At 43.7% G+C, this 105,745-nt stretch carries 89 protein-coding genes; 50 read left to right on the top strand and 39 right to left on the bottom strand.

Going from position 1 to position 105,745, the window contains the following annotated elements; all coding sequences use genetic code 11:
* Positions 1–230 precede the first annotated feature (230 nt).
* From FHS57_RS28360 to FHS57_RS28335, 6 genes are all read right to left on the bottom strand, one after another.
* Positions 231–2,630 (bottom strand): TonB-dependent receptor, encoded by a 2,400-nt coding sequence (locus tag FHS57_RS28360; RefSeq protein ID WP_183979642.1) that lies wholly within the window; start codon positions 2,628–2,630, stop codon positions 231–233.
* Between the two features lie 230 nt (positions 2,631–2,860).
* Positions 2,861–3,361: a hypothetical protein gene (locus FHS57_RS28355; RefSeq protein ID WP_183979641.1), complete on the bottom strand. Its 501-nt coding sequence runs from the start codon at positions 3,359–3,361 to the stop codon at positions 2,861–2,863.
* Positions 3,358–3,855 carry a hypothetical protein gene (locus tag FHS57_RS28350; protein ID WP_183979640.1) on the bottom strand — a complete coding sequence of 166 codons (498 nt, stop codon included), beginning with the start codon at positions 3,853–3,855 and terminating at the stop codon, positions 3,358–3,360. Before FHS57_RS28350 ends, FHS57_RS28355 begins: the two co-directional genes overlap by 4 nt.
* A gap of 197 nt (positions 3,856–4,052) precedes the next feature.
* Positions 4,053–6,515 carry a zinc-dependent metalloprotease gene (locus FHS57_RS28345; protein ID WP_183979639.1) on the bottom strand — a complete coding sequence of 821 codons (2,463 nt, stop codon included), beginning with the start codon at positions 6,513–6,515 and terminating at the stop codon, positions 4,053–4,055.
* A gap of 137 nt (positions 6,516–6,652) precedes the next feature.
* The gene (locus FHS57_RS28340) at positions 6,653–7,348 is read right to left on the bottom strand and encodes a LytR/AlgR family response regulator transcription factor (RefSeq protein ID WP_183979638.1); all 696 of its coding nucleotides are present in this window, start codon (positions 7,346–7,348) and stop codon (positions 6,653–6,655) included.
* Complete coding sequence (locus tag FHS57_RS28335) at positions 7,335–8,381, bottom strand: sensor histidine kinase (protein WP_183979637.1); 1,047 nt, start codon at positions 8,379–8,381, stop codon at positions 7,335–7,337. The genes FHS57_RS28340 and FHS57_RS28335 overlap by 14 nt, the downstream gene beginning before the upstream one ends.
* A gap of 206 nt (positions 8,382–8,587) precedes the next feature.
* Between FHS57_RS28335 and FHS57_RS28330 the strand changes: the two genes are divergently transcribed.
* Both FHS57_RS28330 and FHS57_RS28325 read left to right on the top strand, forming a co-directional pair.
* Positions 8,588–9,427, top strand: a complete 840-nt coding sequence (locus FHS57_RS28330; RefSeq protein ID WP_183979635.1) for a DUF2306 domain-containing protein — start codon at positions 8,588–8,590, stop codon at positions 9,425–9,427.
* 132 nt (positions 9,428–9,559) lie between these two features.
* Positions 9,560–10,315, top strand: a complete 756-nt coding sequence (locus tag FHS57_RS28325; protein ID WP_183979633.1) for a DUF3108 domain-containing protein — start codon at positions 9,560–9,562, stop codon at positions 10,313–10,315.
* Here FHS57_RS28325 and FHS57_RS28320 read toward each other — a convergent pair.
* The gene (locus tag FHS57_RS28320; RefSeq protein WP_183979631.1) at positions 10,293–10,790 is read right to left on the bottom strand and encodes a DinB family protein; all 498 of its coding nucleotides are present in this window, start codon (positions 10,788–10,790) and stop codon (positions 10,293–10,295) included. The genes FHS57_RS28325 and FHS57_RS28320 overlap by 23 nt on opposite strands.
* 226 nt (positions 10,791–11,016) lie before the next feature.
* On the bottom strand, positions 11,017–12,258 hold the full coding sequence (locus FHS57_RS28315) for a DUF6786 family protein (RefSeq protein ID WP_221225754.1): 1,242 nt from the start codon (positions 12,256–12,258) through the stop codon (positions 11,017–11,019).
* 217 nt (positions 12,259–12,475) lie between these two features.
* Here FHS57_RS28315 and FHS57_RS28310 point away from each other — a divergent pair, with 217 nt between their 5' ends.
* The 3 genes from FHS57_RS28310 (at position 12,476) to glmS (ending at position 16,688) form a co-directional block, all read left to right on the top strand.
* Complete coding sequence (locus FHS57_RS28310) at positions 12,476–13,285, top strand: glycogen/starch synthase (RefSeq protein ID WP_028526746.1); 810 nt, start codon at positions 12,476–12,478, stop codon at positions 13,283–13,285.
* A complete protein-coding gene (locus tag FHS57_RS28305; protein WP_221225753.1) occupies positions 13,194–14,639 on the top strand; it encodes a DUF4270 family protein in 1,446 nt (481 codons plus the stop codon). The genes FHS57_RS28310 and FHS57_RS28305 overlap by 92 nt, the downstream gene beginning before the upstream one ends.
* Before the next feature lie 210 nt (positions 14,640–14,849).
* Positions 14,850–16,688: a glutamine--fructose-6-phosphate transaminase (isomerizing) gene (gene glmS, locus FHS57_RS28300; RefSeq protein WP_183979627.1), complete on the top strand. Its 1,839-nt coding sequence runs from the start codon at positions 14,850–14,852 to the stop codon at positions 16,686–16,688.
* Between the two features lie 35 nt (positions 16,689–16,723).
* Here the strand turns inward: glmS and FHS57_RS28295 are convergent, their stop codons facing one another.
* The 4 genes from FHS57_RS28295 to FHS57_RS28280 form a co-directional block, all read right to left on the bottom strand.
* The gene (locus FHS57_RS28295) at positions 16,724–17,353 is read right to left on the bottom strand and encodes a pyridoxamine 5'-phosphate oxidase family protein (protein WP_183979625.1); all 630 of its coding nucleotides are present in this window, start codon (positions 17,351–17,353) and stop codon (positions 16,724–16,726) included.
* Between the two features lie 8 nt (positions 17,354–17,361).
* Complete coding sequence (locus FHS57_RS28290; protein ID WP_183979623.1) at positions 17,362–17,535, bottom strand: hypothetical protein; 174 nt, start codon at positions 17,533–17,535, stop codon at positions 17,362–17,364.
* Positions 17,536–17,610: 75 nt separating this feature from the next.
* The gene (locus FHS57_RS28285; RefSeq protein WP_183979621.1) at positions 17,611–18,141 is read right to left on the bottom strand and encodes a TetR/AcrR family transcriptional regulator; all 531 of its coding nucleotides are present in this window, start codon (positions 18,139–18,141) and stop codon (positions 17,611–17,613) included.
* 207 nt (positions 18,142–18,348) lie between these two features.
* A complete protein-coding gene (locus FHS57_RS28280) occupies positions 18,349–19,155 on the bottom strand; it encodes an enoyl-CoA hydratase/isomerase family protein (RefSeq protein WP_183979619.1) in 807 nt (268 codons plus the stop codon).
* Positions 19,156–19,266: 111 nt separating this feature from the next.
* Here FHS57_RS28280 and FHS57_RS28275 point away from each other — a divergent pair, with 111 nt between their 5' ends.
* A complete protein-coding gene (locus tag FHS57_RS28275) occupies positions 19,267–19,599 on the top strand; it encodes a winged helix-turn-helix transcriptional regulator (protein WP_183979617.1) in 333 nt (110 codons plus the stop codon).
* Between the two features lie 6 nt (positions 19,600–19,605).
* Here FHS57_RS28275 and FHS57_RS28270 read toward each other — a convergent pair whose 3' ends face one another.
* The 8 genes from FHS57_RS28270 to FHS57_RS28235 all read right to left on the bottom strand — a co-directional run bounded on the left by FHS57_RS28270 (position 19,606) and on the right by FHS57_RS28235 (position 27,097).
* Positions 19,606–20,499, bottom strand: a complete 894-nt coding sequence (locus FHS57_RS28270; RefSeq protein ID WP_183979615.1) for a helix-turn-helix domain-containing protein — start codon at positions 20,497–20,499, stop codon at positions 19,606–19,608.
* A 50-nt stretch (positions 20,500–20,549) separates the two neighbouring features.
* Positions 20,550–21,389: an alpha/beta fold hydrolase gene (locus FHS57_RS28265; RefSeq protein ID WP_183979613.1), complete on the bottom strand. Its 840-nt coding sequence runs from the start codon at positions 21,387–21,389 to the stop codon at positions 20,550–20,552.
* A 188-nt stretch (positions 21,390–21,577) separates the two neighbouring features.
* The gene (locus FHS57_RS28260) at positions 21,578–22,405 is read right to left on the bottom strand and encodes an oxidoreductase (RefSeq protein WP_183979611.1); all 828 of its coding nucleotides are present in this window, start codon (positions 22,403–22,405) and stop codon (positions 21,578–21,580) included.
* A 508-nt stretch (positions 22,406–22,913) separates the two neighbouring features.
* The gene (nfsB, locus tag FHS57_RS28255) at positions 22,914–23,573 is read right to left on the bottom strand and encodes an oxygen-insensitive NAD(P)H nitroreductase (RefSeq protein WP_183979609.1); all 660 of its coding nucleotides are present in this window, start codon (positions 23,571–23,573) and stop codon (positions 22,914–22,916) included.
* Positions 23,574–23,888: 315 nt separating this feature from the next.
* Positions 23,889–24,794, bottom strand: a complete 906-nt coding sequence (locus FHS57_RS28250) for an alpha/beta fold hydrolase (protein ID WP_183979607.1) — start codon at positions 24,792–24,794, stop codon at positions 23,889–23,891.
* Between the two features lie 22 nt (positions 24,795–24,816).
* Positions 24,817–25,638 (bottom strand): alpha/beta fold hydrolase, encoded by an 822-nt coding sequence (locus FHS57_RS28245; protein WP_183979605.1) that lies wholly within the window; start codon positions 25,636–25,638, stop codon positions 24,817–24,819.
* Positions 25,639–25,751: 113 nt separating this feature from the next.
* Entirely contained in the window at positions 25,752–26,219 is a 468-nt protein-coding gene (locus FHS57_RS28240) for a Dps family protein (RefSeq protein ID WP_183979602.1), read from the bottom strand.
* Between the two features lie 272 nt (positions 26,220–26,491).
* Complete coding sequence (locus tag FHS57_RS28235) at positions 26,492–27,097, bottom strand: FMN-dependent NADH-azoreductase (protein ID WP_183979600.1); 606 nt, start codon at positions 27,095–27,097, stop codon at positions 26,492–26,494.
* A 120-nt stretch (positions 27,098–27,217) separates the two neighbouring features.
* On the opposite strand from FHS57_RS28235, the gene FHS57_RS28230 reads away from it, so the two are divergent.
* Positions 27,218–27,580 (top strand): winged helix-turn-helix transcriptional regulator, encoded by a 363-nt coding sequence (locus FHS57_RS28230; RefSeq protein ID WP_183979598.1) that lies wholly within the window; start codon positions 27,218–27,220, stop codon positions 27,578–27,580.
* 50 nt (positions 27,581–27,630) lie between these two features.
* On the opposite strand, the gene FHS57_RS28225 is transcribed toward FHS57_RS28230, so the two are convergent.
* Positions 27,631–28,833: an enolase C-terminal domain-like protein gene (locus tag FHS57_RS28225; protein WP_183979596.1), complete on the bottom strand. Its 1,203-nt coding sequence runs from the start codon at positions 28,831–28,833 to the stop codon at positions 27,631–27,633.
* A 173-nt stretch (positions 28,834–29,006) separates the two neighbouring features.
* On the opposite strand from FHS57_RS28225, the gene FHS57_RS28220 reads away from it, so the two are divergent.
* The 13 genes from FHS57_RS28220 (at position 29,007) to FHS57_RS28160 (ending at position 41,422) form a co-directional block, all read left to right on the top strand.
* Positions 29,007–30,188, top strand: a complete 1,182-nt coding sequence (locus tag FHS57_RS28220; RefSeq protein ID WP_183979594.1) for a 1-deoxy-D-xylulose-5-phosphate reductoisomerase — start codon at positions 29,007–29,009, stop codon at positions 30,186–30,188.
* Positions 30,189–30,255: 67 nt separating this feature from the next.
* On the top strand, positions 30,256–30,846 hold the full coding sequence (locus FHS57_RS28215; protein ID WP_183979592.1) for a Uma2 family endonuclease: 591 nt from the start codon (positions 30,256–30,258) through the stop codon (positions 30,844–30,846).
* Between the two features lie 40 nt (positions 30,847–30,886).
* Positions 30,887–32,194 carry an RIP metalloprotease RseP gene (gene rseP / locus FHS57_RS28210; protein WP_183979590.1) on the top strand — a complete coding sequence of 436 codons (1,308 nt, stop codon included), beginning with the start codon at positions 30,887–30,889 and terminating at the stop codon, positions 32,192–32,194.
* 1 nt (position 32,195) lies between these two features.
* Entirely contained in the window at positions 32,196–32,741 is a 546-nt protein-coding gene (locus tag FHS57_RS28205) for a DUF6702 family protein (RefSeq protein ID WP_183979588.1), read from the top strand.
* Between the two features lie 71 nt (positions 32,742–32,812).
* Positions 32,813–33,007 (top strand): 50S ribosomal protein L35, encoded by a 195-nt coding sequence (gene rpmI / locus FHS57_RS28200; protein WP_028526736.1) that lies wholly within the window; start codon positions 32,813–32,815, stop codon positions 33,005–33,007.
* Positions 33,008–33,179: 172 nt separating this feature from the next.
* Positions 33,180–33,524, top strand: coding sequence for a 50S ribosomal protein L20 (gene rplT, locus FHS57_RS28195; RefSeq protein ID WP_028526735.1), 345 nt, complete (start codon positions 33,180–33,182; stop codon positions 33,522–33,524).
* Positions 33,525–33,672: 148 nt separating this feature from the next.
* Positions 33,673–34,110 carry an HYC_CC_PP family protein gene (locus FHS57_RS28190; protein ID WP_183979586.1) on the top strand — a complete coding sequence of 146 codons (438 nt, stop codon included), beginning with the start codon at positions 33,673–33,675 and terminating at the stop codon, positions 34,108–34,110.
* 65 nt (positions 34,111–34,175) lie between these two features.
* The gene (locus FHS57_RS28185; protein WP_183979584.1) at positions 34,176–34,736 is read left to right on the top strand and encodes a helix-turn-helix domain-containing protein; all 561 of its coding nucleotides are present in this window, start codon (positions 34,176–34,178) and stop codon (positions 34,734–34,736) included.
* A gap of 168 nt (positions 34,737–34,904) precedes the next feature.
* A complete protein-coding gene (locus tag FHS57_RS28180; protein ID WP_229601478.1) occupies positions 34,905–37,133 on the top strand; it encodes a TonB-dependent receptor in 2,229 nt (742 codons plus the stop codon).
* 90 nt (positions 37,134–37,223) lie between these two features.
* On the top strand, positions 37,224–37,580 hold the full coding sequence (locus FHS57_RS28175) for a heavy-metal-associated domain-containing protein (RefSeq protein WP_183979580.1): 357 nt from the start codon (positions 37,224–37,226) through the stop codon (positions 37,578–37,580).
* 175 nt (positions 37,581–37,755) lie between these two features.
* Positions 37,756–38,937 (top strand): ATP-binding protein, encoded by a 1,182-nt coding sequence (locus FHS57_RS28170; protein ID WP_183979578.1) that lies wholly within the window; start codon positions 37,756–37,758, stop codon positions 38,935–38,937.
* Entirely contained in the window at positions 38,927–40,888 is a 1,962-nt protein-coding gene (locus FHS57_RS28165; RefSeq protein ID WP_221225752.1) for an ATP-binding protein, read from the top strand. Before FHS57_RS28170 ends, FHS57_RS28165 begins: the two co-directional genes overlap by 11 nt.
* Positions 40,889–40,897: 9 nt before the next feature.
* Entirely contained in the window at positions 40,898–41,422 is a 525-nt protein-coding gene (locus FHS57_RS28160; RefSeq protein WP_183979574.1) for a YfiT family bacillithiol transferase, read from the top strand.
* Between the two features lie 72 nt (positions 41,423–41,494).
* Here FHS57_RS28160 and FHS57_RS28155 read toward each other — a convergent pair whose 3' ends face one another.
* Positions 41,495–43,957 carry an alpha/beta hydrolase-fold protein gene (locus tag FHS57_RS28155; RefSeq protein WP_183979572.1) on the bottom strand — a complete coding sequence of 821 codons (2,463 nt, stop codon included), beginning with the start codon at positions 43,955–43,957 and terminating at the stop codon, positions 41,495–41,497.
* A gap of 148 nt (positions 43,958–44,105) precedes the next feature.
* On the opposite strand from FHS57_RS28155, the gene FHS57_RS28150 reads away from it, so the two are divergent.
* Positions 44,106–44,297, top strand: a complete 192-nt coding sequence (locus FHS57_RS28150) for a cold-shock protein (protein WP_183979570.1) — start codon at positions 44,106–44,108, stop codon at positions 44,295–44,297.
* 84 nt (positions 44,298–44,381) lie between these two features.
* Here FHS57_RS28150 and FHS57_RS28145 read toward each other — a convergent pair whose 3' ends face one another.
* Genes FHS57_RS28145 through FHS57_RS28130 form a run of 4 tightly spaced genes read right to left on the bottom strand, consistent with a single transcriptional unit; the run spans position 44,382 to position 48,820 of the window.
* Positions 44,382–45,206 (bottom strand): ZIP family metal transporter, encoded by an 825-nt coding sequence (locus tag FHS57_RS28145; protein ID WP_183979568.1) that lies wholly within the window; start codon positions 45,204–45,206, stop codon positions 44,382–44,384.
* 24 nt (positions 45,207–45,230) lie between these two features.
* Entirely contained in the window at positions 45,231–46,805 is a 1,575-nt protein-coding gene (locus FHS57_RS28140; RefSeq protein WP_183979566.1) for an arylsulfatase, read from the bottom strand.
* A 1-nt stretch (position 46,806) separates the two neighbouring features.
* Positions 46,807–47,700, bottom strand: a complete 894-nt coding sequence (locus tag FHS57_RS28135) for an SMP-30/gluconolactonase/LRE family protein (RefSeq protein ID WP_183979564.1) — start codon at positions 47,698–47,700, stop codon at positions 46,807–46,809.
* A 46-nt stretch (positions 47,701–47,746) separates the two neighbouring features.
* Positions 47,747–48,820 (bottom strand): CaiB/BaiF CoA transferase family protein, encoded by a 1,074-nt coding sequence (locus tag FHS57_RS28130; RefSeq protein ID WP_183979562.1) that lies wholly within the window; start codon positions 48,818–48,820, stop codon positions 47,747–47,749.
* A gap of 55 nt (positions 48,821–48,875) precedes the next feature.
* Between FHS57_RS28130 and FHS57_RS28125 the strand changes: the two genes are divergently transcribed.
* Positions 48,876–49,433, top strand: coding sequence for a hypothetical protein (locus FHS57_RS28125; protein WP_183979560.1), 558 nt, complete (start codon positions 48,876–48,878; stop codon positions 49,431–49,433).
* 551 nt (positions 49,434–49,984) lie between these two features.
* Positions 49,985–52,198, top strand: coding sequence for a carbohydrate binding family 9 domain-containing protein (locus FHS57_RS28120; RefSeq protein WP_183979557.1), 2,214 nt, complete (start codon positions 49,985–49,987; stop codon positions 52,196–52,198).
* Positions 52,199–52,235: 37 nt separating this feature from the next.
* Here FHS57_RS28120 and FHS57_RS28115 read toward each other — a convergent pair whose 3' ends face one another.
* The 5 genes from FHS57_RS28115 to FHS57_RS28095 all read right to left on the bottom strand — a co-directional run bounded on the left by FHS57_RS28115 (position 52,236) and on the right by FHS57_RS28095 (position 56,711).
* Positions 52,236–52,853, bottom strand: coding sequence for a TVP38/TMEM64 family protein (locus FHS57_RS28115; RefSeq protein ID WP_183979555.1), 618 nt, complete (start codon positions 52,851–52,853; stop codon positions 52,236–52,238).
* Between the two features lie 39 nt (positions 52,854–52,892).
* Positions 52,893–53,948 carry a septal ring lytic transglycosylase RlpA family protein gene (locus tag FHS57_RS28110; RefSeq protein ID WP_183979552.1) on the bottom strand — a complete coding sequence of 352 codons (1,056 nt, stop codon included), beginning with the start codon at positions 53,946–53,948 and terminating at the stop codon, positions 52,893–52,895.
* Positions 53,945–54,745: a DUF4905 domain-containing protein gene (locus FHS57_RS28105; protein WP_183979550.1), complete on the bottom strand. Its 801-nt coding sequence runs from the start codon at positions 54,743–54,745 to the stop codon at positions 53,945–53,947. The genes FHS57_RS28110 and FHS57_RS28105 overlap by 4 nt, the downstream gene beginning before the upstream one ends.
* Before the next feature lie 142 nt (positions 54,746–54,887).
* Positions 54,888–56,045, bottom strand: a complete 1,158-nt coding sequence (locus FHS57_RS28100) for an MFS transporter (protein ID WP_183979549.1) — start codon at positions 56,043–56,045, stop codon at positions 54,888–54,890.
* A gap of 6 nt (positions 56,046–56,051) precedes the next feature.
* Positions 56,052–56,711 (bottom strand): HAD family hydrolase, encoded by a 660-nt coding sequence (locus FHS57_RS28095; protein WP_183979547.1) that lies wholly within the window; start codon positions 56,709–56,711, stop codon positions 56,052–56,054.
* Positions 56,712–56,885: 174 nt separating this feature from the next.
* Here FHS57_RS28095 and FHS57_RS28090 point away from each other — a divergent pair, with 174 nt between their 5' ends.
* The 4 genes from FHS57_RS28090 to FHS57_RS28075 all read left to right on the top strand — a co-directional run bounded on the left by FHS57_RS28090 (position 56,886) and on the right by FHS57_RS28075 (position 60,254).
* Positions 56,886–58,319 (top strand): PQQ-dependent sugar dehydrogenase, encoded by a 1,434-nt coding sequence (locus FHS57_RS28090; protein ID WP_229601477.1) that lies wholly within the window; start codon positions 56,886–56,888, stop codon positions 58,317–58,319.
* A gap of 3 nt (positions 58,320–58,322) precedes the next feature.
* Positions 58,323–58,655 carry a hypothetical protein gene (locus FHS57_RS28085; RefSeq protein WP_183979545.1) on the top strand — a complete coding sequence of 111 codons (333 nt, stop codon included), beginning with the start codon at positions 58,323–58,325 and terminating at the stop codon, positions 58,653–58,655.
* A gap of 169 nt (positions 58,656–58,824) precedes the next feature.
* Positions 58,825–59,931, top strand: a complete 1,107-nt coding sequence (locus tag FHS57_RS28080) for an Mrp/NBP35 family ATP-binding protein (RefSeq protein ID WP_183979542.1) — start codon at positions 58,825–58,827, stop codon at positions 59,929–59,931.
* Positions 59,932–60,005: 74 nt separating this feature from the next.
* Positions 60,006–60,254, top strand: a complete 249-nt coding sequence (locus tag FHS57_RS28075; protein ID WP_183979540.1) for a NifU family protein — start codon at positions 60,006–60,008, stop codon at positions 60,252–60,254.
* A 105-nt stretch (positions 60,255–60,359) separates the two neighbouring features.
* Here the strand turns inward: FHS57_RS28075 and FHS57_RS28070 are convergent, their stop codons facing one another.
* The 3 genes from FHS57_RS28070 to FHS57_RS28060 form a co-directional block, all read right to left on the bottom strand.
* Positions 60,360–61,442 carry an MBL fold metallo-hydrolase gene (locus FHS57_RS28070; protein WP_229601476.1) on the bottom strand — a complete coding sequence of 361 codons (1,083 nt, stop codon included), beginning with the start codon at positions 61,440–61,442 and terminating at the stop codon, positions 60,360–60,362.
* A gap of 33 nt (positions 61,443–61,475) precedes the next feature.
* Positions 61,476–62,015 carry a TetR/AcrR family transcriptional regulator gene (locus FHS57_RS28065; protein WP_183979536.1) on the bottom strand — a complete coding sequence of 180 codons (540 nt, stop codon included), beginning with the start codon at positions 62,013–62,015 and terminating at the stop codon, positions 61,476–61,478.
* A gap of 132 nt (positions 62,016–62,147) precedes the next feature.
* Positions 62,148–62,672, bottom strand: coding sequence for a 3'-5' exonuclease (locus FHS57_RS28060; RefSeq protein ID WP_183979534.1), 525 nt, complete (start codon positions 62,670–62,672; stop codon positions 62,148–62,150).
* A gap of 128 nt (positions 62,673–62,800) precedes the next feature.
* On the opposite strand from FHS57_RS28060, the gene FHS57_RS28055 reads away from it, so the two are divergent.
* A complete protein-coding gene (locus tag FHS57_RS28055) occupies positions 62,801–63,151 on the top strand; it encodes a LytTR family DNA-binding domain-containing protein (protein ID WP_183979531.1) in 351 nt (116 codons plus the stop codon).
* Between the two features lie 8 nt (positions 63,152–63,159).
* Here the strand turns inward: FHS57_RS28055 and FHS57_RS28050 are convergent, their stop codons facing one another.
* The gene (locus FHS57_RS28050) at positions 63,160–66,165 is read right to left on the bottom strand and encodes a PD-(D/E)XK nuclease family protein (RefSeq protein ID WP_183979529.1); all 3,006 of its coding nucleotides are present in this window, start codon (positions 66,163–66,165) and stop codon (positions 63,160–63,162) included.
* 239 nt (positions 66,166–66,404) lie between these two features.
* Here FHS57_RS28050 and FHS57_RS28045 point away from each other — a divergent pair, with 239 nt between their 5' ends.
* From FHS57_RS28045 to FHS57_RS28005, 9 genes are all read left to right on the top strand, one after another.
* The gene (locus tag FHS57_RS28045; RefSeq protein WP_183979527.1) at positions 66,405–69,557 is read left to right on the top strand and encodes a SusC/RagA family TonB-linked outer membrane protein; all 3,153 of its coding nucleotides are present in this window, start codon (positions 66,405–66,407) and stop codon (positions 69,555–69,557) included.
* 26 nt (positions 69,558–69,583) lie between these two features.
* On the top strand, positions 69,584–71,167 hold the full coding sequence (locus FHS57_RS28040; RefSeq protein WP_229601475.1) for a RagB/SusD family nutrient uptake outer membrane protein: 1,584 nt from the start codon (positions 69,584–69,586) through the stop codon (positions 71,165–71,167).
* 239 nt (positions 71,168–71,406) lie between these two features.
* A complete protein-coding gene (locus FHS57_RS28035) occupies positions 71,407–74,388 on the top strand; it encodes a SusC/RagA family TonB-linked outer membrane protein (protein ID WP_183979526.1) in 2,982 nt (993 codons plus the stop codon).
* Positions 74,389–74,409: 21 nt separating this feature from the next.
* A complete protein-coding gene (locus tag FHS57_RS28030) occupies positions 74,410–75,816 on the top strand; it encodes a RagB/SusD family nutrient uptake outer membrane protein (protein WP_183979524.1) in 1,407 nt (468 codons plus the stop codon).
* Between the two features lie 51 nt (positions 75,817–75,867).
* Positions 75,868–76,371, top strand: a complete 504-nt coding sequence (locus FHS57_RS28025) for a DUF4843 domain-containing protein (RefSeq protein ID WP_183979522.1) — start codon at positions 75,868–75,870, stop codon at positions 76,369–76,371.
* A 215-nt stretch (positions 76,372–76,586) separates the two neighbouring features.
* Complete coding sequence (locus FHS57_RS28020; protein WP_183979520.1) at positions 76,587–77,003, top strand: hypothetical protein; 417 nt, start codon at positions 76,587–76,589, stop codon at positions 77,001–77,003.
* Between the two features lie 260 nt (positions 77,004–77,263).
* Positions 77,264–78,370, top strand: a complete 1,107-nt coding sequence (locus FHS57_RS28015; RefSeq protein ID WP_183979518.1) for an efflux RND transporter periplasmic adaptor subunit — start codon at positions 77,264–77,266, stop codon at positions 78,368–78,370.
* 12 nt (positions 78,371–78,382) lie between these two features.
* Positions 78,383–81,496 carry an efflux RND transporter permease subunit gene (locus FHS57_RS28010; protein WP_183979516.1) on the top strand — a complete coding sequence of 1,038 codons (3,114 nt, stop codon included), beginning with the start codon at positions 78,383–78,385 and terminating at the stop codon, positions 81,494–81,496.
* 147 nt (positions 81,497–81,643) lie between these two features.
* Positions 81,644–82,294 carry a response regulator gene (locus FHS57_RS28005; RefSeq protein ID WP_183979514.1) on the top strand — a complete coding sequence of 217 codons (651 nt, stop codon included), beginning with the start codon at positions 81,644–81,646 and terminating at the stop codon, positions 82,292–82,294.
* Between the two features lie 17 nt (positions 82,295–82,311).
* On the opposite strand, the gene FHS57_RS28000 is transcribed toward FHS57_RS28005, so the two are convergent.
* Positions 82,312–84,126, bottom strand: a complete 1,815-nt coding sequence (locus FHS57_RS28000; RefSeq protein WP_183979512.1) for a tetratricopeptide repeat-containing sensor histidine kinase — start codon at positions 84,124–84,126, stop codon at positions 82,312–82,314.
* 203 nt (positions 84,127–84,329) lie between these two features.
* Here FHS57_RS28000 and FHS57_RS27995 point away from each other — a divergent pair, with 203 nt between their 5' ends.
* The gene (locus FHS57_RS27995; protein WP_183979510.1) at positions 84,330–84,971 is read left to right on the top strand and encodes a response regulator; all 642 of its coding nucleotides are present in this window, start codon (positions 84,330–84,332) and stop codon (positions 84,969–84,971) included.
* A 1-nt stretch (position 84,972) separates the two neighbouring features.
* Here the strand turns inward: FHS57_RS27995 and FHS57_RS27990 are convergent, their stop codons facing one another.
* The 3 genes from FHS57_RS27990 to FHS57_RS27980 form a co-directional block, all read right to left on the bottom strand.
* A complete protein-coding gene (locus FHS57_RS27990) occupies positions 84,973–85,377 on the bottom strand; it encodes a type II toxin-antitoxin system VapC family toxin (protein ID WP_221225751.1) in 405 nt (134 codons plus the stop codon).
* Positions 85,362–85,571 (bottom strand): hypothetical protein, encoded by a 210-nt coding sequence (locus tag FHS57_RS27985; protein ID WP_183979508.1) that lies wholly within the window; start codon positions 85,569–85,571, stop codon positions 85,362–85,364. Before FHS57_RS27985 ends, FHS57_RS27990 begins: the two co-directional genes overlap by 16 nt.
* 122 nt (positions 85,572–85,693) lie before the next feature.
* Positions 85,694–87,676: a tetratricopeptide repeat-containing sensor histidine kinase gene (locus FHS57_RS27980; RefSeq protein WP_183979506.1), complete on the bottom strand. Its 1,983-nt coding sequence runs from the start codon at positions 87,674–87,676 to the stop codon at positions 85,694–85,696.
* A gap of 78 nt (positions 87,677–87,754) precedes the next feature.
* Here FHS57_RS27980 and FHS57_RS27975 point away from each other — a divergent pair, with 78 nt between their 5' ends.
* From FHS57_RS27975 to FHS57_RS27920, 12 genes are all read left to right on the top strand, one after another.
* The gene (locus FHS57_RS27975; protein ID WP_229601474.1) at positions 87,755–88,039 is read left to right on the top strand and encodes a response regulator transcription factor; all 285 of its coding nucleotides are present in this window, start codon (positions 87,755–87,757) and stop codon (positions 88,037–88,039) included.
* 43 nt (positions 88,040–88,082) lie between these two features.
* Complete coding sequence (locus FHS57_RS27970; RefSeq protein ID WP_183979504.1) at positions 88,083–89,273, top strand: nuclear transport factor 2 family protein; 1,191 nt, start codon at positions 88,083–88,085, stop codon at positions 89,271–89,273.
* 28 nt (positions 89,274–89,301) lie between these two features.
* On the top strand, positions 89,302–89,547 hold the full coding sequence (locus FHS57_RS27965; RefSeq protein ID WP_183979501.1) for a response regulator transcription factor: 246 nt from the start codon (positions 89,302–89,304) through the stop codon (positions 89,545–89,547).
* Between the two features lie 202 nt (positions 89,548–89,749).
* A complete protein-coding gene (locus FHS57_RS27960) occupies positions 89,750–90,334 on the top strand; it encodes a hypothetical protein (RefSeq protein WP_183979499.1) in 585 nt (194 codons plus the stop codon).
* Between the two features lie 131 nt (positions 90,335–90,465).
* The gene (locus FHS57_RS27955; protein WP_183979497.1) at positions 90,466–91,413 is read left to right on the top strand and encodes an NAD(P)-dependent alcohol dehydrogenase; all 948 of its coding nucleotides are present in this window, start codon (positions 90,466–90,468) and stop codon (positions 91,411–91,413) included.
* A complete protein-coding gene (locus FHS57_RS27950; RefSeq protein WP_183979495.1) occupies positions 91,410–92,261 on the top strand; it encodes a helix-turn-helix domain-containing protein in 852 nt (283 codons plus the stop codon). Before FHS57_RS27955 ends, FHS57_RS27950 begins: the two co-directional genes overlap by 4 nt.
* A 110-nt stretch (positions 92,262–92,371) precedes the next feature.
* A complete protein-coding gene (locus FHS57_RS27945) occupies positions 92,372–92,755 on the top strand; it encodes an ester cyclase (RefSeq protein WP_183979493.1) in 384 nt (127 codons plus the stop codon).
* A gap of 49 nt (positions 92,756–92,804) precedes the next feature.
* A complete protein-coding gene (locus tag FHS57_RS27940) occupies positions 92,805–93,308 on the top strand; it encodes a hypothetical protein (protein WP_183979491.1) in 504 nt (167 codons plus the stop codon).
* A 374-nt stretch (positions 93,309–93,682) separates the two neighbouring features.
* Positions 93,683–95,389, top strand: coding sequence for a hypothetical protein (locus tag FHS57_RS27935; RefSeq protein WP_183979489.1), 1,707 nt, complete (start codon positions 93,683–93,685; stop codon positions 95,387–95,389).
* Between the two features lie 13 nt (positions 95,390–95,402).
* Entirely contained in the window at positions 95,403–101,783 is a 6,381-nt protein-coding gene (locus FHS57_RS27930) for a hypothetical protein (protein ID WP_183979488.1), read from the top strand.
* Positions 101,780–103,837: a fibronectin type III domain-containing protein gene (locus FHS57_RS27925; protein WP_183979487.1), complete on the top strand. Its 2,058-nt coding sequence runs from the start codon at positions 101,780–101,782 to the stop codon at positions 103,835–103,837. Before FHS57_RS27930 ends, FHS57_RS27925 begins: the two co-directional genes overlap by 4 nt.
* 49 nt (positions 103,838–103,886) lie before the next feature.
* A partial coding sequence (locus FHS57_RS27920) for a fibronectin type III domain-containing protein (RefSeq protein WP_183979486.1) occupies positions 103,887–105,745 on the top strand: 1,859 nt, incomplete at its 3' end.

The following is a 105,745-nucleotide window of genomic DNA, read 5'->3' as shown; positions in this document are numbered from 1 at the left end:
CATGATTCATGGTTTAGTTAGATTCAAAGCTATCGTTGAGGGGTTCGCCCTCAAAAATACCACCCCAAATCAACAAGTTATGGGGTTACCATAGGTTTCTCAAAACCCTTAGCACTCGTCAGGTTTTGAGAAGCCTTTGTCACGTAGAAGCGGGTTTTGAGAAACCCTCAGCACTTGGAAAGTTTTAAGAAACCCTCTGCACAAGTAAGAAACCCTCGGTACGTTGGGGCTTAATTTTCTCCTCCTTTTTTATCGTCGTTGCTAATGCTTTTTTTGCTGCGCTGAGGTTGGCTAGTCATTTTTCCAAATTCATAAGAAAAGCTCACGCGCCAGCCACGGTTGAAGTATTTGCTGCTTCCTTCTTGGGTAAAAGCGGGAGAGGCAAACGTAATTTTCTGTTCTAAAAACGGGGCAAAAATATTGTCAACACCCAGTCCAATTGTGCCTTTTTTCTTCAAAACTTCCTTTTGTAAGGCTAAGTTATAATAGGCATAGCCACTGACTTTGCCTTGCAACATAACCCGTGGTGAGTTGAAGAAGCCAAAAAACTGCGCTTTCAAACCTTTACCAAAATCGTAAGTACCGTTTAAATTGATGCGATACATCCAGTTTTCGTTTTTGGCTTGCAATGCAGGGCTGTTCAGGATGTTATAATAAAGGTTGAGGGAGGTGTTGGCTGAAAATTTCTTAATTTTTGTACTTCCGCTCAAGGTCAGTCCGTATGAAATGTTTTGAGAGATATTCTGGAACGTCAAATGGGTTGAACCGTCTTCGTTGACCGTCCGAATGCGCTCGATGGCATTATTGGTTTGGCGCATAAACAACACCGTATTCACCGATGATTCTTTGATATACACATTGTAACTTGCTTCGGCGCTGTGGGTCAGCTCGGGTTTAAGATATGGGTTGCCTGAGTAGGTAGCTTTTGGTTCGCTGGCGTTGACGTACGGGTTCAAGAACCAAAGCATTGGCCGCTGAATCCGTTGCGAATAACTCAATTTAAGTTTCTGATTTTTAGGGAGATTGCGCGACAAACTAAGGTTCGGAATGATGTTGCCGTAGTTGCTCGAAAACGGCACCGTGCCCGCCAAAAATGCCGCCTGGATAAACGTGTGTTCGTAGCGAGCGCCTGCGTTGATACCCCATTTGTTTTTAGAAACGCGTGAGTAAGCGACGTAGCTCGAAGCGACTTGTTGGTTATAATCAAAGAGGTTGGCCAAGGCTGGAACGTCCTGAAAATCGCTAGAACCATCTAAGGCAGTAGCGACGCGGTAATCGCTTTTAACGTTTCTCAAGATGGCTTTTGCGCCAATTTCTAAGGTGCTTACACTATCCAGCGGATTGGTAAAATCAATTTGAATCGTTCCTTCGTGATTTCGGCTTGCGTTGGGGCTTTTTTCGCGGTAATAAATGGCGTTTTCGGCGTTGAGCTGGTCGAGGTTGTAGTAGCTGTCATCCACCTCTTTAGAAAACATGGTCAAGATATTAAACTCTTTTTTGGGCTTTTTAAACGACTTGTTGTAGTCGAAGTTCAGGGTTCCTCCGTTCCAATCATAAATCCGATAGAGTTTTCTGGTAAACAATGAACGAGGCTCGCTAGGGGCTGTAAAGTCGTTGACGTAATCAAAATTCATGGCGTTTTTACCGTCATAAAAATTCAATCCCGCACTTAGTCGATTGAGCGAATCAATGTCCCATTCGGCCGAAAGGTTGCCGTACATATTTTCTCCAGTGCCTTTGAACGATGTCGTTTGGAGCAATTTGGTTTGGTAGTTTTCGAGGGTTGTAATTCGGGTCACAGAATTTTCGCCCAAATTGCGCCATTTGTTAAACCCACCGCGGGCCGTCACACCTACACTCTTTTTGCGGTAATTGAGGTTGCCATTGTAGTTGTCATTCCATCGCCCAATCGACGTATTGGCTTTGCCATTGACGCCTTGAAGCGTGTTACGTTTGGTAATAATGTTGATAATTCCTGCCGTACCTTCGGCGTCGTATTTGGCCGAAGGAGAAGTAATGACTTCAATTTGCTTGATGTCATCGGCAGGAATTAATTTGAGCACCTCCGCTACACTTTTGGCCATTAAGTTGGAGGGTTTATTATTAATCAACACTTTGATGTTGGAGCTACCGCGCAGTTCTACGTTACCATCCAAGTCCACCGCCACTGCTGGAATTTTGCGAAGCACATCGCCCGCGTTTCCTCCTTTGATGGTAATGTCTTTTTCAGCGTTGTAAACCAAACGGTCGGGTTTGTCTTCAAACAAAGCTTTTTGCTCAACGACCTGCACTTCTTGGAGTTGCTGGGCAGCTTGTGCAAACGAAATTACCCCTAGGTCGAGGTCGTTTCCTTCGGTTACTACCACGTTATTGATGATTTTGTCGCGGTAGCCCACAAAGGTGATTTTGAGTTGGTAGGAACCACCGCTCACTTTGCTAAAGGTAAATTTACCAGTAACTTCGGTGGTGGTTCCTTCCAAAATTTTGCTGTCTTTCAACAGCGCAACAGTCGCAAACTCAACGGCTTGTTTGGACGTAGAATCGAGCAAAAAGCCTGAAATTTTTGATTTTTGGGCAAACGAAGTCCCGATACCCCCTAGCAAGAGGGCTACTAAGAATAACTGTTTCATAAAGTTTACCAGAGGTGGCTGTTAAATGGGTGTTGGCTGTATTTTTTGTGTGGTAGTTAGTGAATGAATTTTAGTGTGGATACTCGGCGTTCTTAAAATGGTTACAACAATGACATGCGTTTTTTCAAAACGTTGCATTAATACTCTCTTTTCTTTCTCGAACATGGTTAGGAGTGTGCCTTTTGAATCTTTCTGGGGAAGTTTTGGCTAAGCGTGTGATAAGGATGTATTTATTTCGACGCACTCATTGGTTTTTTTTCGATACGATTCAACGTGTAGCTAAACAGCTCATTACCTACCAAAAGGCTTCGGTCATGGTTCAACATAAAAAGGAGGTTGTCATCCGCTTTGAGAAGTTGTAAGGTGGCGTTCTCCATTTGCAATTCATATACAGTGGCCTCAGGGTCATTTTTTATCCCTTTACTGATTTTCCACGCTCCGTTTTGGTCTTTTTTGCGAAATGTCGTACCAATCAACTGAAAGGTAGTTGGCTGATGCGTCTTTGGGTCATGGAAAAGTGTTATTTCCCACTTACTTTTAAAACATTCACTGGATACTGTCACTTTTAATAAAGTGGCTAATTCTTGGCAAGGGCAGCGTCCTGCAAAAATGCCAAGGACCTCTGGGCCAGAAGGTATAGGGCGTGAGGTGGGGACGAGGGGAGGTGTATTTTGGGCCAAAAGCGCAGCCGAAAATAGAAAGATAAAGGTAAAATTAAGTAGCTTTTTCATCGCACGGTTTTGTTAAAGGTATAACTGTGGCTAGGTGTACCAATCATCAAACTTTTATCCCCGTAAAGAAGATGCAAAAGATTGTCGTCCATTTTTACAAACGAAAGCATTTTGTCGGACTGGTCGGCGAGCAGGCGATAGACAAGGGCATTGGGGTTGGTTTTGGTGCCTTTTGTTATCTCCCATTTTCCAGTAATCGTTACGGGAGTGCCGCCTCCTGCAAAAAGATTGGTGTTGGGCTGATATACCCCGTACGTAGCGCGCAACTGAAAATCGGTGGCAGCTTGCGTCTGAGCGTCTCGTTGGAAGATAATTTCCCATTTGATAAAATCACAAGCCGCAGAAGGTGGCATAGCAAGCAGCGACTGAAATATACTTCCACATGGGGTACTTGCCACAAATCGCTCGGAAACAGTAAGAGCCTGAGAAAAACTAGGTAGAAGCGATGAAAGCCACACACAGACCAGTAGGACACTTTTGAAGAGAAATTGCATGGTCTTGAAAAAGTTAAATTGTTTATTACTTTATCCATAGAAACAAAAAAGACTTCCCACGTTGCATCCAGCGGAAAGTCTTTTAGGAAACTTTCCAAGTGTGTTTGGTTAATAGCCAAAACTTGGAAGGTTTTATCAGGAAAAAGACCTACCAAGTTTATTTGGCAACGACGCCGAAACTTGGTAGGTCTGTACTACTAGTGTCCTTTTGAAAATGTAGGCAATTCCCAGTCGCACGCAGGAGCTAGCCAGTCGTAGCCCGATTCGATGGGCTGGCCATCGGGCGGGGTCATTGTCGGGGTCATTGTGACATCAGAAGGACGATTTTTCGCCATTTCGATTTGGTGCATCGCAAACAAATTGTGGGCTTTTTGCTTGGCGTCCGAAATACCACGATTTTGTAGCCAGAAGTTCAAGTCTCTCAATTTGAGCATGATAACGGCGCGTACTTGTGGCGTAACTTCTTTGTTATTCGATAACTCGATAAGTTTCTCCAACATCATTTTGTCCACCAAACGCGCAATTTCGCCTTCATAACCCGCCCGCGATGCGTTTGATTTCCAAGTGGCGCCGATGAGTTTATCAAGGGTTTCTTCCAAACTTAACAACGACGGATGGAACGACGACTGAATCACCAAACGGCTCAAACGCTCTGGATTAAGCAACATGCGTAACGTCAATCCTGCCGAGGCTTCGGGTGGGCCGAGTGGGTCAAAAACCAGTCCCGTACGGCGTTTAAAAGTTTCGCGGGGATTGGCGTCGTAGCCAAAGGCGCGCGGAGGTGTGAGTTTCAATACCGGTTCGGGTACTTTCAAGAAATCAGGTTGGAGCGTTTGGAGCAGGGTTTCCAAGGCTTCGCGTTGTTCGAGTCCGTTGACAGGTGTAGTGGTGAGGTCTTTGTCGCCTTTTACGGTAAACTTATAATTGACTCCACCGACAACTTTAGCCGTGGCTTCTACCTGAAAACGGTGAAACATATACATGGGAACAAATACTTCTTCCAACGAACTCATCGGCGTCCCTGTGCGCAGTTTGCGTTCGTCAAAATTACTCAATGTTACTTTTCTGATTTCCGATACCCGTTTCAATTCGGCCGTAGCGTTTGCGCCATTGTCCCATAAGTGGGTTTGAGGATGAGCACTTCCTTCGGGGCGAGCGTCTTGGTCGGTCAAGAAATACAAGCCTTTGCCGTACATCTGGTCCACAATGGTGTTGAGGGCTTTTTTCTCGTCCGTTCCCTTAGGGAAATCTTGGTAGCCCCAGATGATGGACCATTTGTCGTAATCGCCAATTTTTTTGTCATACGCATTGGACAAATCCACTTTTCCGTTTTTCAACTCGACCAACATGTGCGGATAATCCATCACCGAAGCGCGGTTGTGAATGCTTGCTACGTAGTTGTGTGGAAGCCCCAAGGTATGTCCAATTTCGTGCGCCGAAAGCTGTTTTAAGCGGTCAATCGACATTCCTAACATATCTTCTACGTTGCTAGTGTCGGTTTGGAAATTACCCACCAAACCCTGCGCAATCAAATAATCTTGACGTACCCGCAGCGAACCTAGTGTTACTTTCCCTTTCAAAATTTCGCCCGTGCGAGGATCCACAATACTCGCCCCGTACGACCATCCACGCGTAGAACGGTGTACCCATTGCACGAGGTTATAGCGAATGTCCATTGGGTCGGCGTCGGCAGGGAGCAATTTTACTTGAAACGCATCTTTGTAACCCGCCGCTTCAAACGCCTGATTCCACCATTTGGCACCTTCTACCAAAGCCGAACGGATGGGCTCGGGGGCACCTGGGTCGATGTAATACACAATTGGCTTCACGGGCTCGCTGAGGGCGGCGTTAGGGTCTTTTTTCTTTAAACGGTGACGAACGATGTAGCGCTTTTCAATCGGCTCACTGATGGGCGTGGCATAGTCGTAATAGGACGTAGAAATGTACCCAATGCGTGGGTCGAAAGCGCGTGGTTGGTAGTCATTGTCAGGAAGTTGTACAAACGAATGGTGCTGACGCATGGTTACGACGGAGGCGGTAGGGACCACTTGACGCAAGTACGCACCAGGTGAGTCGCCCGTGAGGGTAATGGTTACTTCAAACTCCGTGTTTTGAGGGAAGTTTTTGGTGTTGGGCAAATACATGGCCGAACGTGAAGCATCCAATCGAAACGAACCTTGACGCGTGCGCGAAATGCCTTGAATGGCTCCCACGGCGTCTTGCATCAAAAAAGGCGTAAGGTCCACGAGGGCAGTACCTGCGTTTTCGGCCAAAACCTCAAATCCCCAATGCACCGACTGTGCAAATGATTCTTCTACCGCACGGCGCTCAAGCGGATCTTTGCTAACGGCGCGGTAGGCGTAGTTGGGTTCCAACATTAAAATCTTGTTGCCCGTACGCTGAAATTTAACCACGTGCTCTTGCCCCAAGCGACCACGGTCTAGGCCAATGTCGTTGGAACCGATGCCTTGCGAAAGGGTAGGGTAGTAGAGGAGTTCGGTGTCGAACTGCTTAATTTCAAGATAGACTTTTCCTTTTTTTGCATCCCAGTAGTACGGCAAAAAACCGTCTTTCTTCTCCATGTCTTTGGTGAAGGTTTCAATGGGATTTTGGGCGTAGAGGGAGGTCGAAAACAACGCCAGAAATAGGAGTTTTTTCATAAATAATTGGGTAGATTAGGTTGTTGATTGGTTAGACTACTCCCCACGAAGGGTGTTCTACAAAGAAACCTAATTTTTAGGAAAAAGGAGGCATTTAAGCCCACAGAAATCGACCTATACGGATTTTTTTGCGGCAGCTATACCCGCGTTAGTGCGCTCTTGAACGCTTTTCCAATGGGAAGCGCTTGTCCTTGAACGATGACTTCTTCTTTGGTATAAATTTCAATTTTGTCGATGGCCACAATAAACGAACGATGAATCCGAACAAACTGGCTAGGGGGCAGAAGTGCTTCGATTTCGTGCGTGCTCATTTTTGCTTTAAACTCACCTTGCGTCGTCATCACTCGAATGTATTCACGGGCACTTTCGACGTACAATACCGTGTCAAACACAATTCGTACTTTCTTTCGGTCGATGCTCAAAAAGCAAGAAAACTCTTTGATTGGGGCTTCTTTATCAATGGGTTGCTGGCTAGAAAGTGCTTTTGTGACCTTGTTGGTTGCGGTGACGAAGCGTTCAAACGAAAACGGTTTGAGCAAATAATCAATGACGTTTAGTTCAAATCCTTCGACGGCGTATTGGTGGTAAGCAGTGGTGACGATGACAGCGGGCGGGCGCGTTAAGGTGCGTAAAAATGCCAAGCCCTTTAATTTGGGCAAATGAATATCCAAAAAGATCAGGTCAACGGTCGTGGATTGGAGAAAAAGCCCTGCACCTATGGCGTCTCGGAAAGTGGCGATGAGTTCGAGTTGGGGCAAAGATTCGCAATAATCTTTCAGGATTTTGACGGCCAAAGGTTCGTCTTCGACAATGATGCACTTAATTTTTTGCATAGCTGTTGAGGTCAATGGTGAGTTGGGTAAAAAACGTTTGCCCCCTGTTTTCGAGTTGAAGCTGGTAAGAATGAAACAATAGCTCTAACTGCCGACGAATGTTTCTGATGCCGATTCCTTCTTGGGAAGCGGTTGATTCTTCGTTTTCTTCTTTTGAATTTTCAATCTCTAACCGTAATTCCTGCTGACGAACCGCAAGCCGAATGTGGACAAATGCTTGCTGGAGTGTTTCTGAAACCCCGTGTTTGAAGGCGTTTTCGACCAGAGGAATCATCAACAACGGTGGAATCAACGTTTGGGACTCCTCCAGCTGCACCTTAAATTGGATGTTGAGGGTCTCGTCGTAGCGCATTCGCTCAAGCTCCAAGTAGTCTTCGATGATTTTAATTTCTTTATCGGCACTTACGAGCCCGCCGCCCGTTTCGTAGAGCATGTACCGTAGCATTTCCGACAACCGTAGCACGTTGTGAGGCGCTTGGTCGGATTTTTCTCTGGCCAAAGCGTAAATGTTATTGAGGGTATTAAAAAGAAAGTGTGGGTTGATTTGCGACTTTAAAAAGCTCAATTCAGACTGTTGTTTTTCAATGACCAGCCGCTGATTGTGGAGACGAAGCTCGTACGATTCAACTATCAATTTGACCAGCGTAAAATAAATAATTCCCACAACCTGGAAGAAGAAGCGAGTGGACAGCCCTTTCAGCGTAAACGGCATGTCGTTGAGTGGGTCAAGTCCAAAAACGTATGCCGCAAATTTGCACCAACCTGCAAACCCGAACGTAAGCATGAACAGCATTCCTACTACGAGCAATGTACTCCAGCCCCATCGCTTGGGTTGTTTACGAATCCAAGGAATAGCTTGATGAAAAAGGAACAAATTTAAAAGTGCGATAAAAGCTACCGCCCATGAGAAAATAGCGATAGCGCTCAGAAAACAACTCCATTCGCCGTTGCACTCGAAAGCCATTGCCACGTACCAAATGGCAAAATAAGAAAACAAAATCCAGCAACTTACCTTGAAAGGTTTACTCATCATTCCACTGATAATCAATAGTGACCGTTTGTAAAATTAAGCAAAGAGAGTAAAGAAAGTAGTGAGAGTCAACACTATTTCCACGAACGTCAACCAACGACCGATTAACGTCAACAAAACGAGTTGGAAGGCAAAATCGGTCGTCATAAAATGGCTTGTCGTACGCCAAATGGCCACCAACTTTGTGAAAAAACAAGCCTTTTATCAGCATGAAAACAAAAGAACTACCTGCAAAACAGCTTCCAACTAGCCCAAGAGTTGGGAAAAACTACCTCGACCTAAGCGTTAAAAGTTGGTTTGTCGTTGCCACCTTAGGGCAGTGGATTTTTGGACTATACATTGCACTGTTTTATGGCAAATCTACCTTGTCAGGCGAATGGGAGACGTGGAACAAAGTCCTGCCTCATGGCTATGTAAAGGACGATTTGACGGGAAACGTAATAGTCGCTGCCCACGTATGTTTTGCGCTTATAATGGTGGTAGGCGGGCCTTTACAACTGATGCCTCAGCTAAGAAATCGCTTCAAAACCGCTCACCGTTGGCTGGGAAGAATGTATATCCTAACGGCCATTCTGATAGCTCTTGATGGACTCACCATGGTATGTACGCGTGGGGCAGTGGGAGGACTTTTGCAGCACATTGCCATTTCGGTTCAGGCCGTTTATATGGTTGTTTTTGCACTTCTTGCGCTGCATTATGCCCGTCAACGCGACTTTGTGAAACACCGTCAGTGGGCCATTCGGCTCTACTTGGTGTCGAATGGCGTATGGTTTTTTCGGGTGAGCCTGATGGCTTGGCTCATGCTCAACGGCGGCCCCGTAGGATTTGACCCAAAAACATTTGACGGGCCATTTTTGTGGTTTCTATCCATTGCCATTTATGCCCTTCCTGTGGCTTTGATGGTGTTTGAATTGTACCTATATGCCCAGAAAAACCCATCAAAGCCCTTACTGCAACGGACTACCACTTCATTGCTTTTTTTGCTGACGGGATTAATGTTGGTGGGGATTGTAGCGGCTACAATGGGATTGTGGATACCTAGAATGTAAAATTGGGAGTAATATACCTACTTTTTGATGCTGCTATCGTCGGGGCGTTGGCTTATCTAGAATGGAAAGCATGGATACGTTGGTTTCGCCCGTAGATAAATAGATACCAATTAAAAATAATTTTTACAAACCATGAAACCTATTCTAACAGCCGTTTTTTTCTATCTGTCTCTATTTCAAGTGTCTGCACAAAGCGTGGATACAACCTTCGTCGATGCTTCTAATTTACGCATCAAGGACCTTCGTCTTGGCCGACAAACCTTCCTTATTTATTCCAAAAAACGGACAGATGGTCCCGTTCAAAACCAAACATTGGTGGTGATAAACGTTGCTGCGGAAGAAAAAGAAGGGGCAAAAAAGATAACCATTGACCAGCGCTGGTATGATAAAGATACGTTGTCACATACATCGACAAGTGTTTTGAGTGCCGTTGATTTGAGGACGTTGCACCACACTTATTGGTGGAAACGAACGGGGCAAAATGTGGCGTTAAATTTTGAAAATAAAACCGCAGAACAGTCTGGAAAAGCCACCGAAAATCAGCGTGAAAAGTTCCAAAAAGACTTTGCGATGGCCGCACAAAGTGGTTATTTTCTCAATTGGCATTGCGACTTGGTACTTTTTCCGTTGTTTCCTTTTAAAGAAAATACAGTATTTAAGGTCAAATTTCACGACCCTGGTTTAGGACTCCCAACTACGGAGCTTTATAAGGTGACAAAAAGCGAAAAAATCGAGGGAATTGACTGCTGGGTGCTGGAATATACCCTGCCCCGTAACATGGGTTACCAGCGTTTTTGGGTTGCCAAAAAAGCTAAAACCGTGCTGAAGGAAGAAGACAGTTTCAACGGAATGTATCGCTTCAAACTCAAAATGACGGTTTCTGAGTAGCTTGAAACACCCAATCAGGCGCTTGGTCAATCTCTTGGCGTAGGAGCTGGTTAAGTTGTGCCGCATGGTGCTGAACGTGCCTCATGTTGTACAACAGTATTTCTACCATTGAATAATTCATGGTTTCGGATTGATTGATCCAACGTGATTCGGCGGTTTCAGATGTTAATTGGCTAATAAACGTTTGGGCCTTTTCCCTACAATAATGCAGATATCCAAGTAATTCGTCGGGAGAATAAACCCGTTCGGGGAGGGTATCTTCAAATTCGGAGAAGGTGAAAGGAGGAGGTGGCGCAAACGTTTTGGGTGAAGTGGTCAAGTAGTAATCAAGAAAAAAGAGCGTATGAAAAGCGTGGTACCAAAACTTGCGCTCAGTATCCCACACTTCATCGGGACAACAACGAATGGCATTTTCGAGCATGTCAATACTCGCGCCCAATTGATTCCAACTACTTTCTTTAACCGTTATCAACATTGCACAATAAATTTTAGCTCTTGCCCTTTGCCTCTTGCGTATTGCCCCTTGCCAATTTGCCTCTTTGCCTCTTGCGTATTGCCCCTTGCCTCTTTGCCTCTTTGCCTCTTTGCCTCTTTGCCTCTTTGCCTCTTTGCCTCTTTGCCTCTTGCCCTTTGCCTCTTGCCAATTTGCCTCTTGCCCTTTGTCTCTTGCCAACTTGCCCCTTGCCCTTTGCCAACTTGCCCTACTTCTCCAACGCTGCTACTTCTTTCAAGGACACGCCCAAAAAGCGTTTGGCGATGGGTTCGAGTTGCGATTCTAATCCCTCAAAATGGAAGGTACGACTGCGGTGACCGAGAATTTGGCCCTTTTTGAGCTCACGAGCGGGCGACGACGATTCCAATTCATAGAAAGGCCCCATTTGGGTACCATCGGCCACGGGGCCATCGTTGTACGAATTGGCGGCGTCGCCTTTGTAGGGTTCTTTTTGAAGTTCCCAGAGTGAATTTACGTAATCGCCGTTGGGGTCAAGGTCGTAAGTAACGATGGTGAGCACGCCTTTTTCGGAATCGTAACTGCCCATGACGGGCTCTGCAATGCTCGGAGGGAGGCCGATTTTGCTGCGGTGTTTGCCGTCAGCTGCAAAATACAAAACATGGTCCTTGATGATGAGTCGTTCGGCAGGGACTTTGCCAAAATAACTATCGTTGATTAAGCTTTTGGCATTAGGCGTGTTTTTAAACGGAACAATGACCGTAGTCTTGGGCGTGGGATTAAACATTCCCAAAATCCAAATAGAAAGCAGCCCTGTTTCTTTTTTCCAATCGGCACCTTGGTTAATCACCTGGTTCATAGTCTCGTACGCGACCACTTTTATGTCTTTGAGTGGAAGTTGTAAGATGGTTTCGACCGAAAGCTTGCTCATTACTTCCACACTGCGCAGAATCTCAATGTCAAAAGTCGTTCCTGAGTAGTTGGTAAGTTGGGCTTTTTTGCGGAACGAGGCTTTGGCTTTTTCGGATGAAACCAAATCGAACGGCTCAGAGTCTATCAGGGCAGGAACTTGCCAGTTATCGAAAACAAAATCTTTGTCTTTTTCAAAATAAACGGAAAATTGCCCGCCTTCAGGCCCCAGCCAAAAGCGTTCTTCGCCACCAAATGCACTCATGTGGGGCGTAAATTTGCCCGATTCGAGTAGTTTATAATTGATCCAACCGTAGCTGTTGCCCGTAAAGCCACCCGCAGTGGATGTCATCACCCGACCTTGTAGCGCTGCCACAACGGCAACCTGCGCCGAGTCATCGTCGGGCGAAGAGAGAACGAGGGGCAGCTGGTGTTTCTTTAAAAAAGCTAAATCTGTACCAAAAGTATGGAAACGTGAGGACATGGTGTCTTGAGGGGAGGTTGAACAACTAAACTCTACCGTCCCTAGCGCCAAAATGACTACTGCGGTGCGCAAAAAGTAGGCGATTTTGTTTGAACTCATTGGATGAGAGTGTATTAGCGATTTGGGTAGTTGAATGTATAATTTATCCCAAAAGTATATGATCGGCAAAACATACTCAAAACCGATGGACAAAGTGACTTGTAAGGCATACGGAGTGAAATAAATATCGCCCATGGTGGTTGAAATTCGCGAAAATTTTGTATAATTTTGCAAAATTTTTCTTCAAAACCAATCCAATCAAGCTTCACCAAAGCCTATGAGTAAACTACGGATTTTGTATGTAGCCAGTGAGATAAATCCTTTTCTCCAAATTACCGAGGTAGCAGAATACGTACGAAAACTGCCCCAAGCAATGCAGGAGCGCGGCATGGAAATTCGCATTTTAGTGCCCCGCTTTGGACTTATCAACGAACGTAAAAACCGTCTTCACGAAGTAGTTCGTCTTTCTGGTATTAATATTTCGGTCGGTGACGATGAGAAACCCCTAGTAATCAAGGTGGCATCGATACCGAGCGCTAAACTACAAGTTTATTTTATAGACAACGAAGACTATTTTCATCGTAAGTCCGTTTTCTTAGATAAAGACAACAATTTTTTTGACGACAACGATGAGCGTGCTATCTTTTTCTGTAAAGGCGTACTCGAAACCGTCAAAAAGTTAGGCTGGGCGCCTGACGTTGTACACTGTAACGATTGGATGACTTCTCTCATCCCATTGTACCTAAAAACGACCTATAAAAATGATCCGATGTTTAAGGATACCAAGTGCGTTTTTACGGTGTATAACAATGCCTTCAACTACAAGTTTGAAGACGCCATTTTAGAAAAAGCCAAAGCCATGGACGTTAGCGACGAGGCACTGGCGCATCTACGTTCGGCTGATTTTGAGGGATTTGTCAAAATTGGATGTGCGTATGCAGATGCCGTAGTAAAAGCTGACGATGATTTTAGTGAAAGTTTAAACCAAATTTTTGATGAATTGCCCGAACGCAAGTTGGAACTGGTCGAAGAAGACGAAAACTTTACCGAGACGTATTACAACCTTTACAACGAATTGGCTGGCTAAACTTAGCCTAAGCACCCTCACCTTATTGGTTTTGGCCTTGATGTCGTGCGAAGCTCCTAAAGAAATTGGACTTCCGCCCGAAGTAATTGCCGATGTTAAGTTTGTCGATACCCTGACAGTACGTAGCAGTACTGTGCTACTAGACTCGGTGCGCACCTCAAATGCCCAACGAATATTGGTGGGTGTTTACAATGACCCCATTTTTGGAAAGGTAAAAGCGCAGTCATTTGTTGAGTTTACAAGTACACTTAATTTGAACTTGAACGCGGATGGAACGACCAATACCAACGTGTATGCCTTTGATTCGGTGTCTATTAGCTTGTCTTACAATTATTATTACGGGGATACGCTCAAGCCGTTTCAGATGGCAGTTCACCGTTTGACAGACACGCTCCTGACGAGTAAGATGTACTACAACAACAGTACAATGCCTTATTCGTCAACACCGTTGGTAAGTCATACGTTTAACCCAACACCAAGAACGTCGTCGTTGGTAACAATGCGACTGCCAGATGCGTTTGGACAAGAAATCTTTGCTTTGAACGGTAAGCCAGAGGCTAGTACCATCGCAAAGTTTACCCAGACAATCAAGGGGTTGACGTTTGTTCCTGCCGCTACCAATGCTTCTGTGATTGGAATTTCCCCCCAATCGACTGGAATTACGCTGAACTTGTTTTATCACAATACTGCCGATACCATCGCGTTGGTGAAAACGTTTTTTATCAATAAGCGTTTTAATCACGTAGAGGCTGATCGCCAAGGGACTGCGTTGAGCAAAATTCAACCGCTAAAACCTCTTGCTGCCAGCGAAACAGGCGGGTTGAACTACATTCAAGACGCCCTTGGGATTGTAACAAAGCTTGAGATTCCTTATTTGCAAGAATTGTTCAAACAAAAAGGAATTGCCATTAACCGCGCTGAGCTATTGATTACTCCCACTTGGCCTGAGGGGACGAACTCCATCTATACCTTGCCAATTGGGTTGGCATTGGCAGAAACGGATGCTTCTAACCGCTTGCTGAGAACCAAAGGTGATACGGAGCTTTTAGTGCCGATGGATGCCACTACTTTCCAGAGCTATATTTTGCCACAAGTGGTAGTTTACTCGACCAAAACGCGCAATTATAACTTTATCTTAACGACCTATTTGCAAGCATTGGCCGTGGGCTTTAAGAAAAATCCAGGGTTATTATTAATGCCAATTAGCAATGCCTTAGATGTGCAGTCGTACTCAACCAGTGGGCAGCCTGTGAAGAACTACTATCCGCTAATGAACAATAAACTGGATCGCTTGACGATTAATCCAAGTAAAGAAAACATCAAATTGATGTTGTTTTACACAACGGCTCAGTAAGAACAAAGCGAAATACAGCATACGCAAAACGCGCAAGGGAGGTGCTCCTTTGCGCGTTTTGTTTTTGTAATATTTCTTGACTTTTAAGGTTTTTTGTTAACTTTGATAGGATAAAACCAAGTTTTTTAAAAAAGTTTTTAGCCATAAAACGTTTGATAATTTTTTTTAAAAACTTTCCCAAAGTTCAACTCACCTTAAACATCAATCTGTATGTGTGGAATCGTAGCATACGTCGGACATCAAGAAGCCTGTCCCATCATTATTAAAGGCTTAAAACGACTGGAATACCGTGGGTACGACAGTGCAGGAATCGCGCTTTTGAACAAAAGCGGTTTGAATATTTATAAAAAGAAAGGCAAGGTCGTGGCGCTGGAAGAGGAGTTAAAATCAAAAGATACGACGGCTTGCATTGGCATTGGTCACACGCGCTGGGCCACACATGGCGAACCCAACGACCGAAATGCGCACCCGCATTATTCGAACCACAAAAAATTGGCGATTATCCACAACGGAATTATTGAGAACTACGCCACCATTAAACAAAAATTGCTGCAAAAAGGGCATGAATTTCGCTCCGAAACCGACTCGGAGGTGCTGATTCACTTTATTGAAGATATTCAGTCAGAGTTGAATTGTACGCTCGTAGAAGCCGTACGCTTGGCCTTGCAAGAAGTGGTAGGAGCTTATGCTATTGTGGTGATGACGGAAGATGAACCTACGCAGCTGATTGCGGCGCGTAAAAGTAGTCCTTTGGTGATTGGGGTAGGAGAGGACGAGTTTTTCTTTGCCTCAGACGCGACGCCCATTATTGAATATACCAAAGACGTCGTGTATTTGGACGATAACCAAATTGCGTTGGTGCGTAATAATGAGCTAAAAATTGTCAATCTCGAAAACGAGCGCCAACTTCCTTACGTCCAGAAACTTGAGATGGAGCTAGAAGCCATCGAAAAAGGCGGCTATGACCATTTTATGCTGAAAGAAATTTTTGAGCAACCGCGCTCAATTGCAGACAGTATGCGCGGACGCGTAAACAGCGAAGAAGGTAGCTTACAACTGGGAGGCTTGAGCGAGTACATGGGTAAATTGGCCGACGCCAAGCGAATCATCATCGTAGGCTGTGGTACATCGTGGCACGCGGGGCTGGTGGCCGAATATATTTTTGAAGAACTGGCCCGCATTCCCGTAGAAGTTGAATACGCCTCAGAGTTTCGGTACCGAAACCCGATTATTCGTGAGAAAGACTTTGTGATTGCGATTTCACAGTCGGGAGAAACGGCTGATACGTTGGCGGCGATTCAATTGGCTAAATCCAAAGGAGCCACCATTTTCGGCGTTTGCAACGTCGTCGGTTCGTCGATAGCGCGCGAAACCCACGCGGGCGCCTATACCCACGCAGGGCCTGAAATTGGAGTAGCAAGCACAAAAGCTTTCACAGCACAAGTAACGGTACTTACCCAAATGGCGATTGCAGTGGCCAAAAAACGAGGTACCATTTCGGAAGGATTGTATCGTCAGTTATTGATTGAATTGGAAAACATTCCGCGTAAGGTAGAGCAAGTGCTGAAGGCCGCCGACAAAATCAAAGAGATTGCTTTTATCTTTACCTACGCGCGCAATTTTATTTATTTGGGACGCGGCCTAAACTTTCCTGTGGCGCTAGAAGGAGCGTTGAAACTCAAAGAAATCTCCTACATCCATGCAGAGGGCTACCCAGCGGCTGAAATGAAACACGGCCCGATTGCGCTCATCGACGAAGACATGCCTGTGGTATTTATTGCAACCAAAGACAGCTCGTACGAAAAAGTGGTGTCGAACATTCAGGAAGTAAAAGCGCGGAAAGGTCGCGTCATTGCGATTGTGACTGAAGGCGACTCGTTGATTCATAGCATGGTGGATTTTGTGATTGAAATCCCCAAAACGCACGAAATCTTGATGCCACTTTTGTCGTCGATTCCGTTGCAATTACTGTCATATTACATCGCTGTGATGCGCGGTCGCAACGTGGACCAACCCCGTAACTTGGCTAAATCGGTGACGGTGGAGTAAAAAACAATTAATTGGGGGCATTTGGTTGCCCCCAATTAGTTTGCAATAGGTTGCCCCAACTTCTCTTTTAGCTCGGCAATTTCGGCTTCTAAATTTTTAATGTGTTCGTATTGAGGCTTTAGCACTTCCTCTATTTCCTCAACGGTAAATCGTGGCGTAATATGCTGTGGACAATTCCAATCGTAGGCTTCCACATGGAAAACCATCATACGCTCGGGACGAAATTTATACCCTTCCAAATCAAGCAACTGGTGCAATTCAGGGTTGTCTTTCAACTCCACTACCTCGGCGGTGGCATAGAGTTTCAAGCGTCTTTTGTTGGGATAATCGACTAGAAAAAGCGACACTTTATTATTGGTAGCCAGATTCCCCACCGTAATGTATTGCATATTGCCTTTGAAGTCAATGAAGCCCAGCCGATTGGCATCCAATACTTTTAAAAAGCCTTTTGGCCCTCCTCGGTGTTGGATATAGGGAAACCCATTTTCGCCCGAAGTAGCCATGTAAAAACTGTCACGCTGAGCAATGAAGCTTTGCTCAAATTTGCTCATGCCGTTGTAAGTAGTTTGGGCTTCCATACGGGCATAAGTGGCTCGGCTACCTACTTTTTCTTGTAGTTTTTTGGCTGCCGAGCTAAAACCAATTTCTGCGAAATTCTTTGCCATGATTGCTGTTATTTATCGGTTTGTTCGGTTTCGTATTGGGCCAACACCCGATCCCATAGTGTATCGCCACATTCATCCTGAATCACTACTTCGTTTTCGTCATTAAGCTGTACTGGTTTGGGCTGAGTGGCTAATAATGTTGCTAAGTCCAATTTTTTGAAGGTTGTTTCTTTCGTTTCCATTGTTTTCGTTTTTAAAAGGTTTTGTTTGAATTATTTTCAAATACAGACCAGTCTGTCTATTTGGAGTCAAAAAAATCAGATTAACTGCTCGACGATTTTGCGGGTTGTCTCAAGTGTCCATTTGTCTTTGAAGACCTTGCTACTTGCCAAAGCCCCTTCAAAAAGAATGTATAACTGATTCGCTAAATGTTCTTTATTGATTGGTTCAAGAATTTCGACGAATAACTGACGAATTTTATTTTTATGCCCTTGAATCAAGGCAAGTACATCTTCGTTAGATTGGGGAATCTCAGCGGCAATGTTTAAAAATTGGCAACCGTTGAAGCTCGTTTCATTAGAAAAGGTGAGCAAAGAATCAAAAACACCCAATACTTTGTCTTTTGGCGTCTGTTTTTGCTCAACTATACTACGAAAAAACTCGATTGAGCTTTCGGAAGTATTTTGTAAATACTTTTTCAGAATGTCTATTTTCGAGGGGAAATGAGCGTACAAACTGGCTTTGGCAACACCTGCTTCGGCAATAATTTGATTGATTCCCGTCGAATTGTAGCCTTGTTCATAAAATAACCGTGCGGCTGTATTTTCAATATTTTTTTTGGTGTCCATTGTTCTCGTTCATTAACACAACAAAGGTAATAGTATTTTTTAAAAAATGTACAGACTTGTCTGTTTTTTTTGTAAAAATAATTTTTGGTAACCTACATCGGACAGACAAAAAGGTTTTCTATTCAAGTAGAAAACCTTTTTGTGAGAGTAATTATGAATATATAAGTAATTGATAATCAGGAGATATGCTACTGAAAATGACTTTCGCTATACCAAATGCTTACCTAAATTCAATTCTGCATCGCTGTTCTGCTGCAAACCCTTAGCAAACAGGTTTTTCATTCTAATAGCCGCTTCTGGTTGTGCCAAGGCTTCAAAAAAACGAGTTTGGGTATCCATGATCTGTTCATTTTTAGGATTTACCGCTCTTTCATTGATGATAGATTTGATTTCAGCAATTACTTTTTTATCAAACGACGCAATGCGTTGAGCCAAATTTTCAACAAAAGCGTCCAATTCGCCGTCGGCAATAGCACGGTTTACCCAGCCGTAAGCAGCGGCAGTTTCGGCATCGAAGTCATCTCCACCCAAAATAATTTCCAATGCTTTTGCTTTGCCAGTCAATAAATGTAATCGTTCCATTCCGCCACCACCTGGGAAGATACTGAAGCCAATTTCGGGCTGACCAAAAATCGCTTTTTCTTTGCTTGCAAATCGCATATCCATTGCTTGGGCAAATTCACTTCCTAAACCTCTTGCACGACCTCTAATAGAAGCAATACTTACAAATGGAGCTTGTTCAAAACGTTTGGCAATGTCTGGCCACGATTTTGAAAGTCCAGTTTTTCCAGCCCCTTTTGGGAAGCCCGTTGCTTTTAAGACATCTAAGTGAGCAATAAAGAAATCTGGGTTTGCACTTTCAAAAACCACAACCTTTAGGTTTTCGGCTGCTTCAAATTCATCCATCAGTATGATCAATTCTTCTGACATTTCTGGGCCAAACAGATTGATTGGCGGATTGTTAATAATTACTTTCCAGTAACTATCGCTTATTTTTTGTGTTGTTAAAATCATGGTATTACGTTTTTTCTTGCAAAGTAGAATCCATTGCTTTACTTTTGCAAGTAGTTACTACTATGTGAAGTAATAACAAAAAGTAAATCAATATTGATAATCAATACTTTTATGCCTGAAAAAAAATGCAACTTTTCTGACTGTCCCATCACCAGAACTGCTGACGTAATTGGTGGCAAGTGGACTTTACCCATTATTTTTGCCCTGATATACGAAACCAAACGTTTTAAAGAGTTGGAAAGAAGCATTGAGGGCATCAATACCCGTATGCTCGTGAAAGAACTCAAGCAATTAGAAGACAATGGTCTTGTGATTCGGAAAGTCTATGCCGAAGTTCCCCCACGAGTAGAGTATTCGTTGACAGAGAAAGGTAAAGCCCTCAGAAAAGTATTGGTAGAAATGAGAGAATGGGGTAATGAGTACCTCGCATTGCCAACCGCATAATTAACATTAATTGAGATTCAAGCTCATTTTCCTAAATTCTACTGGAGTTATTCCCGTTTGTTTTTTAAATAATCGGGTGAAGTAGGAAGGATTTTCAAAGCCCAATTCATAAGCAATTTCGGCTACGCCTTGTTCTTGATGTAAAAGGTGTTTTGCTGCCGAAATCAATGAAATGTGTATTAAATCCATCGCTGTTTTGCCCGTTTCTTGTTTCAATAAATCGCTGAGATAGCGGGGCGACAAAAACATCTCATCGGCTAATTTATTAACAGAGGGAAGGCCATTTTCTTTTAATGCTCCATTGTTGAAATAGGTTTTTAAGAGTTCATTAAATCGGGTAGTTGTCTTCCCTGTTAATTCTGCACGATTGATAAACTGCCTCTTATAATAGCGTTGAGCATACATGAGTATGGATGCCAAATGGCTAATGATAATTTCACGACTATATTCGTCTGGATTGTTATCGTATTCGGTTTTGATTTTATCATGTAGTTCCCACATAATAAACTCTTCCTTCGGTGAAAGGTGCAAGGCTTCATTGACTTCGTAATCAAAATAGCCGTATTTTTCAATACTCTGATGCAATTCGTGTCCATTCAAATAATCCTCATGAATCAATAGCATAAACCCTTTTTCTTCAAATTGCAGGTTTTTCATTTCGATAATCTGCCGAGGTTTTACAAATATCATCGAGCCATTGGTATGGTCGTAAGGGGTACGGCCGTAGAGAATTACACCCGATTTTATTTTTTTTAAACCAATCATATAACAATCACTTGTAAACTCTCGGTCGCCCAATGGACAGCCCGACTGGCAACCAACCACACTGAAAAGCGGGTGTTCGGGCATTGCCCAGCCATTGCCATGGTGCAACTCGCTAAGGGTTTTGTAATGTTTCATGGTGTTTTGAAAAAATTGCTAACTCATTAAAATATACGCACTACTCAAACTTAATCTTGCTGAAGGAATAAATTAATATAAGCACTCACCAACGTTGGATATTGATGCTGAGGGCCATGCCCAGCATTGTGCAAAATAATATGTTGAATACTTGGAGCATTTTTCAATAACGGAAACCAGTTTTCAACGGCAAAACTTATATCATTATCGCCCGAAACCACAAAGACGGGCGTTTGTAAAGTTTTATAACGGTCTCTAAAATTAGCTTTATCTTCTCTAAAAGCTATCGAACCCGCAAAATATCGTTGGAGAATGTCCTGAGTGGCAGGGATAAGACTGCGGTCTAAGCGTTGGGCAATACGTTCGTGCGAAGCCTGAGCCAATTGTTTGCTTTTTTCAGAAGATGGTTCAAAGAATAATACATATTCGTCTTCTAAATCGTTGGTAGGCTTCAAGGCTTTTTCAAAAAAGATAGGCTGAATTGGAGTTTCAGTATTTCCTGGAGGGTTTGTACCCACCAAAACCGTTTTCAATACTCGGTCGGGATACTGAAACATAAGACTTTGAGTAACCAAACCCCCATACGACCAACCCAATACATTAAACTGTTGAATGCCCAAATAATCAAGGAGTTGGATAATTTCTTTGGCTACATCAATGGTATTTAAAGGAAGTTCGCCTTCCGAAAGACCAATACCCGAATAGTCGAAAATCGTAACTGTATTTTGAGACGCTAATCCGTCTAAAAAAAGTGGATCCCAAGTGTCTAAAACACCTCTAAATCTGTTCACTAAAACAAGGTGTTCACCAGTACCAAACTGACGGTATGCTCTTTTTTCACCATCAATTGTGGCAAATTGAGTTGTTGCGGTTAATGCTAAAGATTCCATTGGTTAATTTCGATTATGAGTTTTAGATAATTCCCAAACTTTGTTATGCTCGATAGAAATTCAATTCCTGTTAAATGATGGTAAATCTATTTGTATCGCTTTAGATATACAAGTAGTTACTAAAATGTAAAGCAATAACAAAAAGTAAATCATTGTTGATAATCAATGAGTTGCTAATGGAAATAATTTTAATTATCGCCATGTGCCGCAATACTTACCTCTTTCCAAGCTTCAATTTCTTCAAGGCGATTTTTATATACTTGATTCACAACATGGTAAGCGATTTTACCTAATAGTAATCGTTGTGGTGGATTTTCGCTGTTGACAACTTTCAAAATGGCTTCTACGGTAGCTTCTGGTTTTCCCCAAGTCGCTGGATTTTCACCAGAGGCTGCAAAGGCTGCACGTACTGGTGCGTAGTCTTCAATACTGTCGGTAGTTTGAATAGCCGAAGCTCCTGCCCATTCTGTGGCAAAACCGTTTGGTTCAATGAGTGTAAATTTGATTCCTAAATGAGCTACTTCCGAGGCAATGGTCTCGCTAAGTCCTTCTACGGCAAATTTTGAAGCATTATACAAACCTAACATTGGCAAAGTCGTAAGTCCCAAAAAGCTTGATACTTGAATAATATGCCCACTTTTTTGTTGACGCATAATGGGCAAAACTGCTTGCGTCACCCACAAAAGTCCAAAGAAATTCGTTTCCATTTGGTCTCTGGCTTGTTGCTCGGTCGTTTCTTCTACTGTACCGAATAAACCATAACCAGCATTGTTAATTAAAATATCAATGCCTCCAAAATGGCTAACTACTTGACTCACCGCACTGATTACTTCTTGACGGTTGTTTACATCTAATTGTACGGGTAAAATATTATCGCCATAGGTACTTACAAGGTCGTCTAAAGCAGCGATGTTGCGGGCTGTTGCGGCTACTTTGTCGCCACGTTTCAAAAATGCTTCTGCCCAAAGTTTACCAAAGCCTCTTGATGCTCCTGTAATGAAAATTGTCTTGCTCATGTTGATATTTGTTTTTGTTTATTTTGATGATACAAAGGTACTGCGGCCCCTTGGCAGTCGTCTAACCCATTTCAGCGGAAGAATAGCACAGAATTACGAAGAAGCGTTTTCTTCAATAGTTGTATTGAAAAAATATGTTTTGGTGCAGAATAAATTGGAGTTTGGGCGTACGAACAAATGCAGGATTTAGTAGCATTCCTTTTAAAACACTAGATGTGTGTGCTATGTGAAAGTTCTATGTGTCCTATGTGTTCAATTTTTTCTAGTCACCTGCAAAGTTTCGTACTCCCATGCAGTTTTTAGTGAAAAAATGAAAAGCTCTATTCTGGTGGAGCAGTCTAAGAATAGAGCTTTAAAATGAATCAATAATGTTCAACTGTTTAAAAATTAGCTGGTTGTCTGTTTAGAATAATGTTTCTGCCAAAACTAAACCACCGCGATTAGCTTTACATTAATACATTTCCTACGGGCTGAATAGGTTTGGGCAAATCTGTGTTTCAATACAGTTTTAAACCAATGTCAAAATTTCTTCAAAAGAAAGTCGAGATTTAGGAGTTTTGACAGGGTCATTAAAATCGGTTTCAGTTTTGTAACCCAATGCCACAGTAGTTATGGCAGTTAACCCTTTTTCGGTTAAACCAAATTCTTCATTCAAGATTTGAGTATCAATGCCTTCCATCGTACACGCATCTATGCCAAGTGCAGCCGCTCCTAACACAAACTGCCCCATATTAAAATACACTTGTTTCTCTAACCAATGTTGCTCATCATTCAACGTTTCCTTGTGAATATTGACAAATAATGTTCTGCCGTTTTTGGTCATTTGCTTGATCTGTTCGTTGGGAAAACGCCCAGCCTGAGCTTCTGACTCTGCAATCTGTTCTTTATAATCCTCATTTATACTGGTTTTAGCACAAAATAGCACTACGTGTGAAGCATTGAGTATTTTGGCTTCATTAAACTTATAGGGGCCTTGTACACCTTTTGCCATTCGCTGTTTTCCTGCTTCGGTATCGGCAATGACAAAATACCAAGGCTGAATATTTACGCTGGAAGGGCTCATCCTCAATAGCGATTTTAGTTGTTTAACATCTTCGGAAGCTATTTTTTTTGTAGGGTCAAAAGACTTGGTAGAATAACGTTTCTCTAAAATGTTGATTAAGTTCATTTTGTGGTTTTATAAATGTTTAGTAAAGCTTAATTGTGCTTTGTTAACTGTTGCTTTTTTGTTTTCAAGTTGCAAAGTAGAATCCATTACTTTATTATTGCAAGTAGTTACTAATATGTGAAGTAATAACAAAAAGTAAATTAATATTGATTGTCAATGCGTTTGTTTCTAAAAAAAATCCAACTTTTCTGAATCATTACCCACAAGAACTGACGTAATTAGAAGACAATGGGCTTGTGATTAGAAATTCAATAGATAAAACCAAAAAGCGATGTAAACCTTCGCTTACATCGCTTTTGCTTTGAGTTGAACTTTTTACTGTTTGGCAAACTTTTCAAGTTCGGTATTGAATTTTTCTGACTCTTCTACGAATAAGGCGTGGCCACTGTTCTCGAAGCGAATAATGCGGGAATTTTTAATGCCTTTATTCAACTCATTGGCAAACTCAAAAGAACATAATTTATCTTGCGTGCCATGAAAAATCGCCACTGGAATGCTGATTTTAGATAGTTGTGGACGTAAATCAAGGTTTAAAAGGGCTTTTATTGACTCCGTGATGGCATAAGGCGATGCTTCTAAATTGATGTTTTCTAACCATTTTTCTACATTTTTAGAAATATTTCCTTCTTTGGCAGGAAATGCAGCTCCAAAGCCTGCAATTAAATCTTGTCTGGCGGTCATGGTTTGCAAAACCAATCCGTTGCCATCAGCTTCCGAAATTCCAAACGGAGAGCCTTCTCTCTGTCTCCACGAGGGTGCTGCCGCACCAAATAGTGCCAATTTGCTAATATGAGCCGCATTATACTTGGTTACATAGTGAATAACGACCGCACCACCCATCGAAAAACCGCCCAAAACCGCATTTTCTATTTTTAGCTTTTCTAAAACTACTTTAATGTCGTCCGAAAAAACATCGAAATCATATCGTCCATACGGTTTGTCTGATTTCCCGAAACCACGAAGTGTAATCCCAATTACTCGGAAGCCTTTACGACTCAAATATTGGTATTGGTACTCATACATTTCGTCACTCAGGGGCCATCCATGAATTAATACAATTGGTTGACCTTCGCCAAGGTCGGTTACATGAAGTTTTACATTTTTTTCTACTTCTATGTACTCTAATCTGCCTGCCGAAGCGGGTTTTCTATTGTTTTGTGCCGAAACGACATTAGTAAATAGAGAAACTAAAATGGCGATTAATGAAACTGACTTTTTCATTTTATGATGAAGAGGTTGAAAATTATTGATTAATGAATGTTAAAATATCGTTGTTGATGGTTGCGGCTTCGGTTGTTGGCATACCGTGAGAGAAACCTGGGTATAAAATAAGCGTACCATTTTGTAGCAATTCGTGTGCTTTTACCGCCGTGGTAGCATAAGGTACAATCTGGTCGTCTTCACCGTGCAAGACCAACACTGGAATGCTTACGCTTTTTAAATCTTCGGTAAAATCGGTTTCAGAAAATACTTTCACACAATCATACTGAGCCTTAATGCCGCCCATCATGCCTTGTCTCCACCAGTTATCTTGTATTCCTTTTTTTACATCAGTACCTTCTCGGTTATATCCAAAAAACGGAATGGTGATATCTTGGTAAAACTGAGCTCTGTTGTGCTGTGTATTGTAACGGATGTCGTCAAAAACTGCTAATGGCACTCCATCTGGATTTCTTTCATCAGCAATCATATATGGCGTGATGGCACTGATTAAAACCACTTTGGCTACCCTGTCTTTGCCATATTTTGCGGCATATCTGATGGCTTCACCACCGCCTGTTGAGTGCCCAACGTGGATGGCATTTCTGAGGTCGAGGTGGGCAGTAAGTTCGGCTACGTCGGCTGCATACGTATCCATGTCGTTTCCTTTGTAAGTCTGGGTAGAGCGACCATGTCCACGGCGGTCGTGTGCAATTACTCTAAATCCTTTTTCGAGGAAAAACATCATTTGAGCATCCCAATCATCAGATGAAAGCGGCCATCCGTGGTGAAAGAAAATGGGTTGGCCTTGACCTAAATCTTTGTAGTAAATTTCTGTTCCGTCTTTAACTGTTAACTTGTTCATGTTTTCTATTTTTTAATTGTTCTTGTTAAAATTGATGATGCAAAGTTGGGGCAATTTGTCGGGGGCATCAATGGACGCTTTTCGCTTTGAATTGCACTTTTTTCCCGAGTTATTTATTTCAAAAGTGAACTTAAAATCCAAACCGTTTTTTCGTGCTCTTGCAGAAGGCTGGTGATAAAATCACTGCTGCCAAAGTCGCCATAGCTATCGGCAAAAAGGTTGATATTACTTCTTAATTGAAGGATAATAGTTTCGTGAGCCGATAATAAATCCTTAATAAATTCGGTGCTTTTATTTGAGTCTAAGACTGTTTCTTGCAAGGTTGTCAATTCAAGAAAAGCCTTTAAACTGGCAGGTGCAGCGAAGCCCAAGGTTCTGATTCTTTCGGCAACTGAGTCAATTGTGGAAGCTAATTGATTGGCTTGATTGTCGAATAATTGATGTTTGTCGTAAAAGTCAAGCCCTTCTACATTCCAGTGAGCATTTTTAGTTTTTGTAAAAAGTACATACTCATTGGCCAATAATTTTGATAGCTCATCGGCTACCTTTTTACGATTATTTTCTGCTATTCCGATATTCATTTTCGTTTTGATTATTTTGATGATGCAAAGTTCCGCCAAATAGCGAAGCCCCTCAATGGACATATTTCGCCATGAATTGCACTTTTTGCCCTAATCGTTAAAAATGAAAGTGTAGCAATAAAAAAAGCATGGTTTTAGAGCCATGCTTATCAAATAATTGAATCGATAATCAGAATTGTTTGCGAAAGGAAGTCGGAGAAGTTTCCGTATTTTTGGTAAAAAATCTTACCAAGTAAGCGATAAAGGCATAAAAAAATTGACACAGGAAAGAGTTAAAAACTATATTCTTCCACCGTTTCTAAGGCTTTCGAAACGGCTTGTTCGCCCATGTTTGGCACAAAAATACCCTCTAAACGAAAAGTACTAACATCTGTTAAGCCCATAAACCCAAGAACTGTTCGTAAATAATTCTCCGTAAAATCATAGGCTTTCATCATTCCTTCTGAATAGATACCGCCAGACGCTATGGCCAAATAGACTTTTTTGCCCGTTAATAAACCTTGGGGCGAACCTGTGGCATAGCTAAAGGTTTCATTGGCACGGGCAATTTGGTCAAGCCATGCTTTTAAATTGGCTGGAATGCTAAAGTTATACAACGGCACTGCCAAAACAAGAATATCCGCATTTTTGAGCTGTTTAATGGCCATATCAGAGGGTTGAATCACCTCCAACTGTGTTAGACTACGTGCATCTTTTGGGGTAGAAAAAGCTTGGTACATTTCGGCAGTAAGAAATGGAAGCGGGTTTTCCGATAAATCGAGTGTTTCAACCGCGCACTCCGAATAGGTGTTTTTTAGCTTTTCAATGATTGAGTTCGAGAGCTGATTGCTTTTAGAAGCATCGCCGTTGATGCTTGTTTTAATGTGAAGGACGTTCATTGTTGACATTTCTTAATGATTTATTTTAATGATGTCGCAAAGCTATGTACATTTGCTTTCCAAAAGTTACTACTATATATAAGGTAAGTAGTAACCTTTAAGTTAGCCAATCGAAATAGTATGGAAAAAACAATCAGTGCCGAAAAGTGTAGAAACTCCATCAAAGCGTTGGAAGATGCCATGTATGTCATTGGTGGAAAATGGACATTGCGCGTAATAATTGCCCTTAAAGATGGGCATACACGCTTCAATGACCTACAAAGAACCATTGATGGCATATCGGCCAAAGTGCTTTCGGGTGTATTAAAAGACTTGGAACAAAATGGTTTTGTCAGAAGAAAAGTGGACACGGGCATACCAGTGGTAGTAGAATACGAACTACTATCTTATGCCGATACCCTGCAAGATGTGCTTTCGGCTTTGGTTTTATGGGGCGAGATGCACCGAGAAAAAGTGATTAAAGGGGAAGAGGAGTTGGTTTAAAAATGAAAGTAAAAAGGACACACAAACTGATTGTATGTCCTTAACGGGGGCTATGCCTTGAGTAGTTTCATGCCAAAACCTGGCGCTCTGGGAGGGATAAATTCGCTGTTGACAATTTTATAAAGGCTAAAATCAACGTCCTCGCAAGTACAGGGTACTCCTTCGATGGTGACGGTATTGCCCAAAGCTCCTGTCAAATGGGCCGTGTAAAACGATTTTAACTGCTCACCAAACGCGTGAGGGGAAGCCAAAATGCCCATTTTCTGAAGATCAGGCATGATTTTGCGCCAAGGCGTAAAGCCGTAGCCCATGATGTCGGTGATGTGAACATCAATCAGTTTTTGTTCTTCAAGTTCGCGTAGAAGTTGTTGATTTGGATTGGCTTCGCCATCGGCCAACAGCGTTTTGACGTTGTTGGCTTTTAACCAGTCTTTTAACTTTCGGTAATCTGCTACGGTTTCGGCAAAGGGTTCTTCAAACCAAAACAGCGGAATCCCATCAATGCCTTTTAGATAAGCGATGGCCATATCGACCGTATAACCATCGTTGGCATCGACCAAAATATCACAATCGGGAAATGTCTTATGAACAAGCTTCGTCACTTCGATGTCGCGTTGAAGCCCTTCTTGTTTGGGCATCCAAATATTGCCGCGCCCAATTTTTAGTTTGAACTGCCGATAGCCCAATTTATAATCTGCACTGCAATTGGCAATGATGTTGTCAAGTCCGTTGGGCAACGTAGTGACTGGCCCTTCTTTGGGTTCAAGTTCATCAAAATAAATCATGCCGCTGTAGCATTTCGTTGTAATGGGCTTTTTGCGGCCCATCAATTCATACACAGGTTTGTTGAGGATGACCCCTGCCAAATCGTGCAGCGGCACATCAAAAGGCAACGCTTGAGGGTCAGTAACGCCAAGTGCAGGTTGAAACAGGTCGGATACTCGTTTCCCCTTCAAATACGCAATCACTTCGTCGTTTCGGCGGCCGTGCATTCCCCAACCCTTCGCACCTTGGTCGGTCGTCAGTACACAAACGTTCACTTTGGGGCCGTATCCATGAATGTCACGACGCGCATTTTTTCCCACAAAACGCGGCCATTTGAGTTGTACTTGGGTATAAGCAATGTCCGCAATTTTGTGCGATGACAAATCCGCGATTTGAGGGTCAAAGTACCCAAGTTCTACGGCGTTAGAAATAAGCGGAGTGCTCAAGGCCATCATGGCGCTGTGGTGAAGAAAGTTTCTGCGTTTCATGTAGGTAAAGGACGTGGTAGGATAACAGGTTGAATCACTGGTATTTCTGTATTAAACAATTCGTCGTTTTGATTCTACTCATAGGAGAAAGACAGTAAATAAATTCGATAATCGTCTCTTGCCCTAAAAGCCAAAAGAATGTGTAATTTTGCCCGTGAATAGTTGTCCATTGCATGAAGTTTCCCCAAAAACACATAGCCATTCTTGGCTCTACGGGTTCGATTGGAACCCAAGCACTCGACGTAGTAGCGGCTCATCCAGAGTCGTTTACGGTCGAAATTCTTACCGCTCAAAACAACGCTGAACTGTTGATTGAGCAAGCCGCAGCGTTTCGTCCCAATGTGGTGGTCATTGCCAATGAGTCGTTGTACGACAAAGTATTTGACGCCCTCGACCCTCTCGGGATTCAGGTGTATGCAGGGGCAAAGGCCATTGCGGACGTGGTACAAATGGACTCCATTGATACTGTTTTGACGTCAATGGTTGGCTATTCGGGACTAATTCCAACCGTAAAAGCCATTGAGGCAGGCAAGCAAATTGCCTTGGCTAACAAAGAAACCTTGGTGGTGGCGGGAGAATTGGTGACGGCCTTAGCACGCGAAAAAGGGGTAAATATCTACCCCGTTGACTCCGAACATTCGGCCATATTTCAGTGCCTTGTGGGAGAGTTTCATAACCCCATCGAAAAAATATTGCTCACCGCTTCGGGTGGGCCATTTCGAGGCAAAACCCGCGATGAGCTTTTACACGTGACCAAAGCCCAAGCCCTAAAACATCCCAACTGGAGCATGGGGGCTAAGATTACCATCGATTCGGCTTCGTTGATGAACAAAGGCTTGGAAGTCATTGAAGCAAAATGGTTGTTTGGACTAGAAGCATCGCAAATCGAAGTAGTGGTGCATCCCCAAAGCATTATTCACTCGATGGTGCAATTTGAAGATGGGAGTATCAAAGCCCAAATGGGATTACCTGATATGCGCCTTCCGATTCAGTTTGCACTGACCTATCCACACCGCCTAAAGGCCGATTTCCCTCGCTTCAACTTTGCTCAGTATCCATCTCTCACATTTGAGCAACCCGACTTAAAAACTTTTCGTAATTTGCAATTCGCTTTCGATGCACTCGAACGGGGCGGAAACATGGCCTGCATTGTGAACGCAGCCAATGAAGTGGCGGTAGCGGCGTTTTTACAAGATAAAGTAGGTTTTCTGCAAATGTCGGACCTTATCGAAACTTGTATGAACACCGTAGCGTTTATTCAACAACCAACCCTCGACGATTATATCGAAACCGACACCGAAACACGCCGTGTAGCTGAAAGTTTAATGAGTAAATTTGAAAATTTGAAAATTTGAAAACGGGCATTGCTCGCTTCTTTGATTTTCAAATGAACGAATTAACCAATTTTTCAAATTGAATCCAATGTCCCAAGTACTGAACATACCTTCCATGGATACCATGAACGACGATGAGTTCTTCGCTTTTTGCGAGGCAAACCGTCGCAATGGAATGCACTTTGAGCGGGACAAATACGGAAGAATCATTTTTATGTCACCTACTGGAAGCATCAGAGGCTCGCGCGATTTAGACATCGCTATTGAAATTGGCTATTGGGCCAAACAGAATAAAATGGGAATCGCCTTTGGCCCTGCAACAGGTTTTACCCTCCCCGATAAATCCATCAAGTCGCCTGATGTAGCTTGGATTCGTCGCGAGCGATGGGAACAAATTCCTTCGGCTTTACGGAAAAAATTTGCCCCCATCTGCCCTGATTTTGTGGTAGAAGTAATTTCAGAATCAGATACTTGGTCGGAGCATGTTGATAAAATGAAGGAGTGGATTGTCAACGGTTGCCAATTGGGTTGGTTGATTGACCCCAACGAGAAAACATACATGATTTTTAGCCCTCAAAATACCAATCCTGAAAAACAGCCGTTTGGTGTTATCAGCGGGGGAGAGGTCTTAGAAGGATTAGAAATCGACCTAACTACGGTTTTTGAAGATATTGATTAATGACTAACTAAACGTGTGTAAACACACATAAACTCAAAGAATGGAAATTTTAGTAATGGTGGGACAGTTGATTCTGGGACTGTCGATTTTAGTAGGATTACACGAATGGGGGCATCTTATCACAGCCAAGATGTTCGGAATGCGAGTAGAAAAGTATTTCATTGGGTTTCCTCCCAAAATATGGTCGATTCAACGTGGTGAAACAGAATATGGGTTTGGAGCCGTGCCACTGGGTGGTTTTGTGAAAATTTCGGGAATGGTGGATGAGTCGTTGGATACCAAAAATTTGACGGCTGAACCTGAACCGTGGGAGTTTCGGGCCAAACCTGCTTGGCAGCGTTTGATTGTGATGCTGGGCGGAATTATTGTGAACGTCATTACAGGTATTATCATTTTTGTGGCCATTACGTATTCGGAAGGATACGACTACATCGCGACTAAAGATGTGAAATACGGAATTGTGGCTCACAAACTTGGCCAAGAAATTGGACTCCGTACGGGCGATAAAATCGTGGCTATCAATGGTAAACCATTTGATGATTTTGCCGAAGTTCGTAAAGTATTTTTGGAATCAAATAGCTACTACACAGTAGAGCGTAATGGGGAAAAAGTGGACATTTACGTACCTAATAACTTTATTGAAAAGATTTCGGACAAGAAAAATGCGGGTGAGTTTATTGACCCCATTTATCCTTTCTCGATTAGAGAAGTGACACCTGGAATGCCTGCGTCTAAATCGGGACTCTTAGCAGGGGATAAAATTGTAAAGGTAAATAATCAGCCAATTCAGTTTTACCACGAAATCAGAGACGCATTGTCCAATCTGAAAAACAAAAAAGCAGTGTTGGAAATCGACCGTAAAGGAAAAGTGGTAACACTTAACGTGGATGTACCCGAAGACGGTAAAATAGGTTTTTATCCAGAATTAGGTCTCACAACCACGCACATCGACTATTCGTTTGGCGAATCTATTGCGATTGGTACTCAAAAAGCCTTCAGCGTAGTGACTGACAACATCCGAGGGTTTGGCAAAATTTTCCGTGGTGAAGTATCTGCCTCTAAGGCATTGAGCGGTCCAATTGGGATTGCCCAAATGTTCGGTGGAATTTGGGATTGGGGACGTTTTTGGTTCCTCACGGGCTTGTTGTCGATGGTATTGGCATTCATGAACATTCTGCCGATTCCAGCCCTTGATGGTGGCCACTCGGTTTTGTTGATTTACGAAATGGTAACAGGCCACAAGCCGTCAGATAAGTTCTTGGAAGCCGCCCAAAAAGTGGGAATGGTGATTCTGCTTGGATTGATGGTTTTCGCTTTTGGAAACGATATTTTTAAACTCTTCCGTTAGTATGAGTTTAGTAACTAACTCACGCAAAGGGGCAAAGACGAGAACGTTCTTTGCGCCTTTGCGTATTTGCGTGATTCTCTTTTTGTGCCTGAGCGCTTTCGGTTTTTCAAAGCACGACTTCCATACCAGCATTACCCGAATGGACTATAACGCCAAAGAAAAGTCGTTTGAGGTGAGTATTCGGGTGTTTACGGATGATTTGGAGAGTGTGCTGTCCAAAGAAAATGGCGGGCAAAAGTTTTCGGTACTTAACAATGACAAAAATGACCCCTATGTCGAAAAATACATTCGGAAACATTTTGCGATTGTGACTACTGCCAAACAAAAAAAGCCGTATTCGTACATCGGCAAAGAACAAGAGGCCGACGCTACTTGGATCTATGTAGAAATCCCTTGTTCTGAGGCTATTACAGGTTTTTCATTACAAAATAGCATCATGCTTGATGTCTTTGACGACCAAGTGAATCTCGTTAACTTCAACTACCAAGGCCAGAAGAAGTCGTATATCTTTAAAAATGAGGATAAAGTTCTGCCCCTCGGATTGTAATATTCAACAAAGGTTTGTACCTTTGCACCCCAAATTTTTTACTTTTTCAAATACTTTAAAAGGTCGGTATCATGCCAAAAGTTAAAACCAATTCAGGTGCCAAGAAGCGTTTTAAAATGACTGGCACTGGTAAAATTAAGCGTAAGCACGCTTTCCATAGCCATATTTTGACAAAGAAATCAACAAAGCGTAAGCGTGGCCTCGTTGGGTTCACTGTTGTTGATGACACAAATATGGATCGCATCCGTTTGATGCTCAAGTTCTAAGTTAGGACAACGTTATCGGTTAATTGTTACCGTTATCCAAGATTTTATCACAGATAACGAACAACAGATAACTACTAACAGTGCTTTAAGCACAGGTTCATTGTTTCACCCGATTGTTGGTTCTACAAGTGCTTCTGAGTAAGCCACCAACCGTCAAAAAACTAACAAAATTATGCCACGTTCGGTAAACCACGTTGCGTCGCGGGCTCGTCGCAAGAAAGTATTAAAATTAGCCAAAGGTTACTACGGTCGTCGTAAAAACGTATGGACAGTAGCCAAAAACGCCGTTGAGCGCGGTCTTAACTACGCTTATGTCGGTCGTAAACAAAAGAAAAGAAATTTCCGTGCTTTGTGGATTCAGCGTATCAACGCTGCCGCTCGTCAAGAAGGATTGTCTTATTCTGCATTGATGGGTAAAGTTCACGCAGCAGGTGTTGAACTGAACCGTAAAGTACTTGCTGACCTTGCAATGAATCACCCAGAGGCGTTCAAGGCAGTAGTAGAAAAAGTAAAATAATTGGGAAAAGTGGCGCCTAGCGCGCCGCTTTTTTATGAAAGGTAACGGATGTAATTTCGTTACCTTTTATTTTTTGATTAGCTCGAACTTTTTAGGAAAACTAGGTGTTTGAGCATTAACTGAAGTCTATCTCTCTTTTATGAAACTAATGTTCCGCCGATTTCTTGCCTTTTTTATGGCACTTGTCGTTCTGACGGCAAGCACGGGCTTTGGCGTAGTCGAACATCATTGTATTCTGAGAGGAAAATCGCTGCATTTGGCCGCTCTTAGCAAGGACAAATGTGGCAGTTGCGCTACTACAAAAGAATCAGCAACCCCTGCTGGACAAACTACCATCAAAAAAAGAACGTGCTGCGAAGACCAACAACGCTACGAAAACGTAGAGGTAGCGTCGTCGGTGACACAATGGGTAGCTAAGTTATTAAAAACAACGGCCGACTGGGCTGTCGAGACCTTGGTAGCGGTCTTCAAAGTTGTATTTGAATTTTTCTTTCCCACTTCGGCGGGGTCTTCTTCTGTTTATTCTTTTACTTCTTTTTTTCACGGGCGAAGCCTGCTTTCGTTTGTGCAGTCTTTTTTGATTTAGAATTTCCAGTGCATGAGATTTTCTCAGTGTAGCACACTTGTTGGGGAATTTTAAATCAGACAATAATGGTATTTTACGTCAAAAACATGGTATGCGACCGCTGTAAATTGGTGGTTGGCCAAGTATTTTCTCACGCTCATTTTCAAATTCAACAGATTCAACTCGGGGAAGTGGAGGTGGCAGCGCCTGTGACTGCTACTCAGATAGCGGAAGTAACAGCTCGGCTGCAAGAATACGGTTTTGAATTGCTTGAGGATAAACGAGTTCGTACGGTTGAAAAAATCAAAACGCTTGTTTTAGCGTTGATTCGTTCTTCGTCATTGGAATTGAAGGTGAATTATTCTGACTATTTAGCCGAACAGCTCAGCCGTGACTACAATGGCTTGAGTACTCTTTTTTCTTCACTGGAAGGCATCACAATTGAGCAATACATCATTCGCCAAAAGATTGAGCGAGTGAAAGAATTGTTGACCTATGATGAACTCAGCCTTAGTCAAATTGCGGACAAACTTCATTACAGTAGCGTAGCGCATTTGTCCAACCAATTTAAGAAGATTACGGGCACTACACCGAGTCAATACAAGCTTTCGGGTCACAAAAACCGACAACCGTTGGATGCAATTTGAGCAAAAACGAAGGACGTAAAATAACTGTTTGTAGAAAATAAGTTATACAATTGACTGCGTAAACAAATGAAATTGAGGAATTTAATACCATTAAGTGCTAAAGCACAAGTTAACCGTTATTTGTTAACCGTGTTAACGCGTTATAATAAAACAAATGCGCTAAGACTTTTGCTCAATGGCTTAATACTAACTGTATTTTGGGGAGGAACTCTTCAAGCTCAGCGTATTTCGGGCTTGGTAAAAGAGCAAATAGGGAAAGTCAAAAAGCCATTGGTAGGCGTGAACGTATTTTGGCTAGGGACAAATCTAGGTACTGCTACTGACACAACTGGGCAGTTTAGCTTGGCTCGTTCGGCCAAATCTAATCAGTTGGTGGTGAGCTACATTGGTTACAAAACCGATACGTTGAAGGTAACCAACCAAGACAATCTTGAGATTGTGCTGGTGGCTGATGGCCAGTTAGGGGAGGTGGTCGTACGAGGAACTTCCTCACAAATCGACCGCTTGAACCCTATTCAAACCGAAATTATTACGACTAAAGCCCTTGCCAAGGCGGCTTGCTGTAACCTGTCGGAAAGCTTCGAAACCAATGCTTCGGTGTCGGTGAGTTTGAGCGACGGCGTGACGGGTGCCAAACAAATTCAGTTTTTGGGGTTGGGAGGGCAATACGTGCAAACTAACGTCGAAAACATTCCGAATATCCGTGGTTTGGGCACGACTTTTGGCCTAAACTACATCCCAGGAACGTGGATACAAAGCATCGACATTGGCAAAGGGGCAGGCTCCGTCGTCAATGGCTATGAAAGCTTGACGGGAGCGATTAATGTGGAGTTGGTGAAGCCCGATGCCCGTGAGAAACTGTATTTTAATGCGTACGTCAACAATTTTGGCCGTGGAGAGGTAAATTTCAACGTCAATAAAAAACTCAATGAACGTTGGTCAACGGGCATTCTTTCGCACGCAAGTACGCTCCAAACGCGGGTGGATAACAACGGCGATGGATTTCTGGACATGCCCCTTTACACGCAACTTAACGCGGTTAATCGTTGGCAGTATAAAAGCGATAAAATGATGGCGCAGTTTGGGGTTAAAGCCCTTTACGAGAACCGTTTGGGAGGACAAGTAGGGTTTCGTGAAAACATGCGCGGAACGTCGCAAGCGTATGGTTTTGGCAACACAACTCGCCGCGTGGAGTTTTTCTCCAAAACGGCCAAAATGTACCAAGACAAGCCGTACAAAGGATTGGGTTTTATCGTAAACGGGCTGACGCACGCAAGCGACTCGTACTTTGGATTTGCTAATTACGACGCCCGCCAACAAACATTGTATGCCAACCTGATTTATCAGTCGATTATCAATAACACTAACCATAAGTTTACGACGGGTTTGAGTTATTTGCTGGACGACTACAACGAAACCTACAAGGATATTCACCGTATGCGGACGGAGTCAGTGCCTGGGGCGTTTTTTGAATATACCTATAATTACCTCGACAAACTGACGCTTGTGGCAGGCATTCGAGCTGATGCACATAACCTTTTTGGGGCGTTTGTTACGCCGCGTTTGCACCTTCGCTGGCAGCCGTTTGAACAAACAACGCTTCGGGTATCAGCGGGACGAGGGCAGCGTACCCCGAACGCACTGGCTGAAAACTATGGCTATTTGGTAAGTCAACGGTGGGTGCGTTTTGTGGACGAGCTACGACCTGAAATTTCGTGGAATTACGGGGTAAGTTTGACCCAAACCTTCCATTTGTTTGAAAAACACTGGGATGTGGTTCTGGACTATTATCGAACTGATTTTCAAAACCAATTGGTGGTTGATACCGACCACGCCGACGATTTGGCAGCGCATTTGTATTTTTACAATCTCAAGGGTAAATCCTTCTCGAATAGCTTTCAAGCAGAGCTAAACGGTTTATTATCAAAGCGTACCGAAATAAAATTGGCATACCGTTTGTTTGATGTTTGGCAAACGATGGGGCAGCCCGTCAACGATGTTCGCCTCATGGCTCGTATGATGATACCGCGCGACAGGGTGCTTTTTAACATTGGTTATACCTTACCTTACGATAAATGGAAAGCCGACTTAACGGTTCAGTGGAACGGGAAAGCTCGTATCAATGATCCGTTGCAATCGTTGGAAGCAACTTTGGATAAAAAATCAATGCCGATTCTTTATTCACAGCCCTATACCAACGTGAACGCTCAAGTATCGCGGGCGTTTCGGAAGTTTGAAGTTTATTTGGGAGGAGAAAATTTGTTGAATTTTAAACAACCCAACCCCATCATCAATGCCCAAGACCCGTTTGGGAAGTATTTTGATGCGGGGCAAGTATGGGGGCCAATCGTAGGTCGAATGGTCTATGCTGGAATACGAATTAAAGTCAAAGATTAAGAATAAATACAAGTAAACGTACACCATCAAACCCCAATGTACGTGAATCATCCAAAAAACTCTCCATCGGGGTTGGGGGCTTTTAAACCAATGAAACAATTAACATTCCTTGTTGTGCTCGTACTGGGAGTAGTATTCAGCACCGTAGCTAGTAAGCCTGGCAAAGAAAAAGAAGTAAAAATTAAGACGTCGGCGGTGTGTGACATGTGCAAGGAACGCATCGAGAAAAACTTGACGTTGAGCAAAGGAGTGAGCGAAGCAGTCTTAAATCTGGATGACAAAGTGGTGACTATCAAGTATAACCCTAAAAAAACGGACGAGGCTGCGCTTCGTAAGGTGATTACGGATACGGGCTACGATGCCGATAGCCAAATGTGTAATAAAACGGCCCACGACAAACTACCAGAGTGCTGCCAAAAGGGTAACGAAGCCCATGGGCATCATTAATTTCAGGAATCAACAAAAAAAGGGAGCATTTTTGCTCCCTTTTTTTGTTGCCTGTGATTAGCCTGTGAAGAGGGTTGCTCACAACCCGACGTTTATAGCCTGCAATAAAAAAAATGCAGAAGTGTTTTGCAATAAAAAAAATGCAAAATAAATTTGCAATAAAAATATTGCATATATGAAACTAAGCATTGGAAAAACAGCTACTGGAGACAATTTTTTTCAACGAGATAAAGTAATCGCTGAAATCTATGAAGCCCTTGAAGAAGGTCAAAATCTATTACTTTCTGCGCCAAGAAGAGTAGGGAAAACCTCCATTATCCATTACATCAAAGATAACCCTTCGGAAGAGTACTATTGCGTGTATGTTGATACGGAAGATGTGAGCGATAGCCAAACTTTTTTTAGGGTGTTATTAAAAGCCATCTTTGACATTGAAAATAAGCATCGCTTTTTGAAAACAATTGAGAACGCAGGTAAAAAACTTAAAGGCTTTTTGAGTAGCATTGAAAATGTTGAAGTAGGCGGAGTTAAAATAGATTTTAACGATAAATCGGATGAAAAACTTGATTACTACGAAAAATTCAAGGATTTTCTCGAAAAAGTGGACTTAGATGGTCGCACTATTTTATTGATGGTGGACGAGTTTCCTGTAACGATTGAGCACATTCGAGATGAACAAGGAGAGCAAGCGGCTCGGAATTTTTTGAAACAAAATCGTGCTATTCGCCAAAATGATAAATACAATCAAAAAATAAAGTTCATCTATACGGGTTCAATTGGCCTCCTCTCGGTGGTTAAGAAACTGAACGCAACCGCTGACGTCAATGATATTCAGACGTATAAGTTACGCCCTCTTTTACTAAAAGATGCTTTAGAATTAGCCAAAATGTTACTTGCAAACTACGACATTGAGACCTCAGAAGAGGTGTTGACGTATTTGCTAAAGGAGAAAATAGAGTGGTTAATTCCATTTCATATCCAGTTGGCAATCAAAGAAATACGAGATTTATACCGACGAGAAGAGCGCGAGGTAAACAAGTTGTTTATTGATGAAGCGTTCAATGAACTTATACTAAACGGAAGTATTTACTTGGAGCATTATCGGGGACGATTGAGTCAAGTATTTAATCGAAATGAGTTAATCCTAGTCCATGAGCTACTGAAAAAACTTACGGAAGATACATCTATTGCAGAGTTACATCTGTATGATTTGGCGGTAAAACATCAACTTGAGGACTCGTTCAAAAACATATTGCTCACCCTTGAGTACGATGGCTATATTGCCGAAACAAATGAGAAACAATGGCGGTTTTATTCTCCAATCCTCAAAAAATGGTGGTCGAAAAATGTCGGATAGAAAATTGAAATACTTGTTTAATCCTCCTCAAAAAGAACCACAACAGTTGAAGGCCGAGTTTGTGGTAAGAACTGCGGTGTTTAATCAATTATTTGAGGAAATTCAAGAGGATTTGATGCAGCATCCGCCGCAGCATTATATGATTTTAGGCCAAAGAGGTATGGGTAAAACCACGCTTTTATTGCGCCTTAAATATGCGGTTTTAGAAGATGAAAAACTCAACAAATGGCTTCTTCCTGTTCTTTTTAATGAAGAGCAGTATTCGATGCCTGACTTGGCCGCATTTTTTGAACATATCGCTAAAATTTTGGCGGAAGATCATACTGCATATCAAACCCTTTTGGATGAAATGAGGAAACATGAGTTTGACGCAGATTATGACCAAAAAGCTTTTGAGGTTTTAGTGGATTATTTGAAACAAAACCAACAGAAAATCATTGTTTTCCACGATAATTTTGGGCAGTTCTTGGAGAAAATTGGCAAAACGGCCACGCACCGCCTCCGCAATATCCTGATGAACTCGCCCTACTTGCGATTGGTAGGTGCATCGGCTACCTTACTTGAACACACGTTCGATTATAAAGAGCCATTTTTTGATTTCTTTTACCAAATTCGGCTCAAAGGCATGACCACCGACGAGACAATTACGCTTTTTGAAAAGTTAGCCGAAAATGAACGGAAAAGCGAGGCTTTTCAAGAAATGCTAAAGACCAAACGCCCGCGCATTGAGGTAATGCGAAAACTGTCGGGTGGGGTAATACGAACGATGGTGATGCTTTTTGATGTTTTTATGGACAACGAAAAGCAGGACAGTTTCAAAGACTTAGAAGCGATTCTTGACCGCGTAACCCCACTGTACAAACACCGCATGGATGACCTCAAGCCGCAGCAACAGCTTATTGTGGATGCCGTGGCGCGGGCCTGGGATGCCGTAACTGTAAGTGAAATTGCGGCGTTAGCTCGCTCAGAACGCCAAGGGCTGAAAACCAATCAAATATCAGCCCAACTCAAACAGTTGGTTGATAATCAAATTATTGAAATAGAACCACGTGCTAAGGGAAGAAACCACCTTTATCGCCTTCAAGAACGTTTTTTTAACATTTGGTACTTGATGCGCTACTCCACCCGCCAAGACAAGCAGCGGGTGATTTGGTTTGTGAAATTTTTGGAAGGCTGGTGCGACACCAACGACCTTAAACAGCTCTTTGAACGTTTTGAGAATAATTTGGATAAAGGAACTTATGAGTTGAATACGGTTTTTGATAGGGCATTGGCTTATTCGATGGTGGAGAATGAGGATATATTATTCGATAAAACAAATGTGTTAACTAAATCTATTTTATATTTGATTGACAAAAAAAGCAATAAAAAACATATCAATCTATTAGTAAGTAGATTAGATGAAATGTTGCAAAATGAAATGTTAAAATTGTTTAGTACGTTAATAAGTAACTATAAACTTGCACTTAAAATATTAAAATTTAAAATAAAACAAAATGAACATTTTCAGAAAATATTAAATACAATTCATTTTACGGGTGAAAAGTATTTAAAAAATAATTTTAGTCCTGATAAAGAAATTATTGTTGAAATAATTCATGAGTTGTCTCTAAATATTTTATTAATGCAAATAATAGGAGGTTTTCAATTTATCGATATTACAAAGTTGCTTGGAAAGTTATGCTTAAATGCAACTGACACTAAAATAAATAACCTTTTAATCTTACAAATTTTTCTCGTGCTTTTCAGTAATAAACAATATCACACCGTCCACAAACTCTTTGAAGAAACCCCTGAACTCAAAGACCGATTAAAACCCATTTATTTCCTTACAATGGAATACCTCAAAGACGAGTATCCCAACGAATACCTAAAAGCTGGGGAAGAAATGCGAGAAACGATTGAAGAATTGAAAGAACGCGTAAAATGGTTTGAAGAAAATTTAAAATAATACACAAACATGGACATTCAATCACTCCAATTTCCGATTGGGAAATGGGCTCCCAAAGGAGACTACACCGCTGAAGAAATACAAGAACGCTTGACTACGCTGAAGACCATCGCTGCGGAGTATCGGGCGTTGACTGAACAACTTTCGCACGAAGAGTTACAAAAACAATACCGCGAAGGAAGCTGGACCATTCAGCAGTTGATTCACCACGTGGCAGACATGCACTTGTTGCATTACATCCGTTTTAAGCACGCCTTGACCGAAGATAACCCCAACGGCGTCGTAGCAAAAATTGATGCGTGGGCAACGATGGAAGAAGCCAAAACGGCTCCTATCGGTTTCTCGTTGCAAATGATAGAAGGCACCCACGCCCGTTGGACGAATTTGATGGAACAAATGTCGGTGGAAGATTTTCAAAAGGGTTATTTCCATCCGCTTCGCCAAATAAACGTCAAGTTGATTGATGCCTTGGACATGGGTGCGTGGCACGCCAAGCACCATTTGGCGCACATCAAGATTGCGTTGGGAAAATAACCAACATACATGGCCACAAACAAGCGCTACTACATAGTAACCGCCTGTTTGTGGCCAAATTTTATGATTTCTTTACGGCACTTTTACCACATCGGCTGGCGAAAATTTCCATTGGTTGTCAAAAAATCCCGCCATTTTGACGCCTTTTGTTCCTTCTTTGAGCATGGCAGCGCTGAAAATAAAGTAATCGGGGAAGCCGCTACCTCCCGTAAAATACTGATTTGACTCGGTTGCCATCATCCCTGCCAAACCTGTACCTGTGACGGCTGCCACTGAGGCTAGGGGGCTGTCGGGACGCGGGTAGATAAAGTAACCGCCTAGGTCGTCGCCCGAAAGGGTTTCGTTGCCAACTTTCATGCTGCCTTTTTGAACCTGAATCGGACATTGGCCCAGTACTAAATTCCACGCACTGTTGGTAGTGGCATTGCCAAAAACAACCACACCACGGTCGGCATAAGCCGCCAGCGAAAACTCTTTGTCCGAAATCACATCCACGGCGCCATTGCCACGGTAATACCAGGTTTCGGCATCATAACGTGCTTTGTTATAAGCCCATTCGTTTTCTTCTTTGGTGCCCGTTGTTCCATAGACAAAGACCATCCGATGGTTGAAAGCTGTTTTGAAAGTTCCGTTACGGTGCGCTCCTTTTTGCTGAATCGACGGTTTTTCAGTGGCTTCCCATTTATCTTTCTTCGCAAAATACAAGGGCTGGTTGTTCAACTGGAAAGTGCCCGTAATTTCTTGATTATCAATTTTTAGTTTAAAAGATTGATTCGCTAAAAATGCCGAAGGATGCACCGTGAGGGTTTGAACGTTGTCGGTGGTAATGGCCAGTGTCTTCTCGTTCGGCATTCGTTTTGCCTGAATTCGACTGTATTGCAACGGCCGAATTTGTTGTTCAACCCCAATCCAATGGTAATGCGAAGAAATGGCAGGGTTTGCCGTGGTAAAATCTAGGACGTCAGCGTCTTCGGCTTTTTTAGAACGGTGCCATTTGAAATAATCAAAAAGTGGTGCCCAATCAACACTGTGGTCGCCGTACCAGTGCGAGCCGTTGGGGTATTCATAATATGAAAAATCGTTGTGAAAAGCCCCCAAAGTGTTGCGCATAGTGCGGGCATATTCTACTGAAACGGTGCGGTCGGCGTCGCCGTGGAGGATGTAAACACCGCTGGCTTTGTAGTTTTGGGCCAAGGCCATGACGTTGCTTGGATTACTCGCCCGAAGCAGCAATTGCTCCACAGGATTGGTGCTATTTTCAGGAATTTTTCCGTCGGCTGAGCCGTAGCCCATCAAGGTCGGGTAGCCCGCACAAGGGGCAATGCCCGCCCATTTTCCTGGGAATGTAGCTCCCAAATACCACGTTCCGTGGCCGCCCATCGAGTGGCCTGTTAAGTAAATTTTTTGGGGATGAGGCTGGAATTTTTTCTCGGCAATGGCCAATACTTCCAACGCGTCTAAGCGCCCCCAGTCTTCCCAGTTGAACCCGCGCGGGCGGCGGTTGGTGGGCGCTACGAGCGTTCCCCAATCCTTTGGCTTGTAAGCACGTGCTTGCCCAATGGCTTCTACGCCCGCTCCGTGTACGGAAAGGAATAAGGCTGACGAATCCGTTTTTTCGCCTTTTTGCGGCGCAACTCCGTAGTATTGAACACTCCCATCAATGCCACTAACGAAGGTTTGACTGTAATGCTCTTTGTTGTTAACTGCTTGTAAAGTAAGGGTTTTGGTGTCAACTACTTTGCCATTTTGGAGGACAGAGACCTCACAAGTTAGGTCACCGCGTTGCGTAACGGCGCTGGCGTCGATTTTAAAACCAACTTTACGTGAATTGAGGGAAGTAATGGTTGGAAGGTCAGTAATTATTTCTTTTCCTTGTACCAATGACCTGATTTTTAGTCCTGTAAGTGGTTTTTCGGTAGCATTAAAAAGAACAATTCCTCCCCAAATCGGCTCGCTATTTTCTCCCAAAACCACGTGTGGTAGGGTGATGTCAGGAAGGCTTAGGGAGATTGGTTTTTCGGGAAATACCAATCGGGCGGAAATGCCTTGGAAGCGCCCGCCCATTCCTACACGCACAATAAGTTCGTTCAACCCCTTCTTGATTTTAACGGGGCTGTACATATATTCATAGCGGTTGGCATCGCCTCCGCGCGGAATGCCGTTGAAATACAGTCCTGCATGACCAGCGACGTTGAGGAGCGCCACCGTTTCTTTGGGCGATTGATACGTCAAATACACGTAGCCGTTGGACAGTGCCGCGTGGCGAAAACGTTTGGCCGTATCGGCCGTTATTTTTTGCCATTTGAGCTCTTGGCCTTTCTCGTTGGTGAGTAAAACGGCACCTTCGATGGGTTTGACAAAGGTTTTTTGAATCAACTGGTAGGTAAGCTGGTCGGTGTAAATGGCTTCGCGACCGTATTGATGGCAGGGGCCAACGACTAAGCCTTCGGTGAAGGAATGCGTGGTTTGGGCATGGAGCGTATTAAGAGAAATGAAGCAGAAAGAGATAATAAAAAAGTAAAAACAGGTTCTCATTGTCTAATGGGTGGTTTTATTTTTTAAAGGTAAACAAAATAGTTTTTTGCATTGGCTGAAAATACTTTACCAAAAGTAAGAAGGAATAAATTAGGTATATTTGTTTTATCTTCTTACCTTTGAGAATCAATACTTTAAAGAGAATATAATGCAAGAAGGAACAGTTAAGTTTTTTAATGACACCAAAGGATTTGGTTTTATTACTCCAGCCAATGGTGGCGCAGACGTTTTTGTACACGTATCAGGTCTTGTTGATGACATTCGTGAAAATGACAATGTGTCTTTTGATGTGGAAAATGGTAAAAAAGGTTTAAATGCGGTTAACGTTAAAGTTATCTAATTTTAATCATATAAATCATTGAGTAAGAAGGCCGTCGCTATTGCAGCGACGGCCTTCTTTTTGTATGTAGCAATACAAAATGGTTTAACCAAGGGCAACGTCCAAAATCATCATGACCACAAAACCACAGATAAAACCAAGCACAGAAACGTCGGTGTATTTGTCGCGTTGGGTTTCGGGAATTACTTCTTCCACCACCACGTAAATCATAGCCCCTGCTGCAAACGCCAAGGCAAAAGGAAGGACAGGCTGGAGATAAATAACGGCAACTGCGCCTAAAACACCCGCTACGGGTTCAACAATGGCGGATAGTTGGCCATACCAAAAGCTTTTCCAGCGACTTACCCCGTGCCGACGAAGTGGCATGGCCACCGCAAAGCCCTCAGGGAAATTCTGAATGCCGATGCCGATGGCAAGTGTGATGGCTGCCGATAGCAAATGGTCGCCGCCGCTAATGGTGGCCGCGCCAAACAACACCCCCACTGCCAGTCCTTCGGGAATGTTATGAAGGGTAATGGCCAACAACAACAGCGTGGTTTTGTGCCATTGTGTTTTCATTCCTTCGCTCTCGTTTTCTCCAAAATTGATGTGTAAGTGAGGCGTAAATTTGTCTAAAAAATAGATAAACAGCGAGCCGAGTAGAAAACCCACCGCAGCGGGCATCCAAGGGACACTGGGGAATAATTTTTCAGATTGCTCAATGCTGGGTGCTAATAGTGACCAAAAACTGGCCGCGACCATGACGCCACCTGTAAAACCCAACATGGCATCGAGCACACTTCGGTGCATGGTTTTGAAGAAAAAAACCAAGGAGGCTCCTAGCGCCGTAACTGACCACGTAAATGTAGTGGCAATCAAAGCAGAGTAAACGGGGCCTATTTCGCGTAAAAATTGTTCTAACTGTTGCATAAAGGTTGGAAGGCTAACGGGAGATTATTCTCCTTTGGTGGCACCCACTTTGGCCGTCCAATCGCTGTACAAAACTTTTAATTCTTGTACTTTGGCAGGATGAGAGGCGGCAAGGTCGTACAGCTCCGAACGGTCGTTTTCCATATCGTAAAGTTCCCATTTCTTGGAGTCTTTGGACCATACTAATTTCCATTTTCCCTGCCGAACGGCTCGACAGTCAAAGTGTTCCCACGCCAAATAAGGATGGGGAGTACGCGTTTTCCCTTCCAAAATAGGCACTAAACTTTTCCCTTCCAAAGGCTTGATGGAATTTTGCTGGTATTGGCTTGGGTAGGTTGCTTTTGCTAATTCCAAACAAGTGGGCATAATGTCCATAATATGACCTAGTTGCTGGGTCTGAAATGGCTTTTTGACGAGCGCAGGATAATGCACAATCATGGGAGTCGCAATGCCGCCTTCGTGCGTAAATTGTTTGTACATTCGAAAAGGCGTATTGCCTAAAGCTGCCCACTCTTTGCTATACGTAGTGTAAGAACCTTTTTCACCCGCTTTTTTTGTCAACGACTCGGCATACGCTTTTTCGCCGAGGTCGCGTTGGGCGCGGTCGTTGAGCACTTCAGCACAAGCGCCGTTGTCAGACAGAAAAACGATGACCGTATTGTCCCATTGCCCCGTGGCTTTGAGTTTATCCATGATTTTTCCAATACCCGCATCCATGCGACTGACCATGGCAGCATAAGCCGCCATTTTTAAGTCCCATTCGTCTTTGTTGCTCACCGAAGACCAATCGGGCAGGTCGGCTTCTTTGGGTGAAAGGGCGTATTTTTGGGGAAATAAGCCCAACTGATATTGTTTTTTTAGGCGTTCGGCACGGAGGTAATCCCAGCCTTTGAGGTAGTTGCCACGGTATTGGGCGATGTCTTCTTCGGGGGCGTGAAGCGGCCAATGAGGTGCGGTGTAGGCGACGTACAGAAAAAACGGTTGGTTGGAACCTCGATTTTGGTCGATGTAGCCAATGGCTTTGTCCGAAATGGCGTCGGTCAAATAAAACTTTTCGGGGATTTTATACGGTTCGTTGTCTTCGAGCAAAATTCGCCCTGGGAGTAGTTCGTAGTAACTGGTTGCTCCGCTAATAAGTCCAAAATAGTGGTCAAATCCGCGCTGCAAAGGCCAATCGGGACGTTCTTCGCCCACGTGCCATTTGCCCGACATGTAGGTCTGATAACCTGCCGATTTGAGTACTTCGGCCATCGTTACGGTTTGTTTGCTCAACCATCCTTGGGTGGAGGTTTCTTTGGAGCGGTCTTTGACTTTGGTCACGACCATCGTTCCCATGCCTGCTTGGTGCGGATACATGCCTGTCAGTAACGACGCACGGCTTGGACAGCAGCGAGCTGCGTTGTAAAACTGGGTAAATTTTACGCCTTTTGAAGCAAGTTTGTCAAGGTTAGGAGTCTTGATTTCGGCACCGTAGCAGCCAATGTCACTAAAACCAAGGTCGTCGGCCATGATAATGACAAAGTTGGGCCGTGAGGGTGTTTTTTGCCCCCAAACGACACCCATTCCCAGCAATAAGACCGACAAAATGAGCCTTTTCATGTTATTCAACTCCTTTGACTTGCATTTTGAGCGTATAAATAGACTCCGATGCGGTGACAAACAACACATTACGGTTTTTACCCCCAAAACAAACGTTACCCACCCAGCCCGACGGAATCGGAATATTGCCTAGTTTTTTTCCCGTAGGGTCATAAACGGTTACGCCACGCCCCGTGATGTACAAATTTCCCAAGTTGTCGAGCGTAATTCCGTCCGAACCCTGTGCCACAAAAAGTTGGCGATTGGTGAGCGTTCCGTCCTTATTGATGTCGTATTTGTAGGTTTTTTGGTCGCGGATGTCGGCCACAAAAAGGTGTTTTCCGTCGGGTGTGCCCACAATTCCGTTGGGTTGTTTCAGGTTATCGTCCACCAAAACGGGCGTTTTTGCGCCTTTAGGCAAAAAATACACACTTTGTTTCTCTTGTTCAGGCTTTTTATGTTCCCAATAGTCGCGCGGATAAAAGGGGTCGGTGAAATAAATTCCCCCTTTGGGTGTAATCCAGAGATCGTTGGGGCCGTTGAGTTTTTTGCCCTGATAACCCGAAAAAAGAACTGTTACTTCGCCTTTGGGAGAGATTTGCCACATTTCGTTTTTTTCGTCGGCGCAAGAAATGATGTTCCCTTTTTTGTCAAAAAACAAGCCATTAGAACGCCCCGTTTTTTCCATATAGACCCCCAAATTCCCTTCGGTGTCGTACTTCCAAATTTTGTCGTTGGGCTGGTCGGTAAAGAAAATATTGCCCTTTTTGTCAACGGCAGGGCCTTCGGTAAACTTAAACTGCTTCGAAATTTGCTGAAGGGTTGCGCCAGGTGCTATCAGTTGATTCACTTCCTCTTGCGCACGGCTTACCAACGGTAAAAAGGCAAGGGCTAAAATTGCGACGGTATTTTTCATTCGGTTAGTTGATTTGGTGTATAAGGACGTTCTACGGCAAAATCTACTATTTTAGCTCAAAAGCGACGGTTTTGACACGTTTGCTGACGCTGCCATCGGCCTGTTTTTCTTCCAAAATCATGGCTTGCGCCGCTGGGAGTTCAAACACTTCTTGCATGTTTCTGATGGAGGCCGCAGGAACGCCCACTTTTTCCAATTGAGATAAAAGTTCTTGTGAATTCAGTTGACCGATGGCTTGTGCTAAAGCTTCGCTCAGCGCAGAACGGTTTTTAACCCGAGAAGCATTGGTCGGATAAAGCGCCACTAATTCGTCGTGCTGTATCACTTGACATAGGTTCTTAAATTGCTTTTCAGTACCCACCGCCAACAAGATAATTTTCCCATCTTGGCAAACGTAGGAGTCGCCGTAGGGAGCGATGTTGGGATGTTGGGTGCCCATGCGTTGCGGAATGTGGTTTGCCATGAGCCAATTGGTCGCTTGGTTGACGAGGGAAGCCACCGCCGATTCAAACAACGACGTAGAAACGTACGAGCCTTGTCCTGTTTGATAACGCCGCAGGAGGGCTAACAAGATTCCTTCTTTCAACTGGTGAGCGGCCAAAACGTCAATTAAAGCCACGGGCATTTTGACAGCAGGGCCTTCTTTTTCACCATTCATAAACATAAAACCCGCTTCCGCTTGCAGCACTACGTCGAAGGCTGGTCGCTCGCTGGTGTCGTCGAAGGCGTTGAGTTGGGCAAAAATCAGGTTAGGATGTCGTTTTGATAAAGTGTCGTAATCTACGCCCAATTTTTGTGCTACTGCCGTACGGTAATTGCTAATGACAATGTCGGCATCTTTGATGAGTTCGTACGCTTGCTGGCGGTCGGTGGTATCTTCCAAATCCAGAAAATGTACCTGCTTGTTCCAATTGACGCTGGCATAGTAGGCCGAAGTGGTTGACGTAGGGTTTTCGGAAGGGAGTTTCCACGAGCGAGTCATGTCGCCATCCGTTTTTTTATTTTCGATTTTGATGACGTTTGCGCCTAGTTCGGCGAAAAACATCCCCACCGCAGGCCCCGCCAAAACACTGGCTAACTCTACGATTTTAAGCTCGTTAGTAAAAAATGATGAGGTCATACACAAATAGCTGCCTAAAAACGGCTAATTTTGCCGTGGCTAAAATTACTTATCAATGACAAACGAAGGTTACAATCCCGAAGAAATAAAATTACTACGGGAGGAATGCGAAGAAGAAGGCATGAACTTTGTTCATTGCGACGACGAAGACGAAAGCATGGCAGAAAATGACGAACTGGCTCACGTTCAGTTTGTTGGCGAATACAAAGGCCAAGAGGTCATTTACGATGCCATTATTTATACGTTACGCCTCCACCACAGCAGTTTGGTGTACGAGAAAGCCGTAGCGCAAGCTCAAAAAGTATTCCCAAAATACTTGCCGTTGGATGAACGTGGCCCAGGCTACAAAATCAAGCCCGAAGAGGAAGAAGAAGCGGAAGAGCTTATCACTGAGTTGATTGAGGCGATTGAGGAAGAAGAAGAAGTGAAGGTAAAAGAGCATTTGGAAATCGACACGGAATTTGAGTACGGTGTAGGACTAGATGCTTGCCTGAACGTAGAAGCTGTAACGGAAGAAGTCATTACTGATTTTGTGAACAACTTCAACAAAGGTACCCTCAAGCTCGATTCAACGCTTTATTCGTTTCGTAACGACGAAGGCGACGAAGAGTAATTTCTAAGAATTTCTTTGCAAAAAGCCCTCCCACTTCCAAGTGCGAGGGCTTTTTTGTTGTGCTTTCGGTTCCTCAGAACCGAAATGTCTGTTGGGCGTCGGATGTGAGCATCCGACGGCACGTTTTGTGTTTTCGGTTCTTCAGAACCGAAATGTCTGTTAGGCGTCGGATGTGAGCATCCGATGGCACGTTTCGTGTTTTCGGTTCCTCAGAACCGAAATGTCTATTGGGCGTTGGATATGAGCATCCGACGGCACGTTTCGTGTTTTCGGTTCCTCAGAACCGAAATGTCTGTTAGGCGTCGGATGTGAGCATCCGACGGCACGTTTTGTGTTTTCGGTTCCTCAGAACCGAAATGTCTGTTGGGCGTCGGATGTGAGCATCCGACGGCACGTTTTGTGTTTTCGGTTCCTCAGAACCGAAATGTCTGTTAGGTGTCGGATGTGAGCATCCGACGGCACGCTGACGTATATCCCCTCATTTGGGTGAAAGGTTTTTGAAATAGAAGTGCTAACTTGCGACTTCTTTCGTGTCCAATTCCGCTTCATCCATGAATTATACCTCTACGCTGGTACTGTGCCTGCTGTCGTTCTGTTGTTTTTCGCAAGACGTTCAACTGTTTAAACCTGATTCGGTTCGCAAAGAATTTGAGGCGGTTAAGATTTCTACTAACCTGAAAGTTGATGGTCATTTGAACGACAAAGAATGGCAGTTGGCCAAGCCCAAAAGCGACTTTATTGAAGTTGACCCTCGCCAAGGAGACAAACCCCGCCACCACACCGAAATTCGGGCTTTATTCAACCAAAACTACCTGTATTTGGGCGTTTTTAACCGCGATACGTTGGGCAAAAAATCGGTACGTGTTATTGATTTTAAGCGCGATTTTAACACCCGAACCTCTGATTTTGTGGGAATGAGCATCGACGGTTTCAACGACCGTCGCAATGCAATGGTCTTTACCACCAATCCCCACGGCGTGCAGCGCGATTTCCTATCTTTTGATGCTACGTATATTGACTTAGATTGGGATGGGCTTTGGCGGGTTCGGACCACGCGCTCGGACTCAGGTTGGGTAGCCGAATTTGCCATTCCTTGGAAAACATTACGTTACGCCAAATCAGACGAAGCAACCCAAAGTTGGGGTTTTAATGTCAATCGTGGGCGTCGTATGACCAACGAAAACTACGCCTTTTCGCCTTTTCCACGTTCGTTTAATGTCTTGCGTATGGACTATGCAGGTATCATTAAAGGACTTCAACCGCCTCCGCCCACGGCCAACGTTCGCATACAACCGTATTTTTTGACTTCCTACGACCGTTATCGGCAAATCGACGGCCGAAAACCCGAAGATGCGGCGGTAAAAGTAGGAGGCGAGATAAAATGGGCGGTAAATTCGCGGGCGGTCTTGGATTTGACGTTTAATACTGATTTTGCACAAGCCGACGCCGACCGCCAAGTCAACAACGTTACACGTTTTTCGGTCTTGTTTCCCGAACGCCGTCAGTTTTTCTTAGAAAATGCCTCGCTGTTTGGGATTGGAATCGGGCCTGCGTCGGATATGTCGGGAGGAACGATGCGGATTCAACCGTTTTTTAGTCGCCAAATTGGGCTAGACGGAACAGGAAATCCGATCCCAATTGATGCAGGTGCGCGTTTTGTGAGTCGTTCGGCCAAAACAAATTACGGAGCCATGTACATCCGTCAACGAGGGTCGGCATCGTCGCCACTGACCCATTATTTTGTCGGACGTTATTCTGAAAACTTGGGCAAACAAAGTCGTTTGGGGGCGTTGGTGACGGTCAAAAATGATTCGGGAAATACCAACATCGTGGGCAACGTGGACGGTTTTGTCCGCTTTGACGAGGCACATTCGCTCAATTGGATGCTCAACGTCAGCCATGATACCAAGGGCAACGTGACGGGGGCTGCGGGTGCAGCGCAGTATTTTTATGCCACCAACCAATGGAAAATATGGTGGACGCAGTCGCTCATTTCAAAATCATATAACCCCGCCGTTGGATTTACTTCGCGTTCTGACGTCATCGGGACTACCCCAGGTATATTTTGGTTTTATCGGGGCAAACACGTCCCTTTCAAAAAAATAATCCGTTCGGTAGAACCGAGTTTGTTGGTTGAGTTTTACCACCAAGCGAGTACTGGGCGTTTGATTGAACGTTCGTACGGGTTGAGCCCTTTTTGGCTCATGCTGCAATCGGGTGGTTTTATGGGGCACATCATGACGCCTACTTATCAGTATTTGACCGAGCCGTTTAGTCCGTTGGGGGTAAAAATCAACGCAGGAAGTTACAATTATACGCGTCATGCTGTCTATTGGGGAAGCGATGGTTCCAAAAAAGTAAGCTTCAATTGGAACGGTGAATACGGAACGTATTACAACGGCAAACTGAATACGACCAACTTTAGTATGTTAGTGGCGCCGATTCCGCACGTTTCCATTACAGGAAGGTACAATCGGAATACTTTCAAGAATGTGGGTGTTAATAATACCTCCAAAAACATTGATTTGTGGTCGATAGAAGGGCGTTTTGCCGCAAATCCACGTCTGCAATTGATTGGTTTTTACCAAAGAAATACCGATACCCAAGCCAATAATTACAACATTCGTCTTTCGTGGGAATACCAACCGTTGTCGTTTATCTACATTGTCTTCAACAAACGGGAGTTTCAATCAACCACTCGCCTAGATACGCGCAGTCAGGAAGACCATCTTATTGCGAAGATTAGCTATTTAAGACAATTGTAAGGAAATGTCGAGTGGGGAGTACAGAGTGTCGAGTGGGTTAGGCGTTTGCGGGTTTCGTGAGTTTTTTGCCAAAAAACCAAAAACAAATTCCTAACAAAACAGAACATCCAAGCGTAAGCATAAAGTTGTTTTGGTCATAACCGATGCTACCACAGTAGGCGTAAAGCACACAAAGTGGGAGGTAACCGATGAGGTTATACAACAAATAGTGCTTAAACGGCATGTTGTTGAAGCCACAAACTACACAAATACTTTCGGAGAGAATTGGAATACCCCTTGACAGCAGGATTGCCAATGAACCGTATTTTTCAAGAAAAAGTAGTGCGCGGTGCGTTGAAACCTGCGACTGTTTTTTGCTGCCTATTTTGCCCAAATAGTAACCCGCCACACAGCCTAGCATTAGTCCAGCCAAAGAAACGAGCGTCCCCGAAAACGTCCCAAGTACGTAGCCGTTGAAATACATGACCAAGATAGAAGGAACGGGCAAAAGTAGGTCGGAGGCAAGCAAGAGGGTACTCAAAGCGCCAAATTGCCACGGATACTGCACAAGCGTATTTAATTTATCCGCAAAGACGGTTTCGAGGTTTTGGAATACCAAAAACGTAGCAATCACAAAACTGGCGAACACCAACAACGGATAAAGTAAGCTTTTCATTCATCAACGCATTTGTGAGGCTAAAAAGTAGCCGTGTTGTTATTGCGCTAAATAGCTGATTTCGGCGATAAATTGCTTGCCTCCTGGTGAAAGTTTTTCTTGTGCACGGGCCGACAATTTGATGATAATGCGGTTGTTAGCACTGATATCAGGAAGTTTGCCAATCACTTTGACCCAAACACTTTGGCTATTGTTCATATTTTTGACCTGAATCAACGACCCCACGGGTGCAGTGCGGTGGAGGGCTAAATATTTGCTGTTGTTGTCGGTGCCGTCCAATACCTCTGCTACTCCCGTTTCCATGATACGTTTGCCTGTGTTGGCAATTTTAGGTTCGGGCAAATTGGCATTGGTAGGGTCTTCGGGACGAACAGGCGGAGGCGGCAATTTCTCTTCGCTTGGCTTTTTCGCTTCGGTCAGTTTCACCGAATCTAATTTATTCTTCTTGAGATAATCCTGGTACGTATTTTCCGAAACAATCAATTCTTGCCCCGAACGAAGCTGGTCGGAGGTAAGACCGTTCCAACGCCGAATATCAGCCATCAAGACGCCGTACTTAATCGCAATTCCGTACAGCGATTGTCCACCTTCCACTTTGTGCAAGCCTGTTTTGGGTGCCGAAATGGGGGCAGGTTTTGTGTCTTCCTTTTCGGGTTCTTCCGTTGGGGTGGCGGTAGGTTTGGTATCTGCCTCTTTGCCTTTGTCTTCATCTACTTTGACAACGGGAGAGGTTTTCGATTGAATTTCGTAATCCAAAACGAGCTTATTTCCTTCGGGTTTTTTATCCGTCTTTTCGGGTTCTTTAGCGGCCGTTTTTGTAGGTGAGCCGCCCGAGCGGGCAGGGACACGCACCACTTGCCCAACGGAAAGATTGTCTTTCATTCCAGGGTTGGCATCTTTCAATGCCTTAATGGTGGTTTGGTACTTACGCATCACTGCGTAGAGGGTTTGGCCAGGTTCTACTTTGTGAATGACGTACGTTTTCCCATTTTTATTCTCGATGCCTGTAGAGTCGAAGGGAAAGGGAGAAGCCATGGCCTTTGCTCCCATCAACAGCGCTACTACTACAAGGCAACATCCAACTCGCGTAATCATGGTTTCGGCAATTTTATAACTACTAATTCTTGTAAATTTTTCAAATACACTAAATGGTGCTCATTGTAAAAAGACTCACCAAAAGCAGTACTCGTCACGTCGGTTTCAAGGGTTTCGTGGTGAAGCACCGTTTTTGATGTATTTACGACCAAGATAGAGCGGGATAGAGCAGTTGCGTTAGCGTGGTAAAGATACTGAAAAAACAAAATATGTCCACCAATTTCCCCATAATTTAGGGCTTTTTGGGGTGTTTTGCCAATTATTTTTTGGATAAACTGACCGATAACCGAATAGTATGGGCTGCTTTCTGGGTGTTCGGTAGGAAAGCGCCAAGAAGCATTCGTGGCCGATTGCTCTAGGACAGAAGCTGCCGAAAGGCTTCCGTCTCTTAAATGCCGATGCGTAATGTTTAGCTGCAAATCGCTTTGGGTTTGTCCAGTTTGAAGCAGCTGCCCGTCGGTAGCCACAAAAGAATATCCCTCTAGTTTCCAAAGAAATACACCCGTTTTGGCGTCGATGGCCAATAGCGACTTGGGAGCGGGTTGTTCGCTACCTGCATACGTATGAAACAACAAAACCCCCGAATAAAACCCAATTAGGCTGGTCCACCAATCGGTATCAGCGATTGTTTTTTGCCAACAAACAGCATCATTTTCTACATCAATCACCGCCCATTTAACCCCTGATTTGCTCCGAAGTTCAACCGCCAACAAAGAAGCCGTCGTCTCCGCAGGAATGGTGTCATAAATTAGCCGCCAAACGGGTAGCGCAAAGGTAAAGGTGTGGGTGGGGAGCATTTGGGAAGTTGGTGAAATGGTCAAATTTGCAAGGGGCAAGGGGGGCAAAAGGCAAAGGGCAAAAGGCAAAGGGCAAAGCCGAGTTTGCAAATTTGCCTCTTGCCAACTTGCAAATTTACCCCTTGCGCACTTGCCTCTGGACTTAATACAACTGTGCTTTGTTGGAAAGTAATGACCAAATGAGGGCTAAGATGGCCACAATGCCGATGGCAAACGAAAGGCTAACAGCGTTGGAAATGAGGCCGATGAGGGCAGGGCCTGCTAAAAAACCTGCCAAGCTAAACGTATTCATGGTGGCTAGTCCTGCGCCTTTGGCCATGCCTGGGACGCGGGCGGCACTTCCGTATAAAATAGGTGCTCCACACGATACGCCTGCTCCCACTAACCCAAAGCCTAAAATAGCCGTGAGGGTATAGGGGAAAAACACGGCAATTAGAATGCCTGATGCGGCGATGATTCCACCCGTAACGAGCACTTTTCGGCTACCGTATTGTGGAATAAGGGCATCCCCAATAAACCGTCCAGAAGCCATAAAAAAAGCATAACAAGCAAACCCCCAACCAATGAAAAAGTCGTTGGCTTCTACCACTTCACGCATGTAAACAGCCGTCCAATCCGACATGGTACCTTCGGTGATGTTGGTACAAAGCGAAATGGCAATCATCCCCACCAAGACACGGTTGGGCCAAGCAAACTTAGCACCGCCTTCGCTTTTGAGCTTCTCTTCGTGAATGTCCATGATGATGGGCCGAGCCAAAACAATGATGGTTAAAATCGTGAGAGTGATGATGGAAACGTGTACCGCAGGAGGGACTTTAAAGCCCATCAAGACACTGGCCAAAGCCGAACCTATCATTCCGCCCCCGCTGAACATGCCATGTGATGTGGACATAATAAATGTCCCGTCTTGTTTTTCAATCGCCGTAACGCAGGTATTCATCGCAACGTTGGTAAAGGCAATGCCAATGCCTAAAAGTCCGAGCGAAATGGAGGTCATCCAAAGCGCAGGAACGTTGACAGGCAGTAGATACACCAAAGCCATGCCCGTGAGTCCACCAAGGGTAGTGGTTCTCATGCCAAAACGATTGATAACCAGCGTGGAAAGAGGATTGGTGAGTGTCGAAGCCAATGGCAAACTCAACAAGAGCAAGCCAAGCTGTGCATCGTCCAAACCATATTTTTGTTTAACAAATGGAATCCACGTGACCCAATTTCCAAACAGAAACCCTACCGAAGCAAAGATAGCTCCGATGGCTAGGCTGCGGTGGTTGGTAAAATACGTTTTTAAGTGAGTTGTCATACCAAATTAAGAAAGCAATTGTTTTACGAAATCGAAGTTCAACGAATCGTAATTGGCAATATAAGCACTACAAGGCGGAAGCTCATTCGGGCCATGTGAGGTAGTAACACCCACCACTTTCATGCCTGCGGCGAGTCCTGCTTTTACTCCCGAAACTGAGTCTTCAAAAACCACGCAGCGGTCAGGAGAAATTCCCAAACGTTCGGCGCTTTTGAGGTAAACTTCAGGGTTGGGTTTGTGCTGAGTAACGTCTCTTTCCGAGAGCATCGATTCCATTATTTGTCCCAATAATGGAATGCGTTCCACCATCATGTCTAAGTTTTCAAATGGGGCAGAAGTGGCAATACCCGTTTTGACGTTATTTTGCTTGAGGTCTTTCAAAAAAGGCAAAAGCCCAGAAATAGGCTCGGCGATAGAAGTATATAGCTCGCGGAAAAGCGCTTCTTTTTCAAATTGGAGTTGAGTGAGTTCGGCTCCTTCTACGTTTTTTTTGAAAAAATAGCTCAAAATGTAGCTGTTGTGCTTGCCATACATGTGATTTTGGAGCTCTTCTTCGGTGGGAACGATGGCGTATTGGTCCAAAAATTTACGCCAAGCGATGTTGTGAGTGGGGTTGGTGTCGGCAATAACGCCGTCCATGTCAAAGATTACTGCAATGTCTGTCATTTCGTAAATGGAAACTTTTGAAAAAAAGCTCCGCTGGATTGTTTTGAAGCTACAAAAGTAATGCCTCTTTCTCAATTGACGCTACGACTTTGTTTACCTTTTCTAACACTATATTGCTTTTGTGTTATTTCTACTTAATTTACATCAAAAAACCAACCCCTATTTATTTCAAACATGTTTAAATACGCAGCGATTAGCTCAGTGGCAGCAACCGTGATTTTGGCCAGCCAACTGATGCACCAACCTCAGCCCACTACCGAGTATGTGGCTACCCCTGCCGCTTTTGAAACGGCTGCCAACAACTACAAAAATTTCTGCTCAGGTTGCCACGGCGAAAAAGTAGAAATGTTTGTGGATCGCCAGTGGAAACATGGCAAAACGAAGGACGATTTAATCAAAAGTATCACCAATGGCTACCCCGACAATGGAATGCCTGCGTGGGGAAAATCGCTCAAAAAAGAGGATATCGACGCCTTAGCCGATTATGTTTTGGAGGGACTCGATAAAGCAAGCAAGTACAGCTTTGCGTCAAAACCTAAATCAAATATTTTTACATCGGAAGATATGACCGTCAAACTCGACACCATCGCCAGTGGGTTGAGTAGCGCGTGGGGAATGACGTTTTTGCCCGATGGTGATATGCTCATTACCGACCGTAACGGTAGTATTTATCGGGTGGATAGAAACAAACAGAAGGAAAAAGTAACGGGCGGGCCTGAGGTGTTAGCTGAAGGTCAGGGAGGACTACTTGATGTGGAACTTCACCCTAAATTTGCCCAAAACCAACTGATTTATTTCTCTTATTCGGCGTTTAAAACGGTTGATGGAACAAAACTTTCTACCACGGCCGTCATGCGTGCCCGACTCATGGGAAATATGCTGACCGACCAAAAAGTGATTTTTGAGGCATTGCCTTACTTAAAAACGCGCCATCATTATGGTTCACGATTGGAATTTGATCGCAATGGTTTCTTGTTTGTATCCGTGGGTGATCGTGGGCAGCACCAGCCGCTCTTTCCGCAGTCGGTTGAAAATGCCTGTGGAAAAATTCACCGAATCAATGACGATGGAAGCATCCCTGCCGATAATCCGTACGTCAAACAAGACAAAGCGATTGCGTCGATTTATTCGTTTGGACATCGCAATCCGCAAGGTTTGGCCATGCACCCTACGACGGGCGAAATGTGGGAACACGAACACGGCCCTCGCGGCGGCGACGAGTTGAACCTCATTCGCAAAAACGTCAACTACGGCTGGCCTACGATTTCGTACGGTATCAATTACGACGGAACGGTGTTGACTCCACTAACGGCCAAAGAAGGTATGGCACAGCCGAATTTGTATTGGATTCCGTCGATTGGCCCGAGCGGGATGGTGTTTGTGACGGGCGATAAATACCCTGCTTGGAAAGGCGATTTGTTGGTAGGTTCGCTGCGTTTTAAGTACCTCAACCGTTGTAAAATGGAAAATGGAAAAGTGGTGAAAGAAGAGATTTTGCTCGAAAACCTCGGTCGTTTGCGTAACGTTCAAATGGGCCGCGACGGTTATATCTATGTAGGAGTAGAAGACCCAGGTTTTGTATTTCGTTTAGTACCCGTGAAAAAATAATAAATGAAAATCGCAACCATCATTCTGAACGTACTCCTTCTGATAGGGCTTATCCCGTCGATTCTTGCTGCAATGACCTCCCCCATGATTTTTGATGCTGGGCAGAGTAGTCATTTGTGGCGGGTATTTTGGACGGCGGTGGCTTTGCCTGTGGTCATCGTGGTTTGCCAAATCATTTCGTGGATTGCTTTTTATCGGGATAACTATTCGATGGCGTTCAAAATTAGCCTGATTCCTACCGTACATGTTGTGGTACTTATTTTATTAATGCTGACCATGAATGGCACGGTTACAAGAGGCCCGTCTTCCCAAAATACCGAAAAAAAAACAGGATAGTGTAGGTGCAAAATTTGGCTCAGGTTATTCGTAACCTGAGCCAAATCTACTTTTCAGGGGCGGTGTTAGGGGTTTAGCAAACTTTCCTTGTACTTTTGGGGTTAGTTAAAAAAATTGACCAGTCCTATCATAGCAAAAGTGTACCCGAACTAGGGATACCGTCATTACAATGGGTGACCTAACGATTAACAAAGAGAAAATACTTCAAGCGCTCAGTACTGTACAAGAGCCAGATCTTAAAAAAGACCTTGTAACGCTCGGCATGATTCGAGACGTAGAAACAGGGATTGACTTGGTAAGTTTTACGGTGGTGCTAACGACCCCCGCTTGCCCGTTGAAAGAACTCATACGCAAGGATTGTACGGATGCCATTCATAAGTTTTTTGGCAATCATATTCGGGTCAATATAAACATGACCGCCGATATTACAACCACTCGTTCGGGCGGGCCCGTGATGCCACAAGTTAAAAATATCATTGCCATAGCATCAGGCAAAGGAGGCGTAGGAAAATCGACAGTGACGGCCAATTTGGCCATGGCGTTGTTGCGCGCGGGGGCTAAAGTGGGTATTTTGGATGCGGATATTTACGGACCTTCGATGCCTGTGATGTTTGGCGCCGAAGACATGCAGCCTCGCATTGTGACGCGCGATGGGCGCAACCTGATGATGCCGATTCAGCAATGGGGAATCAAAATCATTTCGATGGGCTTCTTAGTGCCTGCCGAAAGTGCCACTGTTTGGCGCGGCCCAATGGCAAGTACGGCGTTGCGACAGTTGATTGGTGATGTAGAATGGGGCGAATTAGATTATTTGTTGATTGACCTGCCGCCAGGCACAAGTGACATTCACTTGACGTTGGTGCAAGCATTGCCCGTCACGGGAGCGGTGATTGTCACAACGCCTCAGAAAGTTGCCTTGGCCGATGCCATCAAAGGTTTGGCAATGTTCCGTCAGCCGCAAATCAACGTTCCTGTGCTTGGGGTCGTTGAAAATATGGCCTATTTTACCCCTGCCGAACTTCCCAACAACAAGTATTTCTTATTTGGAAAAGATGGAGGAAAAGAACTTGCGTCAAAGTTTGATGTGCCAGTCATTGGGCAAATTCCGTTGGTGCAGGGGATTCGTGAAGGAGGGGACGAAGGACGCCCAGCGTTTTTGAGTGAAGATGAAATTACAAAAGCGGCTTTCCAAGAAGCAGCCGAAAGTTTGGCGCAGCAGGTGGCAATTCGAAATGCGACTCAGGCCAAAACCAAACAGGTCGAGATTCGGGTGTAGAAAGCGCCGAACCTTGATTGGCAATGAAAAAATGTACATATTAGCGTTTTAATCACAGGTTAATACAAACATTCATGGAAGAATTAAAATCACGCGTGGAAAATGCCCTCAATAGCATTCGTCCGTATTTGGAGGCGGATGGGGGCAACGTCAAAGTGAAAGAAATTACGGATGAGATGACCGTAATGTTGGAGCTCACGGGTGCTTGTAGTGCTTGTCCTATGTCTTCAATGACGTTTAAGGCAGGCTTGGAAGAGGCTATTTTGAAATCGGTACCCGAAATCAAAAAAGTAGAAGCCCTCAATTTAACACCTGCGTTTTAAGGAAAAAGCCTTCGTTTTGATAGTTGCAAACCCTTTGCAAAAATAAAAAGTGCTTCTAGGTTTAAACTTAGAAGCACTTTTTTGTTAAAACAGGGCCGCCGTTGGTTATTTCCACCAAGCCTTGTTAGGATAATGGCGATTGATTTCTACCACTTCGCCAATCATAGGGGTTGTTACTGGAACGTTTAGCTCTTGTGCTTTTTTGGTAACACGCTCGATGGGTTCCATCCACGGATGCAGACCTAAAGTAAACTTGGCCCAGTGAACGGGTAAAAGTGTTTTTGCTTTTAGTTCAACGGCTGCTTGAGCTACTTCTTCGGGCATCATGTGAATGTATTTCCACATCTGGTTGTACTGGCCACATTCCAAAATCGCTAAGTCAAACGGTCCGTATTTCTCGCCAATTTCTTTAAAATGGGTGTCGTAGCCCGAATCTCCCCCAAGGTACAGGTTGTATTGGGGTGTTTTTAAAATAAAAGACGACCAAAACGTTTGGGCACGTTTAATGCCTCTTCCCGAAAAATGGCGGGCGGGCGCGGCGGTGATTTCTAACGAATCGGCAATGGTTGTGTTCTCCCACCAGTCTAACTCATTGATTTGTGAAGGAGAATAACCCCAATGCTGCAAGTGCGAACCTACACCAAGTGAGGTCACCACTTGTTTTACTTTGGGTTGAAGGGCTTTGACGGTTGGGTAGTCGAGGTGGTCGTAGTGGTCGTGTGAAATAATGAGGAGGTCGATGGGTGGAAAATCATCTAAAGAATAGACGTTACTACCTGCGTAATTGCTCCCAAAAAAAGAAACAGGTGAGGCATTTCCACTAAAAACGGGGTCCACCAAAATAGTTTTTCCTCCAACCTTCAAAAAATACGATGAATGCCCAAACCAAACCACCGAAGGGACATCGTTGGGCAGGTTTTTTAAATCGGTTTTAACCGACGGGAGGGGCTGGCTAGGTTCTTTATTTTCGACTTTGACAAAATAGGCTTTGAGAATATCCCAGTAGCTAGTGCCTTCGGCTAGGTCGGGGGTAAGGTGTTGATTTTGGAAGCCTTTTTCTTTGTAATGAGATGATTTTTTGATTTTCTCAAGGTGCGCTCCCTCAGGATTGCGCCCAAATTGCGGCTGTTGCAGGTAAAAATAACCTCCCAAAGCGAGGGCGGCTAAAATAATAAGGGTTGTCATCATGGTTTTTTTGAATTTGCGAGACATTTGTCGGTGTTAGTTGGGGTATTTACTTTTAAGAAAAGCGAGGGTAGTTTCAATGTATTCTGGAGACGGAGAAAGGGCAAGTTGGTGACTAAAACCGTCTAAAAGCATCATCAAAATCTTAACTTCTTGCTCGGGTTGTGCGTATCCGAGTGCCCGAAAACCATCGGTAAGTGCTTGTATCACTTTTAGGTGCGCAGGACTTGGGGTGTAGGTTTGGTTCTTGTATTTTTTCTGCCACTTGAGCGAAAACTGTAGCATCCAAAACTCCCGCTCTTCCTGAAAAAGCTGAACGGGTAGTTCGAGCGTCGCGTGGATTTGGTCAACGGGGTTGGATAATTGTAAAATACGCTCGGCATTGGCGCTAAGCCGCTCTTCGCTCATGGCGACGATGGCGTCCATGAGGCCGTCTTTGTTGGTAAAATGGCGAAAAATTAACCCTTCCGATACGCCCGCTTCTTTGGCAATGAGGCTCGTGGGGGTGGTGTCAAACCCTTTTTCGGCAAAAAGCCGAAGGGCGGTTACCAAAATAAGCTCTTGTTTTTCAGTCATTGTTTAATAAAAGTGAGTAATCACTTACAAAACTGACCGATGCGTAAAATGGTTCAAGAGGGCGCATTTTTTCTTGGGTACGTCGGAGACGCTAGGGCGAAAATGTCCCAAATTGGAGTTCAAAACACTCGCTTATGGGCGCCAGTCTTTTAAAATGCCAGCGTGGTCATTTTGGAGAAGCTGCTCAAACAATAGGGTAGTGGCGGAGGCGTCGCCCATGGCGCGGTGGTGGTTGACGTGGCGGATTTGGAGGTCGCGGCAAATGTTGCCCAAACTGTACGACTTATAGCCAGGGAAAATTTTCCGACTTAGTTTCACTGTACACAACGTATCGCGTTTGAAATACTCATCCAAACGGTTGAATTCCCGTTGTACAAACCCATAATCGAACGAGGCATTGTGCGCTACGAAGGCGGCATTGAGGGTCATTCGGCGTACTTCGTCGGCTATTTCTTCAAAAGTAGGGGCATCTTTGACCATCTCGTTGTCGATGCCCGTCAGTTGGGTAATAAAACTAGGAATCCAACAGGCAGGATTGACCAAGCTTTGGTAAGAATCTATGACTTGGGTGCCATCGTGGCGGATAATCGCAATTTCAGTGATGCGGCTTGTGGCGTAAGCGCCGCCCGTGGTTTCAATGTCAACAATGGCAAACATATAGATGGATATAAACTAAGCTGCAAAAATACGGGAAAATTGCGGGAAGTGAAGGGTAGTTTTCCCCTTGAATAGCCGAAGTCAAATCATGCACCTTTGTACAACTATTCACTAACTCCCTGCTACTCATGAAAGTATATGAACTTGCATTTACCAAAAAAGGCGTTGCTGGCTTACGTCTTCCATGTACTGGAGGAAAAGTATTTGTGCCTTTGAGTGAAATTGTTCGCTTGGAGGGGCGTCGAAATTATACCCTTATCGTAATAAATGCGCATCCACCGATGCTTGTAGCCAAAACGTTGGGGCTTTTTGAAACAGAATTATCTAACTCATTTGTGCGCATTCGGCGGGGGTGTATTATCAACCTACTTCATGCTTCCGTGGGGCACGATGGGTTGGTGCGTCAAAAAGATGGTTTTGCTGCACCCGTCGCCCGACGAAGGGCCAAGCAACCTGCATTGCTCACACAGGCTGCTTGAGAGGCGATTTATCGACCACAAATTTCCCTAAAATCACAAAACTGACAAGCCGTTAGGTAGTCGGTTTTGCGGAAAGGCTCGTCAGGGTTGAGAAGTTTATCTACAACAAAGGTGCGGAGGTAGTTTTCCGATTGTTCTACGTACGATTCGGCATCTTGGGTATCGCCAAATTTTAATGGGTTGAAAATAAAACCACGTTTGATATTGCGCAGTGAGTAAAAGCCCGAAGTCACTTCGTAGGCATCTAAGTGAAACTCACGTCCGCGCAAACGCAAGCCTTTTTCACGCAACATTTGTTTATAAATCAGGTATTGATAAATCCATAACTGCCTGATTTTCTCATGGTTTGAGTTGTCGCCCGAGCTCATGATGTGATCAAGTTTGTCGGGGGTAACTTTGGGGAGCTGTTCGATTTTGCCCGTTTTGTAATCGGCCACGCGAATGACGTTGTTGAGGAGTTCTACTCGGTCAATTTTTCCCGCAATTTTCAAAGCGAGTGAGCCGTCTGACAAGGGTACGTCAAAGGTTGCAGTCAATTTTTGTTCGGTAGCGAGCACAGTAAGGTTTTCATCGCGTTGGCGTTGTTCTTTCAGAAAATCCAACACGGTTTGTTCGGCTACTTGATACAGAAGACGATTAATGCCCGATTCTGGGTCGTAACCTCGGAACAATTTGGCAAATTCTTCGCGCAAAATGGCCTTAATTTCGGCGTCGCTAATGGGCTTGCCGTCCATCAAAAATTCGATGTCAATGCGTTCCAACACGGCGTGTATCCACGAACCAAAATCAGCAGCTCCCATTCTTTCTTCCACTTCTTCGTCTTCCGAAACCCCAGCCACGCGACTAAAATAATATTGAAGTGAGCATTTTAAGTACTGGTTGAGGTGGGTTGCGTATAGACCACCGTTAGTTAAGTTTTGACGTAAAAATGCCAACGTTTCGGGGGTTTTTGGTACGGTCCAATCGTTGCTGATCGTATGTTTGGAGTTTACTGTTTGGGGTTTACTGTTTGGGGTTGTATCGGCGACTTCTTCAGTCATATCGACGGAGGAGGTGTCCATCTCCTGAAACCTAACCACGTGTTCCGTAAACTTGATCGTACCGTTGGCTTTGGGCACAAGTTCATGCTCAATTTGGAGAATAAACCGACTTTTTTCGCCGCCATTGTAGGTGTTTGAATCGGTTACATAGACCAGGTGAACGTCGTTGGCGCGTTGTAAAAGCCGATAAAAATGGTACGACATCACCGCGTCTTGGTCGCTAAACACGGGCAAACCTGCTTCTTTGGCAATGTCAAACGGGATGAGCGAATTTTGACGTTTTGTCAGGGGAAAAACCCCTTCGTTCATCGACAAAATAATGATTCGTTCAAAGTCTAACGCCCTGGTTTCGAGCATCCCTATGATTTGAAGCGGACTGACGGGTTCGCCACTAAATGGGATGCGGGTTTGGCGGATAAGTTCGTACAAAAAGGCTTTAAACGTACGTAAATTAAGCTTTTCAACGTGCTCAGAACTGAGCGTAGTTTCGAGTTGTTTTAGGAGTGTATAAAACAAGTAGAGGTATTCCGTTTCAATTGCATTTTGGGTGTCTTTATAGACTTCACGCAAAATATCAATCAGGTCATAAAATACCCTGATGACGGTGTGTGGGTTGTCGTCCCAGCGGCTAAAAAGGGTTTTGAAAAGCGGGTGTTGTTGCCCCCATTCGAGGAGTAAGGCAGGGTCAAGATAGACCAAATTGCGCTGCTGAATTTCCCGAATGGTCACTTGAATGATGGTTTCGGTCGAGACATCACGCTGTTGTAATGCCAGAAATTCATAGCGACGAATAAAGGGGTGGTTCAGGACTTTTTGTACCGTTCGGTGGTTGAATTTGGGAATTTTTATGGCTCGTCCGTCCTTGGACCTAAATTCGGCAATGGTAAATTGTAACTCAAAAAGGGAGTCGATAAGCGTAAACAGCAGCGAGTTACGAAGCGTAAGCCCCATCGTTACGTTCAAATCTGTGATGGATTCATCAAGCCCATTGAGCATCGGAACGAGCAGGTTTTCGTCGGCCAAAACAATACCCACGGGGCGTTGTTCCGAACCACCTTGTCCTTCCGCGCACCATTGTTGGTAGAGTTCACCCGCCACTTTCGCTTGCATCGAAGCATTCGGAACGGCATAGACGTGTATGTCTTTTTGGGTGCCTAACAAATGGCTTTCACTCCATTTCCATTCACCTGACCAGGCCGCGTCACGGTATTTACGCAAAAATTTCCCCCCTTCGGCGAGTGGATTATCGCGCATATAGTAGTAATCACAATCCCAAATCGTTTCGGCTTGTTTGGCATTAACGAGGGTTTTGATGATTTTCTCTTCGGCCGCAGTCAGGGCATTGAAGCCAACAAAATAGTAACGCGGTTTGATTGAATGATCGGCAGTGAGTAGGACATCAACTGCATTTTCAGCTAAATCTCGGTAAGCCATTCCGCGAAACGCTCTGTTCCTCTCTTTTAGGTCTTTTTTGAATGAAAAATATACCTTTTTTAGGTTTGAGAACAATTCAAAATACGCTTTTAGGCGGTCTGATTGCGTAGAAACATTGCTGTTTGGCCAATCGACCTGCCACCGTTCGAGGGCTTTGGCTTCGGTGATGTAGTCAAAAAGGTAATCGGCATCAATCAAATACTGATCAATTTGTTCAAAGTCACGCAGGAGCATACTACCCCATTGCAAGTAGCGGTCGAAGGTGATGTTTTTATCAACTTGCTTGAAAATATCGTATAATTCAAAGAGTAGGCTCACATTATCGGCAATTTCGATTTTACAACGGTCAGCTACAAAATCGTCAATTGCGACGACTTCAGGTGCCAAAAATGGCTGAGCAGAACACTGCGCCAAAGCACGCTTCAAAAAATACCCCGAACGTCGGGTAGGAACAATGATGGATAATTGCTCAAGTTGCCGAATGTCAGGATGTTTTGAAAAAATATACCGAGCTGTTTTTTCTAAAAAGGACTCAATCATGGCCAAGCGTTGTATTTAATGTTTTGGTTTAAGGTTCAAGGTTTTGTCAGTAAAATAAGTATTTTTCGTCGCTAAAATCTGGGGTTTTAGCCGATGTTACTAAGAATACTTACTGATTTTTAGAGATATTATTTTAATCATGTTTTAATTTCGCGCTTACATTAGCACAAAAGCACCTAACTTTGTGCGAAGTAAATGAGTAAACACCATTTGTTTAACTAAAAACCAAACTAAATCGTATGCGTAATTTTTTACTGGCAAGCTTTTGCTTGTTATTGGGCTTTTGCACTCAACTCAGAGCGCAAGAGCGTACCGTTACTGGTGCAGTCACCAGTAGTGATGACAGTTCTCCATTACCTGGGGTAAGTGTAGTAGTGAAAGGTACGTTAGTAGGAACTGTTACGGATGGTAACGGGAAGTACTCTATCCGAGTTCCTAATGGCAATAGTACCTTGGTGTATTCATTCGTAGGAATGGAAGAGCAAGAAGTGTTGGTAGGCAGCCAATCAGTAATTAATCCTTCGCTTAAAACCCTTGCCAATGAGCTGAGTGAGGTTGTGGTAGTTGGATACGGTGTGCAGCAGCGCAAAGCTTTTACAGGGTCTGCTTCAAAAGTAGATGCCAAACAATTTGCAAACTTGATGACTCCTTCGATTGACAAGCAGTTGGCTGGTCGTGCGACAGGGGTACAGGTAACAAACGTGGGTGGTGGTGTTAACACGCCAGCACGTATCCGTATTCGTGGTACAAACTCAGTAAACCAAGCCAATGATCCATTGATCGTGGTGGACGGTGTGCCTATCATTTCAGGAAACTTGGCAAGTACAACCAACTCAAACGCCTTGGGAGATATTAACCCTGCCGACATCGAAAACATGGAAGTGTTGAAAGATGGATCGGCTACGGCGATTTATGGTTCGAGAGCGGCTGCGGGGGTTATTTTGATTACCACCAAAAAAGGTACCAAAGGAAGAGGAAAAGTTAGCTACGATGCTTCCATCGGTTTCAACAACGCCCTCAAGCGTTTTGACGTCTTGAATGCTCAGGAATTTGTGACGATTGCCAACGAAAAATTGGCTAATGCAGGTCAAGCTTTGCGTGCCAACATGGACGCAGCTCAAACCAACACCAACTGGCAAGACCAAGTGCTAGTAAACAATGCAGCAGTTCATAACCACACCCTAAGTGCACAAGGTGGTACTGAAAAGACAAGCTACTACATGTCACTTAACTACTCGCAGCAACAAGGGATTATCATTACCAACTTTAACAAAGCATACCGTGCTCGTTTGAACGTAGAACACGAAGCAAACAAGTACCTTAAAGTGGGTAACAACATCACGATTAGCCGCCAAGACGACGGAGACCAAAACAACGGTACAAACGCCTTGAGTGGTGCGATCTCGTCAACGCTTCGTTTGTTGCCAAACGTTTCGCCTTTCAATGCCAATCACCCAACAGGCTATAACATCAACTGGCCAAGTGGTAACTCAATGAACCCAGGCGCTAACACAACTTCAGTGGATGACAACTTCACGAATGCGGCCTTTACGTTGCGTAACAACCAGTACCGTTCGGACAAATACCGTATCATCAACAACAGCTTTATCGAAATTTCTCCGATTCAAGGCTTGAAATTGCGTTCGGTATTCTCGGCCGATATGTTTAGCGATTATAGCTTCCAAAGCTGGACAAACCTTCACGGTGACGGTTACGGAACATCAACGGGTGGAACAAACGGTTATGTTTACAACGAAAACCAAAACCGCTTGCGTTATACGTGGCAAAACTACCTAAACTACAACTTGTCGTTGGGTAAAAACCACAACATTTACTTGACAGCAGGTCACGAAGTACAACGCGATAACTACAAGTGGCACTCTACCTCAGGCTCAAACATCTCGGATATGTTCTTCATCAAAGAAAACTTTATCACGGGTAGTGCAGCCATTCAGACAACGGGTGGATCAATGACGCAGTCTGGTTTTGAATCATTGTTTGGTCGTTTCAACTACGATTTCAACAACAAATACTTCGTACAAGCGTCGATTCGTCGCGATGGACAAAGCTCTTTGGCTCCTGAAAAACGTTACGGGGTATTCCCAGGTTTCTCAGCAGGCTGGCGCGTTTCGCAAGAAGGCTTCTGGGCAAACAGCGGCTTGAGCCAATACATCAACGAAGTGAAATTGAAGGCTTCGTATGCAAGAGTTGGTAACACGTTGAGCGGTTTCCCTTACTTGAGTACATATGGTGCTCGTCCGTACGGAAACATCAGTGGTATTGCAGTATCAGCCATTGGTAACTCTGACTTGCAGTGGGAAACAAGTAACAAATACGACGTAGGACTTGATGTTGGTATCCTTAACAACCGTTTTAACGTAACAGCGGATTACTTCATCAATGACGTTGATAACTTGGTACTTGGTGTTCCAACGCCTTTGAGCGCAGGGGTTCCAGGTAACTCAATTTCTCAAAACATTGGCTCGCTTCGCAACAAAGGATTTGAGTTGTCGATTGGTGGTGACATCATTAGAAGCAAAGACTTCACTTGGAATGCCAACTTCAACTACTCAAATATCAAAAACCAAATCACTGCCCTTTACTCAATCGGTGGTACGGCGGTTCCATACATCCAAAACGGTGGCTATAACTTGATTGAAGTAGGTCAACCTATCAACGTGATTCACGGATACCAGTTCTCAGGTGTAAACTCAGCAAACGGTAACCCAGTTTACTTGAAAGCTGATGGTACACTTGCACAGTTGAACATTTCAAACGGTGCTCCTTTCTCAATTGGTGGTTACTACATTGCTTCAGGCCAAAACGAAGGTACCTTGGGCGCTCAAACGTCGTTGACTTTCAATGACCGTGCGCGTTTAGGAAATCCTACACCTGTATGGTTTGGTGCATTTACCAACAACTTTAACTACAAAGGGTTGGGCTTAGAAATAATGTTGCGTTACTCAGGTGGAAACAAAATCTTCAACATCACTCGTCAAGATGCGTTGATGAACCAAAGTTTCCAAAACAACGGTCGTGAGATTCTTCAGAGATGGCAGAAGCCTGGTGATGTTACTAGCGTACCTAGATTGTACTATGGCCAAGGTAACAACATCAACCAATCTCAATTGGCAAACTCTCGTTTCTTAGAGAGCGGCGATTACCTCCGTTTACAAAACATCGTATTGACTTACAGTGTACCAAGCAAAGCGTTGACAAAAGCAACGAAAGGTTTTGTGCAGAGTTTGCGTTTGTTTGCGCAAGGACAAAACTTGGCTGTATGGACAAAATACAGCGGAGCTGACCCTGACAACATCAGTACGTTGGGCTTAGACAACGCAGTTAGTCCACAAATTAGAACCGTTTCTTTTGGTTTAAATGTTGGTTTTTAATTCACACTACGACAAACGATTGATTTATGAAAACATTAGTAAAAAGAATATTAATAGGTGCGATTCCACTGGCGATGATGAGCAGTTGCGAAACCGCTCTGGACAAAAGCCCTTTCAACGCCATTACTGATGCCAGTGCATTTAGTACGGCTGACCGTTGTCTCCTGTCGTTGTATGGCGTATATGATGCAGCACAAAGTAGCCCATACACCGATGGTTCGGTACGTGGGTATCCTTTTGGAGCGGCCAACATCGAACAAGGTGATGCACGCGGCGAAGACGTTATCAACGTAGCGGCTTTCTTCCAAATTACTTACCAAGCTACTTACAACACCACCACTGCCAACAACGTAGGGCACTGGGGAGCGTTGTACGCGCTTATCAACAAAGCGAACATTTCGATTGATGGCTTTAAAAATGCTGCTAAGTCGAATATCATTACGGCTGCTGCTGCTTCTCAGTTTGAAGCAGAATGTCGCTTCTTGAGAGCATTGGCGCACCACGAAGCCGTGACGCTTTATGCAAGACCCTACTTGGATGGAAACGGAAATAAACTAGGTGTTCCTTACCGTGATTTTGCCATTAACTCAGGTTCGGCAGTAGATCAAGTAAGAGCGATTCCACGTCCAACGGTGGCTGAGAACTACGAAAAAATCTTAGCAGATTTAGATTTTGCTGAAACAAACTTGCCAGCAACACTTTCACCAGGAACAGTTCGTGCGACAAAAGCGGCGGCCATTGCCTTGAAACAACGCGTGAAATTGCACAAAGGTGACTGGGCAGGTGTGATTGCTGAAGGTGCCAAATTGGTACCTGCGGCAGCGCCATTTGTAAGCCCAATTGGTGCTTGGAAATTGACGGACGAGCCTAACGGTGCATTCACAAACAACAGTTCGACGGAGAGCATTTTCTCTATTCGTAACGACGCTTTGGATAACACGGGTACCAACGGAGCCTTGCCAAGTATGTACGGTGCGGCTAACTTAGGTGCGCGTGGTTTGTTGGCAATCTCGCCAATCATCTGGAACAATGCGAAATGGTTGGAAACAGATAAGCGTCGTACGCAATTGTACCTTACTGGTGCCAATGCCAACGGAGCTTCAACTGTGAACGTATTTACGAAGAAATATACGTCTTACACCGAAAGAGCTGACTTTGCACCGCAGATTCGCTACGCTGAAGTATTGTTGAACTCAGCCGAAGCAGAAGCGCGCCAAGCAACGGGTGTGTCTGATAGAGCAATCGCTTTATTGAACGCAGTACGTAACCGTGCTCTTGCTGCGCCTGCAACAGAAGCATATACAGCTGCCAGCTTTGCTGACAAAAAAGCGCTTATCGCAGCTATTTTGTTGGAAAGAAGAATTGAGTTCTTAGCAGAAGGAAAGCGTTGGGCTGATATTCACCGCAATGCCGTTGATCCAGATTTCAACACAGGTGGTATTCCAGCCAAGTATGCGAATGCGGCACAAGGAGCGGCTTTGTACAAGGTAGGTGGAGCAATCAATCCAACCCAAGCGGCTATCCCTTACGCTGATTTCCGTTTTATTTGGCCAATCCCAGATACTGAAAAGACGCAGAACCCAATCATCGAACAAAACCCGGGCTACTAATCGCTTAGGTATATTTTATTGGTATTTATTTCAAAAAGGGAAGCATTTGCTTTCCTTTTTGAGTTTAAAATAACCCCAAAATAATCCATTTGGGATAATAAATAGTTGGTAAACTAAATAATGTGCTTGCAACTTATTGCGTTCTTGCTTAATTTTACGGAACAATTATGAACTGTAACAGGTTTATAGCTGTGTGTTGTAAAACACATTAGAGTCAACCTAAAAACCAACTAAATCGTATGCGTAAAATTTTACTCGCAAGCTTTTGCTTGTTGATGAGCTTTTGTGTGCAGCTTCGAGCGCAAGAGCGGACCGTTTCAGGAACGGTAACAAGCAGTGAAGATGGAACAGCCCTGCCAGGGGTGACGGTCGTTGTCAAAGGGACAACGCGCGGTGTGAATACCGATGCCGACGGAAAGTACAAAATCGCGCTTTCAAACGGTGGTCAACTTGTATTTAGCTTCGTAGGTTTTGAAAAAACAACCGCTGAAGTAGGTTCCAAAACAATCATTAACGTAACGCTTACTCCAGAAGCCAACAACCTCAATGAGGTAGTGGTAACGGCTTACGGTGGTTCGACTGCAAAGAAGGACATTACTGCGGCGGTGTCTCAAGTAAGTGGAAAAACCATTGAAGGTTTGCCTATGCAAACTGTTGACCGCGCCCTTCAAGGACGTGCGGCGGGGGTACAAGTAACCGCAACGAGCGGGCAGCCTGGTGGTGGTATCAACGTTCGCGTTCGCGGGGTTGGTTCTATCAATGCTGGTAACGACCCACTTTACATCATTGATGGGGTACAAGTAGCGAGTGGTGGTTTGTCAACGACAGCGAGCTCAAACGTACTTTCTTCATTGAACCCTAACGACATCGAGTCCATCCAAGTATTGAAAGATGCGGCAGCGTCGGCTATCTATGGTGCGCAAGGGTCAAACGGGGTGGTATTGATTACTACCAAACGTGGTAAGGCTGGCAAAACCAAATTCAAAGTATCAATCCAAGATGGTTTTACGGATGTGTTGAAAAAATTGGATGTGTTGACTGCTTCTGAGTTTGCGACCTTGAAACTTGAAGGGTTTGTAAACCGTGCAGTGGCAACGAATGCTTCGGTAGAAACAGCACGTGCTAACTCTATTGCTCAGTATGGTGATCCTGCTACGGTTCAAAACACCGATTGGCAAGATTATGTGTATCAGCGTGGTCGTCTCCGCATGATTGATGCTTCTGCTTCGGGTGGTGATGGAAAAACGAACTTCTACTTGGCAACTTCGTACAACTACCAAGAAGGACAAGTAATCAAGTCTGACTTTGGTCGTGGAACGCTTCGTTTGAACGTCGATCACCAAGCCAGCAAAAAATTGAAGTTTGAAACCTCTATTGGTCTTGCTGCAACTACTCAAAACGGTGCGATTGCGGACGGAGCATTTATCAATAGCCCCTTCTTTGCGGCAGCGTTGATTTTGCCAAACCAACCAGTGTACAAAGCAGATGGTTCTTACAATGCACCACTTACGGGTTCGTTCAGCTACAATCCAGTACAAAGCGTAGAATATGAAACACGTTTGAACACGACGATTCAGACCGTAAGTAACTTTGCATTGAACTACGAAATCATTCCAGGTTTGAAGTTCCGTTCTTTCTATGGTCTTGATTATGCCAACAACCGTGACGATTCGTACCGTGACCCAATCGTTCCGCAATTTGCGTCAACGGGTGGTAGTGCTACGGTTTCTAACCGTTACAGCTTAAACTGGAACACTGCCCAAACGTTGAATTACAACAAAACCATCGGCGACCACGAAATTGGCGCTTTGGTGGGTGGCGAATACCGTGAACAAATCTCAGAAGTAGTATCTGCTACAGGTCAAGGATTCCCCAACGGTTTGTTCCGTACTTTGGCAGCAGCTGCTCGTCCAATCACAACAACTGGTACTTACACCACTTGGCGTATTGCCAGTGTATTTGGTTCATTTAATTATGGATACAAAGACAGATTGATTGGTACGGCAACCTTGCGTTACGATGGTTCTTCTCGTTTTGGTTCAAACAGCCGTTACGGTTTGTTCCCTGCGCTTTCAGTAGGGTACCGTTTGTCAGAAGAAAGTTTCTTGAAAAAATACTCGTGGTTGTCTGAGTTGAAAGTATTTGCTGGTTATGGTAAAGCAGGTAACAACAACATCAGTGACTTTGCTTCACGCGCATTGTTCGGTTTGGGCGGTCAGTACATCGACCTACCGGGTATCCGTCCTTCGCAGTTAGGAAATGCTAACTTGTCGTGGGAAGTAGCTTCAACTTTCAACGTAGGGGTTAACTACTCACTCTTCAACGGACGTATTTTCGGGGAAGTACAAGCATATCGTAAAATTAACGACAAGTTGTTGTTGTCACGTCCTTTGCCTAACGATAGCGGTTTTGGTTCTATCAACGAAAACCTTGGAAAAGTTGAAAACAAAGGTTTAGAAGTTGAATTTAGCCACGTAAACGTCAACAAAGGTGGATTCCGTTGGGAAACAAACTGGAACGTATCATTCCAACGTAACAAAATCCTTCAATTGTTGCCTGGTCAAAATAACATCGGTACGGGTCTGTGGGTAGGACAGCCTGTTACAATCAACTGGTATCCAACTTTTGCGGGAGTTAACCCAGCCGACGGGCGTTCGATGTGGTTAGACTCACTCGGGAACATCACTTATACAGTTCAAGCCCGTGATTCAAGAATCCAAGGAACTTCGCTTCCAAAAGGATTTGGTGGGGTAACCAACCGCCTTACGTACAAAGGCATTTCGTTGGAATTCTTCTTCCAAGGCCAGTGGGGTAACCAAGTGTTGAACAACAACGGTTTCTTCATGGAAAGCTCAGCATCAGCAGGTTGGAACAACATGCAAAGCCAGCTTGCGCGCTGGACAACGCCAGGTCAAATTACGCGCGTACCACGCGCTTATGAGGGAGGGGTAGAACCAGGTAGCAGTACCATTCAGACGTTCTCAACCAAGCAACTCGAAAATGCAGGATACGTTCGTTTGAAACAAGTAACCGTTGGGTACGATTTGCCGTCAAGTATTACAAAACGGCTTAAAATGACCCAAGTACGTTTCTTTGCCCAAGCTATCAACTTGTTGACTTGGACGGCGTACACAGGTTTAGACCCAGAGATTTTGTTTACTGAAATCGGACGTTATCCGCAAAGTAAGCAAGTGACGGGCGGTATCCAAATCGAGTTTTAATTTCAAACCATCGTAAAAGACATGTTGACAAAACAACTTAAAAATATATCGTTGGTGGTATTGGCAATGGTGGCTACATCGTGTAGCGACTTGCTCAATACAGAGCCAAAACAGTCGATAAGTACAGAAGTAGCTTTGACTGATATTACTGGAGTGCGTGCCCTTTTGATTTCGGTGTATGACCGTTTACAGCCAAATACCTACTACGGAGCACGGTTGATGATTGCTCCTGAAATCATGGCGGATAACGTTCGTTTGACCAATACAAACTCAAACCGTTTTTTCAATGAGCGTGTAAATGCTCCAAGTGCCCACATGCAGGCGTTTTGGGACAATTATGCGGCTATTAACGAAGCCAACTTTATCATTAAAGGCATTGGTGGCGCTAACACGAATGAAGCAGAAAAAGCGCAGATTAAAGCAGAAGCGTTGTTTTTGCGTGCTTTGTTGTACTTTGATATGGCGCGGGTATTTTGCTACGAGCCTACCAAAGTAGTGGGTGGAGCAAACTTGGGAATGATTTTGCGTACCGAACCTACAGACGACGTTACCAAAGCAGATTTTAAATCTCGCGCAACGATTGAGGAAACGTATCAATTGATCGAAAAAGATTTGAAAGAAGCGATTGCGTTGTTCCCTGCCACGGGTAACCGTCTTCGTGCCAACAAAGCGGCGGCGAATGCCCTCTTGGCACGCGTTTACCTCTATTGGGAAAAATACGCAGATGCTATTACTTATGCTACTGCGGCACTTGATGCTCCTAACGGTGCAGCGTTGGCGACGGGTGCCAACTACGCTGCTGCTTTTACTAGCGCGCCAAATACAGAGTCACTTTTTGAAATCAACTACGTTCAAGCTACCGAAAGCTTAGGTGCTAACGAATCAATGCACTCGTTGACTACTAACTTGACAACAGGTAACTGGGCGGATGTTGTTCCTACCAACGAGCTACTTGCCTTGTACGAAGCAACAGACGTTCGTCGTACACAAGCGATGTTTGCAGGGGTAAAAGGTGGAGAATCGGTGGTATTTAGCCGCAAATATCCAGGTTCAAGAGGGCCTTTTACGGATAATATTCCTGTAATTCGTTTCTCCGAAGTTCTTCTTATCCGTGCTGAAGCGTATGCTGCTACTGGAAAAGATGATTTGGCTTTGGCAGATTTGAACCGTATTCGTACCCGTTCGGGAGCTACGCCAGTAGCTGCTACAGTGAAAGGAGCTGATTTGATTGAAGCCATTATGGTAGAGCGTCGTTTGGAATTGTACTTGGAAGGACACCGTTTCTTTGATTTGAAGCGTCGTGGACAAACCATTACCAAAGCGAGCCTTTCGGCTGTGGTTCCTTACGATGACTTCCGCATCTTAGCACCACTTCCTACAGCTCAAGTTCAACTTAACTCAAGCTTGAAGCAAAACCGTGGTTACTAAGAGCTAATGCAGAAGATGGCTCAAGTCAGTTACTTAAACATTGAACAAAACATGAAAAATAAATTCATCCAATTTTTAGTAGTAGGAGCAATGGCGTTGTCACTTACGTCATGCTTTGAAAATCCTTCTTGGACGTACGATATGGCTCCAGTGGTAGAGTTCAAAAACCCACGTACAGGGTTTGCTACTCAGCCCACCAACAACGTATCTAATGGTGCAGCGCAGCGTACCATTCGTCAATTACTCAAAAGAGACAGTATTTTGGTGCAATTGGTAGGAGCACAACGTCCAGAAGCTACCACACTTGGCTACGTCATTGATGCGGCAAAAAGCACGGCAGTTGAAAATATCAACTATCGTATTTTGGAAAGCAAAGGTTCGGTGACGATTCCTGCCAACAGCAGCTCTGCTTACATCAAGTTTGAGATTTTGGAAGGTATTCCAACGACCGTTGCGGCTACCCAAAACTTTCCATTGGTGTTGACATTGACGGGTAACGACCAAATCAAACCAAGCGAGAACTATAAGACGTTTACGTTGAATATTCGTCGATAAGCTAACGTTTGTGTACTATATACGTAAAGGCGGCGCTCCAAGAGCGTCGCTTTTTTGTTTCTTTTAAGCGACCTTCTTGCCTATATTCTAGTACTCCCCAATAATAATCACTAATTAGTAGATGTTTATTATGGTTTTTATTAACGAACGAGATTATAATGAGTTTGCTTTGCTATTTTTCAATCAGTTATTAACTTTCCCAAAAACAACATAAAATGAAAAAAATATACAAGTTAACCCTGATTTGCTTAGGAACTGCGACTATTTATTTTTCTGTATTTTCTGAATACTTGTTGTTAAGGTATGTAATATTATTGGCGGGTATCTCTGCTTTAGGGTTAGGTCTTTTTTTTGAACATAAATTTTGGAAAACTAACCCAACTGCTCTAATTGTCTTGGGAGGGTCAATAATTTATCCTGCACTATTAACTGAAAATCTGTTGCTAAGGTATTTGATACTATCGACGGGTGTTTCTAATTTGGTGATAGGATTTTTTCTTGAGTATAAACAATGGAAAACTTACCCCCCCCAAATAAGGAATGTTATTTTGTTATATTGTATTGTCATGATACCAATGATGATTTTAGTTTGGTATTTGGCAGTAATTCGCGGCGTTAGGATATTTAGTTAAGGGATAAAAGCAGTGTTCATTCGACATCAAACCAAGCGAGAACTATAAGACGTTTACGTTGAATATTCGTCGATAAGCTAGCGTTTGTGTACTATATACGTAAAGGCGGCGCTCCAAGAGCGTCGCTTTTTTGTTTCTTTTAAGCGACACAAAAAACAAATTCGTCGATGCCAGCCGCGAAAGCGACCTTTTTTGCCTAATTATGGTGTTACCTTATCTGAACCTCTACTAAGCAGATATTTATTACTATTTACTAACCAATGAGCAAGCCCGTAAAAACCGTTGTCACAATTTTAGTTATTCTACTTATTACTGGTTTAGCCTTTTACCCTCGTTTAAAAGAATACGCCTCCAAAAAAGAGGAAAAAGGAGCGGGAGCAGGAAAAAATGCGGGCGCGGGTGCTAAAGGTGGAGCCCCAGGTAAAGCAGGCGGGCCAGCTCCCATTGAGATTTTGGTGGTAGCAAGCCAACGAATTGAGGAGAAAATTCTTTCTACAGGTACGATTATTGCGAATGAAGAGGTAGAAATCCGAAGTGAAATTGCTGGTCGGATTACTTCTATCAATTTTAAAGAAGGAGACTATATCCAAAAAGGGACAGTCTTGATTCGTATCAATGATGCCGATTTACAGGCTCAACTTCAAAAATTGGAATACCAGAAAAAATTGGCCGAAGTAAACGAAGAGCGTCAGAAACGATTGTTGGAAAAAGAGGCCATTAGCCAGCGTGATTATGACATCAGCTTGACCAACTTGAACAGTATGAACGCCGATATTGAGAACTTGAAAGCCCAAATTGCGAAAACAGTCATCAAAGCGCCTTTTGATGGAACGGTCGGTTTGCGCTACATTAGTTCGGGAAGTTACGTAAACAATGCTACCCGCATTGCTACCCTCACCAACGTAAATCCTGCCAAACTCGACTTCTCGGTGCCTGCTAAATACGCTACAAGTGTTCGTAAGGGAACAGGCATTACGTTCTCGACCGAAGGAGGAGAAGAAAAATACCGTGGGACAGTATATGCCGTTGAGCCAAAGATTGACCCAAGTACCCGTACACTTACCCTTCGCGCTACTAGCCCCAATCCTGGGCGTAAGTTAGTGCCTGGTGCATTTGCGCGCGTAGAAATCATCCTAAATGCCAAACCGAATGCCATCATCGTTCCTACCGAAGCCGTTATTCCTGACCTTCGTGGGCACCGTGTCTTTATCGTGAAGAATAACAAAGCCGAAACAATTTCAGTAGAGATTGGGATTCGTAATGATAAAACAATCGAAATTACCAAGGGCTTGATGCCAGGCGATACCCTCATTACTTCGGGTATCTTGCAAGTGAAAGCAGGTGGAGAAGTAGATATTAAGAAGTAAAACAAAATTATCATGGCATCATTATCAACAACCAGCATTCAACGACCCGTATTGGCAGTGGTGATGTCGCTCATCATCATTATTTTCGGGTTGATTGGCTTCTCGTACCTTGGCGTGCGTGAGTACCCGAGCGTGGATCCACCCGTGATCAACGTAATGACCAATTATACGGGGGCAAACGCCGAGATTATTGAATCCCAAATCACCGAACCGTTGGAGGAATCTATCAACGGGATTTCGGGGATTAAGACCCTGACGTCGGCCAGCCGCGATGGGCGCAGTAACATTACCGTGGAATTTGATTTGGGCGTGGATTTGGAAACGGCAGCCAACGACGTGCGCGACCGCGTGTCTCGTTCGTTGGGCTTATTACCGCGCGATATTGACCCGCCGATTGTTTCCAAAGCTGATGCGGATTCAAACCCCATTTTCTTCATGAACGTGAAGAGCGATAAACGCTCGATGCTGGATTTGAACGACATTGTAGAACGCCAAGTAAAGGAACGTTTGCAGACCATTTCGGGGGTAAGTTCGATTCAAATTTGGGGAGAGAAACGCTACGCCATGCGTTTGTGGATTGACCCGCTCAAATTGGCTTCGTATCGCCTTACGGCTATCGACGTGTTGAACGCCTTGACACGCCAAAACATTGAGCTTCCATCGGGTTCGATTGAAGGCGCAACTACCGAGCTTACGGTGCGTACGCTGGGACGTTTGACCACCGTTGACGAATTTAATAACCTGATTGTCAAAGAAGAATCGGATCGCGTGGTGAAGTTCATGGACGTAGGTAGGGCAGAACTAGCGCCCGAAAACGAACGTACCCTGATGCGCCGCGATGGCGTTCCGATGGTGGGCGTGGCCGTTGTGCCTCAGCCTGGTGCCAACCAGATTGCGATTGTAGATGAGGTTTATAAACGCATTGACCAAATTAGAAAAGACCTTCCACCTGATATTGTTGCGGCGATTGGCTTTGACTATACCCGCTCGGTGCGTCTTTCTATTTTGGAAGTAGAAGAAACCATCATTACCGCCTTCATTCTGGTGGCCTTGATTATCTTTATCTTCTTGCGCGACTGGCGTAGTACCATCATTCCATTGACGGCGATTCCCGTATCCTTGGTCGGGACGTTCTTCTTGATGTACATCATGGGCTTTTCCATCAATGTATTGACCCTACTTGGAATCGTACTTTCGATTGGTCTGGTGGTGGACGATGCGATTGTAGTTTTAGAAAATATTTATACCAAAATCGAAGAAGGGCTTTCGCCACGAGAGGCTGCGATTGAGGGTTCTAAAGAAATTTATTTTGCCATTATTTCAACAACTGTCACCTTGGCGGCGGTGTTCTTACCCATCATTTTCTTACAAGGGGTAACGGGACGCTTGTTCCGCGAATTTGGGATTGTGGTAGCTGGCTCCGTCATTATTTCGGCTTTTGTGTCGCTGACACTGACGCCGATGTTGAGCTCAAAATTGCTAAAATCGAGCCACTCACAACCTTGGTTGTACCGTGTTACGGAACCATTCTTTTTGTGGTTGAACAACGCATACGAGTCGTCATTGGCTTCTTTCATGACAATCCGTTGGATGGCATGGGTGCTGATGGTAGCGTTCGTAGGGGTGATTTATGCCTTGTTCAAATATGAAGCCATTCCTTCCGAATTGGCTCCCATGGAAGACCGCCGTGGGTTTCGGGTGTCGTTGACCATGCAAGAAGGCGCTACCTTTGATTTTACCGATCGCTACCTCAAAATGTTTGGGAAAGTAGTGGAAGATGAAGTAAAAGCCAACGAACGCGATGCTTTAATCACGATTACTGCGCCAGGATTCTCAACCAATGCGACCAATACGGGCTTCGTTCGGGTGGTGTTGAGTGAGCCTATGATGCGCCAACGGTCGCAAATGGAAATCGCTGATGCAGTACAAGCAAAAGTGGCGAAACTGTCGGGGGCGAAATCGTTTGTTTTGCAAGATCCAACCATTCAAACGGGGCAACGGGGAGGAAGTAGTTTTCCTGTGTCGTACGTTGTACAAGCTACGAGTTACGAGAAATTGCGGGCGGTGATTCCTGAGTTGATGAAACGCGTGAACGAAAGTCCGATGTTTGTAGGAACGGACATCAATTTGAAGTTTACCAAGCCTGAAATTCGCCTCGAAATTGACCGTGATAAAGCTCAAAACCTGGGAGTTTCCATCCAAGACATTGCCCAAACCTTACAATTGGGTCTTTCAGGTCGCCGATTTGGTTATTTCTTGATGAACGGAAAACAATACCAAGTCATTGGACAAATTGACCGTACAGACCGTGATGATTTGATGGATTTGAAATCATTATTCGTAAAAAGTAACCGTGGAGAGTTGATTCAGCTTGATAATTTTGTGAAACTTACCGAGCAAAGTTCGCCGCCTCAGTTGTTCCGTTTCAACCGATCATCGGCAGCTACCATTACCGCAGGTTTGGCCAAGGGGGTTACTTTAGGAAAAGCTTTGGATGAAATGGATCGCATTGCGAAAGGTGTGTTGGACGAATCATATACCACAGCCCTCGACGGGCAGTCGCGGGAGTTTAAAGATAGTTCTTCTAGCCTTTTATTTGCCTTTGGGTTGGCCTTGGTGTTGATTTACCTCATTTTGGCCGCGCAGTTTGAAAGTTTTGTTGACCCGATTATTATCCTTTTGACGGTACCTTTGGCAGTTTGTGGTGCGTTGTTGTCGCTCTGGGATTTTGGTCAAACCCTCAATATTTTTAGCCAAATCGGAATCATTACGTTGGTAGGGCTTGTGACCAAAAACGGGATTTTGATTGTGGAATTTGCCAACCAGCGAAAAGAGTCAGGCATCAATAAATTGCAAGCAGTAAGGGAAGCAGCAGTAGCCCGTTTCCGCCCGATTGTTATGACGAGTTTGTGTGCTATTCTAGGTATTTTGCCGATTGCATTGGCCTTGGGAGCAGGTTCTGAAAGCCGTGTTTCAATGGGGATTTCGGTGGTAGGTGGATTGTTGTTCTCGACCATCTTGACGCTCTACATCATTCCCGCTATTTATTCGTATTTATCGAGCAATATCAAACCTGTGGAGAAGAAAGCTCAGGCGCCAACCGCCGAGGCCGAACCCACGGCATAAGACTTTAAGTTTTCCATACCCTTTCTTAATTTTAGCCTCTGCATTTATCCGCAGGGGCTTTTTCATGGTTTTTTGGTGAAAAATCATGGAAAACCATGAGTGGTTTTAAAGTTAGAAGGCCGCTATTTTGTAGAAAATTGAGAACAAATGCAATCATCTATACGGCTTGTTATTGTTGATGACCATCAAATTGTTTTGGACAGCCTAAAAATGCTCTTCGGAACGATTGAAAATATAACGGTTGCGGTTACGTTTACCGACAGCCGAAACGTGATGAGTTTTCTCGAAGAACACGAAGTCGATATCGTTGTGTCGGATTTACACATGCCCCATTTGAGTGGGATTGACTTGACGCTTGTCTTGCGAGAGCGGTTTCCGACGGTGAAGGTTCTTCTCCTGACCATGGCCGAAGATGCCACGCACATCCGAGAAGCCATCAAAGCAGGGGTGAATGGCTATATTTTAAAAAAATCAGGACGCGAGGAGCTAGAAAAGGCGATTTATACCCTAATGTCGGGTAGAAAATATTACAGCGAAGCCGTGATTGAAGAACTATCTTCCTCCGCCCCCGAAGACCTAAACGATGCCCGCCCCGACACGATTCTACACCTGACGAGTCGTGAAATCGAAATTATAAAGCTGATTGCGAACGAGTTTTCAACCAACGAAATTTCGGATATTCTGTGCATAAGTGTGCCAACGGTAGAAACGCACCGCCGAAATTTGATGCAAAAACTTAGCGTCAAGAGCGTCGCAGGTGTAGTAAAATACGCCATGCGCCACGGGTTAGTGAAATGAGGCTGGGCGTAAAAATATTAAATGCGGAGAGTTAAATGAGAACACACACCGCCATTGGGATTGTTTTTCATCGTCCAGGCTCCTCCAAGGCTTTCGATGCGGTCTTTGATATTTTTCAATCCTTTTCCATCTGAGGTATTTTCAAATAGACCGAGCCCATTGTCAGTAACGACTAGCGAGAGTTGTTGATTTTCTACCCTAAGTTGAATAGTGGCATGAGTAGCTTTGGAGTGTTTGAGAATATTATTGACCAATTCCAGACAAATGCTGTACAACTCAAATTCGACGCGCTTATCAAACCGCCCGATTTGTGGGTCAATGTCAAGGTTGAAATGAGTCGTTATGTTCTGGTTGATTTTACGAATTAAATAGCGTAGTGCTTCCGTAAGTCCTTGTTTTTCAAATTCATCTGGGAGAAGGTTGTGGGAAAGTAGGCGGACTTGGTCGTGCGCTTGGGAGATGGTTTTCTTAACGTGCTTATATACCTCTTGCTCGTGCGGGTTTAGTTTTTTGATGTCGATGGCCTCTAAGCTCCAGTTGAGAGCCGACATAGTACTGCCGAGGCTATCGTGCAAATCGGCGGCGATGCGTTTTCGTTCGGTGGTTTGGCCTTGGAGGAGGGCTGCCGAAATCGCTTGGTTTTTTTGGACTAATTCACGGTTTTTAGCCACCAATTTTTGGTTGGTCCATATCAAAATCCCAACAATGAGGGCAACAAGCCCCAAAATGATGGTCAGGTTTTGTTCGCGATTTCGCTCATTTTCTTGGTAAGCTTTTACTTTTTGAAGCTCCATTTCTAATACTTTTTTTTCATTGCGGAGACTTACATTGACGGTCGTTTCTAACTTTTTGAGACTCCCTTTGACGTTCTGATTTTCGATGTCTGATTTGATTTCTAGGCATTCGGCCAAAAGTTTGTAGTCTTTGGTTTGTTTAAAAATCTGAATAGCGTCGTTGATAAACAGTAAGGAATAATAGCGGTTGATGTCTTTTTGGTTTTGGTAAAAATCCAACCCTGTCGAAATCAACTCTTTCTGCAAGCGGTTGAGTTGGAGCTGGCATTTGGCAATTCCCGAAAACGTGACTAAATAGACATCCCGCAGGTTGGTAAAGTCTTTGGCCTGGTTGCACGTGCGTTGGGCTTGTTCGTAATACTGCATGGCTGCTTGGGCGTTGCCTTGTTTAAGTAATAACTCGGCTTTGGTAAACTGCCCCAACGCATACGGCCGTACTTTCCCTTTTTGAAGGGCCAGTTTCATGGAACTGTCGATGGCCGTAATGGCCTTTCCATACTGTAGTTGGTTGATATAAACCTCCGCTAAGTTGCCGTAGATGTGGTATTTCTGCGTCAGATTGTAGTAATCGGCTTTGCCTTGGTCATTGTCTTCCAAGGTATAATTTAGGGCTTTTAATAGGCTAGTTTCGGCATTTTTGAGTTGTTCGGAATTGATGTAAAAGAGACCCAAAAAATTATAGGAGTCGGCCAACAGGCTGCGGTCGTTTACTAGTTTTGCCACGGCTAAGCCTTTGTTTGCTTCTTTGATGCCAATTTCGACCAAGTTATTGAAGTAATAAATTTCGCACTGCCGACTGTGAAAAAGGTAGGTGAAGTAAGTGGGTTTTTTGATGGTGAGCAACAAATCGACGCGATTGAGCCAGTATTGGGCCGAATCGTAGTTGTCATCGTTCATAAAATCATCTACTTTTTGAAAATACTTTTTTACCGTAGCCGATTCTTGCGGGGAAAGGTTTTCGGAAGATTGTCCCAGTGCAACAGTAATAAATGCTCCCCAGAGGTTCATCAAAAAAACTAGGAAAATGAAAGGTTTCATAGGGCAAAGTCGTGTACCAAAGGCAGATAAAGCTAACAAGTCCATAGTTACCAAAAAATTTGGTGATATTCCTAGGGAAAGGTGAGTTTTTGGGATAAAATCATGGAAAACCATGAGGTACATTTTGTCCTTGATTTTTTAACGGAATATTTATCGAAGGAAAATACTATCTTGTGTGCTTCCTTAACCCTACTGCAAAAAACATGATCAGAGTACTCCTTGTGGACGACCACCAAATGATTTTGGAAAGTCTAAAACTACTTTTCAGACGAATCCCAGAGGTGAAGATTGTGGCGACGATTGATAACAGTAGAAATGTATTGACTTTTTTGGCCAACGACCCCGTAGATTTGGTGGTGTTAGATTTTAATATGCCTCATTTGAGTGGCGTTGATTTGACCCTCCAAATCAGACAGCAGCACCCAACGATTCGTATTTTAATGCTTACGATGGTAGAAGAGGCTATTCACATTCGGGAGGCCATCAAGGCGGGAGTACATGGTTATATTCTTAAAAAAGCGGACAAGGAAGAACTAGAACGGGCCATCCAACAAGTAATGGGAGGAAAACGATACTTTAGTCCTGCGATTGTTGATGAACTCTCAGCCCACCCTGGCGAGGATTTGAACAATGCCCAACCTGCCACCATTCAAAATCTTACTGAGCGTGAAATAGAAGTGTTAAAGCTGATCGCCTTGGAGTTTTCAAGCCCCGAAATCGCTGAAAAACTGTATATCAGCCTTTCGACCGTCGAAACCCACCGTCGAAATTTGTTTCATAAACTCAACGTCAAAAGCGCGATTGGTCTGACTAAATATGCCCTGAGGCACGGGCTAGTGGAGTAGATTATTCGAAAAATTTTGGATTTTGGTAGAGGTTTATGTCTTTTAAAAATCTAAAGTCTTTCAAATTCAGTGTGTAGAGAGGAATATCATGCCAAATAGCAGTTGAAGCAATAAGTGCATCAGGCAAATTTAATTTGTGAGAAAGTGAATATTGTTCAATCAGCTCAACTGCCATGCTTGAAATCGCTTGATTGACTGACAAGACGGTGAGATTATTGAGGTCTTTACGAATGGCTCGGAGTTCAGTTTTATTCCTTGCCCCATAAAATAATTCAGCAGAAGTAACATCTGAAACGGCTAAATTACTTTGCCCAATTCGTTGGAGATTCTCAATAATTGTTAGGTTGTTTCGATATACTTCAATCAAAATATTAGTATCACAAAGCACCATTATTTTATTCTCCATGCTTGTTTCCGTAGTTCATTTGCATCAAGTTCATAATCTTTCCATAAACCAGCCGTTAGTGAAAACTCCTCCGAAGGCTTACTTGTTTTTTTAGAAGTTTTTACTTCTACCTCAATATCAAAAGACTTCAAAAAATGGAGTAATGCGCTTAATTTGTTTTGGTCAATATCATTTTTAAGAATAATCTGTGTCATGACTCTATTATTTTTCTGCAAATCTACACTTTTTATCAGTACCAGTACTTGGTAAAGTACACCCGCTTGTTTTGAACTACTAACTTTTTTGAGGGAACGTTGCCAGTAGGTTTTTGATTGATTTACAAAGGAATCGAAATAATATTCGTAATTCCATGATTTTCAATGCTTTTAACTTGCCAAGTTCCATTGAGGCTTTCTATGCGGGCTCGTACGTTTTTTATTCCTTTTCCGTCGCTTTCATTACTGAAAAAGCCGATACCGTTGTCGGAAACAATCAATTTTAACTCCCCATTGGGACGGTTTGCTGTGCGGGCGGGGGCTGATAAATTAATTTGGGCTTGGGTGGCTTTTGCGTGTTTTAAGATGTTATTGACAAGTTCTAAGCAGATGCTGTAGAGTTCAAACTCTACTTGGGGTGAGAGTCGTCCCAATTGCGGGTCGATGGATAGGTCAAACTGAATGGTTTTAGTTTGGTTTATTTTACGGACAAAATGCTTGAGTGCTTCGGCCAATCCCTGTTTTTCAAATTCTTCGGGCAACAGGTTGTGGGAGAGGAGCCTGATTTCGTTGTAGGCGGTATCGAGCATTTGTTTGAGGTGTAGATAGACGTTTTTCTCGTCGTTGTCAAGATTATTGGTATCAATGGCATTGACGGTATAAATCAGCGACGACATAGTACTGCCGAGGCTATCGTGGAGGTCGGCCGCTACGCGCTTGCGCTCGATGGTTTGGCCTTTTAAAACCGATGCTGATATTTCCTTGTTTTTTCTTTTAAGGCTCTGATTATGATAAAAAAGTACGCCTGCAAGTGTCATCAAAAATGCAATACTGGCCAATAGCAAATTACGAGTTTGTCGCTGGGAAGTCAGCTCATTTTGCTGAGTCAATTGTTCCATCGCTACTTTTTGTTGTTGATTGGCGATTTTAAACTCGGCTTCTTTTCGTTTTTTATCAGCGTTTTGCTGGGCTACGAGTGCTTGTTGAAGCAAAAGGTCTTTGTTTAGAAAACTCATTTTTGATTCATTAAGCAAAAGAGTTTGTTTACTGATAGCCAATTCGGCTCTTTGACGTTCTATTTGAGTCTCTTTTTTCTGAGTTTGGTATTGCATTTCCAACTGAGAGAGCTTGAGACTCACTTCGGCTTTTTCCAAGGAGTCATTAATTTGTTGCGCCCTGCCATAATGGTACAACGCTTGTTCATAATTTTTTAAATTTTGATAGCTTTTGTGGAGCATTTCATGGGCAGTGCGAGCATAAGCTACTGATTTATTTTTTTCGGCAAGTTGTAGCGATAAGTTGGCTATTTTAACGACTTTTTCGGGCATACCAGCCCCGTCAAAAAACTCGGAGAGGCGATTGTAGGTAAAATTATCATTGATTTTTTCGGGATTTTTGTCAATGTCAATGCCTTCTTTGGCAAAATAATAACGCCCGCTATCCAGCATATTGTTGAATAAATAAGAAGTGGCTACGTGCCTGTATTGAATAAGATCAGGGTTAAGTTTATACTTCCCAACCAGTTGCATTACCCTACGATGTATTTCCAATGCTTTGGTATAATTGTTCATACTTCGATACACATTACTTAGGTAATTGAGTGTATTGGCTTGGCTAAAATAGTCGTTGTGTTCTTCAAACGTTTTGAGTGCTTGGTTGAGGTAAAAAAGACTTTTGTCAAACTGTAAATCCATCAATAAAGCATTTCCGAGGCGCGCACTGGCGATGCCCGCTTGCCGCCAGTTCTTTTCTTTTTCCCAAATCGCTATTGACTTGATGAAGTCGGCGACGGAAGAATCTTTTTTGAGGGTAAATACGTAATACTGACCACGTGCTCGATAAAAAAAGCCCCATCCCCGCTGCCATTTGGTTTTAGAAAGCATTTTTTCACTTTCCCACAACCAATAGCGAACAGAGTCCATTTTCTGGAGGCGATTATAGGTAGTAGCGAGGTTGATTTGCGTACCTATCAGGAGTGTATCCTTTTGAAAAGAAGGCGACATTCGGCGAAACTCGGCAATTTTTCGTAAATCATCTTGTACCGACTGAGTCCAAGCAACTGTGCTAAAAATCACAAGTACCACAAGAGCGAGTGTTCTTTTCATAGAGAAGAGGTTAATGATGCCAATATCTATTTAATCCATCATTTTTCAAATAATTAGCCATGCAATGGTCTCAAAATCATGGTTTACCATGAGATAAAATCGTGGTATGCCCTGATAAATGGAGAAATAATAAGCGGCCAACTTTGTAGCATCAATCAAAAACGTATGCTCACCAAACGCGAAATAGAAGTGCTACAACTCATCAGCCAAGAACTGACCACCGAGCAGATCGCTAATCTGCTGAAAGTGAGCATTCCGACCATCGAAACCCATCGCCACAATCTGCTGCAAAAGATGGGAGCCAAGTCGGTAGTTGGATTAATAAAGGAAGCTATCCGCCAAGGTTTGATTGAGAATCCATAAGAGACAATTGAATTTCTTAAACCATAAACCAATGATCCCTACAATGAAAAAGCTAATTTTTACTTTTGTCATGCTGACGACAGGAAGCATCTACGCTCAAACTGACCTAAAAGCTGCCTTTGAAAAAGGGTTAGCTGATTATGACAAAAATTCGATGGAGGCCATTCAACAAATGGACGATAAGCTGCGTTTTGTGGCGGGGCATAGTGGGCAGTTTTACGATAAAGCTACAACGCTTGCTTTGCTCAAATCTCGTCCCACTGCCAAAAGCGAGACCCAAATGAGCGACCTGCGCGTAAAACAATCGGGGAGTTTGGGCGTGGTATCGGGCATTAGAAACCATGCTTTAGTACTTCCCAATGGCCAAAAAATGACATGGAAAGATGCCTTTACCTATACCTTTGAATGGAAAAACAACAACTGGACGCTGACCGACTTACACCACACCAAAATAGATTATCAAACGGGCGGCGAAGACAACACGCTTACGACCCAAATGCAGCAAAAAATAGGGAACGAATACAAGACCGATTCAAAAGCCTTTTATGCCAATCGCCTTTCTGATGATTTCAGATATGCAACCGTGCAGGGCAGCTATCTGACCAAAGAAATGGTTTTGAAAAGCGACAAGCAAAACATTATTTCGTCCGAGACGCTCCAACCCCTTATTTTTCAATCGGGTGACTTGGCCGTTGAAACTGGTATCCACAAAACCGTGCGTTTAGATAAAGACGGTATCGAGCGCAGCAAGCAAGTAGCGGCTACCTATGTTTTTCAGCGGCGCAATGGCAAGTGGATGTTTGTAAGTTCGCAACAAACCGACATAGCCTCGCCAGCAGCCCAAGAAGAAGCTGCCGTTCGACAGGTGATTGATGCCGAAACCAAAGCCTATCACGAAGCCAATCTAGCCGTATGGAGATCAAACTGGGCTACTACTCCTTATATAGAAAGGCAAGACGAAAAGCTCAGAAAACTGGCCAATACGCCCTATTTGAAAGGCCAAGCCCTCCAAAAAGGCTACGAGGAATTTGGCAAAACCCATAAACCGACGGGTCTTAATACAGTAGTGAGTGATTATGAATCGCACATTTCAGGTAATTTGGCTTGGGCTACTTATACCCAAGAAGATAAAAAAGCCGACGGAACTGTGGGACAAAAACAACGTTCGTTGCGCATTTTGGAGAAAATAAACGGTCAGTGGAAGATTGTAATGCTGAGTTTGACAGGCTTTTAGTTCATGAATAATAAAACCATTGATGTATATGCTTTTTATAGCTGACGACCACCGATTGTTTGTGGATGGACTCCGTTTCATCATTAACTATCCCACCGATTATAAACTCGCGGGGGTGGTACACAATGGCCATGAAGTAATGCCTTTTCTTAAAAAACAGCCCATTGATGTCCTGCTTTTAGACATTGATTTGCCAGGGAAATCGGGGAAAGATGTCGCCATTGAAGTAAAACAGCATTATCCAAAAGATGAACTTCTCTTGGTAAAAGAATAAAGACATATAATTGGACAAGTGGTTGGACTGGCTTTGCCGTAAACAATGCGTTAAATGATAATAATGGAATTATTTTTCTCTTGAAAGATAACTTGCTGCATATTGAAGATCTTGTTCTTGGTGGTGGTGGACTAGCCTAAAACCTATAGAACCCGAATGGAAAGTATTAGAAATCCAAAATATTCAACCTCGTTTCCCAATCATGGCACTCAAAGTATATTTTTTTGGCAGTATGGATGAGTCCAAGTCGCGTAATGAAGACGATGATAAGGCGGAGCGTGAAGCACTCGAAAAAAGAGCGAGGGGAGTGATTGGGATTCTATTGGGTATTATCCTAGGCTTTACGGGGGTAAGCTGGGGCATTTTTGCCTATGCCAACTGCCAACACCATCCAAATGTACTGGGGTTGTGTGTCTGTGTGAGCATTGTAGGAAGTGCTACTGCGGCTTTCATGTCGTGTTTGCAACGAGTATCAGAGGGGTGGGAATTGGCTGATGGTCAACAAATACCCAAGCCTAATAACAAAGAGCGATTCAATGCTAAAATAGCTTACTTTCTGCTATTTAGGCCATTTTTGGGGATTCTCATTGGCTTTATTATCTATTTTGCTGCTTTAGGTCATGTGCCTCCATTCAGTTTAGCCTTTGACTTCAAACAGCCGTTCAACTCTACCTCCTTACATAAATTGTTGTTTATGAGTTTGGTAGGTGGTTTTTTTGCCAAAACAGTGCTGGACAAGCTTAAAGAGATTTTTGAGAGTTTGATTTTCGGAAATAAAAAAGGATAGTAAGACGACAGTACCTCCCTATCTGACAAAAATTCCCCCTCATTTGCCCCAAATATCATGGAAAACCATGAGAAGAAAAGTTCTCAGTTTCCATGATATTTGGGGCAAAATTTTTATGCTATAAACCTCTTATGAAAGCGATTTTACTACAAAACTACGGCGGCCTTTCCGCCCTAAAAATTGATGAAGTACCTACACCCGTTCCTGCCGCAGGCGAAGTGCTGGTGAAAGTAAAGGCTTTTACAATTTCTCCCCTTGAGCTGAAAATCAGAAAAGGAGAAGCAAAAATGTTTGTTAGGCGCAAACTCCCCATGCTCATGGGGGTTGATTTTGCGGGCGAGGTCGTGGCGGTGGGCGATGCAGTACAGGCTTTTAAAGTGGGTGATAAAGTGATGGGAGCCATTGACCCTTTTAAGCAATCGGGGCCGTATGCGGAGTACGTCGTTGCTAAAACGGACCAACTGATACCCAAACCTGCCGAGTTGAGTTTTGAAACCGCGTCGGCTTTACCGATTGCAGGCGCATCGGCCTTGAGTTGCTTGCGCGACTTAGGTAAACTTAAATCGGGACAACGAGTGATGATTTTGGGCGCAGCGGGGGCGTTGGGGCATTTGGCCGTACAACTAGCCAAACAGATGGGCGCGAGCGTAACGGGCGTTTGTCGAGCCTCTAACTTTGAGTTTGTGAAAGGACTAGGGGCCGACGAAGTCATAGATTACACCGTTCAAAACCCTTTTGAGGAGACAGAAGCATACGACCTCATTATAGATATTGTCGATAGATATACGTTCAAGGAGGCACGGCAAGCACTCAAAAAAGGAGGTGTATTTGTTAACTCGGTGCCTGGACCAGCTAAGTTTTTGCAGGTGGCGCTGAACCCGTTTCGTTCAAAAAAAATGGCTTTGTTGATGCTAAAGCTCACAACCAGCGATTTAGCTTGGGTTACTAACCAAGTAAAAGAGGGGAAACTTCGGCTGCATTTGGACAAAATATACAGCGGCTTAGAAAGTATCTACGAAGCCACCACCAACGTAGAAGCAGGGCACGTACGCGGTAAATTAGTGATTAAAGTCGGATGATTGACATCAAAGAGTTATTGCAAAATTTGAGTCGTGCGTTTGCTCCCATTGCGGCCTTACGACGCAATCGACTTACCTGCTCAGACGCTATTGCTTTAAAAATTGGCACCTCTCTCGAAGAGGTGCTACCTACTTTTACGTCTTTTGTCATCCGAAGTTTGTATTTTTTTGATGATGCTCATTTGCACCTTGATGCAAGCACGGAGGTTGAAAATCAGCAAGTTGAGCTTCGGTTGGCGCTTCAAATACCCAAGATTTACTTCAATCCCAATCTTTTGCTCTCGGCTCATGAGCAAAAAATAGTGCACTTGGACAATGCACAGGTACATGCCACGGTTGTGTTTGTAAAAGTAATGTTGGAAGACAAAAAAGATAACACGATTATTGAGCAGTTTCGGCCACCAACAAACGAGAAGCTCGACGATGCGTTTTACTCCATTAACTTCAAACGCCGATTTGAATCGGTGGCCACGGATTCGTTTGCTTTGCAACAGCTCAGGGCCATTCCCGAAACCCAAGAACAAGCCTTTTTAGAACAGGTGAATCAATTGATTTACCAACATTTGGATAAAGATGAATTAACGGGGGAGTTCCTCCAAATTCAGTTGGGATTAAGCAAAGCTCAATTGTTTAGAAAAATAAAAAAACTGACGCAGTATTCGACGGCTAACTACATCCGATACGTACGAATAGGTAAAGCACAGGAACTACTCCAAAGCACACAAATGGGGATTGGAGACATTGCTTATAAAGTAGGGTTTGGGGAGCTGAGTTATTTTACCCATTGTTTTAAAGAGCAAACGGGCTGTAGCCCAACTGAGTGGCGTCAACAAAAAATGAAACAATAACACAAGCCAAAGGTAGGGTGAAACAATAGTGTAAATCTTTGAAAAACGGCTACTAATGGCTAAAGATGAAAGCCCCTACCTTTGTACTAACCTAAAACCACCACAAAAAGATGGAAAAAGCGGAAAAAAATAAAAAACTTGTCTTGCAGTTGGCCTCAAAACTTTCGGGAAGAATTAAGACAGAGGCTGTTTTACGAGAGTTTACGGATGCTGAAAATTACATCAAAGGCGTATTGTTGCACGACAAAGGTTTTCCTGGTTATCATATCTTTATAGAATCCATTACGGCTGAGGGTGACGACGTGATTGTGGAGGGGATTTTTAGGGGCGAGCACCGAGGTGAGATGTATGGGGTTCCGCCCACGTATAAAACGGTGGAAATACCGATGATGGTACGGTACCGAGTTCGAAATAATCGAATTGTGGAGGTGTTTCCGCTCAGCGATCAAATGTTGCTTTTTGAGCAGTTGGGAATTTTACGAACACCGTCCTGAGAAACGATTAGAATTTTCTTCTTTATTCACTTTAAAACTACTCTACACAATGAAAAGGCTCAAATTCATTGCGCTGTTTGCGTGCGCCCTCACTTTTTTAAATGCTTGTAAAAAGGAAGACCTCTACGAAGTAGAAAATGGCAACATCACGGGAAAAATTACTTTCACGACCAAAAACGTAGTGCCAATAACGGTAGATCCCTCCACCAAACAGCCCATCATAGCCACCATTGAGGTGGTAGGTACGGGTACGTTGACTACGATAGGGGACGTAAATTTTAATTCGAAGTTTAAGTTTGATTATAGCAAATTGACAGGGACAGAATTTGTAACGACTTACACCGACAAATCGGGCAACACCATTGAATTGGGAGGGACTGCGCAAGGAGCCCCCACGGCAACCCCGACAGTGTTAGCCATTAAAGTGACCGAACCCATCACCCGTGGAACGGGGCGTTTTGCGCGCATTACTGGAAAAGGTACTTCTGATATTTTACTCAATGCCGTGACACTAGGAGGGGAGTTTACCGTCAATTGGGTGGTTACCTTTTAAATGTAGTAACTACTTCAGATAAATTCATGGTTTTCAATGAGTCGATTTCATGGAAAACCATGAGTATAAAAAAAGGGTTAAGTCGGAAATTTGTATCGTCGCTAGAGAGAAACCAAGCTTACTACCAAATTTGGGGGGGGAAAGAAAACGCAATTTTAGAGACCTTTGAATCATTAAATACAAATAAAGACAAAGTAAGGTTGACAAAGAATAAAAACAGGTTTACGTATATGTACAATCGTTGATAACCAATGAGGGGCTAATTTTAGAATAAAATAGAAAAACATGAAAAGATTTACCTGTATCCTTTTGGTGTACGGACTGGCGCTTATTGCCCATGCTCAAAAAAATAATGGATTAGCTGGCGTACAACTATGAAGCCAATATCTACGCTAACAACATTCTTAACGGGGATGGTCATGGTGTGCTTTTTGTCAGTAAATGCCCAAAACTTAGGGAAAATGTCTCCTAAGGCGTTTGAAATCAGGGGCTCACTTACTGCCAATGTGCAAATGTACCATGCCAACGGCATTGCCAGTCGCCGCCAACCCTTTACGTGGTACCTGACGGGTACTCCCATCGTGAAGTGGTTAGGGATGACGTTCCCCTTTACGTTGGTAGTGAGTGAGCAGGAGCGCCGTTTTTCGCAGCCTTTCAATCAATACGGAGTAAGCCCCTATTATAAATCTTTAAAACTCCATTTGGGGTACCGAAACGTTCGTTTTTCGGATTACACTTTGGGCGGAGCCAATTTTTTGGGGGCAGGAGTTGAATACACTCCTAAAAACGTTCGATTGGGATTTGTCTATGGGCAGTTTGCGCGGGCAATCAATGAAAATGCGTCGGGTCAAGATGTTCGTTATCAATACATTCGGCCTGTCTATCAGCGAATAGGCTGGGCGGCAAAAATAGGCGTAGGGTCTCAAAAATCGTATGTTGATTTTAGCGTATTCAAGGCCAAAGATGTTATTGGCTCCATCAATGCGCCTTCGCTGAAATCAAGAGTATTACCCATGGAAAACCTAGCCGTTGGGCTTAAAAATCACTTTGGCTTTTTTAAACAAAAATTAACTTTCGACCTCGACGTGGGGGCAAGTTTACTTACCCGAAATTCCCTAAAAAGAGACGTTGAAAATCCTGAGCCTTGGCAAGATAAACTGCTGGATATAGTTGCCGTAAACGCTTCCTCTAACTTTTTTACGGCGGGTACCGCAGCATTAGGGCTTCGCTTCAAACAAGGGGCTATACGGGCAATCTACCAGCGGGTAGATCCTGATTATCAATCGCTAGGAGCTTACTATTTTCAAAATGATGTAGAACAGGTAACCATTTCGCCCACGTTTATGCTTTTCAAAAATAAATTGATCATCAACGGAGCGGTAGGTCGCTCACACGATAACTTGAACGGCAAAAAAGGGGCAACAACTCACCGAAATGTTAGCTCGGTCAACCTTTCTATGAACCCCATCAAACGCCTGACGATTGGGCTCAATTATTCCAACTTTGGGGTAGGTCAAAGCCGAGGTATGGGCGATTTTTTCAATGATTCGTTGGCGGTGAGTGTCGTGAATACCTCGTACAATGCAACGGTAAATTACTCACTTGGAAGCAAAATTAGTCAGCAATCGTTTGGAATTACGGCAACGTACCAGAATACAAACGACCAAAACGCATTTACCCGTCAATACGCAGGGGCTTCGTCGATGATTGGGGTGGTGAATTATAGTTACTTTTTGATTCCTCAAAAATTCAGCAGTAACGTGTCTGTTAGCTATGTCTCAATCGAAACAGGAGGGCGAAAATTAGTAAATATTGGCCCTGCTTTCATGCTGAGTAAAGAACTGATAAAATATAAAATTCGGGCATCTCTAAATCATAACAGTCAGTTTCGAAAAACGAATGATATTGCCGATGGCTTTATGACAAACACTGGGTTAAACCTATCGCACTTATACAAAAAACAGAGTGTGTCGGTAGGGGTCAATTACCTCTACAACCAATATGGTATTCAACAAAACGCTACAACGTATCGCAATTTCAGCGAAATCAGGAGCACGCTTAGTTATGGCATTCGATTTTAACAGGATACAACCCATGAAAAAGATATTCGAACAGTGGTTAGTTATTCTCCTTTTAATGATTCCGATTTCTCTTTTCGGACAAGCGGTATCTGTTACTTTTTCGGTGGCAACCCAACGCCCCCTTTCCCGACTTTCTGAGCTGCAAGACTTGGCAAGCAGTGGACAAATGATTCTTACTTTGACCAATTTAACGTCTGTCAACCAGCCCTTTCAAATTGAAGCAGAGATGTCATCACCGTCAACGAATTTTAAGATTTTAACCAATCCTAATGCACTTCCATCGGGAGGGGTATTAGGGCCAGCTGGTACGATAGCAGGTACAAAAACCTATACAGTTCAAGAATTACAGGATTTGTTCTATGAGGATAGTTTCATTACGAACGATGGCCAAACGCTTCGAGATTTTCTTCTAGGAAACCCTGACGGACAAATCCCCTCTGGTAACTATAAACTCTGTTTGAGATTACGTGCAGAGACACTCAATCAACAAAATACCAATGCCCTCAGTAATACAGGCTGTGCTGACATCTCCTTTCAGCAGTTTAACCCTCCCCTTATTAATAGTATTAATGGCCAACTTTGCCCGTTTTGTAATGAAATAACGCCACTACAAGGCCCAAATATGCCGTTTCAAGTGGCCTTTACACCTCCCGTATTTGAGCTGAACTCGGTGATTACTGCCAATTTCAATTATACTTTATTTATTGTCGAAATGCCTGATGGAGTTTTAGACCCCAATCAAGTTCAAGCTACACTACAAGACCGAAACGATGGTAACTTTATTGTAAAATCAAGTATTACGGGGACAGGTAATCCCACACAGATTGTCAATTTATTGGCGCAAGAATTTAGTAAACCTCTCGAATTAGGCCATCAGTATGCTATTTGGATAAAAGCAAGCACAAATTCGGCGATTGATGGCTCTCTTCCCAACAATGGGAATAGTCAAGCGATTAATTTTACCTACGGTGAAAAGGAAACTAAACCTTACACTGGCTTAACCGCAAATGAAGAAGACCCTAATTTGCCCTTCAATTGCCTCAATGGTAATTGTAACGAAATACAAATACCAACAGGAGGAACGCCTGCGACTTCACTTAGCGGTGGGGATGAAGTATATGTAGGGTGCTTCAAGGTGACAATAACGCAAGCAAACAAAGAAGGAGAGGTGTTTAATGGAACGGGATTAGTAAGAATACCAGTTTTTGCAGCCAAGTTTAAAGTGAAACTGGTTGGACTAAAAGTGAATAGGTTTAGCAATAATGTGCTAGTAGCCATAGATGGCTTTGCAGAAGGGTTGAAAGATGAATCGTATCCTGAGAGTGGGCCTATCGCCGCCCTCTATAGCGCTTTTCAGGCGGTGAAACCGCAAGTACTCCAAGCCACTGCTACCATTAAAGAAGAGGTAAACCAAGCAGGAAGCACGGTCAATAATACAACCGATAATATAGCCAATCAAGCGCAAACGGCAACAAATGTGGTTGAGAATGCCACAGGAGGTGCAAGCCAGCTCCCCTTGCCAAACGATATTTCAAGAATACTTTATGGCATATCAGAAACAGCTAATACAACTAGCCAAATTATCAATGATACCCAAACGGCAGTTCACTCGGCAGTTTCGACGGCAAATCAAGCCGCTAACGTGCTAGATGTGTCTGCCAACCAAGCGGCTAATGCTGCTCAAAGCGCTTTTGGAACAATACGAAACATTGACCGAAGCCTACAGCAATTAGCAAACGAAGATTTTGAAACAGGCTTGCCAATTGGATACAGTGGTAACGCAGGTAGTGAGCCCTTACGTATTGGTGTATTTGGGATGACTTTTACGCCGAGGAAAGCGACGGCCACTCTGGTAGTAGAAACACCATATATAGCAGGTATCAACAATCGACTTTATTTTGGAGCCCTAAACGTCTGTTTCTCACCTAGACAACTTTCATTGGCTCAATCGACCTTTTATTTAGGCGGTGATTTGAGCTTTTCGTTGCCCGATAACCACAAACTCATTTTAAAAGGGTCGGGGAGTGACCAGCCTAACGACCAGGTAACCTTCTTAACCTTAGATAATGGGAATTTCAAAACCATTAAAGTCTCTGGGGAAGTTAAGTTAGACACCATGACATTTATACCGAAAGCACCAGCGAAAGGCGCAGTAACGATTGCGTTTAATGGGGAAGCGGTGGATAACTTCGATAATCTGATTTTTACATCTGACGTAACTACGCCCTTTACGTTCAAAGATGTACCTCAATGGGGCTTTTCATTAAATCAAGTTGCGCTCGATTTATCTACCCTAAAAAACCCAGAAGGCTGGGAGTCTATCCCCGCTGTCCTTAGAAATGGGATTGCTTCAGACGCAAGTTTGCAAAATACATGGACTGGTATTTTTGTTAAAAAAGCCACTGTACAGCTACCGAAGCAATTCAAAGTCGGTAGCGGTACCCAGTCTCCATCGGCCGAAATAGATGGCCTTTTAATTGGATTTAAAGGAAGAGGCATTGCTTTTGACGCGCATGTCCGAAACATTATGACGATTGAAGGCGGAGGTAAACTAGCCAACTTTGGAGTTTCAATAGATACCTTGAACATGCAGATGTTAGGCGGAGAATTTACGGCGATTAACCTCAACGGAAAACTTCACTTTAAGCTGTTTGACAAAGGAAGTGCGTTTCCTTATCGTTTGGATATGCTTGACTTTTTACGTCAGCCAGCGACCGATATCCGTGATATTCCTGATCAGGTCTCTGATGCGCTTTCTGACGATCTACCCATTGCATTTAAGCTTAGTTTGCCCGAAAACGTTGATTTGAAAATTGAAAAACTTAGGACGGTATTTACATTAGGTGCAGGGTGTAGCATCGATTTTAACTCAGAAGGACACTTTGATGACCCCGATAAATTGCTCTTGTTCAAACTAAACGGTAAACTTTCAATAGTAGCAGAAGACGAAGGCGTGACAATGCCAGGGATTAGTTTTGAGAACTTCTATTTCGATGGTTCTAAAATTGTTACTGATAGTCTGAACGTTTCGTTTGCAAGCCCTCAAAAATTTGTTGGTGGTGCCTCCTCCGACGACGATTCCAAGGCAGGTGGGTTTCCAATTTCGGTCGAAAAGTTTCGTCCTATCTTTGAATTGGCGGCCGACGGAATTCGGTTTGGGTTTGGTTTTGACGTAGTTCTCAATCTCAAAGAAGGCGCGGGCTTTGGCCTAACTACGGGGCTTGATTTAACGACCAAATTGAGCCCCGAATTTGAACCCACGCTTGATTTGGCAGTTGACTTCAAGAAAATATCCATAGATACCGATGTGTCAGTTTCGCACATAAGTGGCTCGCTTGATTTTATTAAAAACGACGCTACTTTTGGCAATGGCTTTAGAGGTTGTATTACCTTAGAAATGAAAATCCCCGCCCCCATCATGGGGCAAGTACAAGGGATGTTTGGCTCTGTCAAAAACAATAGAGAAGCCTTTCGCTATTTTTATATAGAAGGCTTTATCAAAGGGCTCAATATCCTAATTCCGCAAACTCCCATTGCAATAGATGGTTTTGCAGGTGGTTTTTGGTATAATATGAAAAAACAACCCAATGCTGCTAGTTTTGCAGCTAGGCTAAATCAAAGTACGGCCAATGGGGCTTGTTTACCTCCACCTTTGGTACCTTCCAAAGATGCGTTAGGAATAGGACTGGGAGTCATGGTAAAAGAAGCAGCTTCGCAGGGGTATAGTCTTAACGGGGTCATGACTTTTGAAGCTGGACTCACGACAGATCTTGCTCCTCTTACCTTTACTGTAGGAGGTGCCGTAAGGTTCTTAAAAATACCTGGCCCAGTTCCAGAAAATGCCATTGCCATCTCTGACCCCATTAAGTTGGCGGCCGATGTGAGTCTCACCTACGATTTTACTCAAAATATTTTAGCTGGTCAGTGCAATGTGTATGTCAATGTTGGAAATGTGGTGAAAGGAACCGAAGGCCCCAATGATAGAGCTGGACGTTTAGTAATGTATTTTGGGCAAGGGAACTGGTATGTCTATCTTGGTAATCCGTGGGGTAGTTCCAATCGAGGGTTGTATCACAACGATTTGAACGGAATGGGGCGCTATGCTCAAGTATCATTGATCATTCCAGAAGTAGGAGATCTTCGGTCGGGAGTGTATTTCTGTATGGGCACGTACGGCATTGGGCAAGTAATGGAATTACCTCCGCTAAATTTTCCTGAGTCAATTAGGGCCTATTTAACGAATCATCGCCCTGCTTTTGACCCTCAGGCGTCGAGTGGTACAGGATTGGCTTTTGGTGCCTACTTGGGTGGGAGTATCGGCGTTGAAACACCGTTAGTTACAGCATCTGTTACATTTGGGATGGGTTTTGACTTGGCGATGGTGCGCTACCTAACGCCCCAATGCGGGCGAAGTGCCGATGACTTCGGTATTAATAATTACTATGCGACTGGTCAAGTATATGGCTTCGCTGATGGGCAACTAATCATCGTTACTGACAGCGAATCGGTAAAGTTAGCATCTATTTCACTAATGGCGGTTGCTACTTTTGGTGGCCCAAATCCAACGTGGGTGCAAGGCCAATTGGAACTAGACAAAGAATCATTTACGGTTGCGCTGGAAGCTGCGGCAGGTTTGGCTACTGGTGGTATTTATACTCTTGTTGATAAAGGGGCAGAAACGGTAGATAGACTATGGAATTGGGTAAGTGGATCTGATGAGGAAGCCAAAAGTATAACCGATAGAATTGTGGATAAAGTGGCAGCGCAGGGATTGGCCATAGACTTTAAATTAGGAGAACCTTGTAGTATTGATAAAACAGCTTCGTTTAACGACCGCGAGAACTCATTGCCCGTTATTGCGGCAATTAAACCTCAACTTAGCAGCGGCGAGAGCCTTCCATCGCTGGAACCTACGCAAGCTATAACGGTATTTTACAACAAACCAATTTCTCAAAGTTGGACACTTAGAAAGCCTGATGGCACTATTTTGAAAAGGGTATGGTTTGTCAAATCAGTAAAAGTATCAAAAGGAAGCGGTGAAGAAATTCCAACGCGCTTTGTGTCAGTTTCACAAACGGAAGAAAACTATTGGCTTGCGCCTACTAACTCTCTCCCTATAGGTTCTGTCCTAACATTTAGAATTGTGTTAGGGGTTAAAGAAAAAATAGGAGATGGGACTTGGCAAGAAAAGCCTACTTATCAAGATGGGGGCTCTACGGAGTATATCAAAGTGCAACAATTTAAAATTGTGCCCATTAGTTATACGTTGAATCCGTCTGACATCAAGTTTGCGTATCCTGCCGTCAATCAGAAATATTTTTTACAAAGTCATGGACAGAAATTTTTGGTTTTGGGTAAGCAATTTTCTGAGCTAAAAGCGCTCGCTGCCAGTGATTTGACGACTAAAATCTATGCTAACAATGAGCTCATAGGTGAAGGGACGTTTAGGTACAAAAATATCAATGATGTAGAAGCTGCCATTGAGTACACAACCCCACAATTACCTAATGATACAGATGTAAGGATTGAGTTTTACACCAAACATCATGAAATCAAGACAAACCAGTCAGTTGGTAAAAACACCCAACAAGAATTAACTCAGCCAAGCAAACCTAGTACCAATAGAACACCAACAGCCATTCCAGTCGAGACAGTAGTGACACAAGTGTATCGTTTGGTGTTTCATACGTCAAAGTTCAACACCTTTGCCGATAAGATGGCTACCTTGAAACCATCTCCAAGTTATCATCAAAGTCCTGATTCTTATGTGTTTACTAAAACGTTTATGCTGGATGAAGATTGGGATAGTTTTGAAATAGGTACCGATTTCTTGAATCCAGTGTATAAGAATCGCTACGTCAATGCGTCGGTTGATCGGTTTATTTCAACAACGAAAGTTCCTCTCAATACGCCATGGCACGTTCAAATGAAATACATCCTTCAGACGGAATTTAATGAGGGTAGGGTCTCCAATCCCCCCTTTTCAACTTCTACAGCTCAGTACTTGGACGTTGCTTACCAAAATGGAAAGATGGGAATTGAATTTGACTACAACGAATTCATACGATACGCAGCCCCTGAACTAATCACAGCTCCTACGGCGGGGGACTATGCCTTTACATTTGACTACAGATACCCTGTTTTAGATGGAAACGTAGTTAAAAATAGAGGAATAAATAGTAGTGTTAGTACTAACCAGACTAGTTCAATTGCACAGCCAAGTGCACAGGGACTACAATCTAATTTTAGCATGAACGACCGTGCTACGTTTACTGCCCAAGTCCGATATGAAGGCATGGAAGCAATTCTTAAAAAACAACAAGAGATACTCACTCAATCACTTACAATTGTAACTCGATTCAACAATAGTTTAAAGCTCAAAACTAATCCATGAAAACCATATTCATCTTCATTTGTGGGCTTTGTATGGCCTTTGTAAGTGTTGCGCAGAAGGGAGTTGTGGTACCCAAAAACATTCCCAAGAGTACGCTGTCAGTATGGCGACAGGTCAAAAACGACACCGTTCGACTACGTTGGATGCCTATTGAAGCAACAGATTGGGTAGCGAATAATTCTGCTGGGTATGTGGTAGAACGCGCCGAAGTAGTCAAAGGCAAAGCTCTTGTTTTCAAACGATTAACAGCCCAGCCACTTCGCCCAACGTTTTCAACACCTAACTCGGTCGAAGATAAGGCAGCGGCTAAAATAATCAACGGAGATCCTGTTACTACTTCCATTGATAATAAATTGGGTCAACAAGAGGCTAGTCAGCTCACTATGAGGCATCTTACGGCCAGCCTCATTGCGTTTAAATCTTTTAAGACAGCCCAAAAAATGGGTCTTGGTTATACCGATTCAAATTTTGAAAAATCAAAAACCTACGTCTATCGAATTTATTCAGCTACTGCTGGCTTTCAAGTTGAAAATAAGGCAGATACAGCTTATGTAGTCATTAATGCCGCCCGAAATACGACCCGCAGACTTCCTCCTAATTTGCAAAAAGAAGAGCTCGAAAAAACAGTCTTACTCACTTGGCCTGCGGCTTCGTACCTGAAAGATTTTGTGCTTTATCATGTAGAAAAATCTGAGGATGGAAAGACCTACAAGCGGATTTCTACATCACCTATTATGTATTCAAATAAAGCCTTAAAAATAGCTTATTTCAAAGATTCACTTACTCAAAACTACCGCCCTTGCTTGTACAAACTGATAGGAATAACCCCATTTGGTGAGCTGGTGACTGCACCAACGTTTATCATGGCCATGGGCCGAGACCGAACTCCCCCAAGCCAGCCTCAGATTCAATCGACAAGGCATCTGGGAGGAACAAGGGTGGAAATCAAATGGGCAATGCCAGCGCAAGAGGGTGATTTAAGGGGTTTTTGGGTGACTCGGGCCAAAAATATATCTAGCCAATATGAAAAAGTAGGTAGGTTTGTGTCGAAAGATTCAACCCGTGTGGTGGATTACAAGGCAGACCCAACCGCGGCGAATCACTACAGGGTAGTGGCGGTGGATACGGCGGGGAACGAGCGAGCTTCTTTTCCTGCTTATGTGGCTATGAACGACACCGTAGCACCTGCTGCTCCAAAGGGGTTAATGGCCAAAGTAATCACCGATAAAGCCAATAAAGCGGGTACCGTTACACTTACTTGGAAACGTAATATTGAGATGGATGTACAAGGGTACTATGTATATTTTGCCAATGACCCAGACCACGAGTTTTCGCAAATTACCAAACGGATGGTCGCGGATACGGTATTCAAGGATACGATTACACTTCAATCATTGACCAAGAATGTTTATTACAAGGTTGTAGCCGTAGATAAACATTTTAATATCTCTGAATTTTCGGCATCAGCCCCTGCCAAGCGCCCCGATATAATCAGACCTGTAGCCCCGCTTATAACAGAAGTTGCTGTAAAAGAAGACAATACAGTGACAATTCGATGGCAACGTAGCCCAAGCAATGATGTCGTAGAATACCAACTGTACCGCCGAGAATCGGGGAGAGAGTGGGTAAAAGTTAAAAGCTTTAAATCACCTGAAGTTTTTGTGGATAAGCTCCAGTCGGAATCAGTTTTTGAATATTTCATTCAAGTAGTTGATGATAATGGCTTGGTTTCTGAGCCATCAATCACTAAAACAGCCAAACGATTACCCCGTTCATGGACGGCTGAAGCACCTGTCCTAAAAGTGACGTATAATAAGGAGAGTAAGCTGAATTTGCTTACTTGGTTGTACCCTCAACGTACACAGTATCGTATCGCCATTTATCGAGCTGAGACCAAGCAAGGGTATCATTTGATTGGATTTGCAAAAGCATCAGAAAGCCAATTTGTAGACAAGCCGCTTCAATCAGATAGGTACAAGTATGTGCTCAAGGTATTGTTTTCAGATGGTCAAGAAAGTCCATTTAGTGCCGCTGTAGAAGTTAAAATGTTGTAGTAGATTTTATAAGGAATACAGACTTCCTAAAAAATAAATATCAAATACCATGTCAAAGACATTTATTTGGCTTTTGATAAGCCTAGCTATTTGCATACAATGTTATGCCCAAGTAGCTCCCACCGATTTTAAAGTCAGCGAGACAACCACCTCTACGGTAAGCCTCGCGTGGACGCACGATGGTAAAAACGTCGATAAATTTCTAATTGAGCGAAAACCGTTAGACGGTAATACTTACACAAAAGTAAGTGAGCCCAAAAGCACCGACAGGGCGTTTGTCGATACCAGTCTGCCGCCCAATACTCAATTCCAATACCGAATTTACGCGGTGCTCAGCGGGAAAAATAGCACTCCAACGGCATTGATTACAGGCTGGACGCTCTCAACTGCTCCTGTGTTGAGTACGCCCGTCGTAATTTCGGCTACCCAAATTAACGTGGCGTGGACGAGTAACCTGACCTCTGGGCAATTTGAGTTACAGTATGCCAACAATGCTAATTTTTCCAACCCAGTTACCCCTCCCTTAACGAGTTCGCGAAGCTATTCTTTAACAGGGCTGTTACCCAATACGAACTATTTCATTCGAGTTCGGGTGAGCAAACAGACGACTCCAGCTGCCTTAAATTATTCTGACTGGAGCGTTACCCAAGCCAAAACACTAGATCCAACGCCTGCTATCCCGACAGGATTGGCCATAACTGGCAAGGCCGAAACCTCCATTGGCATTTCTTGGAACGCCGTTAAAGCGGCTGATTTGTACGAAATAAGGTATTCTACTGACAAAGCGTTTGCCAGAGGAGTGGAATCAGTGGAGTTAGATGCTTCTAAAACCTCTTCTAAAATTATTAACTTAACTTCGGGAAGTACCTATTACATCCAAGTACGGGCCAAGACAACCGTTAACAAGACTCAGTATGCGTCTGGCTGGTCAAATATTGTTTCGGCCACCACAGATGTTTCCGCGCCTGCGAAACCAAGTATTCCTTCTTTGCAAGCAAGTGCTGATGGCACGCAAGTAACGGTAACTTGGAAAGACAATTCATCCAATGAAACAGGATTCGACATCGAATGGGGCGATACGCCTGCGTACGGTAAGAGTGCTTCGGTAGGGGTAAATGTTACGAGTTATACCGTTTCGGGATTGATTCCTTGTAAGACTTTCTATGTACAAGTTCGTTCAAAAAATTCGGGGGGAAATTCAGATTGGGAGCTTAATAAAACAGATTTAATACCTCCCTTACCAACAGCTCCTAGTGAGTTATCAGCAACTGCTACAAATAACCTAGGTGAAATTAAATTTAAGTGGAACGATAACTCGAACAATGAAGAGAGTTTTGAATTTGAGTATGATTTAAAAGCGGATTTTAGTGCAGCACAATCAACAAAGTTTGGGGTTGGTGTAACGACAGGTTCTTTGAATGGGTTGAAGGAAAATACAGTTTATTATTTACGAATTAGAGCTAAAAACTGTACAGGTGCATCGGGGTGGAATGGAACCAGCATTAAGACATCAGGCAAGCCAGTTGCTCCAAGCAAATTAGTGATAACGTTTCAAGGTACAAATCAAATTGATATGTCTTGGACGGATAATTCGGACAATGAAACAAGCTTTGAAATTGAACGTAGTACTGATAAAACAACGTTTGTCAAAATTGACGAAATCAGTGCCAACGTGATGAGTTATTCAAATAAAGGCTTGACCCCTTCTACTCAGTATTACTACCGAGTTCGAGCCAAAAATACCTTTGGATTTTCTGATTATAGCAACGTGATAGATCCGATAACGTTGTCTCCGCCCGTGTCAGTACCCAAGTCGCCGAGTGATTTGTCGTTGACGGTGGTAAGCAGTAGTCAGATAGATTTGAAGTGGGTAGATAATTCGGACAACGAAGTGGTTTTTGAGATTGA

The organism is Runella defluvii, assembly GCF_014195535.1.
Taxonomy (GTDB): domain Bacteria; phylum Bacteroidota; class Bacteroidia; order Cytophagales; family Spirosomataceae; genus Runella; species Runella defluvii.
This window is presented reverse-complemented; position numbering and strand designations above follow the sequence as displayed.

Bases quoted from the DNA above. Each gene is read 5' to 3' on its own strand.
- FHS57_RS28360 (WP_183979642.1), bottom strand. From the start codon at position 2,630: ATGAAACAGTTATTCTTAGTAGCCCTCTTGCTAGGGGGTATCGGGACT.
- FHS57_RS28355 (WP_183979641.1), bottom strand. From the start codon at position 3,361: ATGAAAAAGCTACTTAATTTTACCTTTATCTTTCTATTTTCGGCTGCG.
- FHS57_RS28350 (WP_183979640.1), bottom strand. From the start codon at position 3,855: ATGCAATTTCTCTTCAAAAGTGTCCTACTGGTCTGTGTGTGGCTTTCA.
- FHS57_RS28345 (WP_183979639.1), bottom strand. From the start codon at position 6,515: ATGAAAAAACTCCTATTTCTGGCGTTGTTTTCGACCTCCCTCTACGCC.
- FHS57_RS28340 (WP_183979638.1), bottom strand. From the start codon at position 7,348: ATGCAAAAAATTAAGTGCATCATTGTCGAAGACGAACCTTTGGCCGTC.
- FHS57_RS28335 (WP_183979637.1), bottom strand. From the start codon at position 8,381: ATGATGAGTAAACCTTTCAAGGTAAGTTGCTGGATTTTGTTTTCTTAT.
- FHS57_RS28330 (WP_183979635.1), top strand. From the start codon at position 8,588: ATGAAAACAAAAGAACTACCTGCAAAACAGCTTCCAACTAGCCCAAGA.
- FHS57_RS28325 (WP_183979633.1), top strand. From the start codon at position 9,560: ATGAAACCTATTCTAACAGCCGTTTTTTTCTATCTGTCTCTATTTCAA.
- FHS57_RS28320 (WP_183979631.1), bottom strand. From the start codon at position 10,790: ATGTTGATAACGGTTAAAGAAAGTAGTTGGAATCAATTGGGCGCGAGT.
- FHS57_RS28315 (WP_221225754.1), bottom strand. From the start codon at position 12,258: ATGAGTTCAAACAAAATCGCCTACTTTTTGCGCACCGCAGTAGTCATT.
- FHS57_RS28310 (WP_028526746.1), top strand. From the start codon at position 12,476: ATGAGTAAACTACGGATTTTGTATGTAGCCAGTGAGATAAATCCTTTT.
- FHS57_RS28305 (WP_221225753.1), top strand. From the start codon at position 13,194: ATGAATTGCCCGAACGCAAGTTGGAACTGGTCGAAGAAGACGAAAACT.
- glmS (WP_183979627.1), top strand. From the start codon at position 14,850: ATGTGTGGAATCGTAGCATACGTCGGACATCAAGAAGCCTGTCCCATC.
- FHS57_RS28295 (WP_183979625.1), bottom strand. From the start codon at position 17,353: ATGGCAAAGAATTTCGCAGAAATTGGTTTTAGCTCGGCAGCCAAAAAA.
- FHS57_RS28290 (WP_183979623.1), bottom strand. From the start codon at position 17,535: ATGGAAACGAAAGAAACAACCTTCAAAAAATTGGACTTAGCAACATTA.
- FHS57_RS28285 (WP_183979621.1), bottom strand. From the start codon at position 18,141: ATGGACACCAAAAAAAATATTGAAAATACAGCCGCACGGTTATTTTAT.
- FHS57_RS28280 (WP_183979619.1), bottom strand. From the start codon at position 19,155: ATGATTTTAACAACACAAAAAATAAGCGATAGTTACTGGAAAGTAATT.
- FHS57_RS28275 (WP_183979617.1), top strand. From the start codon at position 19,267: ATGCCTGAAAAAAAATGCAACTTTTCTGACTGTCCCATCACCAGAACT.
- FHS57_RS28270 (WP_183979615.1), bottom strand. From the start codon at position 20,499: ATGAAACATTACAAAACCCTTAGCGAGTTGCACCATGGCAATGGCTGG.
- FHS57_RS28265 (WP_183979613.1), bottom strand. From the start codon at position 21,389: ATGGAATCTTTAGCATTAACCGCAACAACTCAATTTGCCACAATTGAT.
- FHS57_RS28260 (WP_183979611.1), bottom strand. From the start codon at position 22,405: ATGAGCAAGACAATTTTCATTACAGGAGCATCAAGAGGCTTTGGTAAA.
- nfsB (WP_183979609.1), bottom strand. From the start codon at position 23,573: ATGAACTTAATCAACATTTTAGAGAAACGTTATTCTACCAAGTCTTTT.
- FHS57_RS28250 (WP_183979607.1), bottom strand. From the start codon at position 24,794: ATGAAAAAGTCAGTTTCATTAATCGCCATTTTAGTTTCTCTATTTACT.
- FHS57_RS28245 (WP_183979605.1), bottom strand. From the start codon at position 25,638: ATGAACAAGTTAACAGTTAAAGACGGAACAGAAATTTACTACAAAGAT.
- FHS57_RS28240 (WP_183979602.1), bottom strand. From the start codon at position 26,219: ATGAATATCGGAATAGCAGAAAATAATCGTAAAAAGGTAGCCGATGAG.
- FHS57_RS28235 (WP_183979600.1), bottom strand. From the start codon at position 27,097: ATGAACGTCCTTCACATTAAAACAAGCATCAACGGCGATGCTTCTAAA.
- FHS57_RS28230 (WP_183979598.1), top strand. From the start codon at position 27,218: ATGGAAAAAACAATCAGTGCCGAAAAGTGTAGAAACTCCATCAAAGCG.
- FHS57_RS28225 (WP_183979596.1), bottom strand. From the start codon at position 28,833: ATGAAACGCAGAAACTTTCTTCACCACAGCGCCATGATGGCCTTGAGC.
- FHS57_RS28220 (WP_183979594.1), top strand. From the start codon at position 29,007: ATGAAGTTTCCCCAAAAACACATAGCCATTCTTGGCTCTACGGGTTCG.
- FHS57_RS28215 (WP_183979592.1), top strand. From the start codon at position 30,256: ATGTCCCAAGTACTGAACATACCTTCCATGGATACCATGAACGACGAT.
- rseP (WP_183979590.1), top strand. From the start codon at position 30,887: ATGGAAATTTTAGTAATGGTGGGACAGTTGATTCTGGGACTGTCGATT.
- FHS57_RS28205 (WP_183979588.1), top strand. From the start codon at position 32,196: ATGAGTTTAGTAACTAACTCACGCAAAGGGGCAAAGACGAGAACGTTC.
- rpmI (WP_028526736.1), top strand. From the start codon at position 32,813: ATGCCAAAAGTTAAAACCAATTCAGGTGCCAAGAAGCGTTTTAAAATG.
- rplT (WP_028526735.1), top strand. From the start codon at position 33,180: ATGCCACGTTCGGTAAACCACGTTGCGTCGCGGGCTCGTCGCAAGAAA.
- FHS57_RS28190 (WP_183979586.1), top strand. From the start codon at position 33,673: ATGTTCCGCCGATTTCTTGCCTTTTTTATGGCACTTGTCGTTCTGACG.
- FHS57_RS28185 (WP_183979584.1), top strand. From the start codon at position 34,176: ATGGTATTTTACGTCAAAAACATGGTATGCGACCGCTGTAAATTGGTG.
- FHS57_RS28175 (WP_183979580.1), top strand. From the start codon at position 37,224: ATGAAACAATTAACATTCCTTGTTGTGCTCGTACTGGGAGTAGTATTC.
- FHS57_RS28170 (WP_183979578.1), top strand. From the start codon at position 37,756: ATGAAACTAAGCATTGGAAAAACAGCTACTGGAGACAATTTTTTTCAA.
- FHS57_RS28165 (WP_221225752.1), top strand. From the start codon at position 38,927: ATGTCGGATAGAAAATTGAAATACTTGTTTAATCCTCCTCAAAAAGAA.
- FHS57_RS28160 (WP_183979574.1), top strand. From the start codon at position 40,898: ATGGACATTCAATCACTCCAATTTCCGATTGGGAAATGGGCTCCCAAA.
- FHS57_RS28155 (WP_183979572.1), bottom strand. From the start codon at position 43,957: ATGAGAACCTGTTTTTACTTTTTTATTATCTCTTTCTGCTTCATTTCT.
- FHS57_RS28150 (WP_183979570.1), top strand. From the start codon at position 44,106: ATGCAAGAAGGAACAGTTAAGTTTTTTAATGACACCAAAGGATTTGGT.
- FHS57_RS28145 (WP_183979568.1), bottom strand. From the start codon at position 45,206: ATGCAACAGTTAGAACAATTTTTACGCGAAATAGGCCCCGTTTACTCT.
- FHS57_RS28140 (WP_183979566.1), bottom strand. From the start codon at position 46,805: ATGAAAAGGCTCATTTTGTCGGTCTTATTGCTGGGAATGGGTGTCGTT.
- FHS57_RS28135 (WP_183979564.1), bottom strand. From the start codon at position 47,700: ATGAAAAATACCGTCGCAATTTTAGCCCTTGCCTTTTTACCGTTGGTA.
- FHS57_RS28130 (WP_183979562.1), bottom strand. From the start codon at position 48,820: ATGACCTCATCATTTTTTACTAACGAGCTTAAAATCGTAGAGTTAGCC.
- FHS57_RS28125 (WP_183979560.1), top strand. From the start codon at position 48,876: ATGACAAACGAAGGTTACAATCCCGAAGAAATAAAATTACTACGGGAG.
- FHS57_RS28120 (WP_183979557.1), top strand. From the start codon at position 49,985: ATGAATTATACCTCTACGCTGGTACTGTGCCTGCTGTCGTTCTGTTGT.
- FHS57_RS28115 (WP_183979555.1), bottom strand. From the start codon at position 52,853: ATGAAAAGCTTACTTTATCCGTTGTTGGTGTTCGCCAGTTTTGTGATT.
- FHS57_RS28110 (WP_183979552.1), bottom strand. From the start codon at position 53,948: ATGATTACGCGAGTTGGATGTTGCCTTGTAGTAGTAGCGCTGTTGATG.
- FHS57_RS28105 (WP_183979550.1), bottom strand. From the start codon at position 54,745: ATGCTCCCCACCCACACCTTTACCTTTGCGCTACCCGTTTGGCGGCTA.
- FHS57_RS28100 (WP_183979549.1), bottom strand. From the start codon at position 56,045: ATGACAACTCACTTAAAAACGTATTTTACCAACCACCGCAGCCTAGCC.
- FHS57_RS28095 (WP_183979547.1), bottom strand. From the start codon at position 56,711: ATGACAGACATTGCAGTAATCTTTGACATGGACGGCGTTATTGCCGAC.
- FHS57_RS28090 (WP_229601477.1), top strand. From the start codon at position 56,886: ATGTTTAAATACGCAGCGATTAGCTCAGTGGCAGCAACCGTGATTTTG.
- FHS57_RS28085 (WP_183979545.1), top strand. From the start codon at position 58,323: ATGAAAATCGCAACCATCATTCTGAACGTACTCCTTCTGATAGGGCTT.
- FHS57_RS28080 (WP_183979542.1), top strand. From the start codon at position 58,825: ATGGGTGACCTAACGATTAACAAAGAGAAAATACTTCAAGCGCTCAGT.
- FHS57_RS28075 (WP_183979540.1), top strand. From the start codon at position 60,006: ATGGAAGAATTAAAATCACGCGTGGAAAATGCCCTCAATAGCATTCGT.
- FHS57_RS28070 (WP_229601476.1), bottom strand. From the start codon at position 61,442: ATGATGACAACCCTTATTATTTTAGCCGCCCTCGCTTTGGGAGGTTAT.
- FHS57_RS28065 (WP_183979536.1), bottom strand. From the start codon at position 62,015: ATGACTGAAAAACAAGAGCTTATTTTGGTAACCGCCCTTCGGCTTTTT.
- FHS57_RS28060 (WP_183979534.1), bottom strand. From the start codon at position 62,672: ATGTTTGCCATTGTTGACATTGAAACCACGGGCGGCGCTTACGCCACA.
- FHS57_RS28055 (WP_183979531.1), top strand. From the start codon at position 62,801: ATGAAAGTATATGAACTTGCATTTACCAAAAAAGGCGTTGCTGGCTTA.
- FHS57_RS28050 (WP_183979529.1), bottom strand. From the start codon at position 66,165: ATGATTGAGTCCTTTTTAGAAAAAACAGCTCGGTATATTTTTTCAAAA.
- FHS57_RS28045 (WP_183979527.1), top strand. From the start codon at position 66,405: ATGCGTAATTTTTTACTGGCAAGCTTTTGCTTGTTATTGGGCTTTTGC.
- FHS57_RS28040 (WP_229601475.1), top strand. From the start codon at position 69,584: ATGAAAACATTAGTAAAAAGAATATTAATAGGTGCGATTCCACTGGCG.
- FHS57_RS28035 (WP_183979526.1), top strand. From the start codon at position 71,407: ATGCGTAAAATTTTACTCGCAAGCTTTTGCTTGTTGATGAGCTTTTGT.
- FHS57_RS28030 (WP_183979524.1), top strand. From the start codon at position 74,410: ATGTTGACAAAACAACTTAAAAATATATCGTTGGTGGTATTGGCAATG.
- FHS57_RS28025 (WP_183979522.1), top strand. From the start codon at position 75,868: ATGAAAAATAAATTCATCCAATTTTTAGTAGTAGGAGCAATGGCGTTG.
- FHS57_RS28020 (WP_183979520.1), top strand. From the start codon at position 76,587: ATGAAAAAAATATACAAGTTAACCCTGATTTGCTTAGGAACTGCGACT.
- FHS57_RS28015 (WP_183979518.1), top strand. From the start codon at position 77,264: ATGAGCAAGCCCGTAAAAACCGTTGTCACAATTTTAGTTATTCTACTT.
- FHS57_RS28010 (WP_183979516.1), top strand. From the start codon at position 78,383: ATGGCATCATTATCAACAACCAGCATTCAACGACCCGTATTGGCAGTG.
- FHS57_RS28005 (WP_183979514.1), top strand. From the start codon at position 81,644: ATGCAATCATCTATACGGCTTGTTATTGTTGATGACCATCAAATTGTT.
- FHS57_RS28000 (WP_183979512.1), bottom strand. From the start codon at position 84,126: ATGAAACCTTTCATTTTCCTAGTTTTTTTGATGAACCTCTGGGGAGCA.
- FHS57_RS27995 (WP_183979510.1), top strand. From the start codon at position 84,330: ATGATCAGAGTACTCCTTGTGGACGACCACCAAATGATTTTGGAAAGT.
- FHS57_RS27990 (WP_221225751.1), bottom strand. From the start codon at position 85,377: ATGGAGAATAAAATAATGGTGCTTTGTGATACTAATATTTTGATTGAA.
- FHS57_RS27985 (WP_183979508.1), bottom strand. From the start codon at position 85,571: ATGACACAGATTATTCTTAAAAATGATATTGACCAAAACAAATTAAGC.
- FHS57_RS27980 (WP_183979506.1), bottom strand. From the start codon at position 87,676: ATGAAAAGAACACTCGCTCTTGTGGTACTTGTGATTTTTAGCACAGTT.
- FHS57_RS27975 (WP_229601474.1), top strand. From the start codon at position 87,755: ATGGTTTACCATGAGATAAAATCGTGGTATGCCCTGATAAATGGAGAA.
- FHS57_RS27970 (WP_183979504.1), top strand. From the start codon at position 88,083: ATGAAAAAGCTAATTTTTACTTTTGTCATGCTGACGACAGGAAGCATC.
- FHS57_RS27965 (WP_183979501.1), top strand. From the start codon at position 89,302: ATGCTTTTTATAGCTGACGACCACCGATTGTTTGTGGATGGACTCCGT.
- FHS57_RS27960 (WP_183979499.1), top strand. From the start codon at position 89,750: ATGGCACTCAAAGTATATTTTTTTGGCAGTATGGATGAGTCCAAGTCG.
- FHS57_RS27955 (WP_183979497.1), top strand. From the start codon at position 90,466: ATGAAAGCGATTTTACTACAAAACTACGGCGGCCTTTCCGCCCTAAAA.
- FHS57_RS27950 (WP_183979495.1), top strand. From the start codon at position 91,410: ATGATTGACATCAAAGAGTTATTGCAAAATTTGAGTCGTGCGTTTGCT.
- FHS57_RS27945 (WP_183979493.1), top strand. From the start codon at position 92,372: ATGGAAAAAGCGGAAAAAAATAAAAAACTTGTCTTGCAGTTGGCCTCA.
- FHS57_RS27940 (WP_183979491.1), top strand. From the start codon at position 92,805: ATGAAAAGGCTCAAATTCATTGCGCTGTTTGCGTGCGCCCTCACTTTT.
- FHS57_RS27935 (WP_183979489.1), top strand. From the start codon at position 93,683: ATGAAGCCAATATCTACGCTAACAACATTCTTAACGGGGATGGTCATG.
- FHS57_RS27930 (WP_183979488.1), top strand. From the start codon at position 95,403: ATGAAAAAGATATTCGAACAGTGGTTAGTTATTCTCCTTTTAATGATT.
- FHS57_RS27925 (WP_183979487.1), top strand. From the start codon at position 101,780: ATGAAAACCATATTCATCTTCATTTGTGGGCTTTGTATGGCCTTTGTA.